The sequence below is a fragment of the Actinomycetospora lutea genome (genome assembly GCF_028737205.1).
In the GTDB taxonomy this organism is placed as follows: Bacteria; Actinomycetota; Actinomycetes; order Mycobacteriales; family Pseudonocardiaceae; genus Actinomycetospora; species Actinomycetospora lutea.
The window spans coordinates 1-113,507 of the sequence record NZ_JAQZAL010000015.1 but is presented as its reverse complement, the minus strand read 5'-3'; the positions used below and the strand labels follow the sequence as shown (position 1 = coordinate 113,507).

Genomic DNA, 113,507 nt, shown 5'->3' with positions numbered 1-113,507 from the left:
GGCCTGCTCGTCGCGTCGGGGACCACCGGGGCGGCGCTCGTGGACGCCGTCGACGGCCAGGGCATCCGGGCCGTCCTCGTCGACGCGTCGGGGCGGCGGATCGCGGGCCCGGCCGACGACCTCGGTCCGCCCGGCCGCCCGGGCCGCCCGCCGCTGGACGGCCCCGGGTCCGGGCGCCCCGGGCGCACCGATCGTGACCTCGCGCGCACCGTCGGCGTCCCCGACGGCACCCGGCTGGTGCTCTCGGTGGAACGCGCCGAGAGCGACGTGGTGCTCGCGCGGCTGCGCGTGGTCATGGTCGGGGTCGGGGCGATCGGGCTGGGGGTGGTCGCCGTCGCGCTGCTCGCCGTGGTCCGGGTGGCGCTGCGGCCGCTCGACGACATGACGACGCTCGCCAACGACATCGCGGCGGGCGACCGGGGCCGGCGCCTGCACCCCGAGCGCACCGACACCGAGCTGGGACGCACGGCCGCCGCCTTCGACGGGATGCTCGACGCGCTGGAGACCGCGCAGGTCCGCGCCGAGGACGCGGCGGCCGAGGCGCGGAGCTCCGAGGTCCGCACCCGGCGCTTCCTCTCCGACGCCGCCCACGAGCTGCGGACCCCGGTGACCGGCGTGCAGACCCTCGCCGAGTCGCTCGTGCGCCACCCCGACGCCGACCTCGCCCGGCGCGAGCGCATCGCCACCACCCTCGTGCGCGAGACCCGCCGGGCCGGCGCGCTCGTGGCCGACATGCTCGAGCTCGCGCGCATCGAGGACGGCGCCCCGCTCGAACGCCGCGAGGTCGATCTCGCCGAGCTCGCCGCCGCCGAGGCCGAGCGGACCGCGCTGCTCGCGCCGACCCTGACGGTGCAGGTCACGGGCCCGCCGACCCGCGTGTCCGCCGACCCGTCGCGGATCGCGCAGATCCTCGCGAACCTGCTCGAGAACGCCCGCCGCCACGGGCCGGCCGACGGCACGGTGCGCCTGGAGATCGGCCCGGACGGCGGGTGGGGCGTGCTCGACGTCGTCGACGAGGGACCCGGCATCCCGCCGCAGGACCGGGAGCGGGTGTTCGACCGGCTCGTCCGCCTCGACGACGCGCGCACCCGCGACGTCGGCGGGGCCGGGCTCGGCCTGCCGATCGCCCGTGCCCTGGCCCGGGCGCACGGGGGAGATCTCCGGGTCGTCGGGGACGATCAGGGGGCGCGCCTGCGCCTCACGCTCCCGCGGACGGACTGAGGACCAGGGCCGTCGCGTTGTCGGTCGCCCCGGCCGCCGCGGCGAGGCCGACGATCCGCTCGGCCTGCTCCGCGGCGCTCCCGCTCCCGGCGAGCACCGCGGCCAGCGTCCACCCGGCGACGCTGCGGTGCACGCCGTCGCTGACCAGCAGCAGCGTGCCCGGGTCGTCGACCACGACGACGCCGACCTCCTGCGGGCGGGCGGTGCGGACGCTGACCGTCAGCACGTGCTCGAGGCGCGGGTGCACGTGCAGGCCGCGGGAGCGCAGCGCCGCGGCGACCGTGTGGTCGGCGGTCAGGGTGCGCAGCGCGCGGCCGTCCCAGGCCAGGGCCCGGCAGTCGCCGACCCAGGCGAGGCGCCACCGCGGGTCGTCGGCACCCGGCGCCAGGGCGACGACGGCGGCCGCGTCACCGGGGACGAGGTCGCGGGTGCTGGTCAGCAGGTCGTGGGCGGCGAGCACGGCGAGGTCCGGGCGGCCCTCGAGGGCGGCGACCCGCACGGCGTGGTCGGCGACGAGCCGGGCGGCGAACCCCGCGGCCTCGGAGTCGCCCACCCCGTCCACGACGGCGACCGCGAGGCGTCCCGCCGCGCTGCGGTAGGAGGCGGCCGCGTCCGCCTGGTGGTGGCGCGGGCCCCGGCGCGAGGCCCACCCGTGCGACGCGTCGGCGAACGTGGAGGAGGGACCGACGGCGGCGGCGTTCACGGGTCCTCCTCGCTGGGCGCGGACGGTGGCGCGTCCTGGTCCTAGGCTCGCCGCCGACCCTGTACGCCGGCTGTGAGAGGCGTGAGGAGCGCGCGTGGACCGGCGAACTCTGAGATAACTCTGATGGAGCAATGAGACCGCTTGCTCGTCGCTCTCCGTGTCCTATGCTCATCCCAGCCGCCACGGAGCCGTCGGAGCTCCGGAGGCCCCGATCCTCGCCCCGATTCTCGCCTCGATCCCAGGAGTTCCCCATGTCGCAGCAAGCTCCGCCGCCCCCCGCCGGTTTCCCGTACCCCCCGATGCCGCAGGGTCCGGCCGGCATGCCCTACGGCGGGCCACTCCCGGCTCCGGGATATGGTGGTTACCCTCCGCCACCACCTGTGCGCAAGAGCAAGGCGCCCAAGATCATCGGGATCGTGGTGGGCAGCCTCGTCGCGATCGTGGTGGCGCTCTTCGCCCTCGTCATGGTGTTCGGCAACCCCGTGGTGACCGCCGACCAGGTCGAGCAGCAGATCGCCCAGCAGTACGGGGTCGCCCCGACCGCGGTCAGCTGCCCGTCGTCGCTCGAGGGCGAGGTCGGCGCGCAGATCACGTGCACCGGCACCGACGCGGGCCAGACCACGTCGCTGCTGGTGCAGGTCACGAGCGTCGAGGGCGACACGGTGAACTTCAGCATCACCCCGCAGTGAGGCCCATCATGACCGCATGACGCCGCCGTCCCCGTCGCGCCCGTGAGCGCGGCGGGGACGGCGGCGCTCGTCGTGGGGCCGGTCCTGCTCGGCGCGATCACCCAGCGCACGACCGGGTTGGGGCTCGCGCTCGTCGGCGGGCCGTTCCTCGTGGCGATCCTGGGCCCGCGCGACGGGGTGTCGTTCGGCAACGCGCTGCAGGTCGTGCTGTGCGTCATCGTCCTCGTGCGCACCCACCGCGGGGTCGACACGCGGGCCGCCGGGCTGCTGCTGGCCGGGGCCGTGGTCGCCGTACCGCTCGGCGCGCTCGTCGTCGACGCCCTGCCCGAGGGCCCGCTGCTGGTCGTGGTCGGCCTGCTCGCGCTCGCCGCCGTGGCGCTCTCGCTGGTGCCCCGCCTGGGCGCCTGGCTGGACGGGACGCCCGGCGCCCTGACCGCCGGCGCCGTCGCCGGGTTCGTCAACGTCACCGCGGGCGTGGGCGGGCCGGCGCTCTCGGCCTTCGCGCTGGCCCGGCGATGGAGCATCGAGGTCTTCGTCCCGACCGCCCAGGTGGTCCTGCTCGTCATCAACCTCGTCGCGCTGGCGAGCAAGGGCGCCCCGTCGCTCGGGGGTGTCGTCTGGCTCACCGGCCTCGCCGGGATCGCGGTGGGCGTGGTGCTCGGCGACGTGGTGCACCGCCGTCTGTCGGCGGAGGCGGCCCGCCGGGCGGTCATCGTGCTCGCCCTGGTCGGGGCCCTGGCCACGGTCGTCCGGGGGCTGTCGGTGCTCTGAACGACCCAGCGCGGTGCGTGCTCGGGCGGTCGCTCGCGGTGGACAGGCTGCGGGAGGACGGGCACAGTGATGGCAGCCACCGCACGCTTCACTCCCTCGAGGCTCGCGGACGACGCCTTGCCAGGGAGGTGGCTCCCGCCATGATGGCGCCTCGAACCGGCGGCCACGACGCCGCCACACGATGGCCCGCACCGGTCGGCGACGACCCGGCCGGGCCCGGTCTGACCGTCGCCCCGACCCAGCCGCGCCGCGGGCTCGTGCTCGTGCGCGTCCTCGGCGAGGTCGACATGCTCACCGCCGGCCGTCTGCGCGACGTCCTCGACGGCGCGCTCCGCGCCGTGGCCGAGGAGCGTGACGCCGCCCCGGACACCACCGCCCACGCCGAGGCGCCGTCGGTGGTCTGCGACCTCGAGGGCGTCACGTTCCTCGGGGCCTCTGGTCTCGACACGTTCGCCGCGGCCCACGAGGCCGCCGTCGAGCGTGGCGTGCGCCTGGTGCTGGTCGCCGCCCACCGCACGGTGGTGCGCCCGCTGCGCCTCACGACCCTCGATCGCTGCCTGACGGTCCTGGCGACCCACCCGGCCCTCGGTGGCCGGGTGCCGGCCGGCCAGGGCACGCGGTGACCGCCGCGACCCGGCCGGGGTCGGAGTCGCCGTCGGGGCAGCCCCCCGAGCTCGGGCCCGCGATCCGTGCGGCGCTCGAGCACCTCGCCGACCTCACCCAGCCACCGCCCGCGGTGATCGACGGCCGGCTCGACCAGATGCTGCGCGCCGCCGTCGTCGCGCACGGCGCCCGCGCGGGCCGGGGCGGCGCGACCGAGGGGCACCGCCTCGCGATGGCGGAGGTGGCCGTCGCGGTGCGGACCGCGTGCGCCCACCTCGCCGCGCGGGAGCTCGAGGACGCCTACCTGGCGCTGCGTGCGGCGGCCGACCGCCTGCCCCGCATCGTGCGCTGACCGGGCGCCACCACGCCCGTCGCCACGCCCGTCACCACTCGAAGCCCTCGCCCGCGCCCTGCCGGACCAGCTCGGGCTCCTCGCCGGAGAGGTCGATGACCGTCGTCGGCTCGGTGCCGCACTCGCCGGAGTCGAGGATCGCGTCGAGCTGGTGGCCCAGGCGCTCGTGGATCTCCCAGCCCGACGTCATCGGCTCCTCGGTGTCGGGCAGGAGCAGGGTCGAGGACAGCAGCGGCTCGTCGAGCTCCTCGAGCAGCGCGTCGACCACGGGGTGCCGCGGGATCCGCACGCCGACCGTGCGCTTGCGCGGGTGCAGCAGCCGGCGCGGGACCTCCTTGGTCGCCGGGAGGATGAACGTGTAGCAGCCCGGCGTCGCCGCCTTGACCGCCCGGAACACCGGCGTGGAGATGCGGACGAACTGCCCGAGCTGCGCGAAGTCGCGGCACACCAGCGTGAAGTGGTGCCGGGCGTCGAGCCGGCGGATCGTGCGGATGCGCTCGAGGCCCTCGCGGTTGCCCAGCATCGCGCCCAGCGCGAAGCACGAGTCGGTGGGATAGGCGATCAGCCCGCCCTCGCGCAGCAGGTCCACCGTCGCGCGGATCGCGCGGCGCTGGGGGTTGCGCGGGTGCACCTCGACCCAGCGCGCCGTCGTCGTCGCCGCCATCGACGCAGCGTAGGAGCACGACGACGGGGCGCGGAACACCCCGGTGGAACGCCGTCCCGACCGTAGCCCGGGTCGGGTGGGTTGAGGTCGCCCGGAGCGGGGCACTCCTCGCTGCGTCGTGACCGAAACGAGACCTAAAGCGAGCGGGACCGCAACCTCTTTCCTCCGTTCGGAGGACAGTGGTCCAGCCGGAGGAGGAACTCGCATGGGTGCCCACCGCATCGACACTGCGATGACCATCGACGACCGCACCGCCCGGCGTCCCGGCGTCGCCCGCCTCGTCGGCCGCGGGATCGTCGCCACCTCGGCGACGCTCGCGCTCGCCGGTTCGGGCGCCGGTCTCGCCCTCGCGACGCCCGGGCACGGCGACGACGGCAGCAGCCGGTCCCCCGGCAACTCGCACGGCAACGGCAACGGCAACGGCAACGGCAACGGGCACGGCAACGGCAACGGCAACGGCAACGGCAACCGTGCCTCCGCCTCCTGCGACACCGCTCAGGACGACCTGGTCGGCGGCCTGCTGGGGGATCTCGGCCTCGGTCGCGACGGCGCCGGCCAGGACACCTGCGACGACACGGGCTCCGGTAGCGCCGCCGACAGCTCGTCCGGCGACTCCGCGGAGACGTCCGGCTCCGACAGCGGCACCGACGGCACCGACACCCAGCAGGCCTCGTCGAGCACCACCCAGCGGACCCCGCAGGCCAACCCGGCCGACGAGCCGCCCGAGCTCGGTGAGACGAGCATCCTGCCCATCCCGACGTCGTAGGAGAGAGACTCCCGGGCGTGGACTCCGGGGAGCTGGTCACGACCTGGCGTCTGGTCGACGCGCACGACGGCGGTGACGCCGCCCGGCGGCGCATCGAGCAGATCGACGACCGTGTGCACGCCTGGGTCGGGCTGCTCCCGCCGGACGCGGGCGGCCCCGGACCCCTCGCCGGCGTCCCGGTCGGCGTCAAGGACATCATCGACGTCGCCGGGGTACCGACCGTCTGCGGTTCGCCGACCCGCGCCGACGCCCCGCCGGCCGCGGCCGACGCGACGATCGTGGCGATGCTGCGCGACGCCGGGGCGGTGATGGTCGGCAAGACCGTCACCACGGAGTTCGCCTGCTTCGACCCGGGCCCGACCCGGAACCCGCACGACCTCGCACGCACCCCCGGCGGCTCGTCCAGCGGGTCGGCGGCGGCGGTCGCCGCCGGCACGGTGCCGCTCGCGCTCGGGTCGCAGACCGCGGGCTCGGTGGTCCGCCCGGCGTCGTTCTGCGGGGTCGCCGGGCTCGCCGTGACGCGCGGGACCCTGTCGGTCGAGGGCATCCACCCGCTCGCACCGAGCCTCGACACGCCCGGGCTGTTCGCTGCGGGCGTCGAGGACCTCGTCCTGGTCCACGGCGTGCTCACCGGCCGGGAGCCCGCCGCGGCCCCGACCCGCGCGCCCCGGCTGCTGGCCTGGGACGGCACCGAGGTCGCGGACGTGTCGCCGGCGATGCGGGCGGCGCACGCCCACGCCGTCGACCGCGCCCGCGCGCAGGGGGCCGCGATCGCCCCCGTCGACGTGGCCCTGGACGCCGCGGTCGCCGACCACCACACGGTCATGGCCGCCGAGGCGGCGGGCGTGGTGCCGTCCGTGCCCGGGCTGGGCGCGCGCCTGACGGCGATGCTGGCGGAGGGCCGGGCGGTGTCGGAGGACGTGCTCGCCGGCGCCCGGGAGCGCGCCGCGGCCACGCGCGCCGCGGTCCTCGCGCGGCTGGAGGACGCCGACGCCGTGCTCGTCCCCGGCGCCCTGGGGGTCGCCCCGCTCGCGACCGAGGGCACCGGCGACCCCGTCCTGTCCCGCCCCTGGCACCTGCTCGGGATGCCGGCGCTCGCCGTCCCCGGTCTGCGCGACGACGCCGGCCTGCCGCTGGGCCTCGCCCTGATCGGCCACCCCGACCGCGAGGACGCGCTGCTCGCCGCCGGCCGCTGGCTGGAACCCCTGCTGCGGGGCTGATCACCGCGCCGCCGCGGGCGACCGGGTGCCGGGAAGATCACGCCCACGGGTCGGCGGGGCGCCCGTACCGGCTTGCGCGGCGCGAGAAGGTGGGACCGTGGCGGACCGTGAGACCCGGGCGACGGCCGCGGGCTCGACGCACCCGGACACCGAGAGCGGCCTCGACACCGCGTTCCAGCGGGAGTTCGAGGAAGAGCTGGAGCACCACCACCTCTGGCACCGCGACGGCGCGCGCCACCAGTTCGGCGGCGACTCCCCGCTGCTCCCGCCGCGCCTGGCCCCGCTGGTCCGCTACGTGCCCCGGGCGCACCCGGCGGGCTTCGTCCTCGGCACCGCCTTCGCGCTCATCTCGCTCACCCCGTCGCTGATCCCCCGCGACTACCTCTTCCAGGGGCTCGCCACCGGCGTCTCGGCCGGGCTGGGCTACGGGCTGGGCGTCGTCCTCGCGTGGCTGCTCGGGCGCACCGCGCGGTGGACCCGCCTCACCGTCCGGCTGCAGCGGGCGACGCCGCAGTGGTTCACGCCGGGTACCTGGGTCGTCCTCGTGGTCACCGCGGCGGTGGCGCTGCTCTGGATGCTGCTGGCCGGGGCGGCGTGGCAGCGGCAGGTCGCCGGGCTCATGGGCATCGCCCAGCCGACCACCGACGGCTGGCTGCGCGCCGGGCCGGTGGCGGTCGTGATCGCGGGCCTGATCGTCGGGTTCGGGCGGGGCGTGCGCTGGCTCGCCGGCCGGGCCGCCGACGTGCTCCGGCGCCGCGCCCACCTCCCCGCTCAGGTCGCGACGGTCGTCGGGACGGTGCTCGTGGTGGTCCTCGTCGCCACGATGATCGACGCGCTGGTGCTGCGCACCGGGCTGCGCGTCGCGGACGCCGCGTTCAGCGCGACCAACGCGCAGCCCTACGCCGGGGTGGTCGCGCCGATCTCACCGCTGCGCTCGGGCTCGCCGGCCTCCGCGGTGCGGTGGAACACCCTGGGCCGCGAGGGACAGGACTTCGTCACGGGCGGGCGCACCCTCGGCGAGCTCGGCGAGGCCTCCGGGCGGCGGCCCGTGCCGCCGATCCGCGCCTACGTCGGGCTGATGTCGGCGCCCGGCCCCGAGGAGCGCGCCGCGCTCGCCGTCGCCGAGCTCGAGCGCACCGGGGCCTTCGGCCGGGGGGTGATCGCCGTGGTGACGACCACGGGCACCGGGTGGATCGACGACTCGGTCGCCGACTCCCTGGAGATGATCTGGGGCGGGAACTCCGCGATCGTCGCCACCCAGTACTCGTACCTGCCGAGCTGGCTGTCGTTCGTGGTCGACCGCTCGCGTGCCGAGGCCGAGGGGCGGGCGCTCTTCGACGCCGTGCACGCGCGGGTCGACCGGCTCCCGCCCGACCGGCGCCCGCGGCTGATCGTGTTCGGCGAGAGCCTCGGGGCGCTGGGCTCGGAGGCCGCGTTCTCGAGCCTCGACGACGCCCGCGCGCAGGCCGACGGGGTGCTCTGGGTGGGGCCGCCGAACTCGAACCGGCTGCACGCGGCGCTCACCGCGCGCCGCGATCCCGGGTCACCGGCCGTCCTGCCCGTGGTCGCCGGTGGGCGGGATGTCCGGTTCGGGTCGACCGCGGAGGACCTGACACGCCCGCCGGGACTGTGGTCTCCACCACACGTGGTGTACCTGCAGCACGCGTCCGACCCGATCGTCTGGTGGACCCCGAGCCTGCTGTGGCACCGCCCCGACTGGCTCGACGAACCCCGAGGTCGGGACGTGTCCGAGGCCGTCGACTGGTACCCCGTGGTGACGTTCTGGCAGGTCACCATCGACCTCACCAATTCGCTCTCGGTGCCCGACGGGCACGGCCACCAGTACCGCGAGGTGATGGTGGGCGGCTGGCTCTCCGTGGGTACGCCACCGGGGTGGACCGATGCGGACACGCAGAGAGTGGCAGGCATGCTGGAGGAGTGACCGCTCCCCAGCACACGGCCACGCCCGCACGCCCGCCCGCCGACGGCACCGGGGGCGAGGAGACCGAGCCCGTCGAGAAGGTCAGCCACTGGCGGCGGCTCGCCCCGCCCGCGGTGATCGCGGTCCTGCTGCTGACGTGGAGCAACCTCGCGCTCCCGGCCCTGCCCGCGGACCCCGTGCTCAAGGCCGTCTTCAACGTCGGCGGCGTCGCGGCGATGGTCACGGTGGCGCGCCTGCTCGGCCTGACCTGGCACGACCTCGGCATCGGCCGCGGCACCTGGGGCGCCGGGCTGCGCTGGGGCGGCGCGGCGATCGGCGTCGCGGTGCTCGGCTACGGCGCCGTGCTCGTCGCCGCCCCCGACCTGCTCGAGAACCCCCAGCTCGCCGGCGCCTCGCCCGGCGCCCTGCTGCTGCGCGGCCTCGTCCTCATCCCGCTGGGCACCGTGCTCGCCGAGGAGCTCGCGTTCCGGGGCGTGCTGCAGGGGCACTCGGTGCGCTCGCTGTCGGCCCGCGTGGCGCTCAGCGTCACCGCCGTCGCCTTCGGCCTCTGGCACCTCACCGTGGCGATGGGACCGTCGGCGGTGCCGCTGCCGCCGACGCTGCAGTGGACCTCGGCGCTGGCCGTCGTCGCGGTGACGGTCGTCGGCGGCTTCGCCCTGGGCTGGCTGCGCCACCGCACGGGCTCGGTGCTCGCCCCGATCGGGCTGCACCTGGGCACCAACGCGGTCGGCCTCGTGGCGGCGGGGGTCGCGCTCGCGCACTAGGTCGTGCGAGGTGTCGCGCCGGGCCGGTCCGACACCCGTGCGGGACAATCGCCCGATGACCGTCGTCGACAACGCGGTGTACGTGGGCGGGGAGCGCGACAGCGAGCCCGACTCCCTGGACCGCACGCTGGCGCTGCTGCGCGACCGGGAGCGCGCCCCGGGCGACACGGACGACGACGGCTTCGCCTGGATCGGCCTGCTGCGCCCCGACTCCGAGGAGCTCGACCGCCTCGCCCGTGAGCTGTCGCTGCCCGCGCTCGCCGTCGAGGACGCGGTCAACGCCCACCAGCGCCCCAAGCTCGAACGCTACGACGACGTCGAGTTCGTCGTCCTGCGCCCCGCCTGGTACGTCGACGAGGACGAGGACGTCCAGGTCGGCGAGATCCACCTCTTCCTCGGCCGCGACTTCGTCGTCACCGTCCGGCACGCCGAGACCCCCGACCTGTCGTCGGTGCGCGCGCGGCTCGAGGCCGATCCCGGGCTGCTCGCGCAGGGTCCCCGCGCGGTGCTCTACGCCGTGCTCGACCGCGTCGTCGACGACTACCGGCCCGTGGTCCGCGGGCTGCGCCACGACATCGACCAGATCGAGACCCAGGTCTTCGGCGGCGACCCGAGCGTCTCGCGGCGCATCTACCAGCTCTCGCGCGAGGTCATCGAGCTCCAGCGCGCCGTCGACCCGCTGCGGGAGGTCCTCGACGGCCTGCTGCGGGAGTCGGCCGACGACCCGGCGCGGATCGAGCTGCACCGCGGGCTGCGCGACGTCGCCGACCACACCGCGCAGACCAGCGAGTCGGCCGACAACTTCCGCCAGCTGCTGGGCAACATCCTGCAGGTGAACGCGGCGCTGGTCGGCCAGCGGCAGAACGAGGAGATGCGCCGGCTCTCCGAGACCAGCCTGGCCCAGGGCGAGGAGGTCAAGAAGATCTCCTCCTGGGCCGCGATCCTGTTCACCCCGTCGCTCATCGGGGCGATCTACGGGATGAACTTCGAGAACATGCCCGAGCTCGCCTGGCGCCTGGGCTACCCCTTCGCCCTGGGCCTCATGGTGCTGGTCTCGCTCACGCTCTACCTCGTCTTCCGCAGGCGCGGCTGGCTGTGACCCGCGCGCCGGCCGCCGACCACGTCGCGGCGATGCTGGGGACCTTCTCGACCGTGCTGACGCTGCGTCCGGCTGCCGTTCGCGACGGCGGCGTGGCGCGCGTTCCGGCTCTGACGCCGACCGCGTCCGTCCCGGATCGGATCGGACATCCGGTCGAGATGCTCACTCGCCCTCGACGCCGGCGCCCAGGCGAGGTTAGCCTGCCCTCACCGAAGGCGGCACGGAGCGGAGCGGAGCTGCCGCGCCGGAGGCGCACGACTGGAGGAGGCGGCGATGACGCTGCGACTGCCCACGGCCGAGGTGACTGTGCTGCTCGGCGAGCCGATCGTGCGTCGGCGACTGATGGCGATGTTCGACGACTCGTCGCCGGGGATCCGTCGGGTGACGGTGGAGCCGACGACCGGCGTGACGCAGCGGCGCCGCCGCCTCGAGGAGGCCGGCGACGCCGCGATCGTGCTGGTGGACCGGGTCACCGAGGGGCTCGACGGCACCGGGCGGCGCGCCGTGCTCGGCGCACTCGCGGGGCTCGCCGCCCGCGGCGCGGCGGTCCTGGTCGACGACGACGACAGCGTGGCCGCCCTCGCCGTCGCCGACGAGACGCTGCGCGCCGACCCCGTACGCGGGCTCGTGGTGGAGGCCGTGGGGTCCGCGGGGTCGGTCGCGCCGCTCGAGGAGCTCTACCGGGCCTCGTAGGTCAGGCAGTCGGCGACGTCCTTGCCGGCGCCGATCTGGACCGACGAGGCGGTGCACTCGAGCTTGTCGTTGAACTTGCACTCCGAGCGGTGGCAGGCGCCGACGACGCCGTTGGCGTCCACGCCGCCCCGGAAGGAGATCTCCACGAAGGTGCCGCAGGCGGCGTTGTCGCCGGCGATCGTGATGGCGGCCGCGTGGCAGGCGGAGTCCTCGTTGTAGGCACAGGAGGACGCCGAACAGCCCTGGACCGTGGGCAGGCTCTGGGTCGAGGTCATGGCCCAGATCGTGGCGGGTCGGCAGGGCCCTCCGCCACGCAGTGAAGGCTGCCCTGACCAGGGCAGACGCCTCCTGCGGCCGGTGACGACCAGCGGGAACGGTGGCGACACCCGCGGCAAACCGGACATGGTGTGACGACCGTCACACCGGACGACACCCGTCCGGGCCTGTCCGAGGAAGGTTCACCTGCCCTCACCCGGGCTCGTGATCGCGGGGACTTCCCAGAACGGATCAAACGGTCCACGGTGACCCACACCACCGCCACCACGCCGTCGACGGGAGCGCCCGGTGACCGAGACCGTCCCGCAGCCCACCACGCAGCCGACGACCCACGTCGGACGGAGCCTGCCCCGGCGGGAGGACGAGGCCCTCCTCACCGGCCGGGGCACCTGGACCGACGACATCACCCCGCTCGGCACCGTCCACCTCGCGCTCGTGCGCTCGCCCGTGGCGCACGCCCGGATCACGGCGATCGACACCGCCGCCGCGCGCGAGCACGACGGGGTCGTCACCGTCCTCACCGGGGCCGACCTCGCCGGCGAGTTCGTCGCCGGCATCCCGTGCGGCTGGCCGGTCACCGAGGACATCCTCGTCCCGGACCACCAGCCGCTGGCCCTCGCCGAGGTCAACCACGTGGGCGACGCGGTCGCGGTCGTCGTCGCCACCGGGGCGGCGGCGGCGCGGGACGCCGCGGAGCTCGTGGTCGTCGACTACGACGAGCTCCCCGCCGTGGTCGACATCGAGGCGGCCCTGGCGCCGGGCGCGCCGCTGGTGCACGAGGAGTTCGGCACCAACCACTGCTACACGTGGCCGCTCGCGGTCGGCGACGTCGACGCGGCCCTTGCGGAGGCCGACGTCGTGGTCGAGGGCCGCTACGTCCAGCAGCGGGTGATGGCCTCGCCGATGGAGCCGCGGGCCGTCGTCGTCACGCCCGACGCCGTGGGCGGCGGGTTCACGATCCACACGTCGACCCAGGTGCCGCACTTCGTGCGCGACATCCTCGCCGCGATCTGTGGCATCTCCGACACCAAGCTGCGCGTCGTCGCCCCGGACGTCGGCGGCGGCTTCGGGGCCAAGCTCAACGTGTACGCCGAGGAGGCGCTCGCGCTGGTGCTGGCCCGGCGCCTGCGGCGCCCGGTCAAGTGGACCGAGACCCGCTCGGAGCACCACCTCGCGACCACCCACGGGCGCGGGCAGGTCCAGTACATGACCGTCGGCGCGACCCGCGACGGCACGATCCTCGGCATGCGCATCCGCCTGGTGGCGGACATGGGCGCCTACCTGCAGCTGCTCACGCCGGGCATCGCGGTGTTCGGGGCGTTCACCTACTGCGGGCTCTACGACTTCGGCGCCTACGACTTCTCCTGCCAGGGCGTGTTCACCAACCTCACGCCCACCGACGCCTACCGCGGCGCGGGGCGCTCGGAGGCGGCCTACGCCCACGAGCGGATCCTCGACGACCTCGCCCGCGCGCTGCAGATGGACCCCGCCGAGCTGCGGCTGCGCAACCTGCACCCGCCCTTCGACGCGCCGCGCACCGTCCCGTCCGGCGTGCAGTACGACTCCGGCGACTACGAGAAGGCGATGCGCCGGGCGCTCGAGCTCGTCGACTACGAGGGCCTGCGCGCCGAGCAGGCCCGCCGGCGCGCGGCCGGCGACCCCGTCGAGCTGGGCGTCGGCATCGGCAACTTCACCGAGTCCGGCGGGCTCTCCCCGTCCAAGGTCGCGGCCGGGGTCCGGCTGCAGAGCGGGGGCTGGGAGGCCGCCACGGTGCGGATGACCACCGCCGGGCGCGCCGAGGTCGTCACGGGCACGAGCCCGCACGGGCAGGGCCACGAGACGGCGTGGGCGCAGATCGTCGCCGACTCGCTCGGCATCGACCCGGCCGACGTGGAGGTCTTCCACTCCGACACGATGATCGCCCCGTTCGGCCGCGACACCTACGGCTCGCGCAGCCTCGCGGTCGGCGGGTCGGCGGTGTACGGGGCCGCGGAGAAGGTCGCGGACAAGGCCCGCAAGATCGCCGCGCACCTGCTCGAGGCCTCCGAGGACGACCTGCGGTTCACCGGCGGGGTGTTCTCGGTGGCGGGCACCTCGGGGCCGTCGGTCACCATCCAGGAGGTCGCCGGCGCGGCGTCGCTGGCGGCGGACCTGCCCGAGGGCATGGAGCCCAACCTCACCGCCGACCACCACTTCGACCCGCCGAACTTCACCTGGCCGTTCGGCACGCACATCGCGGTGGTCGAGGTCGACACCGAGACCGGGCGCACCTCCGTGCGGCGCTTCGTCGCCGTCGACGACTGCGGGCGCATCGTCAACCCGCAGATCGTCGACGGGCAGCTCCACGGCGGCATCGCCCAGGGCATCTCCCAGGCGCTCTACGAGGAGGCCACGTTCGACGAGGCGGGCCAGCCGACGGCGGCCACGCTCGCCGACTACGCGGTGCCCGCCGCGAGCGACCTGCCCGGCTTCGAGCTCGACCAGACCGTCACGCTCTCGCCGACCAACCCGCTCGGGGCGAAGGGCATCGGCGAGTCCGGCGCGATCGGGTCGTCGCCGGCCGTGGTGAACGCGGCCATCGACGCGCTCGCCGCCCGCGGGGTCACCCACCTCGACATGCCGCTGACCCCGCAGCGGGTCTGGCGTGCCGTCGCCGACGCGGCCAAGGTGATCGCATGACCGCCGAGGCGAACACCGACACCGAGACGCGGTACGACTTCGGCGGCGACGAGTTCGTCTACGTCGAGCTCTCCCCGGCGATGAGCCTGCCGGTGCACTTCACGTCGCTGGGGATCACGCGGCGGCTGGCCGAGGAGGCGATCCCGGGCGTCGAGGAGATCGCCCCGTCGAACGCGTCCTACATGGTCCGCGTCGACCCCGACCGCCTCGACCCGCGCGACCTGGTGCGCGAGCTGCAGCGGATCGAGGACGAGGTCGGCGGGCACTCGGACGACCTCACCGTCGCCACCCGCATCATCGACGTGCCGATCATGCTGAACGACCCGTGGACCCACGAGGTCCTCATGAAGTTCCGCGACCGCCACCAGGACCCGACGGGCACCGACCTCGACTACGGCGCCCGGATCAACGGCTACTCGTCCACCGAGGACTTCATCGACGCGCTCGCCGCGTCCCCCTACCTCGTGACGATGATGGGGTTCGTCCCCGGCCTGCCCTGGTGCTTCCAGCTGGTGCCCCGCGAGCGGCAGGTCGAGGTGCCCAAGTACGTCCGCCCGCGCACCGAGACCCCGGAGCGGGCCTTCGGGTTCGGCGGCGCGTTCGCCGTGATCTACCCGGTCAAGGGCGCCGGCGGCTACCAGCTCTTCGGCTCCGCGCCAGCGCCGATCTTCGACGGCGAGCAGCGCCTGCCGGACTTCGCCGAGAACGACTCGGTGGTGTTCTTCAAGCACGGCGACGTGATCAACTATCGGCGCGTCGACCAGACCGAGTACGACGACGTGCGCGCGCAGGTCGACGCCGGCACGTGGCGCTACTCGTACAAGGAGCTCGAGTTCTCGCCGAGCCGGTTCCTCGCCGACCCGGACGGCACCAACGCCGCGATGAAGGAGGTGCTGTACGGGTGAGCATCCTCGTGCGTGATCCCGGGCTCGAGACGACGGTCCAGGACACCGGGCGGCTCGGCTACTACAGCATCGGCTTCCCGCCCTCGGGCGCGCTCGACTCGTTCGCCTACCACGTCGGGAACGCGCTGGTCGGCAACGAGCCGGGCGCCGCGGCGCTGGAGGCGGTCTACCTCGGGCCGACGCTGGAGTTCACGCAAGCCACCGTCATCGCGGTGACGGGCGCCGACATCCCGGCGTTCGTCGACGGCGCGGAGATCCCGCTCTGGGAGTCGGTCGCGGTGTCGGCGGGCTCGGTGCTCTCGTTCGGCCAGCTGCGCGCGGGCGCGCGCCCGTACGTCGCCGTCGCCGGCGGCATCGACGTGCCGCTGTACTACGGCAGCCGCTCCACCTACACGCTCGTGGGCATCGGCGGGTTCCAGGGCCGCGCGCTGCGGGCGGGCGACGAGCTCGCCATCGGCTCGGACGCCCGCGACCCCCGGGCCGGCCGGCGGGTCGACCCCGACGACGTGCCGGTGCACCCGTCGACCGCCGAGGTGCACCTGCTGGTCGGCCTGCACAGCTACCGGCTCACCGAGGACAGCCTCGCCCGGTTCACCGACACCGAGTGGAAGGTGACCCCGGACGCCAACCGCGTCGGCTACCGGTTCCGCGGCGCCGAGCTGGAGTTCGTGCCCCGCGAGCAGCCCTTCGGCGCGGGCAGCGACCCGGCCAACGTCACCGACTGCGGCTACCCCGTCGGGTCGGTGCAGGTGCCCGGGGGCGTCGAGCCGATCGTGCTGCTGCAGGACGCCGTCACCGGAGGGGGCTACGCGACGCTCGGCACCGTCGTGTCCGTCGACCGCGACCGGCTCGCCCAGACCAAGACCGGCGACAAGACCCGGTTCGTGCCCGTCGACCTCGACGGCGCGCTCTCGGTGCGGCGGGACCGCCACGCCGCGCTCGACCGCATCCGATCCGCGCTCGCCTAGGAGGTCATGTCGTGGCCAGCCACACCATCACGTCGCGCACGCCCGGCGTCTTCTACCACCGGCCCTCGCCCGACGCGGATCCGTACGTGACGGAGGGGGCGTCGGTGTCCGAGGGCGACACGGTGGGGCTCGTGGAGGTCATGAAGACGTTCCACGAGGTCAAGGCGGACGCCGCAGGCACCGTCAGCCGCTTCCTCGTCGAGAACGAGGACGAGGTGACGATCGGCCAGGACCTGGTCGAGCTGGAGACGTGAGGGCACGAAGCGGAGCGGAGCCGCCCCGTCCGGGGAGCGGGGGCCTGGGGTCGGTCCTCGTCGCCAACCGCGGCGAGATCGCCCTGCGCGTGGTGCGGGCGTGCCGGGAGCTCGGCATCCGCGCGGTCGCCGTGTACTCCGACGCCGACGCGTCGGCCGCGCACGTGCGGATGGCCGACGAGGCGGTGCACCTCGGCAAGTCGGCCGCGTCGAAGAGCTATCTCAACGGGGACGCGGTGCTGAAGGCCGCACGCTCGGCGGGTGTCGACGCGGTGCACCCCGGCTACGGCTTCCTCTCCGAGCGCCCCGCGTTCGCGGCGGCGGTCGAGGAGGCGGGGCTGACCTTCGTGGGCCCGCCGTCGTCGGTGATCGCGACGATGGGGGACAAGGCCGCCGCCCGGGCGCTCGCGCGGTCGGCGGACGTGCCGGTCGTGCCCGGCAGCGACGAGGTCGCATCCGTCGAGGACGCCGTCGCCGCGGCCGAGGAGGTCGGCTACCCGGTGCTGGTCAAGGCGTCGGCGGGCGGGGGCGGGCGGGGCATCCGTCCGGCCGCGACCGCCGACGAGCTGCGCACCGTGGTGGTCGAGGCCCAGCGCGAGGCCTCGTCGGCGTTCGGGTCGGACGCGGTCTACGTCGAGCGCGCGCTGCAGGGCCCCAAGCACGTCGAGGTGCAGGTCCTCGCCGACACCCACGGCAACGTCGTGCACTGCTGGGAGCGGGAGTGCTCGCTGCAGCGCCGGCGCCAGAAGATCCTCGAGGAGGCGCCGGCCCCGGGCCTGGCCCCGGCGGTGCGCGAGGGTCTGTGCGAGGCGGCGGTGCGGCTGACCCGCGAGGTGGGCTACGTCGGCGCGGGGACGGTGGAGTTCCTCGTGGAGGGGGACGAGTTCTTCTTCATCGAGATGAACACCCGCATCCAGGTCGAGCACCCGATCACGGAGTGGGTCACGGGGCTCGACCTCGTCGCCGAGCAGCTGCGCATCGCCGGCGGCGCGGAGCTGTCCGTGAGCCAGGACGAGATCGTCTGCCGTGGCGCGTCGATCGAGTTCCGGGTGAACGCCGAGGACCCCGACCAGGACTTCCTGCCCTCTCCGGGCGAGGTCACCGGTCTCGAGCTGCCGGGCGGGCCGGGCGTGCGCGTGGACACCGCGCTCATGGCCGGCGACGCGGTGCCGCCGTTCTACGACTCGCTCGTCGCCAAGCTCGCGGTATGGGCGCCGACGCGCGAGCAGGCCCTGGCGCGCGGGCGCCGGGCCCTCGCGGAGTACCGCGTCGACGGCCTGCCGACCACCATCGGCCTGCACCGCCGCCTGCTCGACGAACCGGCCGTGGTCGACGGGACCTACGACATCACGACGCTGGAGAGCTGGTTGGCGGAACGGTCGCGGTGAACAGGTAGTAGCCGATCGCGCCGAAGAGCCGGTCGTCGCGGTGCAGGGCGTCGACGGTGGCCGTCCAGCGCCGGCCGTCGTCCGCGGCGATCGCGCCCGCAGTGGCCGCGGCCTCGCCGATGCCGGCGAAGTACTGGGCGGCGAGGTCCGGGGAGAAGATCACCATGCGGCTCTCGACCTCGACGTCGGTGAACCCGAGGTCGAGCAGCTCGCCGCGCAGGTCGCGCACCAGGCGCGGGTTGACGACGGCGTTGTCGGCCTCGTGGGCGAGCACGGCGCGGACCAGCGCGGCGTCGGGGACGTTGACGGTGTTGGTGTCGAAGTCGGGCTCGATGATCGCGATCCGCCCGCCGGGACGGGTCACGCGGACGAGCTCGGCGAGCGCGCGGTCGGGCGCGTCGAGGTAGATGAGCACGCGCTCGGCGCGGGTGACGTCGAAGGCGTCGTCGGGGAACGGCAGCTGCTGCGCGTCGCCCGGGAGGAAGTCGACGTCGAGGCCGGCCGCGGTGGCGCGGCGGCGGGCCTCCGCGATGAAGTCGGCCGACAGGTCGATCCCGGTCACGGCGCCGCCCGGCGCCACGAGCCGGGCCAGCCGGAGCGTCTCGAGGCCGAAGCCGCAGCCGACGTCCAGGACGCGGCGACCCGGCGCGGTCCCGGTGCGCTCGCGCGCGAGGACCTTGAGCTCCTGCAGCAGCGGCAGCGCGTCGAACGCCACGAGCGCCGCCTCGTAGGTCGACTCGGCGGAGTGGTCGATGTCGGTGAAGTCGTGCAGCGAGATCGCCGGCGCGTCGGGCTGGGGCGTGTCGTGGGCGGCCACGGCTCCTCCGGAGGTTCCTCGGTGACGTGGGTCACGCTAGCGTCGTCGGGATGGGCACGGACCTCGTCGACCCGGTCGTCACGTCGTTCCCGGCGGCGTCGTGAGCGGGCTCGGGGTCGGCCTGACGCCGATGGAGACCCGCCGCGAGGTTGTCGTGCACCTGGCGCAGCGCGCCGAGGAGCTGGGCTACGCCACCTTCTCGGTCGCCGAGGCGTGGGGGTGGGACGTCGGCGTCCTGCTCGCCGAGGTGGCCGGGGCGACGGAGCGCATCGGTCTCGGCGTCGGCGTGATGAACACGTGGGGCCGCAGCGCCGGCACGATCGCGATGCTCGCGGCGAGCCTGGACGCGGTCTCGGGCGGGCGCTTCCGGCTCGGGCTGGGCGCGGGGAGCCCGGCGCTCGCCGAGGGCCTCCACGACGTCCCGTTCGACCGGCCGGTGGAGCACCTCGCGGCCGTCACGGTGCAGGTCCGCCGACTGCTGCGCGGCGAGCGCCTCGAACCGACGACGGGCGCGAAGGGCCTGCGCCTGGGCGTCCCGCCGTGCCCGCGCGTGGCCCTGCACCTCGCCGCCCTCGGACCCCGCTCGATCCGGCGGGCCGGCGCGCTCGCCGACGGGTGGGACCCGTTCTTCGTGCCGGTGTCGGGCCTCGGGCGCCTCCGGGACGGCCTGCGGGAGGGCGCGGCGCACGCCGGCCGCGAGGACGTCCCCGTCGTGTGCCCCGCCGTCCCCGCAGCGGTGGCCGACGACCCGGACCTCGCCCGGGCGACGGCGTCCTGGTGGGTGGCGTTCTACCTGACGTCGATGGGCCCGCTGTACCCGGCGACGGTGCGCGCCCACGGGCTCGGCGAGGCCGTCGACGCGGTCGTGGGCGCCAACCCGACGGGGCGCACGACCGAGGTCCCGGCGGGCGCGGACGTGCTCCTCGACGAGCTCACGGTCCACGGCGACGCCGCGCAGGGACGGGCCGCGCTGGAGCGCTGGCGGGCCGCCGGCGCCGAGGAGCCCGCGATCGTGCTGCCGCCGGGGCGCCCCGTCGACGAGCTCGACCACATGCTGGAGGCGCTGCGCCCTCAGCCCCGCAGCAGCTGAACCGCCGGGACCCGCTCGACGCCCAGGCCGTCGAGACGGCGCACCAGCGTCTCGCCGATCTCGACCGCGTTGGGCCGGTCGCCGTGCAGGCAGATGGTGTCGACCTCGACGTCGAGGCGCTTCCCGGACGTCGACGTCACGTGCCCCTCGAGCAGGTCGACGGCCTGCTGCGCGACGGCGTCCGGGTCCTTCGCCTTGGGCTCGGGCTCGACGATGATGTGGCCCTCATCGGTGTACTCGAGGTCGGCGAATCCCTCGCGGGCGACCGTCGCGCCCAGCGAGCGGGCGAGCTCCGCGGTCGGCCCGGCCAGCCAGAAGATCAGCAGGCCGGGGTCGAGGCGCAGGACGGCCTCGGTGATCGCCGAGGTGATGTCCGGGTCGGTCAGCGCCATGCCGTAGAGCGCGCCGTGCGGCTTGACGTGCACGACCTCCGCGCCCTCCGCGCGGGCCGTCGCCTGCAGCGCGCCGGTCTGGTACAGCACGAGCTGCGCGGCCTCGTCGGGACGCAGCGCCATCCGCCGGCGCCCGAAGCCGACGAGGTCGGGCAGCCCGGGGTGGGAGCCGATCGCGGTGCCGGTCGCCACGGCCGTGCGCACCGAGTCGCGCATGGTCACCGGATCGCTCGCGTGGTAGCCACAGGCGACGTTCACCGAGGTCACGTGGGCCATCAGCTCGCTGTCGTGCCCGAGCTTCCAGCGTCCGAGGCTCTCGCCGGCGTCGGCGTTGAGGTCGACTCGCGTCTTCATGATCTCCTCCTCAGGCGCCCGGGGCGGCCGGCACCGGGGTCTCGACGGGCAGGTCGTCGAGCCCGGCGCGGATCGCCTGCGCGAGCAGGTCGATGTCCTCCTGCCCGACGATCAGCGGCGGCGACACGGCGACACCCTTGCCGAGCCCGCGGACGAGCACGCCCGCCTTCCGCACCGCCCGCAACAGGACGTTGGGCGCGTCGGTGACCCCGTCGAGGACATCCTGCTCGAGCTCCACCGCGGCGAGGAAGCCGAACCCGGCGCGCACCTCGTGCACGTACGGGTGGGACGTCAGCGGCGCGAGCGCCTCGAACAGCGGCATCTCCAGCTCGCGCCCCCGCTCGATGAGGCCCTCGCCCTCGTAGATGTCGAGGGTCGCGAGGCCCGCCGCGCAGGCCGTCGGGTGCCCCGAGTAGGTCGGGCCGTGGCGCAGCGTGCGCTCGCCCGGGGTGGTCCACCACGGCGCGGCGACCTCGCCCGAGACGATCACGCCGCCGAGCGGGAGGTAGCCGCTGGTGACGCCCTTGGCGAAGACGACCATGTCGGGGCGCACGTCGAAGCGCTCAATGCCGAACCACGTGCCGAGCCGCCCGAAGGCGCAGATCACCGCGTCGATCACGAGCAGCACGCCGTGGCGCCGGCACAGCTCCGCGACGCCCTCGATGTAGCCGTCGACGGGCAGGTGCACGCCGCCGGCCCCCGTCACCGGCTCGATGACGAACGCCGCGATCCGCTCCGGCCCGACCTCGGCGAAGGCCTTCTCCACGCCGTCGAGGTCGTGCAGCGGGGCGACCGTGTTCTCGCCCGCGAGCACCCCCCAGCCCTCGCGGTTCGGCGGGATGCCGGTGATCGAGGTCCCGTAGCCGTGGGTGCCGTGGTAGCCGGTCTCGCGCGAGATGACGTGGACGCGCTGGTTCTCGCCGCGCGCCTGCCAGTAGCTGCGGGCGAGCTTGACGGCGGTGTCGATGCCGTCGGCGCCGCCGGAGCCGAAGAAGACCCGCCCGTCGTCGACGGGGGCGAGGGCGGCCAGGCGGTCGGCCAGCTCCAGGGCGGGGCGGTTGGCGATGTCGGCGAAGCACGAGTACGCCTCGAGCTTCGTCATCTGGGCCATCGCGGCCTCGACGATCTCGCGGCGACCGTGGCCGACGTTGCAGTACCAGAGGCTCGCACAACCGTCGAGGTACGCGCGCCCGGCCTCGTCGTAGACGTAGGCGCCCTCCCCCCGGTCGACGACGAACTCGTGGCCGTCCACGGCCGCCATGTCGGAGAACGGATGCCACAGGCGGGTGCTCATGGCCCGGATTCTCCGGGTTCCGCGGGCTCGGCGGGAGGGGGTGGACCACTCGGTGCTGATGATTGCCCTGTCCGCGGAACGAACGACCCGCACGGTGCTGGGCGCCCGGCCGGTGGGAGATCGAGGCCGCGCGCCGGAGCTGGGGTGCTCTCGTCAGAGAAGTGCTCCGATCCGCGCGGCGATCTCACCGACGTCGTCGAGGGCCCCGCCGGCGACGTCCATGACGAGCTGGAACACGGCGTCCTGGTCCGGTCGCGGCGGCCGTCACCGGGATCGTCGGGTAGGCGTCCTCTCTCCGGACCGTCGTGGCCCCTCGGTTCGCATCGACCGCCGTCGGGCGGGGACCCTGGGCACCGTGACCGGAGCCGACACGCTGACCACCGCCACCGAGACCGTCGACGCCGTCGTCGTCGGCGCCGGGCACAACGGCCTCGTGGCGGCGAACCTGCTGGCTGACCGCGGCTGGTCGGTCCGCGTGCTCGAGGCGTCCGACGCGCCGGGCGGGGCGGTGCGCACCGAGGAGATCACCGCACCCGGGTGGCGCAGCGACCTGGGCAGCGCCTTCCACCCGATGGGTTACGTGTCGCCGGTGCTGCAGGGCCTGGGCCTCGACGCCTACGGCCTCGCCTGGCGCCACGCCCCGGCCGCGCTGGCCCACGTGCTGCCCGACGACCGCGGCGTGCTGATCTCCCGCGACCTCGACGTCACCGCCGCGTCGCTGGACCGCTTCGCGACCGGGGACGGCGACGCCTGGCGCCGGCTGGCCGACGAGTGGCAGCGGCTGCGCGACCCCCTCATGGCCGCGTTCCTCGGGCCGTTCCCGCCGGTGCGCGACGCGACGCGGGTGCTGCGCACGCTCGGCGGGCCGGACGCGCTGCGCCTGGCGCGGCGGATGCTGCTGCCGGCGACGCGGTTCGGCGAGGAGGAGTTCCGCGGCGAGGGCGCGCGGGTGCTCGTCGCCGGCAACGCCCTGCACACCGACCTCGCCGTCACCCAGACCGCGAGCACCGCGTTCGGCTGGCTGCTCTCGATGCTCGCCCAGGACGTCGGGTTCCCGGTGCCCGCGGGCGGCGCGCGGTCGATCACCGACGCGCTCGTGGCGCGCCTGGCCGACCGCGGCGGGACCGTCGCCTGCCACCGTCCCGTGACCCGCGTCCTGGTGGAGGACGGCCGGGCCGTCGGGGTGGTCGACGCCGCGGGCGGGCTCGTGCGCGCCCGGCGGGCGGTGCTCGCCGACGTGCCCGCGCCGACGCTGCTCAGCGACCTCGTCGGGCACGAGCACCTGCCCGCCCGGCTCGTCGACGACCTCGCCCGCTTCCAGTTCGACGACGCCATCCTCAAGGTCGACTGGGCGCTGTCGTCGCCGATCCCGTGGACGGCGCCGGAGGCCCGGGAGGCGGGCACGGTCCACCTCGGCGGCGACGTCGCCGGGCTCGTCGACTTCGGCGCCGACCTCGCCACCGGCCGGATGCCCGCGAACCCCTTCATGCTGCTCGGGCAGATGACGCTGTCCGACCCGCTGCGCTCGCCGCCGGGCACCGAGTCGGTCTGGGCGTACACGCACCTGCCGCACTTCCGCGCGCTGACCGACGCGGAGGTCGACGAGCAGGTGCGCCGCATGACCGCGGTCATCGAGCGCCACGCGCCGGGCTTCGGCGAGAGCGTCGTCGCCCGCGTCGTGTCCGGCCCCGGCGACCTCCAGGCCCGCAACCCGTCGCTCGTGCGCGGCGCGCTCATGGCCGGGACCGCGCAGATCCACCAGATGCTGGTGTTCCGCCCGACGCCGGGCCTCGGCCGTCCCGACACCCCCGTCGACGGGCTCTTCCTCGCCGGCGCCACGGCGCACCCGGCCGGCGCGGTGCACGGCGCGCCCGGGGCGAACGCGGCACGGGCGGCGCTGGCGCGCGCCGGGCGTCTCGGGCGGGTCTACGCCGCCGGCATCCGCGCCGGTCAGCGCCTCGTCTACGGCGCCGCGGACTCCCGCGGCAGGGTTCTCGCCGGCAGGTAGTCGCCGATCAGCTCGCGGTGCCACCACGCCCCGGTCTCGCGGCGCTCCGCGCGGGTGGTGAACCGGTAGCGGTACAGCCGCGCGCGGACCCACGCCGGGCGCTCGCCCTGGAACGGGTCGCGACGCAGGAGGCGCAGGGTCGGCGCGTCGGCCGCGAGCAGGCGGTCGAGCAGCGCCGGCAGCCAGGAGCGGGCCATCCGGGGGGCGAGCGGCGCGAACCACATCAGCCAGTCGAGACGCCGGTGGTAGGGCGCGACCTGGGGCGGGCGGCGGTACGGGTCCCCGGGCTTGGCGCGGAAGTCGTACTCGCGCCAGACGACGGTGTCGGGGGAGTCGCCGCCCGCGGGGTCGTCGGTGCCCTCGAGCACCACCTCCTCGCGCTCGCGGGTCACCGAGCCGAACGCGCCGTAGCTGTTGCCCAGGTGCACGGGCGTGATCCCGGCGTTCATCAGCTGGCGTCCGCTGGCCATGTTGAGCACCGGCCACACCGACAGCGCGAGCATCAGCAGCGTCACCGCGAGGACGACGACGGCGAACCACGTCGGGATCGGGCCGGGTGCCGGGAGCGGGAGCCGCCACCAGGAGTCGTCCACGGCCGCGAACGCCAGCGAGATCGTCAGGAGGTTCAGCCAGGCGAAGTTGCCGCTGCTGACCAGCCAGCCCTGGGTGACGACGACGACCGCGGCGGCGATCGACGCCACCGGCTGCGGCGCGAAGAGCAGGAAGGGGACGCCGAGCTGGGTGACGTGGTTGGCGACGACCTCGACGCGGTGCAGCGGGCGGGGCAGGTGGTGGAACCACCAGCTCGTCGGGCTCGGCAGCGGCTGGGTCTCGTGGTGGTAGTCGAGGCAGGTGAGGTCGCGCCAACAGGGGTCGCCGCGCATCTTGATCAGCCCGGCGCCGAACTCGACGCGGAAGAGCAGCCAGACCAGCAGCCACAGGATCGGTGCGGGCGGCGCGACGTCGGCGGGCCCGAGGAACGTCACGAGGAACCCGGCCTCGAGCAGCAGCGACTCCCAGCCGAAGCCGTACCAGACCTGGCCGACGGTGACGATCGACAGGTACAGCACCCACAGCAGGCTCCACAGCGCGATCCCCGCGCCGAGCGGGAGCACGTCGGTGGCCCCGGCGAGGGCGGCCACCGCGAGGACGAGGCCCGTGCCGGCGACGAGGCGGAAGAGCGTGTCCGAGTAGCGCAGGTGGAACAGGCTGGGGTGGCGCCGGAACGACGTCCGCGCGAGGAACCGCGGGATGGGCGTCAGCCCGCGCTCGCCGATCAGCGGGCGGAACTGCGCGAGTGCGACCGTGAACGCGAGGACGTACACCAGCGCGACGAGGTGTTGGACCACCCAGCGGGCGGTGACGTAGTCGAGCGCCCCGAACCGGTCGAGCATCGGGACCTCCCTCCGGCGTGGGCCGACGGATTACCCGCTGCGCCGTCCGGACGATGCCCTCGGGCGTGTCGCGCCGGCGAGCGTGTGGCGATCCTGGCGTCACACGCCAGCGATGCCGCATCGCTCGCACACAAGTGTGCGCACCCGGCCCCCGGCTGGTCAGGCCAGGGCGGCCGCCAGGATCGCGTCGGCGTCGAGGTGGTGGTGGGCCCACGAGTCGGCGAGGTCCGATGACCGCCCGAAGTCGGTGACGCCCAGGTGCGCCGCCCGGACGCCGTGCACCGAGGCCAGGAACGCGAGCGTGTGCGGGTGGCCGTCGAGCACCGTGACGAGCTTCGCCGCGCGGTCGGCGGGGAAGGCGGCGTCGAGGATCCAGCTCGGCGCGGGCTCGGTGGGCCCGGTCGCCGCGGTGCGGGCGCGCAGCGCCCGGAAGAGCCGGTCGGGGCTGGTGACCACGACGACGTCGGCGCCGACGCCCTGCGCACCGAGGCGCTCGGCGGCGGCCAGCGCCTGGCCGACGAGCGGGCCCATCGCCGCGATCGTCACCTGCGGGGTGCCCGCGGCGCGGCGCAGCAGGTAGGCGCCGGCGACGACCTCGCGCCGCCGCTGCGCGCGGGCGGCGGGGTCGGCCGGGACGGCGGCGAGGCTCTGGTCGACCGGCACGGTGGACAGGCGCAGGTAGGTCGACGAGCCGCCGGGACGCCCGAGGCGGGAGAGCCCGTCGAGCAGGCACCAGCCGACCTCGACGCCGAACGCCGGCTCGAACGCCACGCAGCCGGGCTGCTCCAGGCCGATCGAGGGCGTGGTGATCGACTGGTGCGCGCCGCCCTCGGGCGCCAGCGACACCCCGGACGGCGTGCCGACGAGGATCGACTGCCCGCCCGCGTACATCCCGAACGCCCACGGCTCGAGCGCGCGCGAGACGAACGGGTCGTAGAGCACCCCGATCGGCAGCAGCGGCTCGCCCCACCGCGACCAGGTGGCACCGAGCTCGCCGAGCAGCCCGACGAGGTTCGTCTCGGCGATCCCGAGCTCGATGTGCTGGCCGCTGGGCAGCTCGTGCCAGTGCAGGATCGTCTCGGCGTCGTCGGCGAACCAGTCGCGGCGCTCGTGCGGCGACCACGACCCGACCTTGTTCAGCCAGCCGCCGAGGTTCGTCGAGGACGTGACGTCCGGGCTGACCGTGACGACGCGGCGGGCGGCGTCGGGGGCCGAGCGGGTGAGGTCGAGCAGCGCGCGCCCGAGCGCCTGCTGGGTGTGCCCGGTGCCCGTGGGGGTGCGCTTGAGGTCGTCGGGGACCGCGGGCGGCGCGACCGGCGTGACGGGCGAGCGGTGCAGCCGCTCCGCGGTCCGGCGGCACAGCTCCGCGGCCGCACCCTCGGGCAGCGGGGCCCAGGGGTCGTCGAGGTCGGTGCCCAGGCCGGTGGCCAGCGCGCGCATCTGGGTCTCGGTGAGCAGGCTGGAGTGGTTCTGCGGGTGGCCCTGCGTCGCGAGCCCGTAGCCCTTGACGGTGTAGGCGAAGATCACCGTGGGGCGGCTGTCGTCGATCGCGTCGTAGGCGTCGGCCAGCGCGCCGAGGTCGTGGCCGCCGAGGTTGCGGATCGCCGCGTGCACCGCGCCGTCGTCGACGTCGCGCAGCAGCGCCGCCACCGCCTCGGCGTCCGGGCCGTCACCGGGCAGGCGCTCGCGCAGCTGCAGCGGGGTGCAGCGCAGCAGCCGCTGGTACTCGGGATTGGTCATCTCGTCGATCCGCCGGCGCAGCGCCTCGCCGCCGGGCCGCGCGTAGAGCTCGGCGAGCAGGCGCCCGTACTTGACGGTGATGACCTGCCACCCGGCGGCGCTGAACAGGCCGTGCAGGCGGGTGGCGGAGATGTCGGGGACGACGCGGTCGAGACTCTGGCGGTTGAAGTCGACGATCCAGCAGACCTCGCCGAGCTCGCGCACCATCGGGTCGAGCACGGCCTCCCAGACCGCGCCCTCGTCGAGCTCGGCATCGCCGACCAGCGAGAACTGGCGCCCGGACCCGGCGGCACCACCGAGCCCGTCGACGTAGCGGCGCGCGATCGTGCCCCAGATCGGGGCGGTGGCGCCGATGCCGACCGAGCCGGTGGAGTAGTCGACGGGGTCGGGGTCCTTCGAGCGCGAGGGGTAGGACTGCAGGCCGCCCGCGGCGCGCAGCGAGGTCAGGTACGACGCGTCGAGCTCGCCGAGCAGGTGGTTGATCGCGTGCAGCACCGGCGAGGCGTGCGGCTTGACCGACACCCGGTCCTCGGGGCGCAGCGTGTGGAACCACAGCGCGGTCATGATCGAGACGATCGACGACGACGAGGCCTGGTGGCCGCCGACCTTCAGGCCGCTCGGGTTGGGGCGCACGCGGTTGGCGTGGTCGACGATCGCGGTGGCGAGCCAGAGCACCCGGTCCTCCACCGCTTGCAGCGCCTCGCGCTCCGGCTCCCCGCCGGACAGCGGTGCGGGGGCGGGACGGGTGGATGTCATCGATCTGCCTCCGGGTCCACGGCCGTGTCCACTTCGGTGCCAGAAGCGTTCGTCATGGGCCCGAACTGCGCAAGCGGGGTCGACGGGCGTGAGCACTATGGTCAGCGCGTCCGTGCCGTCGGCCCCGGGGAGTGAGCAGGATGGAACCCGTCGACGCCGTCGACGCGCGCCTGCTCCAGGCCCTCGCCGAGGAACCGCGGGCCACGGTCGTCGCGCTCGCCGAGCGTCTCGGCCTCGCGCGCAACACCGTCCAGGCGCGCCTGACCCGGCTCGAGAGCCGGGGCGTCCTCGGCGACTTCGCCCGGCGCATCGACCCGGCCGCGCTCGGCCACCCGCTGCGCGCCTACGTCACCACGCGGGTCGACCAGCGCCGGCTCGCCGAGGTCACCGAGGCGCTCGCCGGCATCCCCGAGGTGGTCGAGGTGGTGGGGCTCGCGGGCGACGACGACCTGCTCGTCCAGGTCGTCGCGAGCGACGCCGACGCGCTCTACACGATCGCCGGCAGCCTGCTCGCCGTCCCGGGTGTCGAGCGGACCTCCACGGCGCTCGTGATGCGCCAGCTCGTCCCGTTCCGCCTCGACCCGCTCATGTCGCGCCGGGCCTCCACGTGAGCGAAATTCCCGGCTATAGCCGGGAATTTCGCTCACATGGGCCGGTCAGCCCAACGTGAACGGGTCGCGGGTGCCGCCGGTGAGCTCGACCCAGACGGCCTTGGTCTCGAGGTAGGCGTCGATGCCGTGCACGCCGTTCTCGCGCCCGATGCCCGAGTCGCCGAAGCCGCCGAACGGCACGCTCGGCGCCACCACGCGGTAGGCGTTGATCCACACCGACCCGGCCCTGATCTTCGCGGCGACCCGGTGCGCGCGGTGCACGTCCTTGGTCCACACCGCACCCGCGAGCCCGTAGGGGGTGTCGTTGGCGAGCTTGATCGCGTCGTCCTCGTCGGTGAAGGTCACCGCGGCGAGCACGGGGCCGAAGACCTCCTCGCGGAACACCGTGTCGGTCGGCTTCACCGAGAGCACGGTCGGCTGGACGAAGTAGCCGCCCAACGACTCCTCCGACGACCCGCCGTACGCGATCGTCGCGCCCTCCTCGCGCGCCGTGGACAGGTAGCCGACGACCTTCTCGTACTGCATCTTGTTGGCCACCGGACCCATCTCGGTGTCCGCGCCGAACGGGTCGCCCAGCTTGATCTGCGAGGCGCGCTCGGCGACCAGGCGCACCAGCTCGTCGTGCACGTCCTCGTGGACCACCAGCCGCGAGCCGGCCATGCACGTCTGTCCGGTGGCCGCGAAGACGCCGGCGACGAGCCCGTTGGCGGCGGCCTGCAGGTCGGCGTCGGGGAACACCACCTGCGGCGACTTCCCGCCGAGCTCGAGGGTCGCGGGGTGCAGCTTCTCGGCGGCCGCCGCGGCCACCTTGCGCCCGGTCGCCGTCGACCCGGTGAACGCGACCTTGTCGACGCCCGGGTGCGCGGCGAGGTGCGCGCCGACCGAGCCCGAGTTCGCGGTGACCACGTTGACCACGCCGTCGGGGATGCCCGCCTGCGCGATCAGCTCGGCGAACCCGAGCGTCGAGGCCGGCGCGTGCTCCGAGGGCTTGACGACGATCGTGCAGCCGGCGGCCAGCGCGGGCGCCACCTTCCAGCTCATGAGCAGCAGCGGCGAGTTCCACGGGGTGATCGCCGCGACCACCCCGACCGGCTCGCGGCGGGTGTAGACGAGGTAGTTCGGGTTCGGCGAGGGGATCTGCGCGCCCTCGATCTTGTCGGCCAGCCCCGCGTAGTAGTGGTACCAGCCGCCCAGGCCCTGGAGCTGCCCGAGCATCTCGCGGTAGAGCTTGCCGGAGTCGTTGACCTCCAGGCGCGCCAGCCGCTCGGCGTTCTCGGTGATCAGCTCGGCCAGCTTGCGCAGCCGCGCGGCGCGGGCGAAACCGGTCATCTGCCCCCACTCGCCGTCGAGGGCCGCGCGGGCGGCGCCCACGGCGGCGTCGATGTCCTCGGTGCCGCCGTCGGGGATCTCCGCCCACGTCCGGCCGGTGTAGGGGTTCTCGGTGGCGAACGTCCGCCCCGAGATCGCGCCGGTCGGCTTGCCGCCGATCAGCATGGACAGCTGCTCGAGCTCGCTCACGAATGCTCCTGGTTCAGCCGGGGAAGCCGCCGGCGCGCGGCAGCAGGGCGGGGACGGTGTAGCCGAGCTGGTCGGAGAGGAAGCCGGCGATGGGCAGCAGGGACTCAAGGTCGAGGCCGGTCGGGTGGCCCATCCGGTCGAGCAGGTAGACGAGGTCCTCGGTGGCGATGTTGCCGGTCGCCGCCGGCGCGAACGGGCAGCCGCCGATGCCGCCGTTGGACGAGTCCAGCCAGTCGACGCCCCACTCCAGGGCGGCGACGGCGTTGGCGAAGCCGGTGTTGCGGGTGTTGTGGAAGTGCGCCCGCACCAGCGCGTCCGGTGCCACCGCCCGCACCCCGTCGAGCAGCGTGCGGACCTGGGTGGGGACGCCGACGCCGATCGTGTCGGCGATCGCGATCTCCTTCGCCCCCGCCGCCGCCCCCCGGCGGGCCACCTCGACCACGCGGTCCGGGTCGACCTCGCCGTCGAAGGGGCAGCCGAACGACGTCGCGATCGTCAGCGAGGCGAACAGGTCCCGCCCGGCGGCCTCGGCGAGGACCTCCTCCGCGACCGCGGTCAGCGCGTCGGTCGTCGAGTTCTGGTTGGCCTTGGCGAACCCGTCGGAGGCCGGGACGACGACATTGACCTCGTCGACGCCGGCCGCCACCGCCCGGTCGTACCCGCGGCGGTTGAGCACCAGCCCGATGTAGGACACCCCGTCGGCGCGGTCTCGATGGTCCGGCTCCGCTTCGCTGCGCGTCCCGCGGAGGCCCTCCATCACCGCCTCGGCGTCGGCCATCGCCGGCACCAGCTTCGGGTGCACGAACGACACCGCCTCGATGCGCCGGGCCCCGGCGGCGACCGCCCGCTCGATCAGCTCGATCTTCGCGCCCGTCTCCAGCAGCGCCCGCTCGTTCTGGAGCCCGTCGCGCGGGCTCACCTCCACGATCCCGACCACGGGCCCGATCCTGCCCCTCAACCGCGGACGGCGGCCACCACCGCGGCGTGCTCGCGCAGCGTCGCGGCGGGATCCTCGCCACGCTGGCGGCCCATCCCGCAGTACTGGGCGACGCCGAAGTCCGCGAGGTGCCGCGACGCCGTGACCTGGCGCCGGCGCAGCCCGTCCTCGCCGTCGATCGGCAGCACGATCCCCAGGAAGATCCGCGAGTCGGGGGCGTCCAGGTCGGCGAGCGGGGCGAAGAAGCCGTCGTCCTCGCTGCGCAGGTAGCGCGGGCCCGCGAGGTGCACCCAGTCCAGCGGGCGCCCCGCGTGGGCGACGGCGTGGTTGGCCATCCGCACGATCAGGCCCATGTCCCGCGCCTCGAACATCGGCCACTCGGGGAACGTGCCGTAGCAGAGGTGCAGGCCCATGAGGACCTCCTCGGGCACCCGCGGCGCGAGCCGCGACCACGGCCCGGCGAAGCGCTCCCACGCGTCGCCCTCGGTCCACGCGACGACGCCCTCGATGTCGATCACCTCGTAGGCGAGGTCCCACTGCAGGGCCAGGTCGCCCGCCGGGATCACCGCCAGCAGCTCGTCGATCGACCGGGCCCAGAGGTCCTCGAGGGCCGGTCCGACCAGCGCCCAGTCGCGGGCGTAGGCGTCCTTGAACGCGCCGGTGAACACGCTGGACGGGAACGGCAGCCCGACCTGGAATCGCAGGTGCGACGGGATCACGCCCTCGGCGCGCAGCGCGGCGAACCGCTCCCAGGACGCGAGGGTCTCCGCGACGCGCGGCCAGGCGTCGAAGCGCAGCTGCTCGACCCCGTCGCGGACGGTGAGCCGCGCGGTGTCGTAGGCGTGCCGCGCCCGACCGGTCGGGGACCCGGTGGGGGCGAGCACGGTGATGTCGGGGTGGGGCTCGAGCAGCGTCGTGCGGTCGTAGCCGACCCAGGCGCCGCGGGGCCCGGACTCCCCGTCGGGCAGGGCGGCGACGCGGTCGGCGAACAGCTCGGCACCCCGGCGGAAGCCCTCGTCGGTCGAGTCGACGGGCAGGCTCCCCACCAGCAACAGGTCGCTGTCCACGCGTCGGGTCATGGCGGGCTCCTCCTCGGGCACGGGGGACGGGACGGGCACGGGACGGGGGCGCGGTCGGCGCGCCGAGGTCATCGGGCAGCATGTCACCGCTGCACCCGCGGAACCGCTCGTCGCCTGCCGATCACCGGTCGGGTGATCTCCGCGGACGCCCGCGCGTGCCGCCGGGGGTGATCGGTCACCCATCGGTGGACGCTCGGGCACGAGGACAATGAAGGGGTGAGCGCGACCGTGACCTCCGCACCGGCGGGACTGGCGGGCGCCTCCCCACGCACCCGCAGGGTCCTGCGGATCCTCACCGCGCTCGTGGTGGCGGCCGCGATCACCACCGGCATCGTCATCGTGTGGCCGACGGTCAAGGACGCCGGCGCGGCGCTGATCGGGGCCGACCCGATGTGGGTCGCGGTCGCCGTCGCGTGCGAGGCCGGCGCGCTGGTCGCGTTCTCCCTGCTGCACCACCGCCTGCTCGTGGCCGCGGCCGTCCGGGTCTCGCTCGGCGCCGTCACGATGGCCACGCTCGCGGCCAACGCCCTGCACCTCACCGTGCCCGGCGGTGCCGCGCTGTCGACGGCCTACACCTACAGGCGGCGCCGCGCCTGGGGCGCGACCGGGCCCGCGACGACGTGGACGATGGTCGCCGGCGGGGTGGCGGCCAGCCTCGCGCTCGCCGCGATCGCGCTCGGGTCGGCGCTCGTGGTCGGCGGCCGCCCGACCTCGCTGCCCTGGATGATCTTCCAGATCGTCGGCGTCGCCGCGCTGGGCGCCGGCGTGATCGTGGTCGCGAAGCGGCCGGGCCTGCTCGTCACGGCCGGGTCGTGGGGGCTGCGACTGGTCAACCGGGTGCGCCGCCGGCCCCGCGAGGACGGCGTCGCCGAGCTCGCCGAGCAGATCGCCGCGCTCCAGTTCATCGAGCTGCGCGGCAGGGGCCGCCTCGTCGTCGGCACCTCGGCGCTCGCGAACTGGATCCTCGACATCACGTGCCTCGCGGCCTGCTGCGTCGCCGTCGGCGCCCGGGGCATGACGCTCGCGCTGGTGCTCGTCGCCTACGCCGCCGCCACCGCCGCCTCGAGCGCCGCGTTCCTGCCCGGCGGTCTCGGGCTCGTCGACGGCGCATTGCTCGCCGCGCTGGTCGCCGGCGGTGTCCCCTCCCGTCCCGCCCTCGCGGCGGTGCTGCTCTACCGCCTGGTCAGCTTCGTCGGGGTCGCCGTCGCGGGCTGGGTCGCGTGGTTCGTCATCCACGCCAAGGAGACCCCCTCGGCGGAGGCCGTGGACGAGCTCGATGCCGCGCCGTCCGAGGGCGGATCCGCCGCCTCCGACGCCGGGGACACCGGCGAGATCGACGTGGCGGGCCGGGGTCACCGACCCCGCTGACGTCCCGGTCCAGCCGGCGCCCGCTGCGCGGAACCGCTGGTCAGAGCTCCGCGGCGGCGCCGACCGAGTAGTGCGGGCCCGCGCTGTGACCCGCTACTCATGTCCTCGACCCGCATCGGTGGGCGTCCGCCCCGGCGGACCGAGTAATCCCCGAGCAACCCCGGTGGGCATCGAGTAGTGCGCTGCTCATGACGGGGTCTCCCGGCGCCAGCAGTCTTGTGCCCAGACCGAGACAGCGGGCCGGCACACCGGTCCTCCCGGAACGGAAGGAGACCGACATGACCATCCCCGCGAACCCCGCGAACGTCCCGATGCAGCCGTCGGGCGACCCGGCGAGCGACATCGCCCCCGCGCCGGCGGCCACCGGTGGCACCGGGACCGCCCCGGCGCCCGCCCCCACCACCCCGGACCCCAACGCCCCGGACCCGAACGCGCCGGACCCCAACGCCCCGGACGGGACCGGGGGCACCGACGGCACGGGCGGCACCGACGGCACGGACGGGACCGACGGCACGGACGGCACCGACGGGACCGACCCCGACGGCGGGTGGAACCAGCAGCCCTACCCGCCCGGCACCGGCGACATCAAGCCCGACTGCCCGCCGTACGACAGCTGCGCCACCTACGTCGAACAGGGCTGTCTGCCCCGGGACTACAACTGCCCGATGCACGCGACGTACTGCCCGCCCGACTGCGGGTACCTGTACGACAACCTCGAGCCGTCGGGCCACTACGGCGACCCGTACGAGTACGACCCGGTGTGGAACCCGCACTGCTACCACGAGGTCCACAACCCCTGGGGCTTCCACCCGGTCGAGAACCCCTACTGCTGGCACCCGCACTACAACCCGGGCTGCTACCACCCGGTGCACTGCCCCGAGGGCTACAACCCGGACTACTGCCCGGACGCCCCGCGGCCGCCGCACTGCCCGGACCCCGAGGAGTGGTACCAGACCCACCCCCACCCGAGCCCCGTGCCGCCCCCGGTCGTCCCGCCGCTCCCGCCGATCGACGAGGAGGGCAACCCCACGCCGACGCCGGGCCTCCCCCCGGAGACCCCGCCGGAGGGCACGGGTGGTGAGACCACTCCGCCGGAGGGCACGGGCGGTGAGACCACTCCGCCGGAGGGCACCGGTGGCGCGACCACTCCGCCGGAGGGCACGGGCGGTGAGACCACCCCGCCCGAGGGCACGGGCGGTGAGACCACTCCGCCGGAGGGCACCGGTGGCGAGACCACCCCGCCCGAGGGCACCGGTGGCGAGACCACCCCGCCCGAGGCCTCGGGTGGCGAGACCACCCCGCCCGAGGGCACGGGCGGTGAGACCACCCCGCCGGAGGGCGCCGGTGGCGAGACCATCCCCGTGGCGGAGGAGACGCTGGAGACCCAGCCGTTCCCCGCCGAGACCCCCGTCGGCGAGTCGGAGCTCGAGCCGCAGTCGACCGACGGCGGCCTGGTCTTCCACGGCAACGGCAACGGCGGCGACAGCGGCTCGTCCACCGAGGAGCCGGTCGAGGAGCCGGCGAGCAGGTCGGGCGGCGTCGAGGAGCAGCAGCAGGAGCAGCCGGTCCTCGAGACCGTCGGCGCCGGCGGCGGCAGCGACTCGGGGGGCGGGTTCGACGACGGCGGGTTCGAGTCCGGTGGAGGCGGCTTCGAGTCGAGCGGCGGCGGCAACGACGGCGGCGGTTCGGACAGCGGCGGCGGGTCGGACAGCGGCGGCGGGTCGGACGCGGCCGACGGCTGATCCACCTCCGGGGGCCCGGCACCGACGGTCCGGCACGGTCATCGCGACCGTGCCGGACCGTCGTGCGCGCGGGTCCCCGCGCGTCGGCACGACCCACCGACAGACATGAGTAGTCGCTACTCATGACGATCACGTCCCAGCGGCGGAGGCTGGCGCCCGGGACAGGGGACGGGAGAGGGCATGGCGGTCCAGCAGCAGCAACAGAAGACGCAGAGCGCCGCTGCGCGCCACGCCGCCGAGACGATCGACATGGCGATCAAGGGCGCACAGGCCTACGAGCGCGAGGACCTCGTCGCCCGGCTCCGGGGCGCCAAGCAGATCCTGAGCGACGGGTCGATCACGGTCCACGTCGTCGGCGAGTTCAAGCAGGGCAAGAGCTCGCTGATCAACGCGCTGCTCACCGCGCCCATCTGCCCGGTCGACGACGACGTGGCCACCGCGGTGCTGACCGAGGTGCGCTACGCCAAGACCCTGTCCGCGAGCGCGGTCTTCGAACCGACCGCCGGCGCGTCGGGCGCCGGGTGGAACGAGACGATCGCCCCGTCGGACGTCCCGCAGTACGCCTCCGAGTTCGGCAATCCCGGCAACAGCCGCAACGTCCGCCGCGTGACCGTCGGGCTCGACCGCCCGATCCTGTCCAGCGGCCTCGTCCTGGTGGACACCCCCGGCGTGGGCGGGATCGGATCCGGCTCGAACGCCTCGACGATCAGCTCCCTGCCCCGCTCGCACGCGGTGCTCTTCGTCAGTGACTGCTCGCAGGAGCTCACGGAGAGCGAGGTGTCGTTCCTGCGGACCGTGAAGGAGCTGTGCCCGACGGTCCTGTTCGTGCTGACCAAGACCGACCTGTACCCGAACTCGGCCCGCATGCTCGAGCGCGATCGGCAGCACCTGCAGCGGGCGGGGATCGAGATCGACTCGCTCGCGGTGTCGTCGGAGGTGCGCTCGCTGGCGGCCAGCACGATGAGCAAGGACCTCAACAACGAGTCCGGCTTCCCCGCCCTGATCGCGAGTCTCAACGAGGTCGTCGCCGGCGGCGAGAAGCTCGCCCTCGACGCGGCGATCACGCACGTGCACTCCGCCGTGGAACAGATGGAGGTCGTGGCGCGCGCCCGCCTCGCGGCCCTGGCCGACCCGCAGCGGTCGGCCGCGCTCGTCAGCGAGCTCACGCGCGCCAAGGAGCAGGCCGACGCGTTGCGCGAGCGCTCGTCCAAGTGGCAGTCGGTGCTGCAGGACGGGTTCGCCGACATCTCGTCCGACGTCGACTTCGACCTCCGGCAACGCACGCGGATCGTGGTCCACGAGGCCGAGAAGTCGATCGACGAGGGCGATCCCGCGAAGAACTGGGAGGAGTTCGAGGCCTGGCTCCGGCAGCGGCTGGCCGGGGAGGCGCTGGAGAACTACGCCATGTTCGTGAACCGGGCGAAGGAGGTCGCCATCGCGGTCGGCCAGCACTTCGACATCGCCGAGTCGCAGGTGGTGCGCGCCCGCGAGGTCGCGGCGCCCGTCGAGCTGCTCGACGGGCTCCGGGCCGACGCCGGCTTCGCCGAGAAGAAGGCCAAGGGCGCCGGGATGGCCGCGTTCCAGAAGTCCTACAGCGGGTTCCTCATGTTCAACATGCTGATGTCGCTGACGGGGCTGCCGGTGCCGTTGGCGCTGGGCGTCGTCCCGGGCCTGCTGCTCGGCCGGATGGGGTGGAAGGAGGAGCAGAAGCGCGCCCTCGAGAAGCGCCGCTCCGAAGCGAAGAACGCGGTGCGCCGGTTCGTGGACGAGTTCAACATGCACTTCGGCAAGGACTCGCGGGACGCGATCCGGCACGTGCAGCGCGAGCTGCGCAACGCCTGGTCGCAGCGGGTGACCGAGCTCCAGCGCTCGTCGACGGAGGCGCTCGCCGCGGCCCAGGAGGCCGCCAAGAGCAGCGAGTCCGACAGCGGCGCCCGGTCGCGCGCCGAGACCGACCTCCAGTCCCTCGCGAGCCTCAAGGCGCGCGTGGAGGACCTGTCCGCGCACCTCGAGCGCACCCGCGCGTCGGGGCTGTCGGCCGGTGCGGCGACGCCGGCCGCAGCCCCTCCCGCGAAGGCCGTGACATGAGCCCCGGTGACCGTCCCCGCCCCGGGCCGTACGGGGCGCCGCCGTCGCGGAGCCCGGGACATCCCCCGGGCCCCGGCGGCCCGGCAGGACCCGGACGCCCCGGCGGCCCCGGCGGCCGGCCGGGGCCCCTCGGACCGCCGGGTCCCGCCGGCCCGGCGCACGGCTTCCCGCCGTCGGGCCCCTTCCCGCCGTCGGGGCCCTTCCCGCCGCCCGGACGACCGGCCGCGCCACCCCCGGCCACGCTGCTGCCCCGCGTGCGGGGCCTCGTCCAGCAGGCGATGGACATCTACGCGGGCGGCCCCGCCCAGCCAGGTCTGCAGGCGGCGGCGGCCCGCCTCGAGGAGCCCCTGCGGGTGGCGATCGCCGGCCGGATCAAGTCGGGGAAGTCGACGCTGCTCAACGCCCTGGTCGGCCAGGAGCTCGCCGCCACCGACGCGGGCGAGTGCACGCGCGTGGTCACCTGGTACCGCGACGGCCACACCTACCGGGTGATGGCCCACCCGCGGCAGGGCCCGCCGCGCCAGCTGCCGCCCGGACCGTCCGGGGGGCTGCTGGACAGCGACCTGGGCGGGATGCGCGCGCAGGACGTGGAACGCCTGGTCGTCGACTGGCCCTCGCCCGCGCTGAAGACGATGACCCTGATCGACACCCCGGGCATGGACTCGCTGACCACCGAGCTCTCCCGGCGCACCGAGTCCGCGCTCACCGAGCAGGGCGGCGGCCCGAGCGCCGCCGACGCGGTCGTCTACCTGATGCGCCACATCCACACGTCCGACGTCCGGTTCCTCGAGACCTTCCGGGACGACCCCACCGAGCGCCGGCCGATCAACACCCTCGGCGTGCTGGCCCGCGCGGACGAGGTCGGCCACGGACGCCCCGAGGCCCTCGAGAGCGCCGCGCGCGTCGCCGAGCGCTACCGCGTCGACCCCCGCGTGCAGGCGCTGTGCCAGACGGTCATCCCGGTGGCGGGCCTCCTCGCGTCGACCGCCGCCACCCTGCGCGAGGACGAGTTCCGGGCCATCGAGCGCCTCGCCGAGGCGCCCGAGGACGACGTCGAGCAGATGCTGCTGACCGCCGACCGCTTCGCGAACCGCGAGATGCCCGACCTCGACCTGTCGCCCGCGCGGCGCGCGGCCCTCCTCGACCGCTTCGGCCTGTTCGGCATCCGGCTCTCGGTGCGCCTGCGCTACACCGGCGTCGCCGGCACCGCGGGCGCGCTGTCGCGCGAGCTGCTCACCCGCAGCGGGCTGCAGCCCCTGCGCGAGGCGCTGCTGAGCCGCTTCGCCGGGCGGGCCGAGGTGCTCAAGGCCCGGTCGGCGCTGCTCGCCGTCGAGGCGACCATCCGGCGCTACCCGGTGCCCGCGGCCCAGCACCTCCTGCACGATCTCGAGATCGTCACCTCGGGGGCCCACGAGTTCGCGGAGGTCCGCCTCCTCGACGGCATCCGCGTCGGCTCCCTCATGCTCACCGACACCGAGCGGGAGTCCGCGGAGCGCCTGCTGGGCGGCGGCGGGGTCGAGGTCTGGCAGCGGCTCGGGGTCGAGCCCGACACCCCCGCGAGCGAGATGCAGCGGGTGGCGCGCGCGGCGCTCGCCCAGTGGCAGCGCCGCGCCGAGCACCCCGCGTCCGCGCGCGACGTCCGCCAGGCCGCGCGGGTCCTGGTGCGCACCTGCGAGGGCCTGCTCGTGGGCGCGCTCGGTTCGTGGTGACCCTTGGCCATGAGCAAGCCGTCGCCGGCCCGCACCGGAAACCGAGTAGTGGTTGCTCATGACCCCCGGTCCGGCCCCACCGAGACTCGTGCCATGACCGTGCGGGCACCCAGCGCCGTGCCGCCCGGGATGCCGGCGCATCTCTGGGAGGCCGCGAAGCGCGACGTGCGCGGGGTGATCCCCGACTGGCTGCGCAGTGCCGAGGAGAACGGCGCGGAGGCGCCGGCGCACATCCGCGAGGTCGCCCGGCGGGCCGCGAAGGCCGGCGCGGGGCTGGGGATGGCGATCGCCGTCGGCACCCAGGTGGACGCCGCCGCGTCGGAGCCCGGGGCGACCAGCGCCACCACCACGGCCGCGGTGGCGCCTGTGGCCCACACGACCGGAGACGTCCCGCCCGGCGGCGAGGCGCCGGCGCTCGCCGAGTCGTTCCGCGTGCTCGACCCGCAGGGCGTCGGCGACGACTGGCTGACCGTCGAGATGTACCAGGACGTCGTGGTCAACGAGGGCGCCGGGGCGACGTACAACGTCGACGCCTTCCAGTACCTGATCATCTCCGACGACGCGGGCCAGCACTACGTCTTCAAGGAGCACCACCACGCCGCGGTGCCCGAGCCCCCGGCCAGCGAGACCGACCTGCTCATCCACGAGCGCGGCCAGGTGCACGTGGTCGAGAACGCGGACGGCAGCTTCTCCGTCGACACCGTGAGCTACGACCGCAGCGTCAACGGGATCAGCGAGCCCGCTCCCGACAGCGGGCTGGGCGACGGAGCCGCGCCACCGGACGACGCCGGCACCCCCGGGTGGACGCCCCCGGTCGGGCTCGCGGCCCCCGGGACGCCGGTGTCCGGCACCCCGCTGCCGGTCGACGACGGGCTCGACGGGCGGCTCCCCGAGCGGTCCGACCACCAGCCCGACCACCAGCCCGACGTCCTCGACGCGCCCGCCGGAGCCCCCGACCACGATCTGCCGGGGGACACCGTCCCCGGGCCGGACCCCGGGCTCGGCGACCATGACGCCGGTAACGACCCGCCCGATGCGAGCGAACTCGCGGTGTAGACCGCGTTCCCCGACCGACACCCCGACCGACACCCCGGCCGACACCCCGACGTAGGACAGCGCGAGCGAGAGGAGATTCCGGTGGGTTACGGACTCGGCGTGGATCTCGGCACCACCTTCACCGCCGCCGCGGTCGATCGGGACGGGCGCGTGGAGATGGCGAGCCTCGGCGACCGCGCGGCCGCCGTGCCCTCGGTGATCCTCGTCCGCGAGGACGGCACCGTGCTCACCGGTGACGCCGCGGAGCGCCGCGCCGCCTCGGAGCCCGACCGCGTCGCCCGCGAGGTCAAGCGGCGCTTCGGCGACCCCATGCCGCTGATCCTCGGCGGGTCGCCGTACGCCGCCGGCGACCTCATGGCCCGCCAGCTGGGCGACGTCGTCAAGGCGGTCAGCGAGCGCGAGGGCCGGATGCCGGACGTGGTGACGCTGACCCACCCCGCGAACTGGGGCCCGTACAAGCGGGAGCTCTTCGACCAGATCCCCCGCCAGGCCGGTCTTCGGAACGTCCGGATGATCACCGAGCCGGAGGCGGCGGCGGCCCACTACGCCACGAACGAGCGCCTCGAGGACGGCGCCACCGTGGCGGTCTACGACCTCGGCGGCGGCACCTTCGACGCGACCGTGCTCCGGACGTCGGGCGACGGCTTCGAGCTGCTCGGGACGCCGGAGGGCATCGAGGGGCTCGGCGGCATCGACTTCGACGAGGCGGTGTTCACCCACGTCGACCGCGTGCTCGGCGGGCCCGTGTCCGAGCTCGACCCGTCGGACCCGCGCGCGACGAGCGCGGTGATCCGCCTGCGCCAGGACTGCGTGCTCGCCAAGGAGGCGCTCTCGGCCGACACCGAGGCGACGATCCCGGTGATGCTGCCCTCGCTGCAGACCGAGGTGCGGCTGACCCGCGGCGAGTTCGAGGACATGGTCCGCCCGTCCATCTCGGCGACGATCGCGTCCCTGCGCCGCGCGCTCGACTCGGCGCAGGTGCGTCCCGAGCAGCTGACCACCGTGCTGCTGGTCGGCGGCTCGTCGCGCATCCCGCTGGTGAGCCAGATGGTCTCCGCGGAGCTGGGGCGCCCGACCGCGGTCGACGCCCACCCGAAGCACGCCATCGTCCTCGGGGCCGCCGGCATGGCCCACACCGAGTACGTCCACGGCGGCGGCCCCGCCGGCGGCTCGACCGGCCCGCAGGTCCGCCGGACCGCCGCGGCCGCCACCACCATGGTCGGGACGATGAACGGCCCGTCGTCGGGCACCTTCCGGCGTCCCGGCACGCTGCCGCCGCCGCGGCGGACCGGCCCGCACTCCGGGGCGGTGCCGGCGGCCACCACGGCGATGCTGCACAACGGCGCGCGGCCGGCCGCGGCGCGCGGGCCGATGCCGGTCGGGACCCCGGCGGCCGGGATGCCCGCGCCCGCCCTGCAGGCCGCCGAGCCCGAGAAGAAGCCCCGCCGCCGCGTGCCGATGGCGATCGGGGCCGCGCTGCTGCTGGCCGTGCTCGCCGGCGGCGGGACCTACGTGTACCGGGTCGCGTCGGCCGGCTCCCCGGCGCCGGCGGACGCCTCGGTGGTCGCGCCGCCGCCCGCCTCGGTGGCGCCGCCGCCGGTGTCGGTCGCGCCCGCCGAGCCGGCCGCCGAGGAGCCCGCGGCCGGCACCTCGGGCGGGACCCGGCAGGGGGAGAGCCAGGCCCGCCGCGCGCCCAGCGGGGGCGGTGGCGGCGGCGGGGGCGGCGGCAACGGCGGCTGGAACAACGGGCCCACGTCGGAGCCCACCTCCAACGGGCACCACCCGAACCCGCCGGAACCCGGCACCACCGACGGCACGACCGGCGGCACGACCGGCGGCACGACCGACGGCGGCTCGAGCAGCGGCTCCTGACCTCTCCGGGCTCAGCGGGCGACGTGCAGCCCGGCGACCTGCGAGAGCTCCCCGCGCCCGGACACGCCGAGCTTCGCGTAGACCGCGCGGAGCACGTTGTCGACGGTGCGCACCGACACGACCAGCTGCTCGGCGATCGCCCTGCTGGTCAGGCCGGTGGCCGCCAGCGAGGCGATCTCCAGCTCGCGGCGCGTCAGCTCCGTCGACGCCTCGAGGAGCCCGAGCGCCGGGGTCCGCGCGTCCTCGCACTCCTGGGCCCAGGCGCGCGCCCGCGCCGCCGACGCCCGCGCGGCCGTGGTGCTGCCGTCCGAGCGGTGCACGGCGGAGGCCTGGGCCGCGACCTCGGCGGCGAGCAGGAGCGACCCGAGCTGCTCGCAGCGCGCGGCGACCCGGTCGAGGGCGGTGCCGTCGCGCGCACTGAGCCCCCGGGCGTGGTCGACGACCAGGGCGGGCCACGCGCCGTCGAGGTCGGCGGCCAGCACCTCGAGCTCGTCGGCCACCACGCCGATGGCCCGCACGCGGACGACGGTGTGCAGGGTCTGCACCAGGTGCCCCGGGTCCTCGGAGGCGGCCACCGCGGCGATCGCCGCCTCCGTCGCGGCCGACACCCGGCCCTCGACGCCGAGGAGCCACACGTTGGCGGCGGTCTGCCACCCGGCGAACAGGCCCCCGCCGGGCACGTCGTCAGCGGTGGCGAGCACCGTGCGCGCCTCGGTGGTCTCGCCGGACGCGGCCAGGACCATCGACAGCTCACCGGCCAGCGGCACGGCGAAGCAGAAGCGTGACGCGGACACGGCCGCCGCCGCCTCGCGCAGCCACCGGGCGGCGGTCCGGACCCGGCCCCGGCGCGCCGCCACGATCCCCTGCCACGTGGCGTAGATGGCCATGGGCGTGCGCAGACCCTGGGCCAGCGCCTCGGCGTAGCAGTCGCGGGCGAGCTTCTCGGCGCGGTCCAGCTCGCCCGCCTGCAGGTCGGCGTACCAGGACGCCGTGAGGAACTGGAAGCGCAGCCAGCCGCCGCTCGGGTCGCCGTCGCGCTCGATCATCGGCAGGCCGCGCGCGACGAGGTCGCGGGCGCGCTCCAGGGCGCCGGCCCGGGCGCTCGCGAACGCGGCGACCGAGAGGGCGGCGACGTGGATCTCCTGGCGCCCGGGGTCCTCGGGGGTGTCGGCGATCAGCGGGTCGAGGCGTTCGAGCGCCGCACGGGGCTGGCCGTCGAGCAGCGCCAGCACCGCGCGCAGCCACGCCCGGCCCTCCGGGGCGGAGCCGGCGGGGATCGTGCGGTCGAGTGCGTGCAGGACGTCGCGGGTCCCGACGACGTCGTGCAGGCCCCAGTAGGCGTTCGGCACGCGGATCAGCGCCGAGGCCACGAGCTGGTCGGGCGGGGCCGAGGCCATCTCCGGACGCGTGGCGACCTCGGCCAGCACCGCCTCGGCCTCGTCGAAGCGGTCGGCGGCGACGAGGGCGCGGGCCAGCTGGTGGCGCACGTCGACGGTGCCGCCCGAGTCCGCGGCGGCGCGCAGCAGCTGGTCGGCGAGCCCCGCGTCGGCGGCGGCCGCGTCCCGGGCGGCCGCGAGCAGCTCGCGGGCGTCGGCCTCCTCGCCCTGGCCGACACGGAACCCGAGCAGGCGGCTGCGGTCCTCGCCCCGCCGGGTGCCGTGGGCCTCCATGGCCCGGGTGAGGCGGTGGTAGGCCTGCCGCTCCTGCAGCGGGGTGGCCTGCTGGCGCAGGATCTCGGCGTAGAGCGGGTGCTTGAGGCGGACGTTGACCCGCCGTCCCTCACGGACCGACTCGACCAGCTCCCGGCGCTCCAGCGTCGCGAGCACCGACGGCGAGACGAGCTCGGCCGCGACCTCGCTGCCCAGCGGCTGGCCGAAGGCGAGGAGACGCAGCAGGTCCCGCTCGGGCGCCGCCAGCGAGCCCATCCGCGCCTCGACCATCTCCACCAGCCGCGACGACGGCGCGAACTCGCCCTCCCAGCGCCACACCGCGCCGGTCTGGCGCAGCGTGCCGTTCTCGCGCGCGCCGTCGACGAGCTCGCGCAGGAAGAGCGCGTTGCCCAGGGAGTACCGCCACAGTCGCTGGAGGGCCGCCCCGTCCACGTGCCCGCCGAGCGCCCGGGCGACCAGCTGGTCGCTCTGGGCGCGGTCGAACTCCCGGATGTCGAGACGGTCGATCAGCCCCTCCTTCCAGAGGGCGAAGATCGGGTCCGGGAGGGTGAGGCCCGCCGGCGCGGTGACGACGAGGAAGGCGTCCCCGGAGACGGCGAGCTGCTGGAGCAGCACCGCCGACGTCGTGTCGAGGACGTGGGCGTCGTCCACGGCGAGGATGAGCTGACCCGCGCCGGGCTCCGGGCGCAGGGCGAGCCGGGCCTCGTGCAGCAGGTGGCCGGTCAGCGCCGCCTCGCCGTCGGGCGCCGTGTCCATCCGGGGCAGGAGATGGCTCATCGCCCCCAGGGGGATGTCCTGGGTGGAGCGGCTCGCCATCACCCAGACGGGCGACCACCGGGCACTGTCCGTGGTGACGACCGCGGCCAGCGTCGTGAGGGCCAGGCGGGTCCGTCCGACGCCGGGTGGACCAACGAGCATGACCCCTGCGCCCTGCCGGGTCTGGGCGAGATGGACGATCGAGGACAGCGTGGCGGAGCGACCGACCAGCGGCCAGACCTCCGGCATGGTGCCGTACCCCTCGTCGCTCCGGGTATCTCCCCGGACCCGTGTGTTCTCCGTATGGTTCACGGACCGTACGCAGACTTCAAGGATCACCGTCGGTCGGGGCGGTCGGTCGTGGGCGACGACGCGAGCCCGTGACCAGCCCAATCGTCACGGACGGGGTCGGTCCGGGTGCGGTGCGTGCCCGGCTCGCGGGGGCCGCCGCCGCCTCCGGACGGCGGCACGCGGGACCGGGTTCCCCGCTCGGCGCGCGTCGGCGCGGAACGGGTCCGTCGTCGGCGAGGACGGCGTTAACCTACGGCGCGGATCGCCCGGGTGGCGTCGGCCGGAACAGGGGTGTGATCAGGTGACCGCCGAGGGCGAGGTGTTCGGCCCGTACGAGCTGCGGCGTCTGGTCGGCCGCGGCGCGATGGGGGAGGTCTGGGAGGCCTTCGACACACGCCGTGAGCGCCCGGTCGCGCTCAAGCTGCTCGGCAGCGCGGTGGCGGCCGACCCGGAGTCCCGGGCACGGTTCCAGCAGGAGGCCCGGCTGACCGCGCGACTGTCCTCGCTGCACGTCATCACGATCCACGACTTCGGCGAGATCGACGGGCGTCTGTTCGTGGACATGCGGCTGGTCGACGGCGGCGACCTCGCGGCGGCCGTGCGCGCCCACCCGCAGGGGCTGCCGCCGGGGCGGACCGTGGACATCGTCGGGCAGATCGCGGAGGCCCTCGACTCGGCCCACGCCGCCGGGCTCGTGCACCGCGACGTCAAGCCGTCGAACGTGCTGCTGACCGGGCAGCGCGGCGGCGACTTCTGCTTCCTGGTCGACTTCGGCATCGCCCGCCTCGCGAGCCCGGGCGCGGCGCACCTGACGAGCACCGGCACCGTGCTGGGCACCACGGCGTACATGGCGCCGGAGCTGTTCAGCGGCGAGCCGGCGACGTTCCGCAGCGACGTCTACGCGCTGGGCTGCCTGCTCTACGAGCTCCTCACCGGACACCGGCCCTTCCCCGGCCCCGACCCGGTGGCGCACATGGGCCAGCACGTGCACCAGCCGGTGCCCGCCCCCTCCTGGTCCCGCCCGGATCTCGCGGTCTTCGACCAGGTCGTGGCCACCGGCATGGCCAAGGACCCGTCCCAGCGCTTCGGGACCCCCGGCGCGCTGGCCGACGCGACGGTCGCGGCGCTCGGACGGGCCGGGACGGGGCCCGCCCCCGTGGGCGTGGCCACCTCGGTGCTCGGCGCGGGCCCGAGGGGGCCGGCCACGACGCCGTCCCGGACCGGTCCTCCGAGCTCGGCGTGGCCGGCCGCCGACGGGACGGGACCGGTGACGCCGGGGTCGGGTCCGCCGGGGTCGGGTCCGCCGGGATCGGGCCCGCCGGGATCGGGCCCGCCGGGGTCGGGTCCGCCGGGGTCGACGCGCGTCGGGACGCCGACCCCCGGGCGCCCGCCCGCACCCGCGCTGGAGGCGCCGGCGGGGCGACCCCGACGGTGGCGGTGGGTCGCCGTCGGGCTCGCCGCGCTCGTCGTCGTCGCCGGCGGCGCGATCGGGGCCGACGCGGTCTTCGACCTGTGGTCGCCGGGCGCGGTCCCGACGGCCCGCGCCGTCGCCCCGCCGGTGCAGAGCCCGCGCTGGGTCGAGGTGAGCCCCGACGGACGCCGGGCGTTCGTCAGCGGGCTGAGCGGCAGCCCGCCCTCGCCCTCGGTCGCCGTGGTCGACACCGCGACGGACCAGGTGACCGGCTCCACCCCGGTCGGCACCTTCCCCGGCGACCTGGCCGTCAGCGGCGACGGGACGCGGGTGTACGTCAGCGAGCGGGGCAGCGACGCGGCGCCCGGCACCGTGCTCTCGGTCGTCGACACCACGGTGAACCGGGTGACGACGCGGATCGAGGTGGGGCCCGCGCCCTCGGGGCTCGCGCTGAGCCCGGACGGGCGGGTCGCGTACGTGGCGAACGAGGGGACCAACGCCGCGCCCGGCAGCACCGTCTCGGTGGTCGACCTCTCCGGGGCCCGCGTGACGGCGACCGTGCCGGTCGGCCAGGGGCCCAGCGGCCTCGCGCTGACCCCCGACGGGCGCAAGCTCTACGTCGCCAACGAGGGCGTGCTCACCGGCGTCGGCAACACGGTCTCGGTCGTCGACACCGCCACCAACGCCGTCACCGGCACCATCCGGGTCGGCGACACCCCGCGCGGGGTCGCGGTCCGGCCCGACGGGCGCTACGCCTACGTCGCGAGCCAGGGGACGGCGCAGGCCCCGCAGGGGTCGGTCAGCGTGATCGACACGAGCAACGACACCGTCACCGCCACGATCACCGAGGGGCTCAGCGGGCCGATCGGCGTCGCGGTCACCGGCGACGGCCGCCACACGCTCGTCACCAACTACGGCAGCGAGGCCGCGCCGGGGTCGACGGTCTCGGTGATCAACAGCCGGGACGACGTCATCGCGAGCGTCCCGGTCGGCCAGCTGCCGTTCGGCGTCGCCGCCACGCGCGACGGCACCCGCGCCTGGGTGACCAGCCGCTCGGAGTTCTGGTTGCTGGAGTTCCCCGCCCGCTGAGCGAGCGGGGCCGGTGGGGCGCGGGGGACACTCGGGGGCCACCACCACCACGATCGCGAGGAGTCCCTTGAGGATCGCCCTCGTCGCCACGTGCCTGGGCGACGCGATGTTCCCGCAGGCCCCGCGGGCCACGGTCGAGCTGCTCGAGCGCCTCGGGCACGAGGTCGTCTTCCCCGCGGACCAGACCTGCTGCGGTCAGATGTACGTCAACACCGGCTACCTCGACCTCGCGCTGCCGCTCGTGCGCCACCACGTCGACGTGTTCTCGGGCGCCGCCGACGTCGTCGTCGCCCCCTCCGGCTCGTGCGTGGGCTGCGTGCGCCACCAGCACGCGATGGTGGCCCGGCGCGGCGGTGACGAGGAGCTGGCGCGGGCGGCGGAGGACCTCGCGGCCCGCACGTACGAGCTCTCCGAGCTGCTCGTCGACGTCCTGGGCGTCACCGACGTCGGCGCCTACTACCCGCACCGCGTCATCTACCACCCGACGTGCCACTCGCTGCGGATGCTGCGCGTCGGCGACAAGCCGCTGCGCCTGCTGCGCGAGGTCCGGGGGCTGACGCTGACCGAGCTGCCCGACGCCGAGGTCTGCTGCGGGTTCGGCGGGACCTTCGCGGTGAAGAACGCCGAGACCTCGACGGCGATGCTCGCGGACAAGATGGCCAACGTGCTCTCGACGCACGCCGAGGTGTGCACCGCGGGGGACACCTCGTGCCTCATGCACATCGGTGGCGGGCTCTCGCGCCTGCGCTCGGGCGTACGCACGGTGCACCTGGCGGAGATCCTGGCGAGCACCGAGCAGGGGGTGACGGCGTGACCACCACGGATCGCGGACGCGGAGCGCAGCGGAGCCGGACCGTCGAGCTCGGCATGCCCACCGTCGCGTCGGACCCCCACGGGCACCTGCGCGGCCGCGAACCGTTCCCGGTCGCCGCGCACCGGGCGCTGGCCGACACCCAGCTGCGCCAGAACCTCGGGCACGCCACCCGCACGATCCGGGCCAAGCGCGCCGCGGTCGTCGGCGAGGTCGACGACTGGGAGGAGCTGCGCCGCGCGGGCGAGTGCCTCAAGGCCGGCGTCATGGCGCGGCTGCCGGAGCTGCTCGAGCAGCTCGAGGCGTCGGTGACCGCGCGGGGCGGGGTCGTGCACTGGGCGCGGGACGCGCAGGAGGCCAACCGGATCGTCGTCGACCTCGTGCGGGCGACGGGCGCCGACGAGGTCGTCAAGGTCAAGTCGATGGCGACCCAGGAGACCGGGCTCAACGAGGCGCTCGGCGAGGCGGGGATCGCGGCGCTCGAGACCGACCTCGCCGAGCTCATCGTCCAGCTCTCCGACGACACGCCGTCGCACTTCCTCGTGCCCGCGATCCACCGGAACCGCTCGGAGATCCGCGACATCTTCCTGCGCGAGATGCCCGGCGTGGACCCCGACCTCACCGACGAGCCGCGGAGGCTCGCGATGGCGGCGCGGGCGCACCTGCGGCGCAAGTTCCTGTCGGCGCGGGTCGGGATCTCCGGGGTGAACTTCGCCGTCGCCGACAGCGGGACGATCTCGGTGGTCGAGTCCGAGGGCAACGGGCGGATGTGCCTGACGCTGCCCGACACGCTGATCACGGTGATGGGCGTCGAGAAGATCGTCCCGACGTGGTCGGACCTCGAGGTGTTCCTGCAGCTGCTGCCGCGCAGCTCCACCGGCGAGCGGATGAACCCGTACACGTCGACGTGGAGCGGGGTCACGCCCGGCGACGGGCCGCAGGCGTTCCACCTGGTGCTGCTCGACAACGGCCGCTCGAACGTGCTGGCCTCGCCGGACGGGCGGCAGGCGCTGCACTGCATCCGGTGCTCGGCGTGCCTCAACGTCTGCCCGGTGTACGAGCGCACGGGCGGGCACGCCTACGGGTCGATCTACCCGGGCCCGATCGGCGCCGTGCTGTCCCCGCAGCTCACCGGCATCGACGGCCCCGACGACGTCAACGCCTCGCTGCCCTACGCGTCGTCGCTGTGCGGGGCGTGCTTCGACGCCTGCCCGGTGCGCATCGACATCCCGCACCTGCTCGTGCAGCAGCGCGCGGCGGCGGTCGCGGCGCACGGGCGGCCGACGGCGCAGGACCTGGCGATGCGCGCGGCGGCGGCCGCGATGGCGACCCCGGGGCGGTTCTCGCTGCTCGAGCGGGCGATGAAGCTGGGCCGGCTGTTCGGGCGCTCCGGGCGGATCCGGTCGGTGCCGGGCCCGGGGGCGGCGGCCTGGTTCGGCGCCCGCGACATGCCCCCGCCGCCCGCCGAGACGTTCCGGGAGTGGTGGGCGCGGCGTCAGGAGCGGTCGTGACCTCCGCCCGCGACGAGGTGCTGGCCCGGCTGCGGGCCGCCCGCGACGCCGGCGGGTCGACGCCGCCCGAGGTGCCGCGGACCTACCGCCGCACCGGGTCGCACGCGCCGGGGAGCGCGGGCGCCGTCGACCGGCTCGAGGAGACGCTGACCGACTACCGGGCGACCGTGCACCGCGTGGCCGGCGAGGACGGCGTACCGGCGGCGATCGCGCGGGTGCTCGCGGACGCGGGCGCGACGACCGTCGTCGCCCCGCCCGGGGTGCCGGAGCGCTGGCTCGCGGAGGCGACGGCGTCGGTCCGGTCCGACGACCCGCCGCTGTCGGTCGCCGACCTCGACCGCGTCGACGCCGTCGTCACCGGCGCGGCCGTGGCGATCGCCGACACCGGCACGTTCGTGCTCGACGCGCTCGCCCCCGACCAGGGCCGGCGGGCCATCAGCCTCGTGCCCGACCACCACGTGTGCGTCGTCCGCGCCGCCGAGGTCGTGTCGTCGGTCCCCGAGGCGCTCGCGCGCCTGGACCCGGACGGCCCGCTGACCTTCGTCTCCGGGCCCTCGGCGACCAGCGACATCGAGCTCGACCGCGTCGAGGGTGTCCACGGCCCCCGCCGCCTCGACGTGGTGCTGGTCGCCGGTCACGAGGTGTGATCCGCGGACACCCCGAGTGGTCGCCGTCCGAACGAGTGACCTGGGTCTCGTCGTCGCTCCCCACCGGCCGGTCGTCGCGTGGTGCCCGGAAAGAGGTGTCGCCCGCCGTGGGCCGGGAACCGGCCGGGCCACCCGCCCCGACGCGGACACCAGGAGATCCCGGTGACCACTCACCCGAACGGCAGCGCACCCCTCGCCACCGTGCCCACCGTGCCGCCCGTCCCCCCGGTCGCGCCCGTCCCCGCGGGCGGCACCGCCGGGGTGGCCGGTCCGCTGTCGCAGGCCGTCGCGGAGGCCACGGCGCGGGCCACGCGCACCCGCCTCGACGAGGAGCCGCGCCGCACGTGGGAGCACGCGGCGGGCGGTCGCCCGACGCCGGTGCCGAAGCGCCTGCTCGTCGCGGTGTCGCACGCGATCGAGAAGGCGGTGGTGTCCAGCCCGATCGGCGCGTCGCCGACGCCGACGGTGGTGGTCGCCCTATTCCAGCGCCTCGAGTTCTTCGAGCGCGAGCGCGTCGTCTACGAGCGCCTCGCCGAGGCGGGCGCCGACGTGGTGGTCGGGTTCGTCCGCGGCGAGGAGCACGCCGCGCCGCGCGGCGTGCACACGGTGCTGATCGAGCCGGACGAGAAGCTCGCCGACGAGTGGACGGTCGTGGCGGTCGGGCCGCAGGCGGGGGCGTTCCTCGTCGCGACCGACCAGCACGCCTACGACGCGCACGAGCACGGCACCGAGGCCGGCCGGCAGTTCCACGGCCGCTGGGGCTACGCCCACGCGCAGGCCGGGGCCGAGCTCGCCCGGCTGCGCCTCGCGCTCGGCACCCGGCTCGCAGAGCCGCTCCTGCGCCGCGTCGACGCGCTGCTCGGCGAGGTCATGGCCACCGGCGGCGAGGTCGCGGGCAGCGGCGGCACGCCCGCCGAGGCGTGGGCGACGGCGTCGCTGGCGCACATGATCACGCGGATGCAGACCGCGCAGGCCGGCAGCCGGGCGCTGCGCGAGCAGCTCGCCGACGCGCACCGCGCCGCGGACGCGCACCGCTCCGCCGAGATCGACCCCTCCAGCGGCCTGCCGACCCCGGACTTCCTCGAGCGCTGGGCGTCCCCGGGCGGGTCCACCGAGCTCCCGGTCGGCCTGGCCCTCGTCGACGTCGCCGGCCTCGACGACGTCGGCGACGCGCGCGCCGAGTACCACGCGGCGCGCAAGGTGGCGGCGGCGCTGGGCCAGCCGCTCGGGCCCGTCGACGCCGCGGTCCGGATGGGCCGCCGGGAGTTCCTCGTCGTCGTCCCCGGGGCCTCGCCGCGCCACCTCGCGGGCCTCGGCGACGAGATCGCCGTCGGGCTCGAGCTCGCCTCCGACGGCTACCCGCACGTGCCGCTGACCGCGACCGTGGCCACGATCGTCACCCACCTGCGGCCGCTGCCCGTCGAGGACCTGCGCGTCGCCGTCGCGCGCCGGCCCGACGCGGCCGAGGGCGTGGTGGACGCGGGCCGCACGCCCACCGGGGAGCGGATCGCGGTGGTCTCCACCCGGGCGGGTCGCGTCCTGCCCGAGCCGGGCCGCCACGGGACCGAACCGGCCCCCGCCACGACGGAGCCCGCCCCCGTCCAGCACCCGTGGTTCGGCCCGGACGGGCGCGACCACGCCGACCCGGACGCCCTGCTGCCCGGCTCGCACGGGGTCGTCGCGGCCGAGGTGCCGCGGCCGCGCCAGTGACGGGCTAGCGACCCCGCACCGGCGCGCCCCAGTCGGTGCTGTCGCGCAGGGTGCGCTTGAGCAGCTTGCCGCCCGGGTTGCGGGGCAGCGGGTCGGCGGAGACCACCACGTACTGCGGCACCTTGAAGTCGGCGATCTGGGTGTCGAGGTAGCCCAGCACCGCGCCGACGTCGATGTCCGACCCGACGAGCACCGCGCCGACCTTCTCGCCCATCACGTCGTCGGGGACGCCGACCACCGCGGCGTCGACCACCCCCGGCGCGCCCGCGAGGGCGTTCTCGACCTCCACCGAGTAGACGTTCTCCCCGCCCCGGTTGATGACGTCCTTGGCCCGGTCGACGATCCGCACGATGCCGTCGTCGACGCGCGCGAGGTCGCCGCTGTGCAGCCAGCCGTCGACGAACGTGCGCGCCGTCGCCTCGGGCGCGGCCCAGTAGCCGTCGACGACGTTGGGGCCGCGGATCAGCAGCTCGCCCACCCCGGCGTCGTCGACGCCGTCGAGCGCGAGGTCGACGACCGGCGCCGCGAACCCCACCGAGTCCGCGTTCTCCGCCGCCCACTCGTGCGGCAGGAAGGTGGCGATCGACGAGGTCTCGGTGAGCCCGAACCCGTTGCCCAGCCGCGCCTGGGGCATCCGCTCCATGAGCCGGCGGACCAGCGCGGGCGCGATCGGCGCGCCGCCGTAGGAGACGCGCGCGACGTGCGAGAGGTCGACGCCGAGGTCGTCGCGGGCCAGCGTCAGGCCGTAGATCGCCGGCACGCTGACGAGCGTGTCGATGCGCTCGTCGACGATCGTCCTCACGAACGCGGCGCCGTCGAACACCGGCAGCACCACCGTGGTGCCGCCCAGCCCGAGCTGGACGAGCAGCTGCGAGTTGCACCCGGTGACGTGGAACAGCGGCACCGAGACGAGGTTGCGCAGCGACGGCCCGATCGCCCGGTCGATCCCGATCACGCGGATCGCGGTCTCGACGTTGGACAGGAAGTTGCCGTGGGTCGTCCGCGCGCCCTTGGGCCGGCCGGTGGTGCCGCTCGTGTAGAAGATCGCGGCCAGGTCGCCGGGGACGAGGTCGTCGAGGGCCTCGGGGTGCCCGTCCGGCAGCGCCTCGCCGGGCCGCAGCACGGCCGCCGCGGCGCTGTCCTCCAGGACGTAGGACACCTCGGGCGCGGCGAAGCGGGTGTTCACGGGCACCGCGACGGCCCCGGCGAGCAGGGTGCCGAGGAACCCGACCACCCAGTCCAGCCCGGCGGGCAGCAGCGAGGCCACCCGGTCGCCGCGCCCGACGCCGCCGAGCACCAGGCCGCCGGCGACCCGCGCGGCCCGGTCCCAGAGCTGCGCGTACGTGACGCGCTCGCCGCCGACCTCGACGACCGCCTCGACGTCCGGGTGGCGCTCCACCGACGCGCGCACCATCGCCACGACCGACGGCGCGAGGTGGTCGTAGCGCGCGACGCCGTCGGCGCCGCGGGTGATGCCGGTGGTGTCGAACGGCGCGGCCCCGCGCCCGAGCGGGGTGGGGCTCATGAGAAGTACCGCCGCGGGTTGTCCACCAGCATCGTCGTGATCTGGTCGTCGGTGACCCCCTGCTCGCGCAGCATGGGCAGCACGTCGCGGTGGATGTGCTCGTAGTGCCAGTTGGGCAGCATCTGCTCCTTCGTCGCCTGGCTCGCGCCGGAGAAGAAGTCGATGTAGCAGGACGCGTCGTGGGCGAGCACGATCTTCTCGGCGTAGCCCTCCGCGCAGAGCGCAGCGATGGTGGCCACCCGCTGGTCGGTGGGGTTGAAGACGTCGATGCCGAAGCGGTCGGCGCCGATGGTGGCGCCGCGGTCGGCGATCTCGCGCAGGTAGTCGAGGTCGTTGCTGTCGCCGGCGTGCCCGACGACGACCTTGGTGAGGTCGACGCCCGCCTGCTCGTAGAGGTCGAGCGCGAGCCGCCCGGTCTGGTGTGCGGCGTTGGTGTGGACGGTGATCGGGACGCCGGTCTCGACGTGGGTGGTCGCGATGGCGTGCTGGATGCGGGTCTGGTCGGGGGTGAGGCCGCGCTCCTCGACGACGCCCTTGAGGAACGCCGCCTTGATCCCCGTGCCGCCGATGCCCTCGCGGATGTCGCGCAGGAACATCTCGGTCATCGGCTCGTCGCCGCCGAGCACGGTGTCCGGGCCGCGGTAGTGCAGGAAGTGCGGGATCTCGTCGAACGTGTAGAGCCCGGTGGCGACGACGATGTTGAGGTCGACCTCGGCGTTGATCCGGGCCACGCGCGGGATGTAGCGCCCGAGCCCGACGACGGTGGGGTCGACGATGGTCGTCACGCCGAGGTCGCGCAGCCGGCGCAGCTTGTCGATGGCGTCGGCGACCCGGACCTCCTCGTCCCAGTACTCGTCGCCGTAGTTCTGCATGATGTCCGGGCTGAGCACGAACACGTGCTCGTGCATCAGGGTCGTGCCCAGGTCGCCGACGTCGACCGGGCCCTTCACCGTCTCCACCGTGGGCATCGCCCGCACCTCCCGCTCGTTGTGACCCGGACCACCGTAGTCCCCGGTCCGTTGTTCGCTCGACAGCGATATAGCTGTGTGGCAAAGTACGGCGGGTGGACGTGTTCCGGGCGGTCGCCGACCCGGTGCGGCGCTCGATGGTCGAGCGGCTGGCCGACCGCGGCGAGGCGACGGCCGGGGAGCTCTCGGAGCTCGCCGCGCAGCGCTTCGGCATCCGCCAGCCGACGGCGTCCAAGCACCTGAGGGTGCTGCGCGAGGCCGGGGTGGTCACGAGCTCGGTCGACGCCCAGCGCCGGGTCTACCGCCTCGCGCGCGGCCCGCTCGACGACCTCGCCGGGTGGGCCGCCCGCCAGACGCGCTTCTGGGCGGGGCGCCTCGACGCCCTCGAACGCCACCTCGGCCGTGGCGAGGACCGTGGCGAGGACCGTGGCGAGGACCGTGGCGAGGACCGTGGCGAGTGCCGCCCGGCCGCGCGGGGCGCCGGGTCATGAGGGTCCCGCCCCGGCTCGCGGCGGCGGTCGAGCTCGTCGACCCCGCCCCCGACGCGCGGGTGCTCGAGGTGGGGTGCGGGCGCGGGGTGGCGGCCGCGCTGCTCGTCGACCGCCTGCCGCGGGGGCGGTACACGGGGCTCGACCGCTCCGCGACGGCGACCGCGGCGGCCCGCCGCGCCGGGGCCCCCGAGGTCCTGACGACCTCGCTCGCCGAGTTCCGGCCCGAGCCGGGGGCGTTCGACCTCGCGCTGGCGATCAACGTCAACGTCTTCTGGACCGGGCCGGCGCGCGCGGAGCTCGCGGTGCTCGCGACGGCGCTGGGCCCGGGCGGCGTGCTGCACCTCGTGTACGGCTCCGACGGGGGCGCGGCGCCGCGCCTGGACGTCGTCGACCGGCTCCGCGACCACCTCGTGGCGGGCGGGTTCGTCCCGGAGATCGGCGTGCCGACGCGACGCGGGGTGCGGCTGCTGCACGTCCGCGCCGCGGGTGCTCAGGAGCGGTAGGCCAGCAGGCGCACGCCGAGGGCCGCCTCGGTGCGCTGGATCTCGGCGAGCTGGTCGTCGCTCAGCTCGGCGTAGGGGCTGGTCGACTCGTAGGCCACCACGGGGGTGCCGAGGCGCTGCTCGAGACGGTGGACCTCCTCGAGCGCGGTGTCGTCGAGCGCCGCCGGGCGCAGGTCGGGGCCGGTGGACGGAGCGGACACGGGAGCCTCCCGGGGTGGGTGCGGCTGTCGGGCGGGTGTGACCGGCGCCACCGCCGGACGTCGGCGAGTATCCCGCCCACGATCGGCGCAATCACCCCCTCCGGCCGGAAGTCGCCGAACGTGCGACGCGTTGACGTGGGTGCGATGACGACACCCCTCCCGGCACCGTCGCCGGCCCGGCCCCGGACCCGTCTCTGGACTCCTCAGCACGTCCTCGTCACCCGCTCCGCCCAGGAGCACCCGCACACCGCGGAGATCCTGCGCCGCTGCGAGGCGGCCGGCGTCGACGACGTCGAGCTGCTGCGCGGCGACCGCATCACCGGCCTGCGCGGGGACACCGAGCGCGAGACCTACGCCCGGGCGAAGGCGACACTGGCCGTCGTCACGAGCCCGGCGTCGGCGCGCAAGCTCGACCCGATCCCGCCGAGCGCCGACTGGCGCGTCGACCTCGCCCGCGGCTGCCCGGCGCACTGCCAGTACTGCTACCTCGCGGGGTCGCTGACCGGCCCGCCCGTCACCCGCGTGTTCGGGGACCTCGAAGAGATCCTCGGCGGGCTCGACGCGTACGTCGGGCACGGCACGATCACCTCGACGTCGGCCGCCCGCGCCGGGGAGGGCACGACCTTCGAGGCGTCCTGCTACACCGACCCGCTGGGCATCGAGCACGTCACGGGCAGCCTCTCCGCGGCGATCCGCCACGTCGGCACCCACGATGTCGGCGGGCCGGTCCAGCTGCGCGCGACGACCAAGTTCGCCGACGTCGCCGGGCTGCTCGACCTGCCGCACGGCGGGCGCACGCGGCTGCGCTTCTCGCTGGGCCCGGAGTCGGTCGTCGGGCGCTTCGAGGGCGGCACCGACCCCGTCCCGGCGCGGATCGAGGCGCTGGCGACGATGGCCCGCGCCGGCTGGCCCGTCGGGATGACGATCGCACCGATCATGCCGGTGGGGGACTGGCGGGCGGCCTACAGCGATCTCCTGGCCCGGGTCGCCGCGGCGCTGGAGGGTGTCGAGCCCCTCGACCTCACCGCCGAGTGCATCACCCACCGCTTCACGCCGGGCAGCAAGGAGACCCTCGAGACCTGGTACCCGCGCACCCGGCTGGAGATGGATCCGGGGCAGCGCCGGACCAAGCGCGGCAAGTTCGGCGCGGTGAAGCACGTCTACCCCGACGACGTGATGGCCGACCTGCGCGCGCACGTCACCTCCGAGCTCGAGGAACGCCTCCCGGCGGCCCGGGTCCTCTACTGGACGTAGTACCCCGCGATCTCGGGTCCGAGGCCGCCGTGCACGTCCCCGACCTGGTGGAGCGAGGGCGTCCCCCGCTGCGTCCCACGCAGCGAACGAGCCCCTCGCTCCCACGGGTCCCGCCGACTCCCGGTGCCCCGCCCGCCGCATCAGAGCAGCAGCGCGAGCTGCCGTCCCTGGGCGACGAGCACGCCGTGCGAGTCCCACACCTCGACGTCCTCGTCGTGCAGGCCGTGGGCGAGGTGGTTGCTCACCGTGCGGCAGAGCAGGGGGCCGGGTGCGGGGTGCTCGCGCAGGTGCACGGTGAGCTGCGCGGTGCTCGACCCGCGGCCCAGCTCCAGCACCACCGGCGCCGCGCCGTCGACCACGAACGCGAGGTCGAGCAGCGTGGCGTCCGACCCGTCGGCGAACCCGAACCAGAACTCGGCGTGCGGGTCGCCCGACGGCTCGCCGCGTACCCAGCCGGGCAGCGCCGGCACGCCGTAGCGCATCCGCTGCCCGACCGTCGCGGTGTCCGGCGCGTCCGCCCCGCCGAACGTCCGGCACTCCTCGAACGGCGGCAGCGCCGGCGCCGCGGTGCGGTCGACGGGCTCGGCGGGCGAGGCGGCGAGGTCGGCGAACGTCGCCTCCAGGCGCAGCACCTCGCGCTCGTCACCGTCGGGCCCCGGCTGCAGGAGCCGCGAGGTCCCCGTCGCCAGGCGGCGACCGGCCCGGACGACCGAGGTCAGCACCCGCGCCGGCCCGGGCCACGCCGGCCGCAGGTACGACGCGGACGCGACGACCGGGTCGGGCAGCGGGACCTCGGCCGCGAGGGCGCGCAGCGCGACGCTGAGCTGGTAGCCGCCGTTGAGCCGGCCGTCGAGCAGCCCCCAGCGGTCCGACAGGACGATCTCGTGGACCCCGTCGCCGACCCGCTCGGCGGTGCTGTCGAGCGCGAGCTCACCGATCACGGTCCTGAGTAGACCACCACGCGCGCAGGGCCGCCGACTCCTCGTCGTCGAGCTCGACGTCGAGCGAGGCCAGCACGTCGACGACGTCCTCGCCCGTCACCGGGAGCTCCTCGACCCGCCCGTCGGCGTGCTCGGTGATCAGCGTCCGCCGCACGAGACGTCGGCTCACTCCCGGCGCCAGGCGCATGACGACCAGCTGGCCGGTGAACGGCGACGACGGGTGGGTCGACGTGTAGTGGTGCGCGACCTCGTCGTCGACGGGCAGCGAGGGCTGCGGGTCCATCCGGTAGGCGCGCTCCTCGCCGGTGAGGGTGCGGCGCACCAGCGTCCAGTGCCCGTCGTCCTCGCGCTCCAGCCGGTGGTCCCAGCCGGCCTGGTCGACGACGACGCCGTCGCGCAGCGGCATCGGCACGTGCATGCTCGCCCCGAAACCCACGTCGACGAGGTGGTCGTCGACGACCAGCGCGCGGTGGGTGCGCGGGCCGCCCCGATCCGCCTGGACCCGTGCGATGACGGTGCGCACCCGGTACCCGAGGTGCGTCAGGACGGCGGCGAACAGGCGCGCGTGCTCGTAGCAGTAGCCGCCCCGGCGCCGGCGGACGAGCTTGTCGACCACGACGTCGAGCGCGATCCCGCGGTGGCGGCCGAGCACCACGTCGACGTTCTCGAACGGGATCGCCGCCACGTGGGCCCGGGTGAGCTCGGGCAGGGTCGGCGGTGCGGACGGGCCGGACAGACCGATCCGCTCCAGGTACGCGGTGACGTCGGCGTCCGACAGGGCGGCGCTCACGGCGGTCTGCACGTCGAGGGTCATGGCCCCACCGTGGGACCTCGAGGGTGGTCCGGGTCAAGTGCCACGACGGCCGCGCGGCAGGGCGCGCACGAGCGGCAGGACGCGGTGGGTCACCCGCTCGGTCAGCGCGATCTCCGTGCGCGTGCGCTCCACCCCCGGGGTCCCGATGATCCCCTGGACCACCTGCTCCAGGTGGGCGTTGGTCCGCGCGACCACCCGGGCCCAGAGGTCGCCGTCCCCGGTGATGCTGTGCGCCTCCACCACCTCCGGGATCGTCGCCAGGTGCTCGGCCACGGCGTCGAGCCGGCCCTGGGTGATGTGCAGCGTGACGAAGGCGTGCACGTCGTAGCCCAGCGCCTCCGGGTCGACCTGCGGCTCGAACCCGACGATCACCCCGCGCTCCTGGAGCCGCAGGAACCGGGCCTGCGCGGTGCCGCGCGCGATCCCCAGCGCCCGCGCGTGCTCGCGCAGCCCGACGCGGGGCCGCTCGAGCAGGGCGAGCAGGAGGGCGCGGTCGAGGTCGTCGAGGTCCATGGCTCGTCCAATGGCCGAAGCGGATCAGTCAGAAGGCTCGATCACTGGACCATTGGCCCAGCCGTCGAACACGAGAATAGACCACTGGCGAGTAGGTCCTTACCTTCTGTGTCACCGCCACGACGTGTGGCCCGGCCCACGAGGACCCACCCCGCGCCCCGTGCGCCGGACCACCCAGGAGGTCCGCCATGACCGTCGACGTCCGCCCACCCGCCTTCGACGTCCCGCCGTCCGGTGACGGCGAGCCGCGCCGCCCGGTGTCCCTGCGCGACCGCTACGCGATGACGCGCGGGCGCATCCACCTCACCGGCGTCCAGGCGCTCGTGCGCCTGCCCCTCGACCAGCACCGCGCCGACCTGGCCGACGGCCTGCGCACCGGCGGCTACATCTCCGGCTACGAGGGCTCCCCGCTCGCCGGCTACGACCTCGAGCTCGCCCGCCACCGCGACCTGCTCGCCGAGAACGACGTCGTGTTCGCGCCGGGGCTCAACGAGGAGATCGCGCTGACCGCGGTCGAGGGCACCCAGCTCGCCGCCGCGACCGGCGGCCTGACCCGCGACGGCGTCGTCGGCTACTGGTACGGCAAGGCCCCGGGCCTCGACCGCGCCACCGACGCGCTGCGCCACGCCAACCTCACCGGCACCCACCCCCGCGGCGGGGCGGTGGCGTTCGTCGGCGACGACCCGGCGGCGAAGTCGTCCAGCGTGCCCTGCGCCTCCGAGGCCGCCCTCGCGGACATGGCGGTCCCGGTGCTCTTCCCGGTCGACTCCCAGGACGTCCTCGACCTCGGACGCCACGCCGTCGCGCTCTCGCGGGTGAGCGGGCTGTGGACCGCGCTGAAGATGGTCACCGCGGTCGCCGACGGCTCGGGCACCGTCGACGTCGACCCGGACCGGCTCGCGATCGTCACCCCCGACCTCACGATCGACGGCCGCGAGTACGTGCACACCCCCTCGGCCACCCTGCTGCAGCCCGCGCTCGGCCCGATCGAGCGCGACCTCTACCGCGCCCGCCTCGTGCTCGCCCGGCGCTACGCCGCGGCGAACCGGCTCAACCGGATCGTCGGCGACGGGCCCGCGCGCCTGGGCGTCGTCGCGACCGGCAAGAGCTGGCTCGACCTGCGCCAGGCGCTGGCCACCCTCGGCCTGGACGACGCGGCCCTCGAGCGCCACGGCGTCCGCCTGCTGCGCGTGGGCATGCCCTGGCCGCTGGAGCCCGGGATCGTCGACGAGTTCGCCGAGGGGCTCGACGAGATCGTCGTCGTCGAGGAGAAGCGCGCCTTCCTCGAGACCCAGATCAAGGAGCTGCTCTACGGGCGCGCCGACGCCCCGCGGGTGTTCGGCAAGCGCGGGCCAACGAGGGCGCCGATGTTCCCCGAGGCCGGCGACCTCGACCCCGACGTCGTCGCCCGCCGCCTCGGCGAGCGTCTCCTGGCGCACGGGGACGTGCCGAGCGTGCGCGCCTGGCGCGACGAGAAGGCGCGCCGCAGCCGCATCGACCTGTCGCTGACGCCGGTCGACGGCGCCAAGCGCACGCCGTTCTACTGCTCGGGCTGCCCCCACAACACCTCGACCACCGCGATCCCCGACGGCTCGCTGGTCGGCGCCGGCATCGGCTGCCACACCATGGTGCTGCTCATGCCCGAGGAGCAGGTCGGCGAGGTCACCGGCCTGACCCAGATGGGCGGCGAGGGCGCGCACTGGTTCGGCATGGCGCCGTTCGTCGAGGCGGACCACTTCGTCCAGAACATGGGCGACGGCACCTTCCACCACTCCGGCTCTCTCGCCGTGCGCGCGGCCGTCGCGGCCGGCTCGCACATGACGTTCCGCCTGCTGCACAACGGCGCCGCGGCGATGACCGGCGGACAGGACGCGGTCGGGGCCCTGCCGATGCCGGCGCTCACGCGCTCGCTGGCCGCCGAGGGCGTCACCCGGATCCTCGTCACCACCGAGGACCGCTCGCGGTACCAGGGCGTGCGCCTCGCGAAGGGCGTCGAGGTCTGGGACCGCTCGCGCTACGAGGAGGCCCAGCGCGTCCTCGCCGACACCCCTGGCGTCACCGTGCTCATCCACGACCAGGAGTGCGCGGCGCAGAAGCGGCGCAAGCGCAAGCGCGGCCTGCTGCCCGACCCGAGCACCCGCGTGATGATCAACGAGCGGGTCTGCGAGGGCTGCGGCGACTGCGGCCAGACCTCGAACTGCCTGTCGGTGACCCCGGTCGACACCGAGTTCGGCCGCAAGACCCGCATCCACCAGGCGTCCTGCAACAAGGACTACTCCTGCCTCGACGGCGACTGCCCGGCGTTCCTCACCGTGAAGCCCGGTACCGCCGCGGCCCCGCGCGGGCTCGAGCCGCTCGACGGCGGCGCCTTGCCGCTGCCGCCGCTGGTGGTCGACGACGAGGAGTTCACGGTCCGGCTCGCCGGCATCGGCGGGACCGGCGTGACCACCGTGTCGCAGGTGCTCGCCACCGCGGCGCTCGTCGCCGGGCGCCACGTGCGCGGCCTCGACCAGACCGGGCTGGCCCAGAAGGGCGGCGCGGTCATCTCCGACATCAAGATCAGCCGCGACGCGACCGAGGTCGCCGGCCGGGCCGCCGAGGGCGAGTGCGACCTCTACCTCGGCGCCGACCTGCTCGTCGCCGCCGAGCCCGCGAACCTCGCGACCTGCGCGTCGTGGCGCACGGTCGCGGCGATCTCGTCGGCCAAGGTGCCGACGGGCGCCATGGTCGTGGACCCGACCGTCTCGTTCCCCGACCCCGACGCGGTGCTCGCGCGCATCACCGAGCGGGTCCGCCGCGACGTCGGGGTGGTCGTCGACGCGCGGGCGCTGGCCGACGCGCTGTTCGGCGACGACCAGTTCGCGCTGACGATCCTGCTCGGCGCCGCGTTCCAGGCCGGCGCCCTGCCGCTGCCCGCGTCGGCGGTCGAGGAGGCGTTCACCCTCAACGGCGCCGCGGTCGAGAAGAACCTGCAGGCGTTCCGCCGCGGCCGCCAGTCGGTCGCGGACCCCGAGGCGTTCGCGCTCGTCGTCGGGCTGGTGACCGGCACCGGGCCGGACACCGGCGTCCCCGGGCTCACCGCGCGCGGCGCGGCCGAGGCCGCGGAGATCGTGGCGTCGATCGGGGCGAGGGCCGGGAGCGAGCTGGAGCGCCTCGTCGGCGTCCGGGTCCCGGAGCTCGTGGCCTACCAGGACGCCTCCTACGCCCGGGAGTACGCGGCGGTCGTCCGCGGCTGCGTCGACGCCGACCCGCGGCTCGCCGAGGCGATCGCGACCGGGCTCTACAAGCTGATGGCCTACAAGGACGAGTACGAGGTCGCGCGCCTGTCGCTCGACCCGGCGCTCGAGGCCTCGGTGCGCGCGCAGTTCGGCGACGGCGCCCGCTACGCGTGGAAGCTGCACCCGCCGGTCCTGCGGGCGATGGGCATGCAGCGCAAGATCACGCTGGGCCGCTGGTTCCGGCCGGGCTACCGCACGCTGCGCGCCATGCGCCGCCTGCGCGGCACGCGCCTCGACCCGTTCGGCGTCGCCGAGGTGCGCCGCGTCGAGCGGGAGCTGGTGGCCGAGTACCGGGCGCTGGTCCCGGAGCTGCTGGCGATGGACGACGCCGAGCGCGCCGCCGAGATCGCCGGCCTGCCCGACATGGTGCGCGGCTACGAGGACATCAAGCTCGGCAACGTCACCCGCTACCGCGCCCGGCTGGCCGAGCTGCTGGGCTGACCGGCCCCTGTTCGCTCACGTGGAGAAGGTGATGGTCGGCTCGACGGCGACCGGGGTGGCGAGGCTGTTCGCGATGTAGCACTCCTGGTGCGCCAGCGCGACCAGCCGCTCCACGCGCGGGATGCTCGGGCCCGACGCCACGGTGATCTGCGGGCGGAGCACGATCGCCGCGATCCGCGCCGGGCCGTCGTCGTGCGACATCGTCGCCTCGGCGTCGTCGCGGTAGCCGGTGACGTCGATCCGGGCGCGGGCGGCGATCGCGAGGAACGACAGCAGCTGGCACGACGACGCCGCGGCGAGCACGAGCTGCTCGGGGTCGAGGCGGCTCGCGTCCCCGCCCAGCGACGGGTCGTTGGAGAGCTCCAGCGCGGCCTCGGCGGGCGCCGCGGTGATGCGGTGCCCGCGCGAGAAACCGTCGTAGCCGGCACCCGTCGAGCCCGACCACGTCGCGGTCGCGCGGTAGCGGTGGGTGCCGTCGGGGTCGGTGGTGAAGGCCATCAGGGCAGCACGTAGTCCAGGGTCAGCAGCTCGTGGGCGATGATCCCGGTGCCCGAGAGCCCCGCCAGCCCGCCCGTCCCGGAGCCGGCGACGACGAACGCCCACTGGCGCATCTCCTGGCCGTCGCCGCCGGAGGCACCGTGCTGGAGGACGAAGCTGCCCGCGCGGCCCTCGAGCTCGCCGACCACCCGCTCCTGCGCGAGGTACGCCGCCCCGCCCTCGCCCTGGGTGGTCAGCAGCTCGGCGACCGCCGTGCCGGCCAGCGGCCCGGTATAGGTCTTGCGGATCAGCGCGCGCCCGGTGGCCGGGCCCCGGCCCTCGGGCTCGGCGAGCGCGTCGCCCTCGGCGGGCTCCCAGACGTCGACGGAGAACGGGCTCTCGAGGTGGGTCACGCGATCATCCTCCTCGCCGGAGGCTGACACCTGCTGTCAGGGTCGCGTCAGCTCGTCGGCGATCGCCCGGAGGCGCCGGCGCGCGAGCGGGTCGAGCGCCTGCGGCTCGGGCTCGGTCTCCTGCAGCCCGTCGAAGTAGCGCCCGGTGACGCCGGCGAGCTCCGGGTCGACCGCGAGCCGCGCCGTCGCCTCCACGCCCTCGGCGATCGTGCTCACCGGCGACGGGACGATCTTGGTGGGCATGAAGGTGGCCGGGTGCAGGGCGGTCGCGGTGACCACCGCCGGGTCCAGCTCGTCGGCGAGGTCGAACGCGTCGAGGATCTGCGCGAGCTTGCTCTGGCAGTAGGCCCGCCAGCCCGAGTAGTCGCGGCGCAGCATGAGGTCGTCGAAGTCGAGGGCCGCCTGGCCCGCCGAGGCGACCATGACGATCCGCGCCGGCCCGTGGGCGCTCGAGGCGCCGGCCGCCCGCAGCGGCCCGAGCAGGCGGTGGGCGAGCAGGTGGCCGGCGAGGAAGTTCACCGCGAACCGCAGCTCGTGGCCGTCGGCGCTCTCCTGGCGCACGCCGCCGCCGGGCACGTCCGCGCCGATGCCGGCGTTGTTGACGAGCACGTCGAGGCGGGGGTGGTCGGCGGCCACGCGGTCGGCGAGGTCGCGGACCTGCGCGAGGTCGGCGAGGTCGGCCCGGTACCACCACAGGGCCTCGTTGCCGGTCGCCTGCCGGATCTCGTCGAGGGCGGCCTTACCGCGCTCGTCGTCACGACCGTGCAGCAGGACCGTCAGGCCGCGGCGCGCGAGGTCCTCCGCGAGGCCGCGACCGAGGCCGTCGGTGGCGCCGGTGACGAGGACGGTGGAGGGGATGGAGGCGGTCACGGGGTCGGTCCGTCGAGCCGCACCGGCAGCGGGTCGTTGTGTCCCATGGACGGTCTGTGCCCGCTGCCGGCGCGTGACTCACCTCCGGCTACTGACGATCGGTGCGCTGGCTCGGGTAGCGGGTCGCGGACTGCGGCCCGTAGTACTGCGGCTCGGGGAACGGGACGGTGCGGCCCGGCACGCTGGTCTGCTTGCGGACCTGGCGGACCGCCGAGTCGACCTGCTTCTGGTACCTGCCGCCGGTGCGGCTGTTCACGAAGGCCGCCGCCTGGTCGGCGTAGCGGTTGACCTTCTCGGGGTTCTGCCGGGCGTACCGCCGCGCGGCGGCGACGGCGGCGCCGAGCGCCGCGACCCTGCGCATCAGGGGCATCGGTTCCTCCTCGGGGGAACGGTCCTTCATGGTCGAGTGTGCCCGTTTCCCGCGAGGACCGTCGTCGGCCCTCGCCCCGGGCGGTGGGGCGGCCACGGCAGCGCGTCGGTGGACGGGTCCCCGGCGCGCACGAACCGCAGCCACGCGGCCCGCACTACCGCGCCCAGCGGTTCGACGTCGGCGTCCCAGTCGGCGCCGCGCAGCATCGGGGCGTCCTCCCACGCCGCGCGGGCCCCGAAGACGAAGGGCAGCTCGATGCAGTGGCACGCGCCGAGCCCGGACGCGGGCGCCCGCCAGTCGAAGCGGTAGCTGAACACCCGGGTCCTCGCCCGTGCCGCGGTGTCCGCGAGCCGGAGGGCCGGTGCCCCGAACACCCGCCGCGTCGCGACCGCCGAGCCCACGCCGGCCACCCGGCCGAGCAGCGGGAGGCCGCGGAGCCGCCGCAGCGCCGGGCTGATGGCCATGAACGTCTCGGCCTCGTCCGCGGTCGAGCCGACGAGCAGGTCGTGGCCCGCCGTCGCGGCCCGCGCCCACGTCGTGCCCGGCGCCAGGGGCGCGACGCCGTCGACGGGCGCGAACGCCGGCGAGGAGTCCAGACCGCCCGGGCCGGCGGCCCGCACCATGGCGTGGCGCTGGGCCGCGAGCAGCACGTCGACGCCGGCCGTGGCCGGGTCGGCGCCGTCCAGCCCCTCGGTGACGTAGCCGGCGATCCGGGCCGCCCGCTGCGGCGAGGAGAGCCCGAGACCGAGCTGGCCGCTCTGCAGGATCGCCCGCCGGAACAGCGGGCGCGCCTCGGGCACGGTCAGCAGGCAGGCGATCGCGTGCGCCCCGGCCGACTGGCCCATCACCGTGACCTGCGCGGGGTCGCCGCCGAACGCCGCGACGTGGTGCTTCACCCAGCGCAGGGCGGCGAGCACGTCGAGCAGGCCGAGGTTGCCGTCGGAGACCCCGGGCGCGGCGAGCCAGCCCAGCACCCCGAGCCGGTAGCCGACGCTGACCGTGACGACGTCGCCCTCGGCGACCAGGCGCGAGGTGTCGTACCAGGACGTCGACGCCGACCCGATGACGTACGCGCCGCCGTGCAGCCAGATCAGCACCGGGCGTGGGACGCCGTCGGTGAGCGCGGAGGCGGGCGCCCGGACGTCGACGCGCAGGCAGTCCTCGTCCTGCACGGCGTCATCATCCGACGACGGGCCGGTGACCACCCTGACGCGCGCCGGGAGCTGCGGGCTGATCGGGCCGGGCGCGACCGCGTCGCGCACGCCCTCCCACGAGGGCGGCGCACCGGGCGGCGCGAACCGCGCGGCGGTGGCGTAGCGGATGCCGCGGAAGGCGACGACGTCGCCGTCCCGGCGACCCCGCAGCGACCCCTGGGGGAGGTCGACGGTCGGCTGCGCGGTCCTCACCCGAGATGGTGCTCGACGAGGTGCTCGCCCAGCAGGTCGAGGCCGAAGTCGTGCCCCGGGTCGCGCCACACCGAGTGCGCGTGGTTGACGTTGCGCTGGGTGTTGTCCCACTCCGCGAGCAGGCGGGGACCCTGGAGGCGGTAGTAGTGCGGGTCGCCCCGCTGCACGCCGCCGGCCCACGCGAAGTGCACCGCGTCGAGGGCGTCGCCCTCGAACCGCGCCCGCTCCCGCTCGACCAGCCCCGGCGGCATCCGGCCGACGTAGGTGTCGAGCAGCGCGCGCAGGATCGACTTCTGCCCCGCACCCAGGTCGGCCCCGGCGATCCCGCGCGGCGCGGCGGTCAGCTCGGTCGCCGCGTGGTCGGCCTCGGTGACGCCGAGCTGGGCCTCGAGCCCGTCGTGCATCGCCCACATGCGGTCCTCGAGCTCCTGCGCGAAGTGCCCACGCCACAGGTCGGGCAGGGGGATCAACCGATCGCCGGGACGGGGCTGGACCCGGTTGCCGCCGATGATGTCCGGCGCCGCGGTGTCGGTGAGCACGGCGCGCGAGCGCTGCTCGGCGTCGAGGGCGTGCAGCAGCTCGCGGGCGGTGTCCTCGACGCCGCCGAGCGGGCGCAGCTCCCGGCCGCCGAGCAGGGGCGAGGCCATCGGGTCGGCGCCGAGGAAGCACGGGCTGCCCGCCGCGGCCTCGCCGTCCATGACCAGGTGGTTGACCGAGACGTGGTGCCCGCCGAAGCGCCACGACCAGGGGGCGCCGCTGCTCGGGTCGCCGAAGACGCGCAGGTAGTACATGGCGGGATCGCGGCCGCGGTCGCGTTCGAAGCCGGCGACGAAGCCCTCGGTGCGGTCGAGGACGTTCTCCAGGCCCATGATCGTCGCCGCGGAGACGTAGCCGGCCTCGGAGAGCCCGGTGGACAGCAGGCGCATCGCCGCGCGCTGCTGGTGGGGCCGCTGCTGGTGGAGGGTCAGCCCGCCGTGGTCGGTCGGCGTGTAGAACCAGAGCACGCGCTCGGCGTCGGCGGCCTTCGAGCCCGGCCAGGTCCACACGCCGGTCGCGCGCTGCTCGTCGTCGAGCGTCTCGATCCACGCGACGGCCGCCTCGGCCATGGCCGAGGCGACCGTGCGGGGCGTGGCCGGGGAGGTCACTACTTGATCCGCTGCAGCTGGGTGATCACCAGCCCGTCCGCGCCGCCGACGAGGTACTCGTCGAGCTTGCCGGCGAACTCCACGAGGTGGCTGTTGGCCAGGTGCGCCTCGAGGTGGCCGGGGCTCTGCCAGTTCTCGTAGAACACGAACGTGGCCGGGTCGTCGACGGCGACGTGCAGGTCGTAGTTCACGACGCCGTCCTCGGCGAGGGTCGGCTCGACGAGCTGCTCGAGCTCGGCGCGCAGCTCCTGCTCCTTGCCGGGCAGGGCGGTCATCTTGGCGACGACCGTGAGCAGCGTGCGGTCGTTCTCGGTGGGCGTGGGGGTCGGCACGCGGGGCCTCCAGGGCTGGGTTGCTGTCCGGGTGAGCGACGTCGACAGCCTCCTACCCGCGACCCCGGCGGGTCACGCGTCGCGGCGCGGCGGGTCCTCCTCGTCGGTGCGCGACCCGGTGCCGTCCTCCTCGTCGGAGATCGACCGCGACGAGGCCTGACGCCCGGCGGCGCTGTCCGCGTCCTCCGGCTCGCCCTCGATGACGACGGACTCGCCGGAGTTCTCGGAGCCCTCCGAGCCCTCGTCGGAGGTCCCGGAACCCTCGCCGGACCCGTCGTCGGGCGACCCGACCGGCGCCTCGGCGTCCCCGCCGCCCGGCGAGCCCGGCGAGCTCGACGAGCCCGACGAGCCCGACGAGCCCGACGAGCCCGGCGACCCCCGCGAGCCCCGCAGACCCGCGGCCGTCGGCGGGCCGGCCGGCGGGCCCGGCGGGCTCGCCGAGGGCGGCGCCGCCGGCGGGGGCGGGGTGTTGGTCAGCGTCCGCGAGGCGCGGATCGCCGAGCGCGCCCGCACGTGCTGGACGCCGACCAGCCCGGCGCCCAGCGCCAGCGCCAGCACACCGAAGATCGCGATGGCGGCCACCGTCGCGAACGCACCGACGAGGATCGCCAGCACGCCCACGACCACCCAGACCATGCCGATCGTGCGCATGGTCGCGATGGTCGGCGGCGGGTCCGGCGGTCCGGTCACGGTGTGGGGTCCGGGGTCACGTCCGATAGCCCGCCTTCTCGGCGCGGTCCAGGGACGCCTGGACCTCCTTCTCGGCCTCGGCGCGCCCGACCCAGGAGTGGCCCTCGACCTTCTTGTCGGGCTCCAGCGCCTTGTAGACCTCGAAGAAGTGCTGGATCTCCATGCGGTGGTACTCGTCCAGGTGGTGGATGTCGCGCAGGTGCTCGAGGCGCGGGTCGTCGCTCGGCACGCACAGCACCTTGTCGTCGCCACCGGCCTCGTCGGTCATCCGGAACATCCCGATCGCCCGGCTGCGCACGAGGCACCCGGGGAACGTGGGCTGCTGGACGAGGACGAGCGCGTCGAGCGGATCGTCGTCCTGGCCGAGTGTGTTCTCGATGTACCCGTAGTCCGCCGGGTACCGCGTGGCCGTGAACAGGGTGCGGTCCAGCCGCAGCCGCCCTGTCTCGTGGTCCATCTCGTACTTGTTCCGGCTGCCCTGCGGCACTTCGACCAGCACGTCGAACTCCACGCTGCTCCTCCCGGTGAATGCGGCGTGTGGGGCCGTCAGTGTCGCGCCCCCCGAAAGGGCCGGCCACCCCACCCCGGTCCGCGGTGGCGGACACCCGGACGGGGTACCCCTTTTCCCCGGGGACCAGGAGGTGGCGGATGGGCATCTCTCGGCGGTTCGACGCCTTCCAGCGCCGCCACCGGTGGGCCGCCCTGCCGATCGCCGTCGTCTACAAATTCGTCGACGACCAGGGCGCCTACCTCGCCGCGCTGCTGACCTACTACGGCTTCCTGTCGCTGTTCCCGCTGCTGCTGCTCGGCGTCACCGTGCTCGGCTACGTGCTCCACGACGATCCGGCCGCCCAGCAGGCGGTGCTCTCCTCCGCCCTGCGCAACGTGCCGGTGATCGGCGACCAGATCCGCGACAACGTGCACCAGTTCAGCGGCAACACCGCCGGGATCGTCGTGGGCGTCGTCGTCGCGGTGTACGGCGCCCTCGGGGTCACCCAGGCCGCCCAGCACGCGCTCGACGAGGTCTGGGCGGTGCCGCGGGCCGAGCGGCCGAGCATCTGGGCCGCCTACGGCCGGGGCGCGCTCGTCGTGCTGTTCGTGGGCGCGGGGATGCTGCTCACGGCGGGACTCTCGGCGCTGGCGACCGCGGCCGGCGAGACCACCGGGCTCGGCGGGCTCGGGCGCGGGACGGCCACCGTCGCGGGCGTCGTGGTCAACATCGGCCTGTTCCTCATGGCCTACCACCTGCTGCCGGCGCGGCGCAGCCGTGTGCGGGACCGCTGGATCGGCGCCGTGGTGGCGGGCGTGACCTGGCAGGTGCTGCTGACGATCGGCGCCTGGCTCGTGGGCACGCGCCTGCAGGGCGCCAGCGCGGCGTACGGCCTGTTCGGGATCGTGCTGGGCCTGCTGGCGTGGATCTACCTGGCGGCGTCGGTGTTCGTGCTCTGCGCCGAGCTCGACGCCGTCCTCGACCGCCGGCTGCACCCGCGCAGCCTGTTCAGCATGTACCCCGACGACCGCGACACCACGGCCGCCGACCGCCGCGCCTACGCCTCGTACGCCGAGTCCGAGCGGCAGAAGGACCACCAGTCGGTCGACGTCACGTTCGACGACGCGCCGCTGGTGCCGGAGCCGCGGCCGCCGGGGGAGCAGGCGCCACAGCAGGCGACACCGCGGGCGCCGGACCGGGCGCCGACCGACTGAGCTGACGCCGCAGCGCCCGCTGCCGGGCGACACCGACCACGACGAGGACGACCACCTCGAGCAGCGGCGCCGGGAAGCCGAGGGCGACGGTCAGCGCCACGTCCCCGGGCGGCGCGAGGACCCCGGCGGCGACCAGCGGCGCCCCGGCCTGCGGGAGCCGCGCCCGGCCCCGGGCCCGCTCGCGGCGCGCCACCGGCGTCCGCGACCAGGGCTTGGCCACCGAGACCCAGGCCTGGAAGGCCACCGCCGACGCCATCGCCGCCGCGCCCGCCACCTGCGCCGCGGGCGCCGGCGTGCCGCCCGCGGCGAGCTCGTCGAGCACCGGGGAGAGGATCGCGATCCCGACCCAGAGCGCCGCGAGCGTGATCGCCGCCTTCACCGCGACCCACCAGTGGTGCACCAGGCCCCACGCGGTCGTCCAGGCGAGCACGAGCCCGGTGGTCGTCGAGGCGTTGGCCGCGACGGCCAGCAGGTACACGTCGAGGTGCCGTGCCGCGCCGACCGCCGCGCCGGCCACCGCCGGGTCGCTGCGCGAGAGGCCCAGGAGGATCGCGAGGGCCGCCGCGCCGCTCATCCAGGCCGTGGAGCTGGTCACGTGCAGCCACACCAGGAGGTGGCGCCAGTGCTTGGTGGTCACGGCGACCAGCGTCGTGACCGCCCCGCGCCGCGACATCGGGGCCGACCCCGGGACGCGCCCCCGGTGCGCCGTACGTCGCCGCGCGTACGCGATCGCGTGGGGCACGTGTGGAGGGGCGGGACAGGTGGTACTCAGCGCCGTCGCGACCCGGGAGCGCTCCGGGCCCGCCCGCGCTGCACCACGGCGGCGCCTCCCCCGCACCTCCTCGCGAAGGAGCCCGCGTGGCCACTGTCCGGTACCGCCTCCACGAGCGCCTCGGCGGGGCCGCGAGCCGCGTCCACCGCGCGCACGACGTCCTGCTGCAGCGCGACGTCGTGGTCAAGTCGTTCCCCGGGGACGACGGGCGCGAGCGCTGGGAGCGCGACGCGCTGCTGCGCGAGCGGCTCGGGCCCGGCCGGGCGATGGAGGTGCTCGACGGCGCCCCCGACGGCGACGACGGGCCCTTCGTCGTCATGCCGCTCGCCCGCGACGGCAGCCTCGCCGCCGCGACGACCCCGTCCGACCCGGCCGCCGCCGCCCTGCTCGTCGCCCGCCTCGCCGCGGGCCTGGGCTGCCTGCACCGGCGCGGGGTCGTCCACGGTCGCGTCGGTGCGGACGCCGTGCTGCTCGACCCCACCCTCGGCCCGCGCTGGACCGGCGACGGCGCCCCGGCGCCGGTCGGCGCCTCGCCGGAGGACGACGTCCTCGCGCTGGCGCGCATCGCCGTGCTGGCCGCGACGGGCCCGCTCGCGCTGCCGCCCGCTCCGTCCGGGGACGTCGTCGACGCCGTGCGCGCCCTGGTGCACGACGCCGCGGACGTCGACGCCCGCGAACGCCTCCGGGCCGGCCTCGCGGGGCTCGCGCCGGCGCTCGGGCCCCGCTCCGCCGGCCACCTCGGGGAGCGTGCCACGTCCGGTCGCTCCCGGCGCGCGGTGCTCGTCGCCTGCGTCGGTGCCGTGATCGTCGGCGGGGCGCTGGGGGTCGGCGCGGGCGCCACCGGTGGCGATGCCTCGGCCGCCGTGGCCGGCACGATCGGCGACCCGGCGGTCGTCCGCCCCGCCCCGGCCCTCCCGGCGCACACCCTGATCTTTCCCGAGCCGGTCGACGAGGGCGGCGCGTCCTCGCCGCCGGCGCGCACGGGGAGCCGGGCGGGCGCGGGCGGCGCGTCGTCCGCGGGGATGCGGGCGACCTCCTCGGGCCTGCGTGACCGGTCGGGGGACCGCGCCGAGGAGCGGGCCCGGGACCGCGCCGGGGACGGACCCGGCGGCCGCGCCGAGCAGCACACCGACGACCGGGCCGAGGACCGCGCCGAGGATCGCTCCGGGGGTGACGACCGCGACGCCGACCGGGGCGGAGCGACCCAGGGCTCCGACGACACCGACGACATCGACGACACCGACGACACCGCGGACGACCCCGACCGCTCCGAGGGCTCCGGCCGCTCCGACGGCGATGCCGGCGGTCCGGTCGGCGACCTGCTCGACGCGGCGTTCTGACCGCACCCGCACGCACGACGGCCCGCGTCCCCGGTGGGGGCGCGGGCCGTTGTCGTGGCGCGGGGCTGCGTCGGGCTGGGCGGCCTCAGGCCTGCTTGACGGCCGAGACGTCGAACTCGAGGCCCACCTTCTCGGACACGAGCACACCGCCGGTCTCGAGCGCGGCGTTGAAGGTGATGCCCCAGTCCTTGCGGTTGATCGTGGTGGCGCCCTCGAAGCCGGCGCGGACGTTGCCGAAGGGGTCCTTGGCGAGGCCGGTGAACTCGAACGGGACGGTCACGGACCTGGTGACGTCGCGGATCGTGAGGTCGCCGGTGATGTTGTAGGTGTCGCCGTCCTGCTCCACCGAGGTCGACCGGAAGGTGATCTCGGGGTAGACGTTCACGGCGAGGAAGTCGTCGCCCTGGACGTGGCCGTCGCGCTGCTCCTGGCCGGTGTTCAGGCTGTTGGCGGCGATGACGATCTCGACGCCCGAGCGGGCGGGGTCCTCGCCGATGGTGGCGGTGCCGCGGAACTCGCCGAACGAGCCGCGGACCTTGGTGACCATCGCGTGCCGGGCGGTAAAGCCGATGCGCGTGTGGGCGGGGTCGATCTGGTAGGAGCCCGCGAGCTCGAGGGTCGGCGCGGCGGTCTCGGTCATGACGTCCTCCGTGAGACTTGAAGCATCAACTTTCACGGCAGAGCCTAGCACTGTCGGTTGAGACGTCAACTATTGCGGGGTGCTGTGAGCGGGGTCTCGCCGCGGGCGGGGTTCAGGCGTGGGTGCCGAGGTCCCCGTCGCCCACGACGACCGGCCCGTCCCAGCGGGCGGTCAGGGCGCCGGCGAACGCCTCGGCGCCGGCGCCGCGCACCTGCACGATCAGCCGGTCGCCGGCGAGCCCCGCGGCGCTGCGGGCGAAGCGGGCGATCGCGTCGGGCTCCCACGCCGCGGGCACGACGTCGACGGCGACGCGCACCGACGTGGTCGCGAGCAGCACGGCGAGCGCCTGGGCGGTCGAGGGCCAGTGGTGCCGGGCGGAGGCGTCCTCCGCACCGGACGGGACGACGACCACCGCGACCCCGTCGGCCTCGGCGGCGCGGGCCCGGTCGAGCATCGCGTCGAGGTCGCGGGAACCGCCCGCGGGGGTGACGAGACCGTGGTCGATCCGGTCGAGGTGGACCACGCGGGGCGGGGCGAGGGTCACGGTGGAGGGCTCCAGAGCAGGGTCGCGGTCGGGGCACGCAGAGGCACCCGCCATGAGGGAGGTGCTCAGGTGGCCCGGCGACAGCGCTCGTCGAACGCGTCGTACCGGCGGCTCGGCCAGAACGGCTCGAGCGTCTCCCCGGTCATGCGCGGGAGTCTGCCCCCGGCCCCGGGGAGGGACAAGCGTTACCTTCACCTCATGGAGCAGGCCGATCTCAAGCCCCGCAGCCGCGACGTCACCGACGGGATGGAGCGGGCCGCGGCCCGCGGGATGCTGCGGGCCGTCGGGATGCGGGACGACGACTTCGCCAAGCCGCAGATCGGCGTCGCGTCGTCGTGGAACGAGATCACCCCCTGCAACCTGTCGCTGGACCGCCTGGCCACCGCGGCCAAGGAGGGCGTGCACCGCGCCGGCGGGTTCCCGATGGAGTTCGGCACGATCTCGGTGTCCGACGGGATCTCCATGGGCCACGAGGGGATGCACTACTCGCTGGTCAGCCGCGAGGTCATCGCCGACTCGGTGGAGACGGTGGTGTCGGCCGAGCGGCTCGACGGCACGGTCACGCTCGCGGGCTGCGACAAGTCCCTGCCCGGCATGCTCATGGCCGCCGCGCGCCTCGACCTCGCCTCGGTGTTCCTCTACGCCGGCTCGATCATGCCCGGCACCGTGGACGGCAAAGAGGTGTCGATCATCGACGCCTTCGAGGCCGTCGGCGCGTGCGCGCGGGGGCTGATCAGCCGCGAGAAGGTCGACGAGATCGAGCGGGCGATCTGCCCCGGTGAGGGCGCCTGCGGCGGCATGTACACCGCCAACACCATGGCCTGCGCCGCCGAGGCGATGGGGATGGCGCTGCCCGGCTCGTCCTCCCCGCCCTCGGCCGACCGCCGCCGCGACGGCTTCGCCCGCGCCTCCGGCGAGGCCGTGGTCGGCATGCTGTCCCGCGGGCACACCGCCCGCGACGTCATGACCCGCGAGGCGTTCGAGAACGCGATCGCGATCATCATGGCCTTCGGCGGCTCCACGAACGCCGTGCTGCACCTGCTCGCGATCGCCCGTGAGGCCGGCGTCGAGCTCGTCCTCGACGACTTCAACCGCATCGGCGACAAGGTGCCCCACCTCGCCGACGTCAAGCCGTTCGGGCGCTGGATGATGAACACCGTCGACCGGGTCGGCGGCGTCCCGGTGGTCATGAAGGCGCTGCTCGACGCGGGCCTGATCCACGGCGACTGCCTCACCGTCACGGGCAGGACGGTCGCCGAGAACCTCGAGGAGCTGCGGCCCGAGGGCCTCGACGGCGAGATCCTGCGCCCGCTGTCGAACCCGATCCACCCCACCGGCGGGCTGACGATCCTGCGCGGGTCGCTGGCCCCCGACGGCGCGGTGGTGAAGTCCGCGGGCTTCGACACCGCCTCGTTCGAGGGCACCGCGCGGGTCTTCGACGGCGAGCAGGGCGCCATGGACGCGGTCGCCGGCAACGTCGAGGGCGTCGCGCCGCTGGAGCCGGGCGACGTCGTCGTCATCCGCAACGAGGGACCGCGCGGCGGCCCCGGCATGCGCGAGATGCTCGCGGTCACCGGCGCGATCAAGGGCGCCGGGCTCGGCAAGGACGTCCTGCTGCTCACCGACGGTCGCTTCTCCGGCGGCACCACCGGGCTCTGCGTGGGCCACGTCGCCCCGGAGGCCGACCACGGCGGGCCGATCGCGTTCGTCCGCGACGGCGACCGCATCCGCCTCGACCTCTCCGCCCGCACCCTGGACCTGCTGATCTCCGACGAGGAGCTCGCGGCCCGGCGCGAGGGCTGGACGACGCCGCCGCCCAAGCACCGCACGGGCGTGCTCGGCAAGTACGCGCGCCTCGTCGGGTCGGCGGCCGAGGGGGCCGTGGTCGGGTTCGCGTGATCCCGTCCCTGAACCGCTGCCCGTTCGCCGAGCTCACCCCCGCCGAGCTCTACGACCTGCTCGCCCTGCGGGTGCGCGTGTTCGTCGTCGAGCAGGACTGCGCCTACCAGGAGCTCGACGGCCTCGACGCGGCCGCCGAGCACGTGTGGACGCGCGGACCGTCCGGCGAGGTCGCCGCCTACCTGCGGGTTCTGACCGACGGCGCCGACACGCGGCTCGGCCGCATCGTCACCGCGCCCGAGCACCGCGGCACCGGCGCGGGGGCGGCGCTGGTGCGCGCGGTGCTCGAGGGCGTCGACGGCCCCGTAGTGCTCGGGGCCCAGGTGCAGGCGCAGGGCTTCTACGAGCGCCTCGGCTTCGTCGTCGACGGGCCGGGCTACGACGAGGACGGCATCCCGCACGTCCCCATGCGACGTCCATGACGGCCGCGGGATTCTGAGCGCCCGCGGTCCTGAGCGAAGGGCACCTTCGCTCGCGGAGAGGTGGGCGACGGGCGCCCGCCGCCGGAACGGGACGCGCGCGTCACGGCGCCCCCGAAGATCAGGAGCGCGCTGTCGACCCCCGGCGTCGGTCCGACGTGCACCAGGTCGCCCGTGATCTTCGGCGGAGGGTGCCGACGCCACCTCGCACTCCGGCGGGCGAGGGGCGCCACCCGCCAGAACGCCCAGCTCCTCCACAGCCGCTTCTCAGGAGCCAGGCGGACAGTGGGTGATGTGGAACTCCTGCTCATCCTGCTCGTCGTCGGCGGTCTCATCGCCCTCGTGGCCACGCGCGGGCGCGGCCGGGGCACCACGGCCCAGAACCAGCTCGGCGACGCCGAGGCCGAGGCCCGCCGCTGGTACGAGCGCCTCGGCGGCCAGGTGCTCAACCTGACCGGCTCCGACGAGCCCTCGAAGCAGGCGCTCGCGGACGCCGCCGAGCGCTACACCGCCGCGGGCTCACAGCTCGAGCAGGCGAGCTCGGCGCCGCAGTACCGCCTGGTCACCGACACCGCGCTCGAGGGCCTCTACTACGTGCGCGCCGCCCGCACGGCCATGGGCATGGACCCCGGCCCGGAGCTCCCCGGCTCCGCCGAGCGGTCCCGCGCCGGCGCGCTGGACGCCGAGCAGTCCGTCGATGTCGAGGGGCGCAGCGTCACCGGCTCGCCGCAGCCCTCCGCGCAGAACAACCACTACTACCCGGGCGGCATGGTCGGCGGCCGTCCCGTGCCCGCGGGCTGGTACTCCGAGCCGTGGTGGCGGCCGATGCTGCTCGGCGGCGTCGGCGTCGTCGGCGGGATGATGGTCGCGAGCGCCCTGTTCTCCGGCTTCGGTGCCGCCGCGGTCGGGGGCGACGCGATGGCCGGTGGGGTGGACCCGGGCATGGATCCCGGCATGGACCCGGGCATGGACCCGGGATTCGACGGCGGGGGATTCGACGGCGGGGGCCTGTTCGGCGGCTGGTGAGCCGGCGTCAGCGCAGGGTGGGCGCGTCCCACCAGGCGACGCCGTCGGCGAGGGCCGCGGGGTCGGGGTCGTCGAGCTCGGCGGCCAGGAGCGCCTGCAGGTAGGCGCCGATGCCGGGCGCGAGCACCCGGCGCTCGTCCTCGTCGGGCCCCGCCACCAGCACCTGCCCGACGGTGCCGCCGGGGGGCGGGTCGAGGTCGACCATGAGGTGGTTGCCGCCGCCGTCCTCGGCCAGCGGCCACCACGGCGCCCGCGTGTAGACCCGGTGCACGGGGTCGTGGCCGCGGACAGTGATCATCTCGTCGACGTCGTCGACGTCGTCGACGTCGTCGGCGGTGTAGGTCGCGCGGATGTCCGCCCAGCCCTGCCACGCGCGGCGCGCGCCGGCGAGCGGGAGGAACTCGTGGCCGGGGAAGAGGTTGGTCCGCAGCCCATCGACATGGCGCGACCCGACCTGCCCGTCGGCGAGCCGGTACAGCGCGGCGAGCTCGTCGGGGAACCCGCCGACCACCTCGCCGGCCGCGGCGATCACGTCCTGCCCGGCGGGCGGGCGCACCATCGCCCGCGCGCCCCAGCCCTGCGCCTCGAGCCGGTCGACCCAGCGCCACCACAGGTCCTCGATCATCGACGCACAGTCTGCCCGAGACGATCGACACCCCCCGGGGTCGTACCGGGGCGCACGATCTCTGGGAGACTGGTGATGCACAGGGCGCCGCACCGGCGCCCGTGGGTCGTCAGCACACCGCGCACGCCGCGGTTCCCCCTCCACGACGGACGGGCCGACGCTCGCGGCCCCTCGTTCCCCCTCTGGAGAGGTCTCCGACATCCCGACGACGTCTGCTCCCCGTTCCGCCGCGCCCTTCTCCGACCTCGGCTTCCCCCCGGCCGTCGTCGAGATCCTGGCCGCCCGCGGGATCACCGACCCCACCCCGATCCAGCAGGCCGCGATCCCGGACGCGCTGTCCGGGCGTGACGTGCTGGGCCGGGGCCGGACCGGCAGCGGCAAGACCCTGGCCTTCGGGCTGCCGATGCTCGCGCGCCTCGCCGGGGGCCGCACCGTGTCGAAGCGCCCGCGCGGGCTCGTGCTGCTGCCCACCCGCGAGCTCGCGAGCCAGGTCCGCGACGCGCTCGCCCCGCTCGCCGAGGCGCTCGGCCTGCGCCAGACCGTCGTCTACGGCGGCGTCGGCCAGGGCCGCCAGGCCGAGGCGCTGCGCAGCGGCGTCGACCTGCTCATCGCGTGCCCCGGACGCCTCGAGGACCTGCTCGGCCAGGGCCTCGTCGACCTCGACCGCGTCGAGGTCACGGTGCTCGACGAGGCCGACCACATGAGCGACCTCGGCTTCCTGCCGGCCGTGCGCCGGCTGCTGCGCCGCACGCCCGCCGACGGGCAGCGGCTGCTGTTCTCCGCGACGCTCGACGGCGAGGTCGACCGCGTGGTGCGGGAGTTCCTGCACCGCCCGGTCACCCACAGCGTCGACACCGCGCAGGAGCCGGTGCCGGACATGACCCACCACGTGTTCACGGTCGAGGCCGCCGACCGGACGGCCGTGGTGCAGTCGCTCGCCGAGGGCCGGGGCCGCAGCATGCTGTTCACCCGCACCAAGCACGCCGCGCGCAAGCTCTCCCGCCAGCTCACCGCGGCCGGCATCCCCGCCACCGAGCTGCACGGGAACCTCTCCCAGCCCGCCCGCGACCGGAACCTCGGCGGCTTCGTCTCCGGCGACGTGCGCGTGCTCGTGGCCACCGACATCGCGGCGCGCGGCATCCACGTCGACGACGTCGGGCTCGTTGTGCACGTCGACCCGCCGGCCGAGCACAAGGCCTACACCCACCGGTCGGGGCGCACGGCGCGCGCCGGGTCGGCCGGGGACGTCGTCACCCTCGTGGCGCCGGCCGAGCGCTCCGAGGTCGCCTCGATGACGCGCAAGGCCGGGATCAAGCCCCGGACCGCGACGGTCCGGCCCGGCGCGCCCGAGATCACCGAGCTCGTCGGCGAGCCCGCTCCCCGCGTCGACCCCGAGGACGGGCCGCAGTCCGCGTCGCGCAAGCCGGCGCCGCAACCCGCGGGCGGATCGTCGGGCGGGTCCCGCCGCGGCGGACGCTCGGGGGCCGGGTCGGGCGGGCCCGGCGGCGGTGCTCGTGGTTCCGGGGGGCGCGGCTCGGGTCGTGGCTCCGGCGGCGAGCAGGGTGCTCGCGGCGGCGATCGTGCCGGCGGCGGCGGGGGACGGCCGCGCCGCCGTGGCGGCGGCGCCCGCGGCGCAGGCGAGCAGGCGGGCTCGTCCTTGCCAGCCGCCACGTCCTCCTCGGCGGGGGGCGCGCGGCGCCGTCCCACCGGCGGCGGCGCCCAGGCCGCACCCCAGCACTCCGCGGCCGCGCACTCGGCGCGCGCCGGGGCGGGACGCGGCCGCGGACGTCGCTGACCGCACCTTCTCACCGTGCGTAGCGAATTGCTGGGCTGATCGAGCGACGGCGCTTGCTGTCCGCGGTCGCGACGCCGAAAGATCGCGGGTGCGCACGACCGTGCGCGATCACGTGCGTCGCGTCCGGAGGTCGTCGTGGGAGACACGTGGGGCATCCCCGGCCCGGCGTTCCTCGGCATCTACGTCCTGCTCCTCCTCGCCGCCGGCCTGACCGCCCCGCTCGGGCTGCGGGCTCTCGACCGTCGCGCGGGCCGCGACGGGGGCGAGGCGCCGGCGCCGGACGCCACCGTCGAGGACCTCGCCCTGCTGGCGGGCGGACCGGTCCGGCTCGTGCACGCCGCGATCGCCCGGCTCGTCCAGGGCGGGGTGCTGCGCGTCGGCCGTGACCGCCATCTGACGCCCACGGGACGGCCGCCGATCGGCGAGCTGGACGAGGCCGTGGTGGACGCGGTGGACGCGGTGGCCGCGTCGCCGACCGGTGCCACGCCGATGGGGACGGTCCTGCGCCTGCGCGGGGCGGCGGTCGTCCGCGACCTCGAGGCCGCGGCCCGGCGCCGCGGACTGCTCCACGACCCCGCCGCCGTCCGGCGGCGCAAGAACACCCCGCTCGTCGCGGTCGGCGTCGTCGGCGTGCTCGGGCTGGCGCGGCTCGCCGCCGGGATCGCGCGCAGCGCGCCCGTGGTCCTGCTCGTCCTCCTGCTCGTGCTCACCGCCTGCGCGGCGGTCTCGATCACGCTGTTCTCCACCCGCCGCCCCACCCCGAAGGGCCGGGCCACCCTGTCCGCGGCGCAGGCGTCGGTGCGCCGACCGGGGTTCGCGACCGACCGGGCGTGGGGCCCGGTCGCCGCGGGGACGCTCGGCGTGGCGGGGCTGGTGGCCGTCGGCGGGTTCGCGATGTACCCCGACCACGAGCTCGCGGGCCTGCTCGCCGCGCCGGCGGCCGGCGGGAGCGGTGGCGGGGACGGCGGCTCCGACGGGGGCTCGTCCTGCGGCGGGGGCGGCGGCTGCGGTGGCGGGGGCGGGTGCGGGGGGTGACTCCCGTCCCGGGCGGCCCCGAGGGCGTCGGCATCGGCTGGCGCCGGGAGATCGACCTGACCGTGGAGCGGCTGGCGGGCGTCGACTTCGTCGAGGTGGTCGCCGAGGACCTGCACGCCGACGCGCTGCCGACGTCGCTCGAGGTCCTGCGGGCCCGCGGGGTGCCGGCGCTGCCGCACGCGGTGTCGCTCTCGCTCGGCGGCGCCGAACCGCTGCGCCACGACCGGGTCGAGCACCTCGCCGCCGTCGCCGACGTCCTCGACGCGCCGCTGGCGAGCGACCACGTGGCGTTCGTGCGGGCCGGCGGGCTCGAGTCCGGGCACCTGTTGCCGGTGCCGCGCACGCGGGAGGCCCTCGGGGTGCTCGTCGACAACGTCCGCGCGGCGCAGGCGATGCTCGGGGTGCCGCTCGCGCTGGAGAACATCGCGCCGCTGCTCGCCTGGCCGGACGCCGAGATGTCCGAGGGCGCGTTCCTCGCCGAGCTGTGCGAGCGCACCGGGGCCTGGCTGCTGCTCGATGTCGCCAACCTGCACGCGAGCTCGGTGAACCTCGGGCAGGACGCCGGGGTGCTCGACGAGCTGCCCCTCGAGCGGGTCGTGTACGTGCACGCGGCGGGCGGCGTCGAGCGCGACGGCGTCTACCACGACACCCACGCCCACCCGCTGACCGAGCCCGTGCTCGACCTGTTCGCCCGGTTGTGCGCGCGGCACCGCCCGCCGGCCGTGCTGCTCGAGCGCGACGACCGCTACCCGCCCGACGACGAGCTGGCCGCGGAGCTCGCGACGCTGCGGGCGGTGCACGCGCGATGAGCCGCGAGGACCTCGCTCGCCGGCAGGCGGAGCTGCTCGCGGCGCTGGTCGCCGGCGGCCCCGCACCGGACGGCATCGACCCGGCGCGCGTGGCGCTCGAGGCCGACGCCCTGCGCGCCAAACGCCGCCGGGTGCTGGCGCGCCTGCTGCCGGGCGACGTGCACACGGTGCTCGGAGACGACCTCGGACCCCGCCTGGACGCGTGGATCACCGCGCACCCGCGCCGCGTCGGCGTGTCGATGCGCGCCGACGCCGACGCCTTCCTCGCCACCCTCCGCGCCGACGGCACCTTGTCCCGAGGCTTTCGAGCGATGCGGCGTCGCTGGCGTCTGACGCCAGGATCGCCACATCCTCGCTGACGCGACACGCCGGGCGGGGCGTGGTCCGGGGTGTTCCAGCGTGGCCGACAAGATTCTCGTGGTCTTCGGAATTGAGCGGGTTCGGCTCATGTTGCATGAGTCGAAGGCCCGCAAGGACGGGCCGCCTTCGTCATCGAGGAGGAACCACCATGAGCACTCTCGTTCCCTGGGGCCCGCGCTTCGCCGATCCGTTCGCCGTCGCCGACGCCCTGTTCCGCCGCCCGGCGCCGAGCCGTCGGCAGGCCTTCTACGCGCCGACCACCGACGTCGTGCGCGACGGCGACGACGCCATCGTGCGCCTCGAGCTCCCGGGCGTGGACGTCGCGAAGGACGTGACCGTCGACCTCGACGGCCACCGCCTGACCGTCCGCGGCGAGCGCCGTGAGGAGCAGTCCGGTGAGGGCTGGCGGGAGAGCCGGCGCGGCTCGTTCCGCCGGAGCTTCACGCTGCCCCAGCATGTCGACGCCGACGCGGTCTCCGCGTCGTACGACGCCGGGGTGCTGACCCTGCGCATCGTCGGCGCCCACGCCGAGCCCGTCGAGCCCGGTGCCCGGCGCATCGCCATCGACGGCGTGCCCGCCCCGGAGGCCGAGTCCTCGGACGCGACCCCCGAGGCTGGCGAGGCCTCCGAGGCCTCCGAGAACCGCGCCGCCTGACGCGACCCCCGGACGACGCCCGCGGGACCACGCGGTCCCGCGGGCGTCGTCGTGTCCGGACCCCCGGCGTGTCGCGAGAACGAGGATGTGGCGTTTCTGGCGTCATACGCCAGCGATGCCGCATCGCTCGTACCGAGCTGGGGCTTCCTGCGTTGAACGTCAGCGTGGCCGCCAGGCCGACACCGCGAGCACGGCGCCCACTTAGCGTGCGCGGCCGTCCCGGACGTCGGCGTAGCGGGCGCGGACCTCGCCGGACACGGAGCTGTCGGTGACATCGCGGGTCGTCTCGCGCGCCACGGTCCAGGTCGGTTCCTCGCCGTGCAGCGCCCAGGCGGCCTGGCGCGCCGCGCCCAGGGCGACGTACTCCTGCGGCGAGAGCACCTCGACGGGCAGGCCCAGGATGTCCGGGGCGAGGTCGGCCACCGCGCCCGAGCGCGAGCCGCCGCCGATCAGCAATGCCCGGCGCACCGGCACCCCCTGGTCGACGAGCGCGTCGACAGCGTCGGCGAGCCCGCACAGCATGCCCTCGACGGTCGCGCGCGCCAGGTTCTCGCGGGTCGCGTTCGTCGTGGTCAGCCCGACGTAGCGGCCCTGGGCATCGGGGCGGTCGGGGGTCCGCTCGCCGTCGAGGTAGGGCAGGAGCACCAGGCCGTCGGCCCCCGGGGACGCCGCGCGCGCCAGCTCGTCGAACCCGTCCGGCTCCACCCCCAGCAGCGACGTGCCCGCCCCGAGCACCCGCGCCGCGTTGAGCGTGCAGACCAGCGGCAGGTAGCCCCCGCGCGCGTCGGCGAACCCGGCGACCAGCCCCGACGCGTCGGTGGAGGGCTGATCGTGGCCCGTGAACACCGCGCCGGAGGTCCCGATCGAGATCACGACCTCGCCCGGCCCCGGCCCGATCGCCAGCGCGGCGCCGGCGTTGTCGCCCGTGCCCGCGGAGACGGCGAGCCCGTCCGGCGTCCGCCCCACGACCTCACCGGGAGAAGCCACCCGCGGCACCGAGAGGGTGCGCCCGAACGCCATCTCGAGCAGGTCGGGGCGGTACTCGCCGGTGACCGTCGACCAGTAGCCGGTGCCCGAGGCGTCGCCGCGGTCGGTGGTGGGCTCGGCGGGCGCGCCGGCCAGGCGCCAGGTCAGCCAGTCGTGCGGCAGCATCACCGAGCGCGCGCGGGCGGCGTTCTCGGGCTCGGCCCGCGAGGTCCAGCGCAGCTTGGTCGCCGTGATGCTGGCGACCGGGACCGTCCCGACGGCCTCGGCCCATGCGTCGGGCCCGCCGAGCTCGTCGATCAGCGCCCGCGCGTCGGGCGCCGAGCGCGTGTCGTTCCAGAGCAGGGCGTCGCGCACCGGCTGCCCGTCCTCGTCGAGCAGCACCATCCCGTGCTGCTGACCGGCCACCCCGATCGCCGCGACGTCGTCGGTGCCGACCTCGCCGAGCGCGCCGGCCAGCGCGTCCCACCAGGCCCGCGGGGCGACCTCCGTCCCGTCGGGATGGGCGCGCCGCGCCTCGCGGACCACGCTCCCGTCCGTCGGGTCGACCACCAGGACCTTGGTCGCCTGGGTCGACGAGTCGACCCCGGCCACGTACGTCGCAGAACGCGCCATGCCCGCAGTATTCCCAGGAACGGGGTCCTCCACGTGATCGACGGGGTTCCGGGAACGGTTCGTCGTCGGCGGCGAGGACATGCTGTCGCCGCACGCCCGGTGCGCCGCCCGCACCTCCACCCGATTGTCCTGTATCGGTATCACACGATATCGTTCGAGGAGTATCCACGAGCGACGGGAGAGCGGCGATGAGCACGGGGACGGCCACCGAGGTCATGATCGTGACGCGACGGATCGAGGCGCCGGTCGGCGCGGTCTTCGCGGTCCTGACCGACCCGGCGAACCACGCCGCGATCGACGGCACCGGCTGGGTGCGCGAGCCGCTGGACCGCGCCGCGATCTCCGGCGTCGGCCAGATCTTCGGGATGGGCATGTTCCACGGCAACCACCCCGACGGCGACTACCGGATGCACAACCGCGTCGAGGTCTTCGAGCCGCCGCACACGCTCGCCTGGCAGCCGGGCCAGTACGGCCCCGACGGCGAGATCGGCTACGGCGGCTGGACCTGGCGCTACGACCTCGCCGACGACGGCCCCGCGGCCTGCCGGGTGACGCTGACCTACGACTGGTCGGCGGTGCCGGCGTTCCTGCGCGAGCACATCGCCTTCCCGCCCTTCGGCGAGGAGCACCTGACCCGCTCGCTGGACAACCTCGCCCACCTCGCCGAGCAGCGCTAGGGCGGACAGCCGCACGACTCCCGGATCCGCACCTCCGGCGCGAGCCGGCGCGTGGTCGGCGGCGTGTCGGGGTCGGCGATCCGGCGCAGGAGCAGTTCCACCGCCGTCGTCGCGATCTCGCGGAACGGCTGGGCGACCACGGTCAGGCGCGGGGAGAACAGCTCCGCCCAGGCGAAGTCGTCGAACGCGGCGACGGCGACGTCGCGCGGCACGGCGAGGCCGGCCTCGCGCAGCGCCTGCATCATCCCGATGGTCATGCTGTTGTTCGCGGCGACGATCGCGGTCGGCGGGTCGTCGAGGGCCAGCAGCTGGTGCACCGCCACCCGCGCGGTCTCGGTGGCCGAGAAGCCGCCGACCTCGAGCGCGGGGTCGACGGGCAGGCCGCGCGCGACGAGGGCGTCGCGGTGCCCGTCGCGGCGCTCGGTGGTGGTCGCGAGCCCGGCCAGACCGGTGACCAGCCCGATCCGGGTGTGCCCGTGGTCGGCGAGGTGGCTGGTCAGCGCCGCGGTGGCCTCGCGGTTCTCGGTGCCGACCTGGTCGTGGGACGGGTCGATCAGCCGGTCGAGCAGCACCGTCGGCACCTCGTGGCGCGCGAGGTAGGCCAGCGCCGCCTCCGGGTGCGCCGAGGGCGCGAGCACCATGCCGTCGACGCGGTGGTGGTGCAGGCGCGTGACCACGGTCAGCTCGTAGTCCGGGTCCTCGTGGGGGTCGACGAGCAGCAGCGTGTAGCCCGCGGCCGCGGCCGCGGTCTCGGCGGCGCTCAGCAGCTCGCCGAAGTACGGGTTGGAGATCGCGGAGAGGACCAGGCCCATGGTCGTGGTCCGCGCGGTCGCGAGCGAGCGCGCGACGGTGTTCGGCGTGTAGTGCGTGGCCGCCACGGCCGACAGGACGAGCTCGCGGGTCCGGGCGCGGACGGGTCGGGTGCCGTTGAGGACGTGGGAGACGGTGGCCGTGGAGACGCCGGCCATCCGCGCGACGTCCGCCATCGTGGCCATCCCGACTCCCGTCGTCCGACGTCGTCTGCTCGACGGCGCGCGTTCTCGAGGTGTTTGTACCCCGACCCGCGTCGTCGGCGCGCGCACCGAATCTGACGCGGTTAAGCGCTTGCACCTTACTGAGTGCAGCTTTACGGTCACTCCACCGCACGTGGCCCACATCACGGTCGCGCGCGGCCATTCGGCCACGACCGGCGGGCAGGAGGCGCGATGCGCGGGGCGGCGCGACGAGGACGGACCCGACTGCCGGCACTGCTCGGGGCGGTGGTGGCCACCCTCGGGCTCCTCGCCGGGTGCTCCGGCGCCGGCGCGCTCGGCAGCGCGGAGGGCGTCGAGACCGTCACGGTCGCCATCGTGTCCAACCCGCAGATGGAGGACGCGATCTCGCTCGCGCCGCAGTTCGAGGCGGAGAACCCGGGTATCCGGCTGCGCTTCGTCTCGCTGTCGGAGAACGAGGCCCGCGCCAAGATCACCGCGTCGGTGGCGACCGGCGGCGGCGAGTTCGACATCGTGATGGTGTCCAACTACGAGACGCCGCAGTGGGCGCAGAACGGCTGGCTGACCGACCTCGAGCCCTTCATGGCCGCGACCCCGGGCTACGACCGCGCCGACTTCATCCCGACCGTGCGCGACTCGCTGTCCTACGAGGGCCGGATGTACTCGGTGCCGTTCTACGGCGAGTCGTCGTTCCTCATGTACCGCAAGGACATCTTCGAGCAGGCCGGCATCCAGATGCCCGCGCAGCCGACGTGGCAGCAGGTCGCCGAGTACGCGGCGCGGCTCGACAAGGGACCGGGCCAGCAGCGCGGCATCTGCCTGCGCGGGAAGCCCGGCTGGGGCGAGGTCATGGCCCCGCTCGACACCGTCATCAACACCTTCGGCGGGCGCTGGTTCGACCCGCAGTGGCGGGCGCAGCTCACCTCGCCCGAGGTCCGGCAGGCCGTGCAGTTCTACGTCGACCTGGTCCGTCAGCACGGCCAGCCCGGCGCCTCGCAGTCCGGCTTCTCGGAGTGCGCCACGCAGTTCGGCCAGGGCCAGGTCGCCATGTGGTACGACGCGACCTCCGCGGCCGGCACCGTCGAGGACCCCGCCGAGTCGACCGTCGCCGGCCGCATCGGCTACGCGCCGGCGCCCGTCGTCGCGACCCCGGCGTCGGGCTGGCTGTACACCTGGTCGCTGGGCATCCCGCAGACCTCGCCGCGCAAGGACGCGGCCTGGCAGTTCATGGCGTGGATGACCAACCGGGACTACATCCAGCGGGCCGGCAACGACCCCGAGATCGGCTGGACGTCGGTGCCGCCCGGGTCGCGCCAGTCGACCTACCAGATCCCGCAGTACCAGCAGGTGGCGAACGCCTACGCGCCCCTGATCCTCGACGGCCTGCAGCGGGCCAACCCGCAGCAGCCGACCGTGCAGCCGGTGCCGTACCAGGGCGTGCAGTTCGTCCGCATCCCGGAGTTCCAGGACCTCGGCACGCGGGTCAGTCAGCAGGTCAGCGCCGCGATCGCCGGACAGATCACCGTCGACGAGGCCCTGGAGCAGTCCCAGAACTACGCGGAGACGGTGGGGGAGAGCTACCAGCGATGACAGCGACACTGGAAGAACGCCCCGCCGCGTCCCCGGAGACCGGCGGCAAGCCGATGATCGACCGCGCCGAGGGGTGGCGGCGCCGGGCGCCGCTGCTGCCCGCGCTGATCTTCACGATCATCGTCACGCAGATCCCCTTCATCCTGACGCTCTGGTACTCGCTGCAGTCGTGGAACCTCGTGCGGCCGGGGTCCCAGGAGTTCGTCGGGTTCGCCAACTACCTCGACGTCTTCGCCGACAGCCAGTTCCGCCAGGTCGCGCTCAACACCGTGATCATGACCCTGGGCTCGGTGCTCATCGCGGTCGTGCTCGGCCTGCTGCTGGCGCTGCTGCTCAACCGCCCGTTCTTCGGGCGCGGCATCGTGCGCACGCTGCTCATCACCCCGTTCCTCATAACCCCGGTGGCGGCCGCGCTGCTGTGGAAGACGGTGCTGCTCGACCCGACGCTCGGCCTCATCAACTTCGTGCTGACGCCGTTCGGGGGCTCGGGCACCGAGTGGATCAGCAACTACCCGCTGGCGTCGGTGATGGCCGCGTTGATCTGGCAGTGGACGCCGTTCATGATGCTGCTGCTGCTCGCGGGGCTGCAGAGCATGCCGACCGACCAGCTGGAAGCGGCGCGGGTCGATGGCGCGAGCGCGTGGTCGACATTCCGGGAGCTGACGCTGCCGCACCTGCGCCGGTTCATCGAGCTCGGTGTCGTGCTCGGCACGATCTACCTGGTCAACATCTTCGACCAGGTCTACATGATGACCCAGGGCGGACCGGGCGTGGCCAGCGCGAACCTGCCCTTCTACATCTACCAGCGCGCGTTCCTGGGCTTCGACATCGGCCAGTCGGCGGCGATGGGCGTGGTCGTGGTGATCCTGACCCTCATCGCGGCGAACTTCGCGCTGCGCCTGATCTTCAAGTCGTTCAGCGGAGAGCAGGAGGCAGCCTGATGGCCGTCACGACCGGCACTCCGTCCGACACGCAGGAGACCGCGGCCCCGCCCGAGCCCCGCCGTCAGAAGCGCAGCGCCGCCAACGTCTGGCTCGGCGTCGTCGCCTGGGTCGTCGGCATCGCGTTCTTCTTCCCGGTGCTGTGGATGGTCCTGACCTCGTTCAAGCAGGAGACCGACGCCTACACGCCGACGCCGAAGATCATCTTCGAGCCGACGCTGGAGCAGTACGAGGGCGTCTTCGCGGCCGGCGTCGGCCCGTACCTGGTGAACTCGGTGATCGCCACGGTCTTCTCCACCCTGTTCGTGCTGCTCCTGGGGATCCCGGCGGCGTTCGCGGTGTCGCTGCGCCCGGTGAAGAAGACCCAGGACGTCCTGTTCTTCTTCATCTCGACCAAGATGCTGCCGGTCGTCGCGGTGATCGTGCCCATCTACGTCGTGGTCAACCAGATCGGGATGCTCGACAACATCTGGACCCTGGTCGTGCTCTACACGGGCATGAACCTTCCCATCGCGGTGTGGATGCTGCGCTCGTTCTTCCTCGAGGTCCCCGGCGAGCTGCTGGAACAGGCGAGCATCGACGGCGCGCCGCTGTGGCGCACGCTGCGCGAGATCGTGCTGCCGATCATCTCGCCCGGCATCTTCGCCACCGCGCTGATCTGCGTGATCTTCGCCTGGAACGAGTTCTTCTTCGCGGTCAACCTGACCGCGGCCAACGCCGGCACCATGCCGGTCTTCCTGGTCGGGTTCATCACCTCGGAGGGCCTGTACTGGGCCCAGCTCTCCGCGGCGGCGACCATGGCCGCGCTGCCCGTGGTGATCGCCGGCTGGGTGGCGCAGAACAAGCTGGTGCAGGGCCTGTCGTTCGGTGCGGTGAAGTGACCGGGCACGGTCAGACCGGCACACCGACAGGGCAGCGGAGCCGGACCATCGAAGGGGAGTGCTCGATCCATGGCTGAAGTGGTGTTCGACAAGGCCTCGCGCATCTACACCCCGGGAGCGAAGCCGGCCGTCGACGGTCTCGACCTGACCGTCGCCGACGGCGACCTCGTCGTCCTCGTCGGCCCCTCGGGCTCGGGCAAGTCGACGGCGCTGCGGATGCTGGCGGGCCTCGAGCCGATCGACGCCGGCTCGGTGCGCATCGACGGGCGCGACGTGGTCGACGTGCCGTCGAAGGACCGCGACATCGCGATGGTGTTCCAGAACTACGCGCTCTACCCGTCGAAGACGGTCGCGGAGAACATGGCGTTCCCGCTGAAGATGCGCGGCATGGACAAGGAGGAGCGCGCGCAGCGGGTCCGCCAGGCGGCCGACATGCTCGGGCTCACCGAGTACCTCGACCGCAAGCCCAAGGCGCTCTCCGGCGGCCAGCGCCAGCGCGTCGCGATGGGCCGCGCGATCGTGCGGGAGCCGCAGGTCTTCCTCATGGACGAGCCGCTGTCGAACCTCGACGCGAAGATGCGCGTGCAGACCCGCGCCCAGATCGCCGAGATGCAGAACCGCCTCGCGGTCTCGACCGTCTACGTCACCCACGACCAGGTCGAGGCCATGACCATGGGCGACAAGGTCGCCGTCCTGGCCGACGGCAAGCTGCAGCAGTACGCGACGCCCCCGGAGCTCTACGACAGGCCCATCAACGCCTTCGTCGCCGGGTTCATCGGCTCGCCGGCCATGAACCTGCTCGACCTGCCGCGCTCGTCGAGCGGGGTCACGCTCGGCGGGGTCGAGATCCCGCTGCCGCGCGACATCTCCGACGCCGCGGGCTCGCGCGACAAGCTGACGGTCGGCATCCGTCCCGAGGACTGGGTGCTCGAGAGCAACGACGCGGACGCGAGCTCGGTGATCAAGGCCGTGGTCGACGTCGTCGAGGAGCTCGGCAGCGAGTCCTACCTCTACGCCCACCTCGCCGAGGACACCGGCACCACGATCGTCGTGCGGGGCCCGGGCCGGGTGGGCGTCCGCTTCGGCGACCCCATCGCGGTGCGCCCGAACCCGGAGGCGCTGCACGTGTTCGACGCCGAGACCGGGCAGCGCCTGCCGTAGTGGCTCGGCCGGTCGATCTCGACGCCGGCCCGGTCACGCTGCTCGACGGGTTCGGGAGGATCCGCCGCGAGCTCGTCGCCCCGATCGCCGAGTCCGTCGACCGCATCCAGTTCGCGCTGCCCGACTGACGCCCGTCGGACCGAAACCGCTCGCGCCGCCGGATAGCGTCCAGGACGCCATGGCCCATATCCTCATGGTCGGCGTCGCTGCGCACGGCCACACCAACCCCCACCTGCCCGTGATCGCCGAGCTCGTCGCGCGCGGCCACCGGGTCACCTACGCGATCCCGGCCGCGTTCGCCGCGGCCGTCGCCGCGACGGGTGCGACGCCGCTCGTGCACACCTCCGTCCTGCCCGACCAGGACCGCGGCGAGCAGTGGCCGACCGATCCCGTCGCCGGCACCGCGCTGTTCCTCGACGAGGCGGTGCAGGCCCTGCCGCAGATCGCCGACGCGCTGGGCTCCGAGGGCCCGGACGTCGCCGACATCGCGCTGTACGACATCGGCGGCTACCCCGCGATCGTGCTCGCGCGGCGCTACGGCATCCCCGCCGTGCAGCTCTCGCCGGCGCTGGTCGCCTGGGACGGCTACGAGACCGACCTCGCCGACGACCTCGCGTTCCGGGACACGCCGGGCTACCGGGCCTACCTCGCGCGGTTCGCGGCCTGGCTCGCCGAGCACGGGATCGACGACGACCCGGAGCGGTTCGTCGGCCGCCCACGGCGCTCGATCGTCGAGATCCCGCGAGCGCTGCAGCCGTTCGCGGACAAGGTCGACGAGGCGATCTACACCTTCGTCGGCCCGGATCTCGATCGCCGCGCGGCGCAGGAGCAGTGGCCGGCCTCGGAGCGCCCGCTCGTGCTCGTGTCGTTCGGGTCGGCCTACCACGACCGGCCCGACACGTTCCGCGCGTGCGTCGCGGCGTTCGCCCCGCTGGGGTGGGACGTCGTGCTGGCGATCGGACCGCACGTGGACCTCGCCGCGCTGGGCGAGCTGCCGGAGAACGTCACGGCGCACCGGTGGGTGCCGCAGCTGGGTGTGCTCGGGCGCGCGAGCGCGTTCGTCACCCACGCCGGCATGGGCGGGTGCTCCGAGGGGCTCTACCAGGGCGTGCCGATGATCGCGATCCCGCAGGGCGTCGACCAGTTCGGCAACGCCGCCCTGCTCGAGGCGCTGGGCGTCGCGCGCACGATCGCGACCGGGGATGCGACACCGGAGGCGCTGCGGGAGGCCCTGCTCGCGCTGACCTCGTCGGACGACGTCGCCGCTCGCCTCGCCGAGCAGCGTGACGCGATCCGCCGCGCGGGCGGGGCGCCGCGGGCCGCCGACGTGGTGGAGGCGGAGCTGCGCTGAGCTACACCTGGACGACGGCGATGTGGTTGCCGTCGGGGTCGCGCAGCATGAACAGCGTGGGCGCGCCGGGCGCCTCCACGATGTCGTCGAGGTCGACACCGGCCTCCCGGAGGCGGGTGTGCTCGGCGCGCACGTCCGGGGTCTCGACGCCGATGCCGCCACCGCCGGGCTCGCCCCCCATGGGCGGGTTCAGCGCGAGCCGCGCCGTGGAGCCCGGCGGTGCGACCTCGACCCAGCGGTCGCTGCCGTCCTCGCCGAAACGGGTGTCACCGCGCAGCTCCCAGCCGAGCGTGCCGGTGTAGAACGCGATGGCCGCGTCCTGGTCCGCGACCGTGAACATGGCGACGCCGATGTTCGTGACGGTGGTGGCGGTGGACGTGGTCATCGGGCCTCCTTCGACGGGACCCGTCGTACGGTAGAGCGACCGCGCGATCCTGGACAAGGACCACGTTGGGTACTCGATCCGCTCCGCTACGCGACGCCCTCGGGGGCGGCCCCGGTGACCTGGACGCCGCCGGCGGTGATCCGCTCGATCTCGGCGAGGTCGTCGGCGCCCAGCCGGACGTCGACCGCGGCCAGCGAGCGCTCGATGTTGCGCTCCGAACGGGCGCCGACGATCGCGACGTCGATGCCGTCCTGCGCGAGCACCCACGCGATGGCGAGCTGGGAGACCTCGCAGCCCTTGTCGGCCGCGAAGGACTTCAGCCGCTCGACGACCTCGAGGTTCTGCCGGAACTTCTCCCCCTGGAAGGCCGAGGCCTGCGAGCGCCAGTCGGAGTCCTCGAAGGTCGTGCTCTCGTCCATCGTCCCGGTCAGCAGGCCCGACCCGAGCGGGCTGTAGACGAGCGTGCCGATGTCGTGCTCGCGCACGTAGGGCAGGACGCCGTCCTCGATGTGGCGGCGGAACAGGTGGTACGGCGGCTGCAGGGTCTCGACGGGCCGGCGGCGGTCGAAGGCGGCCATCTGGTCCTGGTCGAAGTTGGAGACGCCGACGTGGCGGATCTTGCCCTCGTCGACGAGCTCCTGCAGGTAGCCCGCGGTGTCCTCGAACGGCGTGTCCGTGTCGGGCCAGTGCACCTGGTAGAGGTCGATGTGGTCGATCTTCATGGCCGTCAGCGACGACTCCACGCCGCGGCGCAGCCACTCGCGGCGCGAGTCGCGCGGCCGGTCGGTGCCCGGGTTGATGCCGCCCTTGGTGGCGATGACGACCGCGTCGCGGTCGCGGTCCAGCTCGCCGCGCAGCGCGTTCGCGAGGACCTCCTCGGACTGCCCGAACCCGTAGGCCTGGGCGGTGTCGAAGAAGTTCACCCCGAGGTCGAGCGCGTGGCGGATCGCGCGCTGCGCCTGGTCGGCGTCGTAGGACCCCCACTCGCCCGAGACCTGCCAGGTCCCGAACGCGATGCGCGACACCTGCAGATCCGTCTTGCCCAGCCTCGTGCTCTCCATGGGGATCGCGTACCCGGTGGGGCGGGACCGAACCGGCGGTGCCGGCCACACCGTCTAGCCGGAGATGTAGGCCTCGAGCTGGTTGCGGTGCTCCTCGAGCTGGTCGATCCGGCTCTTGACCACGTCGCCGATGCTGATGATGCCGGCGAGGTGCTCCCGGTCGTCGACGACCGGGATGTGGCGGATGCGCCGCTCGGTCATCGTCCGGCTCAGGGTCTGGATGTCGTCGGCGGGACGGCAGGTCGCCACGTCCGTCGTCATGATCTCCGCGACCGGTGCGGTGAGGAGCCCGGCGCCGCGGTGGTGGAGGTGGCGCACCACGTCGCGCTCGGAGACGATGCCGACGAGCCGGTCGTCCTCGCAGACGACGGCGGCGCCGACGTTGCGTTCGGCGAGCACCGAGAGCAGCTGGGAGATCGGGGCGTCCGGGGGCACGGTGAGCACCGCCCTCCCCTTCCGTGCGAGCAGGTCCGCGATGCGCATACCGGGCCCCTTCCGTCGCTTTCGGGTCCGACGAATATGGCAGGCACCGTCCGGGTTCGGCCAGAGCCGGACGGTCACGGTCGTCCCACGAGCACCGCGACGACCAGGAACGGGACGGTCAGGGCCGCGAGGAGCACGGGGAGCGCGAACCAGACCGATCCCGCGCCGACGGCGGCGAGCACGCCGAGCCCGACCGCCTCCGACCCGAGCCCGGCCATCGACGTCACCGTGGCGCGGGCCTCGCCCTCCACGGCGTCCTGCACGCGGGTCTCGACGACGACCAGGAGCATCTGCAGCACGCCCCACCCCGCGCCCAGGAGGGCGAACCCGGGCCCGAGCGGCAGCAGCGCCCCGGTCCCGACCGCGACCGCCGCGACGGCGAGCAGCCCGCCGAGCACCGGTCCGCGGGCGCGCGCGACCCGCCCGGCGAGCGCGGCGCACGCCGACTCGGCCACACCGACCCCGGCGAGCGCGAGCGCGGCCAGTGCCGGCGTCGCCCCGTGCGCGGCGGCGAGCAGGGGCAGGTACTCGTCGATCGCCATGAGCCCGGTGAGCAGGGCGGTGACGACGACCGCCCGGCGCAGCAACGCGGTCCGCGAGACCTCGCCGACGCCCTCGCGCAGGGTGGCCCACCAGTCGGCGAGGGCGTGGCGCGTCGTCCCCCCGGCCCGCGGCGGGCGCTCCTCCTCGGGCAGCGTGAGCGCCAGGACCGCGCCGGCCAGGGACGCGCCGACCCCGACGAGACCGGGCAGCACGTAGCCCCCGGTCGTGACGAGCGGCGCGGCGAGGGCGGTCGCGCCGAGCGTGGCGGCGAGGTAACCGGCGCGGGCGCGGCCCATGAGCGTCGCGTACCGGTCGGTGGCGTCCCAGCGGGCGAGCGCGTCGTAGGTCAGCGCCTCGAGGGTGCCGGAGCCGAGCGCGATCCCGACGCCCCAGAGCACGAAGCCCACCGCGAACACCGGGGTGCTCGGGGCCAGGACCCACAGCGCGAAGGCCGCGCCCGACAGCACGCCCGAGGCGGCGAGCATCCGGCGCCGGGAGGTCACGTCGGCCCAGGCGCCGGAGGGCACCTCGAGGACGAGCGTGGTCACCGACCACAGCCCGAACAGCGCCGAGATCGCCGCGTCGGACAGGCCGTGGTCGGCGAAGAGCAGCGCGTAGAGCGGGTACAGCGGCACGAACTGGCCGAGCGCCTCGACGGCGACGACCCGGGCGCCGAACCCGCGGGGGACCCGCGAGGATCGCGGAGCCCGGTGTCAGCGGCGGCGGAAGAGGTTCTGCACGTGCCCGACTCTATGTGAGCGAGATTCCCGGGTATAGGCGGGAATTTCGCTCACGTAGAAGACTGCCGGCCATGACCGAGCCCACGACCCCGTCCGGCGACAACCCGTACGTCGAGCGGGCCTACCGCCTCGGCGGCCCCGACGACGCCCGCGCGCTCTACGACGAGTGGGCCGGGCACTACGACGCCGACCTCGCCGGCGAGGACCAGGGCTACGTGGCGCCGGTGCTCGCGGCCGAGACCGTGGTGCGCGTCGCCGGCCCCGACGTCACCGTGCTCGACGCCGGCTGCGGCACGGGCCTGGTCGGCGCGGCGCTCGCCGAGCGCGGGGTCCGGGTGATCGACGGGATGGACGTCAGCGAGGGCATGCTCGAGCAGGCCCGCGCCACCGGGGCCTACCGCTCCCTGCAGCCCGTCGACCTCACCCGGGCGCTGCCCACCGAGGCCGACGCCTACGACGTCGTCGTCTGCGTCGGCACGCTCACCCACGGTCACGTCGGCCCCGCGGTGCTCGCCGAGTTCGCGCGCGTCACCCGGCCCGGGGGCTGGATCGTCGCCACGGTGCTCGCCGACGTGTGGGAGTCGGGCGGCTACCGCGCGGAGGTCGACCGCCTCGTCGCCGCGCGCACGGTGGAACTCGTGTCGGCGGAGCTGCAGCCCTACCGGGCCGGGGTGGGCGTGGAGGCGCGGATGCTGGTGCTCACCGCCCGCTGAGGGATAGAACGGGGGCCATGAGCCCCGAGTCGAGCGCAGCCGAGCCCGAGATCCTCTGGCGACCCGACGAAACGACGGTCCGGGATGCGCGGATCACGGCGTTCGCGCAGCAGGTCGCCCGGGAGCACGGGGTGACGGTCGACACGTACGAGCAGCTGTGGGCCTGGTCGACGTCCGACCTGCGGGCCTTCTGGGGCAGCGCCGTCGACTTCCTCGGCGTGCGCTTCCACGAGCAGCCGCGCGAGGTCCTCGGGACCGAGGAGATGCCCGGCGCGGAGTGGTTCCCGGGCTCGACGCTGAACTACGCCGAGCACGCTCTGTGGCCGGCCGAGGGTGGCGCCGACGCCGACCCCGCGATCGTCGCGGTGCGCGAGGACGGGCGCCGGGTCGCGCGGACCTACGGCGAGCTGCGCGCCGACGTCGCCCGCGCGCGGGCCGGCCTCGTCGCGCTGGGTGTCGGGCGCGGCGACCGCGTCGTCGCCCTGTCCCCGAACACCGTCGAGACCCTCGTCGCCTTCCTCGCCGCCGCCTCGCTCGGCGCGACGTGGTCGTCGTGCTCGCCGGACTTCGGGGCGCGCGCCGTCGTCGACCGCTTCGCCCAGATCGAGCCGGTCGTGCTCGTCGCCGTCGACGGCTACCTCTACAACGGCAAGTCCTACGACATCCGCAGCACCGTCGCCTCGCTGCGCGAGCAGCTGCCCACCCTGCGCGCGGTCGTCGGCATCGACGACGTCGCCGCGTGGTCCGACGAGGACGACGTCCTGCCCTGGGCCACCTTCACCCAGGACGGCGACGCCCCGCTCGCGGTCGACCCGGTGCCGTTCGAGCACCCGCTGTGGATCCTCTACTCCTCGGGCACAACGGGGCTGCCGAAGGGGATCGTGCACTCGCACGGCGGGATCGTCGTCGAGCACCTCAAGTCCCTGGCGCTCCAGCACGACCTCGGTCCCGGCGACCGGTTCACGTGGTTCACCACCACCGGCTGGATGATGTGGAACCTGCTGATCTCCGGGCTCCTCGTGGGGTCGACGGTGGTCGCCTACGACGGGAGCCCGGGCCACCCCGACCTCGACGTGCTGTGGCGCATGGCCGCCGACGAGGGCGTGACGGTGTTCGGGACGTCGGCGTCGTTCGTGCAGTCGTGCCTCAAGGCGGGCCTGCGGCCGAAGGACGCCTTCGACCTCTCGGCGATCCGGTCGGTCGGCTCCACGGGCTCGCCGCTGTCCTCCGAGGGCTTCGACTGGATCCGCGACGCGGTGGGCGCGGGGGTGCAGATCGCCTCGGTGTCCGGCGGCACCGACGTCTGCGCCGCGTTCGTCGGCGTCGCCCCGACCGTGCCGGTGTGGCGCGGCGAGATCTCCTGCCGGGCGCTCGGCGCGTCGGTCGAGGCGTACGACCCGCAGGGCAACCCGGTGATCGGCGAGGTCGGCGAGCTCGTCATCACCCGGCCCATGCCGTCGATGCCGGTGACGCTGTGGAACGACCCCGACGGCTCGCGGATGCACGAGTCGTACTTCGAGGACTACCCCGGCATCTGGCGCCACGGCGACTGGATCAGCATCACCCCGCGCGGCTCGTGCGTCATCCGCGGGCGCAGCGACTCGACGCTCAACCGCGGCGGGGTGCGGATGGGCACCGCCGAGTTCTACGAGGTCGTCGAGTCGTTCGACGAGGTCCTCGACTCGCTGGTCATCGACACCTCGGGGCTCGAGGGCGCCCGCGACGGCGGTGAGCTGCTCTGCTTCGTGGTGCTGGGCGAGGGCGTGGCGTTCGACGACGTCGAGGCGCAGCTGAAGAAGGCCCTGCGCTCCCAGCTCTCGCCGCGCCACGTGCCCGACCGGTTCCTCGTCGTCGAGGACATCCCGCGCACGCTCAACGGCAAGAAGTCCGAGGTGCCGGTCAAGCGCATCCTCGCCGGCACCCCCACCGAGAAGGCCGTCAGCAAGGACGCGCTGCGCAACCCCGAGGCGCTCGAGACCGTGGTGGCGCGGGCGCGGGGGTAGACGCGGTCAGACCCGTGCGGAGACGACCTGGGACAGGGTGACGGTCGCGCCGAGCACCCGTCCGCGGTCGTCGCGGCGCGAGGAGATCAGCACGTCGAAGAACCGCGTCTGCGTCGGCGCGTGGCACGGGACCTCGACGCGCGTCGGGGCGGGCAGGTCGCCGTCGAGCGCCGCCCGGATCGCCGCGGCGACCGCGGCGCTGTGGCCGTCGGTCGGCGCCGCGGCGTCGCACAGCGCGAGGTAGGACCGCCCGACGCCCGACCGCGCCGTATCCCCGCCGTTGACCGTGCAGAAGGCGTCCCAGGCCGCGTCGACCCACACGATGGTCCCGGTGGCGTCGAGCAGCGCGGTCTCGACGGCCGGCTCGCCGCGCGTGGTGGGCGGCGCGGGGCCCGGCGACGAGAAGATGATGTCGCGGGCGGCGCGGACGGCGGCGTCGAGCTCGTCGGCCTCGGCCCGGAGCGCCGCGCGCGTGTCGGCGTCGGAGACGCTGGCCCGCGCCAGCAACCGCAGCACCACCCGGCGGATGCGGTCGAGCGAGCCGGTGCTCAGTCGCCGGGCCACCTCCTCGCACTCCTCGACGCGCGCGGCGTCGAGGACGGCGCGGGCCGCGCCGTCCGGGACCACGGCCAGATCGTTGTTGGTGATCATCGGCGTGCCGCCGGAGCGGGGTCGGAGGTGGTGGACGCTCCGGCGGAGGGCGTCACTATGCGTCGGCCCCCGATCTGGAACAAGACGAGACCGCGATCCGTGCGTTGTCGGGCCGTCGCGCTCGGTGGCTGTCCAGTCCTCAGGCGGCGATCTCGGCGAGGTCGTCCGCGTCGGCCAGCGGCGCGCCGGTCTGCTCGCGGACCTCCTCGGCGGTGACGCCCGGCGCGAGCTCGCGCAGCACGAAGCCGCTGGGGGTCACGTCGACCACGGTGAGGTCGGTGATGACCCGCGAGACGACGCCGCGCCCGGTCAGCGGCAGCGAGCAGGACTCGACGAGCTTGGCGGCGCCCTTCTTGGTCACGTGCTCCATGACCACGAGCACGCGGCGGGCGCCGTGGACGAGGTCCATCGCCCCGCCCATCCCCTTGACCATCGCGCCGGGCACGGCCCAGTTGGCGATGTCGCCGGTGACCGCCACCTGCATGGCGCCCAGCACGGCGGTGTCGACCTTGCCGCCGCGGATCATCCCGAACGACAGCGCGGAGTCGAAGAACGAGGCTCCCTCGCGGACGGTCACCGTCTCCTTGCCCGCGTTGATGAGGTCGGGGTCGACCTCGTCCTCGGTGGGGTAGGGGCCGACGCCGAGCAGCCCGTTCTCCGAGTGCAGCAGCACGTCCACGCCCTCGGGCAGGTGGTTGGGGATCAGCGTGGGCAGCCCGATGCCGAGGTTGACGTAGGAGCCGTGGGTCAGCTCGCGTGCGGCGCGGGCGGCCATCTGCTCGCGGGTGAGGGCCATCTCACGCCTCCTTCCCGGTCGAAGAACTCAGCGTGCGCTTCTCGATGTGCTTGGTGGTGATCTGCTCGCCGGTCAGCTCGACCACGCGGTGGACGAAGATCCCGGGCACGTGGACGTCGTCGGGGTCGATCTCGCCGGGCTCGACGAGCTCCTCGACCTCGGCGATCGTGGTGCGCCCGGCCATCGCCGCGAGCGGGTTGAAGTTCCGCGCCGAGCGGTGGAAGACCAGGTTGCCGTGCCGGTCGCCCTTGGCCGCGCGCACGAGGCCGAAGTCGCAGACCAGGGAGAGCTCGAGGACGAACGGGGTGCGGACACCGTCCACGTCGAACTCCCGGACCTCCTTGGGCGGCGAGGTGACCGCGACCGACCCGTCGGGGTGGTAGCGCCAGGGCATCTCGCCGTCGGCGACCCAGGTGCCGACCCCGGCGGGGGTGTAGAACGCCGGGATCCCCGAGCCGGCCGCGCGCATCCGCTCGGCCAGCGTGCCCTGCGGGGTCAGCTCGACCTCGAGCTCGCCGGCGAGGTACTGGCGGCCGAACTCCTTGTTCTCGCCGATGTAGGAGGCGACGACGCGGGCGATGCGGTGCTGCTCGAGCAGGATGCCCAGGCCCCAGCCGTCGGTGCCGCAATTGTTCGACGCGACGTGCAGGTCGGTCGCCGTGCCCCGCGACAGCGCGTCGATGAGCACGATCGGCACGCCGGACAGCCCGAAGCCGCCGACCGCGAGCGAGGCCCCGTCGCCGATGTCCGCGACGGCCTCGTCGGCCGACGCGACGGTCTTGTCGATGGTCATGACGCCCCTTTCGCGTGCTCGCGCAGCAGCGGCGTCACGACGTCGGGACGCTGGAAGGAGGCCAGGTGCGCGGCGTTGGTGACGGTCTCCAGGCGCGCGCCCGGGATGCCGTCGGCGAGGATCTGCTGGTGCTCGGGCGGGGTCGCGGGGTCCTCGATGCCGCTGACCACGAGCGTCGGCACGCCGATGCCCCCGAGCTCGTCGAGGACGTCCCACGCGGCGACGGCCTCGGCGCACCCGGCGTAGCCCTCGGCCGGGGTGGAGGCGATCTGGTCGCGCATCCGGCGCACCGTGTCGGGCTCGGCGTCGGCGAAGTCCTCGGTGAACCAGCGCGCGACGACGGCGTCGGCGATCGCGCCCACGCCCTCGGCCCGCACGGTCTCCGCACGCTGGCGGAACGTGTCGGCGTTGGGGAAGCGCGCCGCGGTGCACAGCATCGCGAGCGAGCCCGCGCGTTCGGGGGCGTGCAGGCCGATCCACTGCGCGACCGCCCCGCCGAGCGAGATGCCGGCGAAGGAGGCCCGCGCGACCCCGAGGTCGTCGAGGGTCTCGAGGACGTCGCCCGCGAGGTCCTCGACGCGGTAGGGGCCGTCGGGCACCGGCGAGCCGCCGTGGCCGCGGGTGTCCAGCGAGATCACCCGGAACTCGTCGGCCAGCTCGGCGCGCTGCGGCGCCCACATGTCGATCGTGCTGCCCAGCGAGCACAGCAGGACCAGCGGCGGCCCGTCGGCGGGACCCTCGGCGGCATGGTGGAGCTTCACGCCCTCACCGTGCCCGCAGAACGTGATCGGTGAACCGGTTGCTTCCGCTCATCAGGACTCGAGCTTCGAGGGGTGCACGGTCAGCGCGGTCACCTCGACCTGCATGTAGGGGAACAGCGGCAGGCTGGTGAGCAGCTGGTGGAGCTCGTCGCCGGACTCCACGTCGAAGCGGCTGACGTTGGCGTACTGCCCGACCACGCGCCAGAGCTCGGGCCACTTGCCGGAGCGCTGGATCTCGTGGGCGCGGGCCTTCTCCCGCGCGCGGAGGTCGTCGGCGACGTCCTGCGGCATGTCGTGGGGGAGGCGGACGTCCATGCGGACGAGGAACTGCACGGCGGGTTCTCCTGGGGTCGGCTCAGCGGTCGGCGCGGTAGTGCGCGAGCTTGTCGGGGTCGATCGTGACACCGAGCCCCGGTCCCTGGCGGGCGGCGGCGCGGCCGTCGACGATCGTCGGGGGCTCGGCGAGGACGTCGTCGGTCATCAGCAGGAAGTTGGTGACCTCGACGGGGTGGCGGGCCAGCGACCGCTGGCCGCAGGCGAGCGCGGTGGAGGCGACGGTGCCGAGCATGCCGTCGATCTGGTTGCCGACGACGGTGGTGACGCCCAGGCCCTCGCAGAGCCCGACGATCTTGGCGGAGTCGGTGAACCCCGTGCGGGCGACCTTGACGCTGATCGCCTGCGCGTCGCCGTCGAGCAGCGACCGGGCGACGCCGCCGAGGGTGATCGTGGACTCGTCGCCGACCACGGGGATCGGGCTCGCCGCGACGATGCGCCGGCGTCCGAGCACGTCGTCGGCGGGGTTGGGCTCCTCGAGCATGGTGACGTGGAAGTCGGCGAGCCGGCGGCTGGCGACGATCGCGGTGTCGGCGTCCCAGCCGCGGTTCGCGTCGGCGTAGAGCTCGACCGAGTCGCCGAGCTCGCGGCGCAGCTCGCGCACCGCGGCGAGGTCGTGGGCGAGGTCGCGGCCCACCTTCACCTTGAACGCCTCGACGCCGTAGCGGTCGTAGACCTCGACGGCGTCGGCGACCATCTCCGACGGCGTGCCGAGCCCGATCATGTGCGCGGCCGCGACGTCGTCGGCGGCGTGCCCGAGCAGCACGTGCACCGGCTGCCCGCAGGCCTGGCCGACGAGGTCCCAGAGGGCGACGTCGATCGCGCCGCGGGCGGCGTTGTTGGCGACCGTGCGGGCGAGGTCGGCGCGCAGGCGCTCGCGGGCGAACGGGTCGGCGCCGACGAGCACCGGGGCGAACACGTCGCGCACGACGGCGACGATCGACGCGGCGGTCTCGCCGTAGGTGTAGGGCCGGGGCGGCGCCTCGCCGTACCCGACCAGCCCGTCGTCGGTGGTGATCCGCACGAGGACGTGGTCGGCGGACGTGGCCACGCCGCTGGCGAACGCGAACGGCCGCGCGTAGGGGATCGCGAGCGGGATCGCCTCGACAGCGTTGATCTTCATCGGGGTCGGATCTCCATGCTGGGTCGTGTCTCCGGGTGATCGGGGCGGCACAGCACGGCGAGCGCGCGCGCCAGGGCCGGTTGCGGGTCGTCGCGTCGCCAGGCCAGGGCGACGTCGGTGGTGACGGGGTCGGTGCCGAGCGATCCGGCGTCCTCGAGCTCCACGTACCGCACGCCCTCGACGGTGACCGCGAGCACCGAGGACGGCAGCAGCGCCACGCCGACGCCGGCGGCGACGAGCGCGAGGACGATCGAGGTCTGGTCGGCGTGGTGGGTGCTGCGCGGCGTGAACCCCGCGGCCCGGCACGCCCGCGCCGCCGCCTCGCCGACCACCGACCCCGCCGCCGCGTAGACGACGAAGTCCTCGTCGGCGAGGTCGGCGAGATCGGCGCGGGGCACGGGCGGCACGGGCGGCGCGGCGTGGGGGGAGCGAGGGAGTCCCTCGCTGCCCGTGGAGGCGAGCCGGTGGTCCGCCGGGACCGCGAGGACGAGCCGTTCGCGGGCGAGGACGTGGTGGGCGAGCCCGGGGTCGCTCACCGGCGGGCGCAGGACCGCGAGGTCGATGCGGTGGTCGGCGAGCGCGGTCTCCAGCGCCGGGGTGAGCATCTCGGTGGTGAAGGTCAGCTCCAGGCCCGGGAGGTCGGCGGCCAGACGCCGGACGAGCTCCGGCACGTGGCGGTAGGTCGCCAGCCCCGTCGCGCCGACGCGCAGCCGCCCGAGCGCGCCCGCCGCGACGCGGCCCACCTGGTCGCGGGCCGCGTCGAGCGAGGCGAGGATGCGCACCGCCTCGCGCAGCAGCTCCTCGCCGGCGGCGGTCAGGTCGACGCGCCGGGTGGTGCGCTCGAACAGGGGGGCACCCAGCTGCGCCTCGAGCTGCCGGATCGCCTGGGACAGCGGCGACTGGGCGATGTGCAGCCGCTCGGCGGCCCGCCCGAAGTGCCGCGTCTCGGCGACCGCGACGAAGTAGCGCAGCTGGCGCGTCTCCACCACGTCCCCTAGTCCGACCCGGGCTCCAGCACGAAGTCGCGGTCGGAGCGCACCTCGTCACCGTTTCCGGTCGGCTGCGGGTCGAGGGTCAGCTCGGGCTTGTCGGCCGACGCGACGTCGTTGCCCAGGTAGGGGTCGCCGGCGAAGAACAGCTGGCTGGTCAGCGTGCGGTGCCCGGGGGCGGCGACGAGCAGGTGGATGTGGGCGGGGCGCCACGGGCTCCACCCGGCGGCCTGCGTCATCTGCCCGGTCGGGCCGTCGAGCGGGATCGTGTACGGCGCGGGCTTGCGGGTGTGGATCTCGAACCGGCCCTCGTCGTCGCAGCGCACGACGCCGCGCAGGTTGCCGGCCGGCGGCTTCGACGCGAAGCCGGAGTACCAGCCCTCGTCGTCGGTGTGCCAGATGTCGACGGTGGCCCCGCGCAGCGGCGTGCCGTCGGTGGACGTGACCTGGCCCGCGAGGATCATCGGCGTGCCCGGCTCGTCGTCGCGCATCGGCAGCGTGGCCGGGGTGTCGAGCTGGGCCTGCCCGTCGAGCCAGAACGGGCCGAGGATCGTGCCGACCGAGCCCTGCTGGGTCGCCGCGGCGACCTTCTCGACCTCGAACTCCAGGTAGACGTCGAGGAACAGCGGCCACTCACCGGTGTCGGAGACCGCGATCAGCCACTGCTTGAACGCGTCGAACTCCTCGTAGGTGACCTCGTTCTCGCGGATCGCGGCGCGGATGCCCTCGAGCGCGGCGCCGACGACGGTGGCCACGCGCTGCCGGTCGACCGCTCCGGCGCCCTGGCCGCGCAGGTTGGACAGGCCGGCGCGGGCGGACTCGGTGGCGTGCGAGCCGGCGGTGACGGCCGCCGACGGGGAGGTGGCGGACACGGACTGGTCGTCGGTGGTGGTCATGCCGGAAGGGCTCCTCTGGAGTGGGTGACGGAGCGGAGCGGAGCTCGACCCGTCGAGGTGGTGGTGGCGGCGTCGAAGTCGTGGACCCAGGCGTGGTCGGGCAGGTAGCCCGCGAAGCGCTCGTCGCGCTCGGCGATCCGGGGGTGGTCGTCGTCGAGGTGGAGCAGGGTGCCGGTGTCCCAGGCGCTGGCGGCGATGGCGCGGGTGCGGGCCCGGCGCTCGCGCGGATAGGCCGCGAGCGCGGTGGCGGCGTCGTGCTCGGTGAGCAGGCGGGCGAGCGCGACGGCGTCCTCGATCGCCTGGTTCGCGCCCTGGCCGTGGTGGGGCAGCATCGCGTGGCAGGCGTCGCCGAGCAGGGCGAGCCGCCCGCGCGTCCAGCGCATCAGGGGCTCCTGGGACAGCAGCGGCCAGCGCGCGCTCTGGGGGACCGCGGCGAGCATCTCGCGCACCGCGGGGTGCCAGCCGGCGAAGCCCTCGAGCAGCTCCCCGGCGGGTGCCTCGCGCTGCGCGCCCTGCCAGGTCGCCGGCCCGCAGAGCACGGCGAGGAAGTTGACGGTGTCGTCGTCGCGGCCCAGCGCGTAGTGCAGCAGGTGCGCGCCCGGGCCCGCCCAGAACTGGATGGCGCGCGGATCGGGCAGGCTCGGCAGCGCGTCGACGGGCACGAGGCCCCGGAACCCGCTGGTGCCGGTGTAGGTCGGCCCCGTGCCGGGCCCGGTGACGGCGTCGCGCAGCAGGGAGTGCACCCCGTCGGCGCCGACGACCACGTCGCCGACCGCCTCGGTGCCGTCGGCGAGCAGCAGCGCGCCGCGCTCGGCGTCGACGCCGGCGACCGCCCTGCCCAGGTGCAGGTGCTCGGCGCCCGCGGCGCCGACGAACGCCGCGGCGAGCGTCTGCTGCAGGTCCACGCGGTGCACGCCCCAGTACGGCGCGCCGTGGCGCGCGCGGTAGCTCGCGCCGCCGGGGTGGGCGGCAATCCGCGCGCCGGTCCGCCCGTCGCGGTAGATCAGCTCGGTGGGCTGCGTGGACACGGCGTCGAGGGCCTCGCCCACCCCGAGGCGGTAGAGCTGGCGCGACCCGTTGGCCGAGAGCGCCACGGCGGCGCCGACCTCGCGCAGCTCGTCCGCGCGCTCGTACAGGTCGACGGTGACACCCGCGCGGGCCAGGGCGATGCCGAGCGTCAGGCCCCCGATGCCGGCGCCGGCGACGACGACGCGGGTCGTCTCCATGTCGCTGCCTCCCGTTCCGCGGTGCACGTCCGGCATCGAGCGTGACACAGGCCATCCCTGACGAGATAGCGCCGAATCGAGAACGACTGAGACGCGCCGGGTCTTGATGCGCCGACGGTTGACCGGGGGCGGGACGCGGGTCCACGCTCCACCTGAACTCATCGGTACAGGAAATGCGAGGAGACGCCGTGAGCCGCATCCGGACCACGCACGTCGGGAGCCTGCCCCGCCCGAAGCCCCTGCTCGACCTGCTCGCCGCCCGGCAGCGGGGCGAGGGGATCGCCGACGACGTGCTCGCCGCCGCCACGCGGACCGCCGTCGCCGACGTCGTCGCCGCGCAGCGCGAGCACGGCGTCGACGTCGTGACCGATGGCGAGATGGGCAAGCTCGGCTTCTTCAGCTACGTCACCGAGCGCCTCGCCGGGCTGGAGCGCCGTCCCGGCGCCGAGACGGTGTACAGCTTCGCCGCCGAGCAGGAGGCGTTCCCGGACTACTACGAGCGCTACTTCGCCCAGGCGATGATGGGCGGGACGATCGGCACGATCGAGCCGGTCGTCTGCACCGGCCCGCTCGCCTACCAGGGGCACCAGGCGCTGCAGCGGGACCTGGAGAACCTGGCGGCCGCGGTGGGGGTGGGTGGGGACCGGCACGAGGCGTTCGTGCCCTCGATCGCCCCGAGCGGGGTCGGCGTCAACGAGTACTACGGCTCCGAGGAGGAGTACTTCTTCGCGGTCGCCGACGCCATGAACGTCGAGTACCGGGCGATCGTCGACGCCGGCTTCACGCTGCAGGTCGACGACCCGTTCCTCACCGAGATCTACAGCTTCCACGGCTACGACGAGGCCACCCGCGCCCGGCGGGGGCGCATGTACGTGGAGGCGATCAACCACGCGCTGCGCGGCATCCCGGCCGAGAAGGTCCGGTTCCACACCTGCTACTCGATCAACGAGGGCCCGCGCGTCTTCGACGTCCCGCTCGCCGACGTCATCGACCTCGTGCTGGCCGTCGACGCGCGCTGGTACTCGTTCGAGGCCGCCAACGCCCGCCACGAGCACGAGTACCACCTGTGGGAGAGCGTGGCCCTGCCCGACGACAAGGTGCTGATCCCCGGCGTCATCACGCACGCGAGCAACATCGTCGAGCACCCCGAGCTGATCGCCGAGCGCCTGGAGCGGTTCGCGCGGCTCGTCGGTCCGGAGCGGGTGATGGCCGGTGCCGACTGCGGGTTCTCGTCGCAGGCCACCGTCGTCACCGAGGTCGACCCGACGGTGATGTGGGCGAAGTTCGACGCGATGGCCCAGGGGGCGCAGCTGGCCTCGTCGCGCCTGGTCAGCGGAGGCCGCTGAGCGCGAGGTCGACGACGGCGCCGGGCCAGCCGGGCGCCGTCGTGTCCCGGCCCGCGAGGTGGTCGGCGTAGAGGGTGCCGACGACCAGGCTGGTGGCGGCCTCGACGTCGAGGCCGGCGCGCAGTTCGCCGCGCTCGATGCCGGCGGCCAGCACGGCGGCGAACAGCGCCCGGCGCGGCAGCAGCGTCGCCTCGCGCACGATCCCGAGCAGCTCGCCCGAGCCGGGCTCGTCGGCCAGGCACGTGCCGAGGATGCTCATGGCGCCGACCTCGACGTACTGCTCGCGCATCGCCTCGAGCAGGGCGACGAGGTCGTCGCGCACCGCCCCGACGGGCTCGGGCACGCGGCCCAGGCGCAGGTGGGCGAGCGCGGCGCCGATCAGCTCGTTCTTGCCGGCCCAGCGCGTGTAGACGGTGACCTTGGAGACCCCGGCCGCGGTCGCGACCTTGTCCATCGAGGTCCGCGCGACCCCCTCGGTGGCCAGCAGCCGCACGGTCGCGTCGAGCACGGCGGCGTCCTTGGACCGATCGCGGGGACGTCCACGCCCCCGGCGCTGCGTCCCCGTCCCCGTCACGCGGCGAGAGTACGGCGGGCGTGGCCGGGCTCATGTCTGCGCGGTCCGGTCGGGAGCAATACGGTTCGGGTACCGCCGTCACCCGGGAGGCAGCGAATGAGCGAGGGCACCGACGCCTCGACGATGCGCCAGGTGCTGGGGCACTTCCCCAGTGGCGTCACCATCGTCACCGGCACGACCCCCGAGGGGCCCGCCGGCTTCACGTGTCAGTCGTTCTCCTCGCTCTCCCTCGACCCCCCGCTGGTGCTCGTCCTGCCGGGTCGCTCGTCGTCGAGCTGGCCGAGGATCGAGGCGACCGGCCGCTTCGTCGTCAACGTGCTCTCGGCCGAGCAGGAGGAGCTCTCGACGACGTTCGCGGTGTCGGGCGGCGACAAGTTCGCCGGCGTCGAGTGGAGCGCCTCGGGCCTGGGCTCGCCGATCCTCGGCGGGGCCACCGCGTGGATCGACTGCACGCTGCACGCCGTCCACGACGGCGGCGACCACCTCATCGTCGTCGGTGCCGTGCACGACCTCGGCGCGCCGGGCCTCCCGCCGCTGGTCTTCCACCGGGGCGGGTACGCGCGGACCAGCCCGGCGGCCGCCGAGTGACCGAGCCACGCAGCGGGGCCGAGCCGGCCGGACACGGTCCGCTCGCCGACGTCCGGGTGCTCGAGCTGGGCACGATCGTCGCCGGCCCGTTCGCCGGGCGGCTGCTCGCCGACTACGGCGCCGACGTCGTCAAGATCGAGCCGCCGGGCGGCCAGGACCCCATGCGCGACTGGGGCCAGGAGTCCTACCGGGGCCACCGGCTCTGGTGGACCGTGCACGCCCGCAACAAGCGCTGCATCACCCTCGACCTGCGCTCCGAGCGGGGCCAGGAGGTGTTCCTGCGGCTCGTCGAGGGTGCCGACGTCATCGTCGAGAACTTCCGGCCCGGCACGCTCGAGCGCTGGAACCTGGGGTGGGACCGGCTCTCGGCGGTCAACCCGCGGCTCGTGCTCGCGCGGGTGTCGGGCTACGGGCAGACGGGCCCGTACGCGGACAAGGCGGGCTACGCCTCGGTCGCCGAGGCGCTGTCGGGCCTGCGCTACATCAACGGCTACCCCGGCGAGGCGCCGCCGCGGCAGGCCATCTCGCTGGGCGACTCGCTGGCCGGGATGGTCGCGGTCCAGGGCGTGCTCGCCGCGCTGCACCACCGCGAGCGCACCGGGCAGGGCCAGGTCGTCGACGTCGCGCTGACCGAGGCGTGCCTCTCGGTGCTCGAGTCGATCATCCCGGAGTACGACAAGCTCGGCCGCGTGCGCCAGCCCGGCGGCACGAAGCTCGAGGGCATCGCGCCGTCGAACGTCTACCGGACCGCCGACGAGCTGTGGCTGGTCGTGGCGGCGAACCAGGACACGGTGTTCCGCCGGCTGTGCGCCGCGATGGGGCGCCCCGAGCTCGCCGACGACCCGCGCTACGCCGACCACCGCGCCCGCGGCGAGCACCAGGACGAGCTCGACGGGATCGTCGGCGACTGGGTCGGCTCGCTGCCCGCGGCGCAGGTGCGGCAGGTGCTCGACGAGGCCGGCGTCATCTGCGGGCCGATCAACACGGCGGCCGAGGTCGTCGCCGACCCGCAGTTCCGCGCCCGCGGGATGCTCGCGCCGCACTTCGACGAGCGCTTCGGCGAGGACGTCCTGGGTCCCGGTGTCGTCCCGGTCTTCTCGGACACCCCGGGCGAGGTGCGCTGGGCCGGCCCGCCGGTGCCCGGGTACCACAACGGCGAGGTCTACGCCGAGCTGGGGCTCTCCGACGCCGACGTGGCGGCGCTCGCGGAGGAGAAGGTCATCTGACCACGAGCCCGGGGCGGGTCGGTGGGCCCGGTGGTGCGGGACCGACGGTCGCCGGGCCCGGGGCTCTCGACACCTGGGGAGCCCCTGGTCGCTGCCGCACCGTGCCGGTCACAGGATCGGGAACGCACCGCGGGAGGGGCCGTGTACGAGGTCTACGACAAGCTGTTCATCGACGGGACGTGGGTCGCACCTGCCTCGGACCGGGAGATCGAGGTCGTCTCCGCGACGACCGAGGAGCCCATCGGGCGGGTCCCGGAGGCCGTCGAGGCCGACGCCGACGCCGCGGTCGACGCCGCACGCCGGGCGTTCGACGACCCCGGGCGCTGGTCGGGCCTCACGCCGGGGGAGCGGGCGGCCGCGCTGCGGCGCCTGGCCGCCGAGGTGTCCGCCCGCAGTGACGAGACGGTGCAGCGGGTCAGCAGCCAGAACGGGATGCCCGTGCAGATCGGCGCGTTGTCCGAGGCCATCATGCCCGCGACCCTGCTCGGGTACTACGCGGACCTGATCGAGTCGTCGCCGACCGAAGAGACGCGGCCGGGCGTGCTCGGCGGCAGCACGGTCGTGCGTCGCGAGCCGGTCGGGGCGGTCGCCGCCGTCATCCCGTTCAACTACCCGCAGACCCTCACGTTCTTCAAGCTCGCCCCCGCGCTCGCGGCCGGGTGCACCGTGGTGCTCAAGCCGTCGACGTCGACGGTGCTCGACGCGTACCTGCTGGCCGAGGCCGTGGAGGCGGCCGGTCTGCCGCCCGGGGTCGTCAACATCGTCTCGGGTCGCGGCGAGATCGGCGCCTACCTCGCCGCGCACCCGCGGGTCGACAAGGTCGCCTTCACCGGCTCCACCGCGGTCGGGCGGGGGATCGCCGAGACGTGCGGGCGGCTGCTGCGCCCCGTCACCCTCGAGCTCGGCGGCAAGTCCGCCGCGATCGTCCTCGACGACGCCGACCTCCTGCCCCGGCTGGACGCCGTCTTCGCGGCGACGATGCTCAACAACGGGCAGACGTGCTACCTCTGCACCCGCGTGCTGGCCCCGCGGAGTCGTTACGACGAGGTCGTCGGGGCCCTGACGGCGCTCACCGGGTCCCTGACGGTCGGCGACCCGCTCGACCCCGCGACGCAGATCGGTCCGGTCGTGAGCGCGCGGCAGCGCGATCGGGTCGAGGGCTACATCGCCAAGGGCCTCTCGGACGGCGCGACGCTGGTTGCCGGGGGCGGGCGGCCGGCGCACCTCGACCGCGGCTGGTTCGTGGAGCCGACGATCTTCACGGACGTCGACAACCGGTCGGCGATCGCCCAGGAGGAGATCTTCGGCCCGGTCCTCGCGGTGATCCCCTATCGGGACACGGACGAGGCGGTGGCGATCGCCAACGATTCGGACTACGGCCTGGGCGGCAGCGTGTGGTCGTCGGACCCGGACCGGGCGATGGCCGTCGCGGCGCGCGTGCGGACGGGGTCGGTGGGGATCAACTCGTACATGCTCGACCTCGGGGCGCCGTTCGGCGGCGTCAAGGCGAGCGGGCTCGGCCGCGAGCTGGGGCCCGAGGGGCTCGCCGCCTACCAGTCGCTCAAGTCGATCTACCGGCAGGGCGGACCCGCCTGAACGCGACGAACGGGGGAGAGCGGGTCAGCCCTCGGCGTCCTTCTTGATCGACTGAAGGTTCTTCTCCGCGCTCGAGCCCATGGCGCGGTCGAGGCCCCAGCGCGGGACGCCCTTCACGGTGACGTCCATCGTCGAGGACATCACCAGCCGCGTGCGGCCGTCCTCGTCGTGGGCGTGGTAGCCGATCGTGCTCTCGCGGATGAGGCGGGCGTCGACGCAGGTCAGCGTCACCGCGCCGTCGGCGTAGGTCACGTCGTAGGTGGCGTCGGTGGTGAACTTCAGCGCCCCGAGGGTGACGACGATGCGGATCGGGCGACCCTGGTCGTCGTGCGCCTGCACGGTCGCCGACTTCGCCTCGTTGGCCCACCGGTCGGTGTTCTCGAGGTCGGCCACCACCTCGAGCACCCGCGCGACGGGCGCGTCGATGGTCACCTCGCGGACAACCGGATCGCTCACGTTCCCCCGGTACCCCGTGAGCGCGGAGGGGTATCCGATCTGTCGTGCCCGACACGGACCGAGCGCTGCGCGACGCGATCGTCGATCTGCTCGACCACCGCGCCGCCGGGAAGACGATCTGCCCCTCGGAGGCGGCGCGCCGCGTCGACCCGGACGCCTGGCGCGACCTCATGCCCGAGGCCCGCCGTGTCGCGCGCCGGCTGGTGGACGACGGGACGATCGAGATGACCCAGGGCGGCGAGGTCGTCGACCCCGCCGCCGCCCGCGGCCCCGTGCGTCTGCGCTACCCAACCGGTCGAGGTGGCTCCGGCGTGGCGGCCCCGCCCGCGTCGAACGTCGGGGGATCCCCCACGTGAGGCACGGTGCGGGACGGGAGATCGCGCCCGGCCTAGGCTCGCTCGGTGCTGTTCGGAGTCCTCCGGCGCATCCTGCGCGCCCTCATCGCCCTGCCGCGCCCCCTGCGCCGGATGCTGGCCGGCCCGCCCGTCCGCCAGGACGGGCAGACCCTCGATCTCGACGTCCAGGTCGTGCTGCGCACCCTCGGGCTGATCGCCGGCGGCGAGGAGCCCTCGCTGGTCGAGCAGCGCCGCGCCACCGACCGCGCGGCGGGGCTCGCGTGGTCGGCGACGCCGGGGGTGACCACGCTGCCGGTGCGCCTGCCGGTGCCGGCGGGTCCCGGGCGTGACGAGCCCGGCGAGCTCGTCGCGCGGCTCTACACGCCGGCCGAGATCGGCGACCGGGACGCGCCGCTGCTCGTGCACTTCCACGGCGGCGGGTTCGCGCTGGGCAGCATCGCGTCGAGCGAGCCGCTGTGCCGGGTGCTCGCGAATCAGGCGAGCGTGCGGGTCCTGTCCGTCGAGTACCGCCTCGCGCCCGAGAACCCGTTCCCGGCGGGGCTGGCGGACGCCGCGGCGGCGCTGCACCACGTCCTCACCCACCGCGACGAGTTCCGCGCCACGACCGTCGCGGCCGGCGGCGACTCGGCCGGCGCCAACCTCGCGCTGACCGCGGCGCACCAGCTCGCCCGCCACCGCGACGAGACCGCCGCGTTCGTGCTGGCCCTCTACCCGGTCACCGACGCGGGGCGCGTCGGCGGCTCGCGGGAGCTCTTCGGCGAGGGCTTCGGGCTGCGGACCGCCGACATCGAGGTGTTCGAGCGCTATTACCTGCCCGACGGCATCGAGCCGATCCGGCCGACCGGGCTGCTGGAGGTCGGCGACCTCGCGATCATGCCGCCCTGCTACGTCTCGACCGCCGGCTTCGACCCGCTGCGCGACGAGGGCGAGGAGCTCGTCGCGGCGCTCCGCGACGTCGACGTCCCCGTGGTGGCGCGGCGCTTCCCCGGGCTGATCCACGGCTACGCGGGGATGGCCGGCGTCGTCCCGGCCGCCCGCGACGCGGTCCTCGACGCCGCCTCGGCCCTGCGCGCCGGCCTCGCCCTGACGACGAAGGAGGCCGCCGCCATGTGAGCGAACTTCGGGGCTATTGCCCCGAAGTCCGCTCACATGGGGTCACCGGTGCAGCATCCGCATCGCCGCCTCGGGATAGCGCTCGCCGCTGGCGACGCCGACCGGCGCCACCTTCTCGATCGCCTCGAGCTCCTCGGCGCTCAGGGTGACGTCGGCGGCGCCCGCGTTCTCCTCGAGGTAGCGGCGCCGCTTCGTGCCGGGGATCGGCACGACGTCGCTGTTCTCGGAGCCCTGCGCCAGCACCCACGCCAGCGCGAGCTGGGTCGGCGTGACGCCCTTGCGCTCGGCCAGCGAGTTCACCTCGTCGAGCACCCGCAGGTTCGCCTCCAGCGCCTCGCCCCGGAACCGCGGCGAGTTGCGGCGCCAGTCGCCCTCGGGCAGGTCCTCGGTGCGCCGGATCGTGCCGGACAGGAAGCCGCGCCCGATCGGGCTGTAGGGCACGAAGCCGATGCCGAGCTCGCGGCACGTCGCCAGCACACCGTTGTCCTCGACGTCGCGGGTGAACAGCGAGTACTCGGTCTGCACCGCGCTCATCGGCGCCGTGGCGTGGGCGCGCCGGATGGTGTCGGGCGCGGCCTCGGAGATGCCGAGGTAGCGGACCTTGCCGGCCGCCACGAGCTCACCCAGCGCGCCCCACGTCTCCTCGATCGGCACGTCGGGGTCGACACGGTGCTGGTAGTAGAGGTCGACGTGGTCGGTGCCGAGCCGCGTCAGCGACCCGTCGATCTGGCCGCGCAGGTAGTCGGGACGCCCGTTGACGCGCCCGGTGCCCGTCCCGTCGGGGCCGATCTCGTTGCCGAACTTGGTCGCGACGACGACCTCGTCGCGCCGGCCGGCGAGCACCGAGCCCAGCAGCTCCTCGTTCGTGTGCGGTCCGTACATGTCGGCGGTGTCGAGGAACGTGATCCCGAGCTCGAGCGCGCGCTCGATCGTCGCGCGCGACTCGGTGTCGTCCTGTCCGCCGTAGGCGAAGGTCATGCCCATGCAGCCCAGGCCGAGCGCGGACACGCGCAGGCCCTGGCCACCGAGAGTGCGTTGCTCCATGCGCGCTGGCTGCCCCGGGGCAAGGCGCCCTGAACGTGTGCTCTCGGGCTGACCCGCTCCGTGACCCGGGGGTGGCACGGTGGGCCCATGCGCCTGCTGCTGACGACGCTGGTGGCTGCCCTGCTCTGCCTGGGTGCGGGCACGGCGTCGGCCGACCCGGGCCTGGTGATCGGCGACGGTGCCCCCGCCGCCCCGGGCACGTCGCTGCGCGCGCAGATGGGCTGCGAGGAGCCCGCGACCACGCCGGTCACGGGCCCCGGCGTCACCGGCGGGCCGTGGGAGCGCGACGCCGACGGGCACCAGCCGTGGGCGGTCTTCTCCGCGGTGACCATCGCCCCCGACGCCGCCCCGGGCCCGGTGACGGTCACCGCCACCTGCGGCGGGCGCACGCTCGAGGCCACGATCACCGTCGCCGCCCCCGACACCGGCGACAAGACCTGGCGCATCGTCGGCGGGGCCGCCGTCCTGCTCGTGATCGTCGCCACGATGGTCCTGCTGCAGCGCCGGCATCGCCAGACCGCCGGGCGCTGACACCGGGCGCTGACACCGGGCGCTGACACCGGGCGCTGACACCGGGCGCTGACACCG

Annotated in this window: 109 protein-coding genes (1 of these 109 running past the window's edge); 60 read left to right on the top strand and 49 right to left on the bottom strand. The window is 74.9% G+C overall.

What is annotated here, in order from left to right:
- On the top strand, positions 1-1,221 hold the 3' portion of the coding sequence (locus tag PHK61_RS17670) for an ATP-binding protein (protein ID WP_274282321.1). Its footprint begins 183 nt before the window's first position; the window shows 1,221 of its 1,404 coding nt (coding positions 184-1,404); the start codon falls outside the window, past its left edge; its stop codon occupies positions 1,219-1,221.
- Here PHK61_RS17670 and PHK61_RS17665 read toward each other — a convergent pair.
- The gene (locus PHK61_RS17665; protein ID WP_274282320.1) at positions 1,199-1,924 is read right to left on the bottom strand and encodes a PP2C family protein-serine/threonine phosphatase; all 726 of its coding nucleotides are present in this window, start codon (positions 1,922-1,924) and stop codon (positions 1,199-1,201) included. The two genes, PHK61_RS17670 and PHK61_RS17665, sit on opposite strands and share 23 nt — an antisense overlap.
- Before the next feature lie 380 nt (positions 1,925-2,304).
- Here PHK61_RS17665 and PHK61_RS17660 point away from each other — a divergent pair, with 380 nt between their 5' ends.
- The 4 genes from PHK61_RS17660 to PHK61_RS17645 all read left to right on the top strand — a co-directional run bounded on the left by PHK61_RS17660 (position 2,305) and on the right by PHK61_RS17645 (position 4,339).
- Entirely contained in the window at positions 2,305-2,613 is a 309-nt protein-coding gene (locus tag PHK61_RS17660; RefSeq protein WP_274282319.1) for a DUF4333 domain-containing protein, read from the top strand.
- Positions 2,614-2,655: 42 nt separating this feature from the next.
- Positions 2,656-3,384 carry a sulfite exporter TauE/SafE family protein gene (locus tag PHK61_RS17655; RefSeq protein ID WP_274282318.1) on the top strand — a complete coding sequence of 243 codons (729 nt, stop codon included), beginning with the start codon at positions 2,656-2,658 and terminating at the stop codon, positions 3,382-3,384.
- Positions 3,385-3,524: 140 nt separating this feature from the next.
- Entirely contained in the window at positions 3,525-4,007 is a 483-nt protein-coding gene (locus tag PHK61_RS17650) for an STAS domain-containing protein (RefSeq protein ID WP_274282317.1), read from the top strand.
- On the top strand, positions 4,004-4,339 hold the full coding sequence (locus PHK61_RS17645) for a hypothetical protein (protein WP_274282316.1): 336 nt from the start codon (positions 4,004-4,006) through the stop codon (positions 4,337-4,339). The genes PHK61_RS17650 and PHK61_RS17645 overlap by 4 nt, the downstream gene beginning before the upstream one ends.
- A gap of 31 nt (positions 4,340-4,370) precedes the next feature.
- On the opposite strand, the gene PHK61_RS17640 is transcribed toward PHK61_RS17645, so the two are convergent.
- Entirely contained in the window at positions 4,371-5,003 is a 633-nt protein-coding gene (locus tag PHK61_RS17640) for an L-threonylcarbamoyladenylate synthase (RefSeq protein WP_274282315.1), read from the bottom strand.
- 205 nt (positions 5,004-5,208) lie between these two features.
- On the opposite strand from PHK61_RS17640, the gene PHK61_RS17635 reads away from it, so the two are divergent.
- The 6 genes from PHK61_RS17635 (at position 5,209) to PHK61_RS17610 (ending at position 11,487) form a co-directional block, all read left to right on the top strand.
- Complete coding sequence (locus PHK61_RS17635; RefSeq protein ID WP_274282314.1) at positions 5,209-5,769, top strand: hypothetical protein; 561 nt, start codon at positions 5,209-5,211, stop codon at positions 5,767-5,769.
- A 17-nt stretch (positions 5,770-5,786) separates the two neighbouring features.
- Positions 5,787-6,989 carry an amidase gene (locus PHK61_RS17630; protein WP_274282313.1) on the top strand — a complete coding sequence of 401 codons (1,203 nt, stop codon included), beginning with the start codon at positions 5,787-5,789 and terminating at the stop codon, positions 6,987-6,989.
- Between the two features lie 97 nt (positions 6,990-7,086).
- On the top strand, positions 7,087-8,931 hold the full coding sequence (locus PHK61_RS17625) for an alpha/beta hydrolase (protein ID WP_274282312.1): 1,845 nt from the start codon (positions 7,087-7,089) through the stop codon (positions 8,929-8,931).
- Complete coding sequence (locus PHK61_RS17620) at positions 8,928-9,695, top strand: CPBP family intramembrane glutamic endopeptidase (RefSeq protein ID WP_274282311.1); 768 nt, start codon at positions 8,928-8,930, stop codon at positions 9,693-9,695. Before PHK61_RS17625 ends, PHK61_RS17620 begins: the two co-directional genes overlap by 4 nt.
- Before the next feature lie 55 nt (positions 9,696-9,750).
- A complete protein-coding gene (gene corA / locus PHK61_RS17615; RefSeq protein ID WP_274282310.1) occupies positions 9,751-10,794 on the top strand; it encodes a magnesium/cobalt transporter CorA in 1,044 nt (347 codons plus the stop codon).
- A gap of 273 nt (positions 10,795-11,067) precedes the next feature.
- Positions 11,068-11,487: a hypothetical protein gene (locus PHK61_RS17610; protein ID WP_274282309.1), complete on the top strand. Its 420-nt coding sequence runs from the start codon at positions 11,068-11,070 to the stop codon at positions 11,485-11,487.
- Here the strand turns inward: PHK61_RS17610 and PHK61_RS17605 are convergent.
- Complete coding sequence (locus tag PHK61_RS17605) at positions 11,472-11,762, bottom strand: DUF1540 domain-containing protein (RefSeq protein ID WP_274282308.1); 291 nt, start codon at positions 11,760-11,762, stop codon at positions 11,472-11,474. The genes PHK61_RS17610 and PHK61_RS17605 overlap by 16 nt on opposite strands.
- Positions 11,763-12,051: 289 nt before the next feature.
- Between PHK61_RS17605 and PHK61_RS17600 the strand changes: the two genes are divergently transcribed.
- From PHK61_RS17600 to PHK61_RS17580, 5 genes are read left to right on the top strand one after another with little or no spacing between them, the layout of a single operon-like run.
- Complete coding sequence (locus PHK61_RS17600) at positions 12,052-14,442, top strand: xanthine dehydrogenase family protein molybdopterin-binding subunit (RefSeq protein ID WP_274282307.1); 2,391 nt, start codon at positions 12,052-12,054, stop codon at positions 14,440-14,442.
- A complete protein-coding gene (locus tag PHK61_RS17595) occupies positions 14,439-15,347 on the top strand; it encodes a 5-oxoprolinase subunit B family protein (RefSeq protein ID WP_274282306.1) in 909 nt (302 codons plus the stop codon). The genes PHK61_RS17600 and PHK61_RS17595 overlap by 4 nt, the downstream gene beginning before the upstream one ends.
- On the top strand, positions 15,344-16,315 hold the full coding sequence (locus tag PHK61_RS17590) for a 5-oxoprolinase subunit C family protein (protein ID WP_274282305.1): 972 nt from the start codon (positions 15,344-15,346) through the stop codon (positions 16,313-16,315). Before PHK61_RS17595 ends, PHK61_RS17590 begins: the two co-directional genes overlap by 4 nt.
- 11 nt (positions 16,316-16,326) lie before the next feature.
- Positions 16,327-16,569 carry an acetyl-CoA carboxylase gene (locus tag PHK61_RS17585; RefSeq protein WP_274282304.1) on the top strand — a complete coding sequence of 81 codons (243 nt, stop codon included), beginning with the start codon at positions 16,327-16,329 and terminating at the stop codon, positions 16,567-16,569.
- Complete coding sequence (locus PHK61_RS17580; RefSeq protein ID WP_274282303.1) at positions 16,566-17,957, top strand: acetyl-CoA carboxylase biotin carboxylase subunit; 1,392 nt, start codon at positions 16,566-16,568, stop codon at positions 17,955-17,957. Before PHK61_RS17585 ends, PHK61_RS17580 begins: the two co-directional genes overlap by 4 nt.
- Here the strand turns inward: PHK61_RS17580 and PHK61_RS17575 are convergent.
- Positions 17,917-18,774: a methyltransferase domain-containing protein gene (locus PHK61_RS17575; RefSeq protein ID WP_274282302.1), complete on the bottom strand. Its 858-nt coding sequence runs from the start codon at positions 18,772-18,774 to the stop codon at positions 17,917-17,919. The two genes, PHK61_RS17580 and PHK61_RS17575, sit on opposite strands and share 41 nt — an antisense overlap.
- Before the next feature lie 100 nt (positions 18,775-18,874).
- On the opposite strand from PHK61_RS17575, the gene PHK61_RS17570 reads away from it, so the two are divergent.
- Positions 18,875-19,864, top strand: a complete 990-nt coding sequence (locus PHK61_RS17570; protein ID WP_274282301.1) for an LLM class flavin-dependent oxidoreductase — start codon at positions 18,875-18,877, stop codon at positions 19,862-19,864.
- Here PHK61_RS17570 and PHK61_RS17565 read toward each other — a convergent pair.
- The gene (locus tag PHK61_RS17565; protein ID WP_274282300.1) at positions 19,846-20,610 is read right to left on the bottom strand and encodes a LamB/YcsF family protein; all 765 of its coding nucleotides are present in this window, start codon (positions 20,608-20,610) and stop codon (positions 19,846-19,848) included. The two genes, PHK61_RS17570 and PHK61_RS17565, sit on opposite strands and share 19 nt — an antisense overlap.
- A 10-nt stretch (positions 20,611-20,620) precedes the next feature.
- Complete coding sequence (locus PHK61_RS17560) at positions 20,621-21,904, bottom strand: aminotransferase family protein (RefSeq protein ID WP_274282299.1); 1,284 nt, start codon at positions 21,902-21,904, stop codon at positions 20,621-20,623.
- A 355-nt stretch (positions 21,905-22,259) separates the two neighbouring features.
- Here PHK61_RS17560 and PHK61_RS17555 point away from each other — a divergent pair, with 355 nt between their 5' ends.
- Positions 22,260-23,912 carry a phytoene desaturase family protein gene (locus PHK61_RS17555; RefSeq protein ID WP_274282298.1) on the top strand — a complete coding sequence of 551 codons (1,653 nt, stop codon included), beginning with the start codon at positions 22,260-22,262 and terminating at the stop codon, positions 23,910-23,912.
- On the opposite strand, the gene PHK61_RS17550 is transcribed toward PHK61_RS17555, so the two are convergent.
- Together PHK61_RS17550 and PHK61_RS17545 are read right to left on the bottom strand one after the other, a co-directional pair.
- Positions 23,867-25,306, bottom strand: a complete 1,440-nt coding sequence (locus tag PHK61_RS17550) for a lipase maturation factor family protein (RefSeq protein WP_274282297.1) — start codon at positions 25,304-25,306, stop codon at positions 23,867-23,869. The two genes, PHK61_RS17555 and PHK61_RS17550, sit on opposite strands and share 46 nt — an antisense overlap.
- Before the next feature lie 159 nt (positions 25,307-25,465).
- Entirely contained in the window at positions 25,466-27,802 is a 2,337-nt protein-coding gene (locus PHK61_RS17545) for a transketolase-like TK C-terminal-containing protein (protein ID WP_274282296.1), read from the bottom strand.
- A 140-nt stretch (positions 27,803-27,942) separates the two neighbouring features.
- Here PHK61_RS17545 and PHK61_RS17540 point away from each other — a divergent pair, with 140 nt between their 5' ends.
- Entirely contained in the window at positions 27,943-28,413 is a 471-nt protein-coding gene (locus PHK61_RS17540; protein WP_274282295.1) for an Lrp/AsnC family transcriptional regulator, read from the top strand.
- A 45-nt stretch (positions 28,414-28,458) separates the two neighbouring features.
- On the opposite strand, the gene PHK61_RS17535 is transcribed toward PHK61_RS17540, so the two are convergent.
- From PHK61_RS17535 to PHK61_RS17525, 3 genes are read right to left on the bottom strand one after another with little or no spacing between them, the layout of a single operon-like run.
- Positions 28,459-29,931, bottom strand: coding sequence for an aldehyde dehydrogenase (locus PHK61_RS17535; RefSeq protein WP_274282294.1), 1,473 nt, complete (start codon positions 29,929-29,931; stop codon positions 28,459-28,461).
- Between the two features lie 13 nt (positions 29,932-29,944).
- The gene (locus PHK61_RS17530) at positions 29,945-30,868 is read right to left on the bottom strand and encodes a hydroxymethylglutaryl-CoA lyase (RefSeq protein ID WP_274282293.1); all 924 of its coding nucleotides are present in this window, start codon (positions 30,866-30,868) and stop codon (positions 29,945-29,947) included.
- 17 nt (positions 30,869-30,885) lie between these two features.
- Complete coding sequence (locus PHK61_RS17525; protein WP_274282292.1) at positions 30,886-31,947, bottom strand: hypothetical protein; 1,062 nt, start codon at positions 31,945-31,947, stop codon at positions 30,886-30,888.
- Positions 31,948-32,163: 216 nt separating this feature from the next.
- On the opposite strand from PHK61_RS17525, the gene PHK61_RS17520 reads away from it, so the two are divergent.
- The 6 genes from PHK61_RS17520 to PHK61_RS17495 all read left to right on the top strand — a co-directional run bounded on the left by PHK61_RS17520 (position 32,164) and on the right by PHK61_RS17495 (position 41,782).
- Positions 32,164-33,315, top strand: coding sequence for a lysylphosphatidylglycerol synthase transmembrane domain-containing protein (locus tag PHK61_RS17520; protein ID WP_274282291.1), 1,152 nt, complete (start codon positions 32,164-32,166; stop codon positions 33,313-33,315).
- Between the two features lie 278 nt (positions 33,316-33,593).
- A complete protein-coding gene (locus PHK61_RS17515) occupies positions 33,594-35,057 on the top strand; it encodes a hypothetical protein (RefSeq protein WP_274282290.1) in 1,464 nt (487 codons plus the stop codon).
- A gap of 180 nt (positions 35,058-35,237) precedes the next feature.
- Complete coding sequence (locus tag PHK61_RS17510) at positions 35,238-37,145, top strand: dynamin family protein (RefSeq protein ID WP_274282289.1); 1,908 nt, start codon at positions 35,238-35,240, stop codon at positions 37,143-37,145.
- Between the two features lie 254 nt (positions 37,146-37,399).
- Positions 37,400-38,854, top strand: coding sequence for a dynamin family protein (locus tag PHK61_RS17505; protein ID WP_274282288.1), 1,455 nt, complete (start codon positions 37,400-37,402; stop codon positions 38,852-38,854).
- Between the two features lie 93 nt (positions 38,855-38,947).
- The gene (locus tag PHK61_RS17500; RefSeq protein WP_274282287.1) at positions 38,948-39,910 is read left to right on the top strand and encodes a hypothetical protein; all 963 of its coding nucleotides are present in this window, start codon (positions 38,948-38,950) and stop codon (positions 39,908-39,910) included.
- An 81-nt stretch (positions 39,911-39,991) separates the two neighbouring features.
- Positions 39,992-41,782 carry an Hsp70 family protein gene (locus tag PHK61_RS17495; protein WP_274282286.1) on the top strand — a complete coding sequence of 597 codons (1,791 nt, stop codon included), beginning with the start codon at positions 39,992-39,994 and terminating at the stop codon, positions 41,780-41,782.
- A gap of 11 nt (positions 41,783-41,793) precedes the next feature.
- On the opposite strand, the gene PHK61_RS17490 is transcribed toward PHK61_RS17495, so the two are convergent.
- A complete protein-coding gene (locus PHK61_RS17490; RefSeq protein WP_274282285.1) occupies positions 41,794-44,457 on the bottom strand; it encodes a helix-turn-helix transcriptional regulator in 2,664 nt (887 codons plus the stop codon).
- 343 nt (positions 44,458-44,800) lie between these two features.
- Here PHK61_RS17490 and PHK61_RS17485 point away from each other — a divergent pair, with 343 nt between their 5' ends.
- The 5 genes from PHK61_RS17485 (at position 44,801) to PHK61_RS17465 (ending at position 51,678) form a co-directional block, all read left to right on the top strand.
- The gene (locus PHK61_RS17485; RefSeq protein WP_274282284.1) at positions 44,801-46,999 is read left to right on the top strand and encodes a serine/threonine-protein kinase; all 2,199 of its coding nucleotides are present in this window, start codon (positions 44,801-44,803) and stop codon (positions 46,997-46,999) included.
- 67 nt (positions 47,000-47,066) lie between these two features.
- The gene (locus PHK61_RS17480; protein ID WP_274282283.1) at positions 47,067-47,813 is read left to right on the top strand and encodes a (Fe-S)-binding protein; all 747 of its coding nucleotides are present in this window, start codon (positions 47,067-47,069) and stop codon (positions 47,811-47,813) included.
- A 53-nt stretch (positions 47,814-47,866) separates the two neighbouring features.
- Entirely contained in the window at positions 47,867-49,321 is a 1,455-nt protein-coding gene (locus PHK61_RS17475; protein ID WP_274282392.1) for a LutB/LldF family L-lactate oxidation iron-sulfur protein, read from the top strand.
- On the top strand, positions 49,318-49,968 hold the full coding sequence (locus tag PHK61_RS17470) for a LutC/YkgG family protein (protein WP_274282282.1): 651 nt from the start codon (positions 49,318-49,320) through the stop codon (positions 49,966-49,968). Before PHK61_RS17475 ends, PHK61_RS17470 begins: the two co-directional genes overlap by 4 nt.
- Positions 49,969-50,130: 162 nt before the next feature.
- Positions 50,131-51,678: a DICT sensory domain-containing protein gene (locus PHK61_RS17465; RefSeq protein ID WP_274282281.1), complete on the top strand. Its 1,548-nt coding sequence runs from the start codon at positions 50,131-50,133 to the stop codon at positions 51,676-51,678.
- A gap of 4 nt (positions 51,679-51,682) precedes the next feature.
- Here PHK61_RS17465 and PHK61_RS17460 read toward each other — a convergent pair whose 3' ends face one another.
- Together PHK61_RS17460 and PHK61_RS17455 are read right to left on the bottom strand one after the other, a co-directional pair.
- Complete coding sequence (locus PHK61_RS17460) at positions 51,683-53,203, bottom strand: class I adenylate-forming enzyme family protein (RefSeq protein ID WP_274282280.1); 1,521 nt, start codon at positions 53,201-53,203, stop codon at positions 51,683-51,685.
- Positions 53,200-54,171, bottom strand: a complete 972-nt coding sequence (locus tag PHK61_RS17455) for a phosphotriesterase family protein (protein ID WP_274282279.1) — start codon at positions 54,169-54,171, stop codon at positions 53,200-53,202. Before PHK61_RS17455 ends, PHK61_RS17460 begins: the two co-directional genes overlap by 4 nt.
- Before the next feature lie 95 nt (positions 54,172-54,266).
- Here PHK61_RS17455 and PHK61_RS17450 point away from each other — a divergent pair, with 95 nt between their 5' ends.
- Positions 54,267-54,662 carry an ArsR/SmtB family transcription factor gene (locus PHK61_RS17450; RefSeq protein ID WP_274282278.1) on the top strand — a complete coding sequence of 132 codons (396 nt, stop codon included), beginning with the start codon at positions 54,267-54,269 and terminating at the stop codon, positions 54,660-54,662.
- On the top strand, positions 54,659-55,165 hold the full coding sequence (locus PHK61_RS17445) for a class I SAM-dependent methyltransferase (protein ID WP_274282277.1): 507 nt from the start codon (positions 54,659-54,661) through the stop codon (positions 55,163-55,165). Before PHK61_RS17450 ends, PHK61_RS17445 begins: the two co-directional genes overlap by 4 nt.
- Here PHK61_RS17445 and PHK61_RS17440 read toward each other — a convergent pair.
- Entirely contained in the window at positions 55,153-55,365 is a 213-nt protein-coding gene (locus PHK61_RS17440) for a hypothetical protein (protein ID WP_274282276.1), read from the bottom strand. The two genes, PHK61_RS17445 and PHK61_RS17440, sit on opposite strands and share 13 nt — an antisense overlap.
- A gap of 144 nt (positions 55,366-55,509) precedes the next feature.
- Between PHK61_RS17440 and PHK61_RS17435 the strand changes: the two genes are divergently transcribed.
- Positions 55,510-56,619, top strand: coding sequence for an SPL family radical SAM protein (locus tag PHK61_RS17435; RefSeq protein ID WP_274282275.1), 1,110 nt, complete (start codon positions 55,510-55,512; stop codon positions 56,617-56,619).
- A gap of 140 nt (positions 56,620-56,759) precedes the next feature.
- Here PHK61_RS17435 and PHK61_RS17430 read toward each other — a convergent pair whose 3' ends face one another.
- The 3 genes from PHK61_RS17430 to PHK61_RS17420 are packed head-to-tail and all read right to left on the bottom strand — an operon-like array spanning position 56,760 to position 58,887.
- Entirely contained in the window at positions 56,760-57,560 is an 801-nt protein-coding gene (locus PHK61_RS17430; protein ID WP_274282274.1) for a thioesterase family protein, read from the bottom strand.
- Entirely contained in the window at positions 57,550-58,374 is an 825-nt protein-coding gene (locus PHK61_RS17425) for an arylamine N-acetyltransferase family protein (protein ID WP_274282273.1), read from the bottom strand. The genes PHK61_RS17430 and PHK61_RS17425 overlap by 11 nt, the downstream gene beginning before the upstream one ends.
- Before the next feature lie 33 nt (positions 58,375-58,407).
- Complete coding sequence (locus PHK61_RS17420) at positions 58,408-58,887, bottom strand: Lrp/AsnC family transcriptional regulator (protein WP_274282272.1); 480 nt, start codon at positions 58,885-58,887, stop codon at positions 58,408-58,410.
- A gap of 188 nt (positions 58,888-59,075) precedes the next feature.
- Here PHK61_RS17420 and PHK61_RS17415 point away from each other — a divergent pair, with 188 nt between their 5' ends.
- Positions 59,076-62,606 (top strand): indolepyruvate ferredoxin oxidoreductase family protein, encoded by a 3,531-nt coding sequence (locus tag PHK61_RS17415; protein ID WP_274282271.1) that lies wholly within the window; start codon positions 59,076-59,078, stop codon positions 62,604-62,606.
- Positions 62,607-62,621: 15 nt separating this feature from the next.
- On the opposite strand, the gene PHK61_RS17410 is transcribed toward PHK61_RS17415, so the two are convergent.
- The 9 genes from PHK61_RS17410 to PHK61_RS17370 all read right to left on the bottom strand — a co-directional run bounded on the left by PHK61_RS17410 (position 62,622) and on the right by PHK61_RS17370 (position 68,820).
- Complete coding sequence (locus PHK61_RS17410) at positions 62,622-63,104, bottom strand: OsmC family protein (protein WP_274282270.1); 483 nt, start codon at positions 63,102-63,104, stop codon at positions 62,622-62,624.
- Entirely contained in the window at positions 63,104-63,496 is a 393-nt protein-coding gene (locus PHK61_RS17405) for a DUF3224 domain-containing protein (RefSeq protein WP_274282269.1), read from the bottom strand. Before PHK61_RS17405 ends, PHK61_RS17410 begins: the two co-directional genes overlap by 1 nt.
- A 36-nt stretch (positions 63,497-63,532) precedes the next feature.
- Entirely contained in the window at positions 63,533-64,366 is an 834-nt protein-coding gene (locus PHK61_RS17400; protein ID WP_274282268.1) for an SDR family NAD(P)-dependent oxidoreductase, read from the bottom strand.
- Positions 64,367-64,454: 88 nt separating this feature from the next.
- Complete coding sequence (locus PHK61_RS17395) at positions 64,455-64,736, bottom strand: antitoxin (RefSeq protein ID WP_274282267.1); 282 nt, start codon at positions 64,734-64,736, stop codon at positions 64,455-64,457.
- Positions 64,737-64,762: 26 nt separating this feature from the next.
- Positions 64,763-66,142: a carboxylesterase/lipase family protein gene (locus PHK61_RS17390; protein WP_274282266.1), complete on the bottom strand. Its 1,380-nt coding sequence runs from the start codon at positions 66,140-66,142 to the stop codon at positions 64,763-64,765.
- Positions 66,139-67,287: a DUF3500 domain-containing protein gene (locus PHK61_RS17385; protein ID WP_274282265.1), complete on the bottom strand. Its 1,149-nt coding sequence runs from the start codon at positions 67,285-67,287 to the stop codon at positions 66,139-66,141. Before PHK61_RS17385 ends, PHK61_RS17390 begins: the two co-directional genes overlap by 4 nt.
- Entirely contained in the window at positions 67,287-67,619 is a 333-nt protein-coding gene (locus PHK61_RS17380; RefSeq protein ID WP_274282264.1) for a putative quinol monooxygenase, read from the bottom strand. Before PHK61_RS17380 ends, PHK61_RS17385 begins: the two co-directional genes overlap by 1 nt.
- A gap of 72 nt (positions 67,620-67,691) precedes the next feature.
- A complete protein-coding gene (locus tag PHK61_RS17375) occupies positions 67,692-68,270 on the bottom strand; it encodes a hypothetical protein (RefSeq protein WP_274282263.1) in 579 nt (192 codons plus the stop codon).
- A gap of 55 nt (positions 68,271-68,325) precedes the next feature.
- Positions 68,326-68,820 (bottom strand): inorganic diphosphatase, encoded by a 495-nt coding sequence (locus PHK61_RS17370; protein ID WP_274282262.1) that lies wholly within the window; start codon positions 68,818-68,820, stop codon positions 68,326-68,328.
- Between the two features lie 137 nt (positions 68,821-68,957).
- Here PHK61_RS17370 and PHK61_RS17365 point away from each other — a divergent pair, with 137 nt between their 5' ends.
- Positions 68,958-70,013 (top strand): YihY/virulence factor BrkB family protein, encoded by a 1,056-nt coding sequence (locus PHK61_RS17365; RefSeq protein ID WP_274282261.1) that lies wholly within the window; start codon positions 68,958-68,960, stop codon positions 70,011-70,013.
- Here PHK61_RS17365 and PHK61_RS17360 read toward each other — a convergent pair.
- Positions 69,910-70,650: a hypothetical protein gene (locus PHK61_RS17360; RefSeq protein WP_274282260.1), complete on the bottom strand. Its 741-nt coding sequence runs from the start codon at positions 70,648-70,650 to the stop codon at positions 69,910-69,912. The genes PHK61_RS17365 and PHK61_RS17360 overlap by 104 nt on opposite strands.
- A gap of 221 nt (positions 70,651-70,871) precedes the next feature.
- Here PHK61_RS17360 and PHK61_RS17355 point away from each other — a divergent pair, with 221 nt between their 5' ends.
- Positions 70,872-72,125: a protein kinase family protein gene (locus tag PHK61_RS17355; protein WP_274282259.1), complete on the top strand. Its 1,254-nt coding sequence runs from the start codon at positions 70,872-70,874 to the stop codon at positions 72,123-72,125.
- An 85-nt stretch (positions 72,126-72,210) separates the two neighbouring features.
- Here PHK61_RS17355 and PHK61_RS17350 read toward each other — a convergent pair whose 3' ends face one another.
- Positions 72,211-72,765, bottom strand: coding sequence for a YceI family protein (locus PHK61_RS17350; RefSeq protein ID WP_274282258.1), 555 nt, complete (start codon positions 72,763-72,765; stop codon positions 72,211-72,213).
- Between the two features lie 112 nt (positions 72,766-72,877).
- Positions 72,878-73,363, bottom strand: a complete 486-nt coding sequence (locus tag PHK61_RS17345; RefSeq protein ID WP_274282257.1) for a hypothetical protein — start codon at positions 73,361-73,363, stop codon at positions 72,878-72,880.
- 144 nt (positions 73,364-73,507) lie between these two features.
- Between PHK61_RS17345 and ilvD the strand changes: the two genes are divergently transcribed.
- From ilvD to PHK61_RS17330, 3 genes are all read left to right on the top strand, one after another.
- A complete protein-coding gene (gene ilvD, locus PHK61_RS17340; protein WP_274282256.1) occupies positions 73,508-75,208 on the top strand; it encodes a dihydroxy-acid dehydratase in 1,701 nt (566 codons plus the stop codon).
- Positions 75,205-75,630 carry a GNAT family N-acetyltransferase gene (locus tag PHK61_RS17335; protein ID WP_337993973.1) on the top strand — a complete coding sequence of 142 codons (426 nt, stop codon included), beginning with the start codon at positions 75,205-75,207 and terminating at the stop codon, positions 75,628-75,630. Before ilvD ends, PHK61_RS17335 begins: the two co-directional genes overlap by 4 nt.
- A 291-nt stretch (positions 75,631-75,921) precedes the next feature.
- Complete coding sequence (locus PHK61_RS17330) at positions 75,922-76,653, top strand: hypothetical protein (protein ID WP_420791407.1); 732 nt, start codon at positions 75,922-75,924, stop codon at positions 76,651-76,653.
- A gap of 7 nt (positions 76,654-76,660) precedes the next feature.
- On the opposite strand, the gene PHK61_RS17325 is transcribed toward PHK61_RS17330, so the two are convergent.
- Positions 76,661-77,278, bottom strand: coding sequence for an SMI1/KNR4 family protein (locus tag PHK61_RS17325; RefSeq protein ID WP_274282254.1), 618 nt, complete (start codon positions 77,276-77,278; stop codon positions 76,661-76,663).
- Positions 77,279-77,477: 199 nt separating this feature from the next.
- On the opposite strand from PHK61_RS17325, the gene PHK61_RS17320 reads away from it, so the two are divergent.
- The 5 genes from PHK61_RS17320 to PHK61_RS17300 all read left to right on the top strand — a co-directional run bounded on the left by PHK61_RS17320 (position 77,478) and on the right by PHK61_RS17300 (position 81,932).
- Positions 77,478-79,073, top strand: a complete 1,596-nt coding sequence (locus tag PHK61_RS17320) for a DEAD/DEAH box helicase (RefSeq protein WP_274282390.1) — start codon at positions 77,478-77,480, stop codon at positions 79,071-79,073.
- Positions 79,074-79,208: 135 nt separating this feature from the next.
- Positions 79,209-80,108: a TIGR04222 domain-containing membrane protein gene (locus PHK61_RS17315; RefSeq protein ID WP_274282253.1), complete on the top strand. Its 900-nt coding sequence runs from the start codon at positions 79,209-79,211 to the stop codon at positions 80,106-80,108.
- Positions 80,105-80,917, top strand: coding sequence for an MbnB/TglH/ChrH family RiPP precursor modification enzyme (locus tag PHK61_RS17310; protein ID WP_274282252.1), 813 nt, complete (start codon positions 80,105-80,107; stop codon positions 80,915-80,917). Before PHK61_RS17315 ends, PHK61_RS17310 begins: the two co-directional genes overlap by 4 nt.
- Positions 80,914-81,276 carry an SCO6045 C-terminal-like domain-containing protein gene (locus tag PHK61_RS17305; RefSeq protein ID WP_274282251.1) on the top strand — a complete coding sequence of 121 codons (363 nt, stop codon included), beginning with the start codon at positions 80,914-80,916 and terminating at the stop codon, positions 81,274-81,276. The genes PHK61_RS17310 and PHK61_RS17305 overlap by 4 nt, the downstream gene beginning before the upstream one ends.
- A gap of 149 nt (positions 81,277-81,425) precedes the next feature.
- On the top strand, positions 81,426-81,932 hold the full coding sequence (locus PHK61_RS17300; RefSeq protein WP_274282250.1) for an Hsp20/alpha crystallin family protein: 507 nt from the start codon (positions 81,426-81,428) through the stop codon (positions 81,930-81,932).
- A gap of 201 nt (positions 81,933-82,133) precedes the next feature.
- Here PHK61_RS17300 and xylB read toward each other — a convergent pair whose 3' ends face one another.
- The gene (xylB, locus tag PHK61_RS17295; protein WP_274282249.1) at positions 82,134-83,531 is read right to left on the bottom strand and encodes a xylulokinase; all 1,398 of its coding nucleotides are present in this window, start codon (positions 83,529-83,531) and stop codon (positions 82,134-82,136) included.
- Positions 83,532-83,719: 188 nt separating this feature from the next.
- Here xylB and PHK61_RS17290 point away from each other — a divergent pair, with 188 nt between their 5' ends.
- Entirely contained in the window at positions 83,720-84,208 is a 489-nt protein-coding gene (locus tag PHK61_RS17290; RefSeq protein ID WP_274282248.1) for an SRPBCC family protein, read from the top strand.
- Here the strand turns inward: PHK61_RS17290 and PHK61_RS17285 are convergent.
- The gene (locus PHK61_RS17285; protein ID WP_274282247.1) at positions 84,205-85,203 is read right to left on the bottom strand and encodes a LacI family DNA-binding transcriptional regulator; all 999 of its coding nucleotides are present in this window, start codon (positions 85,201-85,203) and stop codon (positions 84,205-84,207) included. The genes PHK61_RS17290 and PHK61_RS17285 overlap by 4 nt on opposite strands.
- Positions 85,204-85,413: 210 nt before the next feature.
- Between PHK61_RS17285 and PHK61_RS17280 the strand changes: the two genes are divergently transcribed.
- The 6 genes from PHK61_RS17280 to PHK61_RS17255 all read left to right on the top strand — a co-directional run bounded on the left by PHK61_RS17280 (position 85,414) and on the right by PHK61_RS17255 (position 91,124).
- Positions 85,414-86,790: an ABC transporter substrate-binding protein gene (locus tag PHK61_RS17280; RefSeq protein ID WP_274282246.1), complete on the top strand. Its 1,377-nt coding sequence runs from the start codon at positions 85,414-85,416 to the stop codon at positions 86,788-86,790.
- Positions 86,787-87,731 carry a carbohydrate ABC transporter permease gene (locus PHK61_RS17275; RefSeq protein WP_420791406.1) on the top strand — a complete coding sequence of 315 codons (945 nt, stop codon included), beginning with the start codon at positions 86,787-86,789 and terminating at the stop codon, positions 87,729-87,731. Before PHK61_RS17280 ends, PHK61_RS17275 begins: the two co-directional genes overlap by 4 nt.
- Entirely contained in the window at positions 87,731-88,612 is an 882-nt protein-coding gene (locus PHK61_RS17270; protein WP_274282245.1) for a carbohydrate ABC transporter permease, read from the top strand. The genes PHK61_RS17275 and PHK61_RS17270 overlap by 1 nt, the downstream gene beginning before the upstream one ends.
- Positions 88,613-88,681: 69 nt before the next feature.
- A complete protein-coding gene (locus PHK61_RS17265; RefSeq protein WP_274282244.1) occupies positions 88,682-89,773 on the top strand; it encodes an ABC transporter ATP-binding protein in 1,092 nt (363 codons plus the stop codon).
- A complete protein-coding gene (locus PHK61_RS17260) occupies positions 89,773-89,901 on the top strand; it encodes a hypothetical protein (protein ID WP_274282243.1) in 129 nt (42 codons plus the stop codon). Before PHK61_RS17265 ends, PHK61_RS17260 begins: the two co-directional genes overlap by 1 nt.
- A gap of 50 nt (positions 89,902-89,951) precedes the next feature.
- Positions 89,952-91,124, top strand: coding sequence for a macrolide family glycosyltransferase (locus PHK61_RS17255; protein WP_274282242.1), 1,173 nt, complete (start codon positions 89,952-89,954; stop codon positions 91,122-91,124).
- A 1-nt stretch (position 91,125) separates the two neighbouring features.
- On the opposite strand, the gene PHK61_RS17250 is transcribed toward PHK61_RS17255, so the two are convergent.
- From PHK61_RS17250 to PHK61_RS17235, 4 genes are all read right to left on the bottom strand, one after another.
- Entirely contained in the window at positions 91,126-91,509 is a 384-nt protein-coding gene (locus PHK61_RS17250) for a VOC family protein (RefSeq protein WP_274282241.1), read from the bottom strand.
- An 86-nt stretch (positions 91,510-91,595) separates the two neighbouring features.
- A complete protein-coding gene (locus tag PHK61_RS17245) occupies positions 91,596-92,570 on the bottom strand; it encodes an aldo/keto reductase (RefSeq protein WP_274282240.1) in 975 nt (324 codons plus the stop codon).
- Between the two features lie 54 nt (positions 92,571-92,624).
- The gene (locus tag PHK61_RS17240; RefSeq protein WP_274282239.1) at positions 92,625-93,053 is read right to left on the bottom strand and encodes a CBS domain-containing protein; all 429 of its coding nucleotides are present in this window, start codon (positions 93,051-93,053) and stop codon (positions 92,625-92,627) included.
- Positions 93,054-93,127: 74 nt separating this feature from the next.
- On the bottom strand, positions 93,128-94,231 hold the full coding sequence (locus PHK61_RS17235; protein WP_274282238.1) for an MFS transporter: 1,104 nt from the start codon (positions 94,229-94,231) through the stop codon (positions 93,128-93,130).
- 176 nt (positions 94,232-94,407) lie between these two features.
- On the opposite strand from PHK61_RS17235, the gene PHK61_RS17230 reads away from it, so the two are divergent.
- Together PHK61_RS17230 and PHK61_RS17225 are read left to right on the top strand one after the other, a co-directional pair.
- Positions 94,408-95,049, top strand: a complete 642-nt coding sequence (locus PHK61_RS17230; protein WP_274282237.1) for a class I SAM-dependent DNA methyltransferase — start codon at positions 94,408-94,410, stop codon at positions 95,047-95,049.
- Positions 95,050-95,066: 17 nt separating this feature from the next.
- Positions 95,067-97,052 carry an acetoacetate--CoA ligase gene (locus PHK61_RS17225; protein WP_274282236.1) on the top strand — a complete coding sequence of 662 codons (1,986 nt, stop codon included), beginning with the start codon at positions 95,067-95,069 and terminating at the stop codon, positions 97,050-97,052.
- A 6-nt stretch (positions 97,053-97,058) separates the two neighbouring features.
- On the opposite strand, the gene PHK61_RS17220 is transcribed toward PHK61_RS17225, so the two are convergent.
- From PHK61_RS17220 to PHK61_RS17180, 9 genes are all read right to left on the bottom strand, one after another.
- Positions 97,059-97,703 (bottom strand): PAS domain-containing protein, encoded by a 645-nt coding sequence (locus PHK61_RS17220; protein ID WP_274282235.1) that lies wholly within the window; start codon positions 97,701-97,703, stop codon positions 97,059-97,061.
- 139 nt (positions 97,704-97,842) lie between these two features.
- Positions 97,843-98,499 (bottom strand): CoA transferase subunit B, encoded by a 657-nt coding sequence (locus tag PHK61_RS17215; protein ID WP_274282234.1) that lies wholly within the window; start codon positions 98,497-98,499, stop codon positions 97,843-97,845.
- Between the two features lies 1 nt (position 98,500).
- Positions 98,501-99,292, bottom strand: a complete 792-nt coding sequence (locus PHK61_RS17210) for a CoA transferase subunit A (protein WP_274282233.1) — start codon at positions 99,290-99,292, stop codon at positions 98,501-98,503.
- Positions 99,289-100,053 carry a 3-oxoadipate enol-lactonase gene (gene pcaD, locus PHK61_RS17205; protein WP_274282232.1) on the bottom strand — a complete coding sequence of 255 codons (765 nt, stop codon included), beginning with the start codon at positions 100,051-100,053 and terminating at the stop codon, positions 99,289-99,291. Before pcaD ends, PHK61_RS17210 begins: the two co-directional genes overlap by 4 nt.
- A gap of 51 nt (positions 100,054-100,104) precedes the next feature.
- Positions 100,105-100,386, bottom strand: coding sequence for a muconolactone Delta-isomerase (gene catC / locus PHK61_RS17200; RefSeq protein WP_274282231.1), 282 nt, complete (start codon positions 100,384-100,386; stop codon positions 100,105-100,107).
- Positions 100,387-100,408: 22 nt separating this feature from the next.
- Positions 100,409-101,509, bottom strand: coding sequence for a mandelate racemase/muconate lactonizing enzyme family protein (locus PHK61_RS17195; protein WP_274282230.1), 1,101 nt, complete (start codon positions 101,507-101,509; stop codon positions 100,409-100,411).
- The gene (locus PHK61_RS17190; protein WP_274282229.1) at positions 101,506-102,498 is read right to left on the bottom strand and encodes a LysR family transcriptional regulator; all 993 of its coding nucleotides are present in this window, start codon (positions 102,496-102,498) and stop codon (positions 101,506-101,508) included. The genes PHK61_RS17195 and PHK61_RS17190 overlap by 4 nt, the downstream gene beginning before the upstream one ends.
- A 5-nt stretch (positions 102,499-102,503) precedes the next feature.
- Positions 102,504-103,394, bottom strand: coding sequence for a dioxygenase family protein (locus PHK61_RS17185; RefSeq protein ID WP_274282228.1), 891 nt, complete (start codon positions 103,392-103,394; stop codon positions 102,504-102,506).
- Entirely contained in the window at positions 103,391-104,620 is a 1,230-nt protein-coding gene (locus PHK61_RS17180; protein ID WP_274282227.1) for an FAD-dependent monooxygenase, read from the bottom strand. Before PHK61_RS17180 ends, PHK61_RS17185 begins: the two co-directional genes overlap by 4 nt.
- A gap of 188 nt (positions 104,621-104,808) precedes the next feature.
- Between PHK61_RS17180 and PHK61_RS17175 the strand changes: the two genes are divergently transcribed.
- Positions 104,809-105,966, top strand: coding sequence for a cobalamin-independent methionine synthase II family protein (locus tag PHK61_RS17175; RefSeq protein WP_274282226.1), 1,158 nt, complete (start codon positions 104,809-104,811; stop codon positions 105,964-105,966).
- Here PHK61_RS17175 and PHK61_RS17170 read toward each other — a convergent pair.
- Positions 105,950-106,474, bottom strand: coding sequence for a TetR/AcrR family transcriptional regulator (locus PHK61_RS17170; protein WP_274282225.1), 525 nt, complete (start codon positions 106,472-106,474; stop codon positions 105,950-105,952). The genes PHK61_RS17175 and PHK61_RS17170 overlap by 17 nt on opposite strands.
- A gap of 162 nt (positions 106,475-106,636) precedes the next feature.
- On the opposite strand from PHK61_RS17170, the gene PHK61_RS17165 reads away from it, so the two are divergent.
- The 3 genes from PHK61_RS17165 to PHK61_RS17155 all read left to right on the top strand — a co-directional run bounded on the left by PHK61_RS17165 (position 106,637) and on the right by PHK61_RS17155 (position 109,950).
- A complete protein-coding gene (locus PHK61_RS17165; protein ID WP_274282224.1) occupies positions 106,637-107,128 on the top strand; it encodes a flavin reductase family protein in 492 nt (163 codons plus the stop codon).
- Positions 107,125-108,354 carry a CaiB/BaiF CoA transferase family protein gene (locus tag PHK61_RS17160; RefSeq protein WP_274282223.1) on the top strand — a complete coding sequence of 410 codons (1,230 nt, stop codon included), beginning with the start codon at positions 107,125-107,127 and terminating at the stop codon, positions 108,352-108,354. The genes PHK61_RS17165 and PHK61_RS17160 overlap by 4 nt, the downstream gene beginning before the upstream one ends.
- Before the next feature lie 141 nt (positions 108,355-108,495).
- Entirely contained in the window at positions 108,496-109,950 is a 1,455-nt protein-coding gene (locus tag PHK61_RS17155) for an aldehyde dehydrogenase (protein ID WP_274282222.1), read from the top strand.
- A gap of 24 nt (positions 109,951-109,974) precedes the next feature.
- On the opposite strand, the gene PHK61_RS17150 is transcribed toward PHK61_RS17155, so the two are convergent.
- The gene (locus PHK61_RS17150) at positions 109,975-110,406 is read right to left on the bottom strand and encodes an SRPBCC family protein (protein ID WP_274282221.1); all 432 of its coding nucleotides are present in this window, start codon (positions 110,404-110,406) and stop codon (positions 109,975-109,977) included.
- A gap of 44 nt (positions 110,407-110,450) precedes the next feature.
- Between PHK61_RS17150 and PHK61_RS17145 the strand changes: the two genes are divergently transcribed.
- Positions 110,451-110,762, top strand: a complete 312-nt coding sequence (locus PHK61_RS17145) for a DUF3253 domain-containing protein (protein ID WP_274282220.1) — start codon at positions 110,451-110,453, stop codon at positions 110,760-110,762.
- A 45-nt stretch (positions 110,763-110,807) separates the two neighbouring features.
- Entirely contained in the window at positions 110,808-111,875 is a 1,068-nt protein-coding gene (locus PHK61_RS17140; protein ID WP_274282219.1) for an alpha/beta hydrolase, read from the top strand.
- Positions 111,876-111,917: 42 nt separating this feature from the next.
- Here the strand turns inward: PHK61_RS17140 and PHK61_RS17135 are convergent, their stop codons facing one another.
- Positions 111,918-112,919, bottom strand: coding sequence for an aldo/keto reductase (locus tag PHK61_RS17135; RefSeq protein ID WP_274282218.1), 1,002 nt, complete (start codon positions 112,917-112,919; stop codon positions 111,918-111,920).
- A gap of 87 nt (positions 112,920-113,006) precedes the next feature.
- Between PHK61_RS17135 and PHK61_RS17130 the strand changes: the two genes are divergently transcribed.
- The gene (locus PHK61_RS17130; RefSeq protein WP_274282217.1) at positions 113,007-113,450 is read left to right on the top strand and encodes a hypothetical protein; all 444 of its coding nucleotides are present in this window, start codon (positions 113,007-113,009) and stop codon (positions 113,448-113,450) included.
- Positions 113,451-113,507: the final 57 nt, after the last annotated feature.

Coding starts and splice junctions, on each gene's coding strand:
- PHK61_RS17650 (WP_274282317.1), top strand. CDS start 3,525: ATGATGGCGCCTCGAACCGGCGGCCACGACGCCGCCACACGATGGCCC.
- PHK61_RS17640 (WP_274282315.1), bottom strand. CDS start 5,003: ATGGCGGCGACGACGACGGCGCGCTGGGTCGAGGTGCACCCGCGCAAC.
- PHK61_RS17635 (WP_274282314.1), top strand. CDS start 5,209: ATGGGTGCCCACCGCATCGACACTGCGATGACCATCGACGACCGCACC.
- corA (WP_274282310.1), top strand. CDS start 9,751: ATGACCGTCGTCGACAACGCGGTGTACGTGGGCGGGGAGCGCGACAGC.
- PHK61_RS17610 (WP_274282309.1), top strand. CDS start 11,068: ATGACGCTGCGACTGCCCACGGCCGAGGTGACTGTGCTGCTCGGCGAG.
- PHK61_RS17605 (WP_274282308.1), bottom strand. CDS start 11,762: ATGACCTCGACCCAGAGCCTGCCCACGGTCCAGGGCTGTTCGGCGTCC.
- PHK61_RS17595 (WP_274282306.1), top strand. CDS start 14,439: ATGACCGCCGAGGCGAACACCGACACCGAGACGCGGTACGACTTCGGC.
- PHK61_RS17565 (WP_274282300.1), bottom strand. CDS start 20,610: ATGAAGACGCGAGTCGACCTCAACGCCGACGCCGGCGAGAGCCTCGGA.
- PHK61_RS17560 (WP_274282299.1), bottom strand. CDS start 21,904: ATGAGCACCCGCCTGTGGCATCCGTTCTCCGACATGGCGGCCGTGGAC.
- PHK61_RS17550 (WP_274282297.1), bottom strand. CDS start 25,306: ATGCTCGACCGGTTCGGGGCGCTCGACTACGTCACCGCCCGCTGGGTG.
- PHK61_RS17545 (WP_274282296.1), bottom strand. CDS start 27,802: ATGACATCCACCCGTCCCGCCCCCGCACCGCTGTCCGGCGGGGAGCCG.
- PHK61_RS17540 (WP_274282295.1), top strand. CDS start 27,943: ATGGAACCCGTCGACGCCGTCGACGCGCGCCTGCTCCAGGCCCTCGCC.
- PHK61_RS17525 (WP_274282292.1), bottom strand. CDS start 31,947: ATGACCCGACGCGTGGACAGCGACCTGTTGCTGGTGGGGAGCCTGCCC.
- PHK61_RS17515 (WP_274282290.1), top strand. CDS start 33,594: ATGACCATCCCCGCGAACCCCGCGAACGTCCCGATGCAGCCGTCGGGC.
- PHK61_RS17510 (WP_274282289.1), top strand. CDS start 35,238: ATGGCGGTCCAGCAGCAGCAACAGAAGACGCAGAGCGCCGCTGCGCGC.
- PHK61_RS17500 (WP_274282287.1), top strand. CDS start 38,948: ATGACCGTGCGGGCACCCAGCGCCGTGCCGCCCGGGATGCCGGCGCAT.
- PHK61_RS17490 (WP_274282285.1), bottom strand. CDS start 44,457: ATGCCGGAGGTCTGGCCGCTGGTCGGTCGCTCCGCCACGCTGTCCTCG.
- PHK61_RS17475 (WP_274282392.1), top strand. CDS start 47,867: ATGCCCACCGTCGCGTCGGACCCCCACGGGCACCTGCGCGGCCGCGAA.
- PHK61_RS17460 (WP_274282280.1), bottom strand. CDS start 53,203: ATGAGCCCCACCCCGCTCGGGCGCGGGGCCGCGCCGTTCGACACCACC.
- PHK61_RS17455 (WP_274282279.1), bottom strand. CDS start 54,171: ATGCCCACGGTGGAGACGGTGAAGGGCCCGGTCGACGTCGGCGACCTG.
- PHK61_RS17445 (WP_274282277.1), top strand. CDS start 54,659: ATGAGGGTCCCGCCCCGGCTCGCGGCGGCGGTCGAGCTCGTCGACCCC.
- PHK61_RS17435 (WP_274282275.1), top strand. CDS start 55,510: ATGACGACACCCCTCCCGGCACCGTCGCCGGCCCGGCCCCGGACCCGT.
- PHK61_RS17425 (WP_274282273.1), bottom strand. CDS start 58,374: ATGACCCTCGACGTGCAGACCGCCGTGAGCGCCGCCCTGTCGGACGCC.
- PHK61_RS17420 (WP_274282272.1), bottom strand. CDS start 58,887: ATGGACCTCGACGACCTCGACCGCGCCCTCCTGCTCGCCCTGCTCGAG.
- PHK61_RS17415 (WP_274282271.1), top strand. CDS start 59,076: ATGACCGTCGACGTCCGCCCACCCGCCTTCGACGTCCCGCCGTCCGGT.
- PHK61_RS17410 (WP_274282270.1), bottom strand. CDS start 63,104: ATGGCCTTCACCACCGACCCCGACGGCACCCACCGCTACCGCGCGACC.
- PHK61_RS17395 (WP_274282267.1), bottom strand. CDS start 64,736: ATGCCCCTGATGCGCAGGGTCGCGGCGCTCGGCGCCGCCGTCGCCGCC.
- PHK61_RS17375 (WP_274282263.1), bottom strand. CDS start 68,270: ATGCGCACGATCGGCATGGTCTGGGTGGTCGTGGGCGTGCTGGCGATC.
- PHK61_RS17365 (WP_274282261.1), top strand. CDS start 68,958: ATGGGCATCTCTCGGCGGTTCGACGCCTTCCAGCGCCGCCACCGGTGG.
- PHK61_RS17350 (WP_274282258.1), bottom strand. CDS start 72,765: ATGACCGAGACCGCCGCGCCGACCCTCGAGCTCGCGGGCTCCTACCAG.
- PHK61_RS17345 (WP_274282257.1), bottom strand. CDS start 73,363: ATGGCGGGTGCCTCTGCGTGCCCCGACCGCGACCCTGCTCTGGAGCCC.
- ilvD (WP_274282256.1), top strand. CDS start 73,508: ATGGAGCAGGCCGATCTCAAGCCCCGCAGCCGCGACGTCACCGACGGG.
- PHK61_RS17325 (WP_274282254.1), bottom strand. CDS start 77,278: ATGATCGAGGACCTGTGGTGGCGCTGGGTCGACCGGCTCGAGGCGCAG.
- PHK61_RS17305 (WP_274282251.1), top strand. CDS start 80,914: ATGAGCCGCGAGGACCTCGCTCGCCGGCAGGCGGAGCTGCTCGCGGCG.
- PHK61_RS17300 (WP_274282250.1), top strand. CDS start 81,426: ATGAGCACTCTCGTTCCCTGGGGCCCGCGCTTCGCCGATCCGTTCGCC.
- xylB (WP_274282249.1), bottom strand. CDS start 83,531: ATGGCGCGTTCTGCGACGTACGTGGCCGGGGTCGACTCGTCGACCCAG.
- PHK61_RS17290 (WP_274282248.1), top strand. CDS start 83,720: ATGAGCACGGGGACGGCCACCGAGGTCATGATCGTGACGCGACGGATC.
- PHK61_RS17285 (WP_274282247.1), bottom strand. CDS start 85,203: ATGGCCACGATGGCGGACGTCGCGCGGATGGCCGGCGTCTCCACGGCC.
- PHK61_RS17280 (WP_274282246.1), top strand. CDS start 85,414: ATGCGCGGGGCGGCGCGACGAGGACGGACCCGACTGCCGGCACTGCTC.
- PHK61_RS17275 (WP_420791406.1), top strand. CDS start 86,787: ATGACAGCGACACTGGAAGAACGCCCCGCCGCGTCCCCGGAGACCGGC.
- PHK61_RS17270 (WP_274282245.1), top strand. CDS start 87,731: ATGGCCGTCACGACCGGCACTCCGTCCGACACGCAGGAGACCGCGGCC.
- PHK61_RS17265 (WP_274282244.1), top strand. CDS start 88,682: ATGGCTGAAGTGGTGTTCGACAAGGCCTCGCGCATCTACACCCCGGGA.
- PHK61_RS17255 (WP_274282242.1), top strand. CDS start 89,952: ATGGCCCATATCCTCATGGTCGGCGTCGCTGCGCACGGCCACACCAAC.
- PHK61_RS17250 (WP_274282241.1), bottom strand. CDS start 91,509: ATGACCACGTCCACCGCCACCACCGTCACGAACATCGGCGTCGCCATG.
- PHK61_RS17245 (WP_274282240.1), bottom strand. CDS start 92,570: ATGGAGAGCACGAGGCTGGGCAAGACGGATCTGCAGGTGTCGCGCATC.
- PHK61_RS17240 (WP_274282239.1), bottom strand. CDS start 93,053: ATGCGCATCGCGGACCTGCTCGCACGGAAGGGGAGGGCGGTGCTCACC.
- PHK61_RS17230 (WP_274282237.1), top strand. CDS start 94,408: ATGACCGAGCCCACGACCCCGTCCGGCGACAACCCGTACGTCGAGCGG.
- PHK61_RS17225 (WP_274282236.1), top strand. CDS start 95,067: ATGAGCCCCGAGTCGAGCGCAGCCGAGCCCGAGATCCTCTGGCGACCC.
- PHK61_RS17220 (WP_274282235.1), bottom strand. CDS start 97,703: ATGATCACCAACAACGATCTGGCCGTGGTCCCGGACGGCGCGGCCCGC.
- PHK61_RS17215 (WP_274282234.1), bottom strand. CDS start 98,499: ATGGCCCTCACCCGCGAGCAGATGGCCGCCCGCGCCGCACGCGAGCTG.
- PHK61_RS17210 (WP_274282233.1), bottom strand. CDS start 99,292: ATGACCATCGACAAGACCGTCGCGTCGGCCGACGAGGCCGTCGCGGAC.
- PHK61_RS17195 (WP_274282230.1), bottom strand. CDS start 101,509: ATGAAGATCAACGCTGTCGAGGCGATCCCGCTCGCGATCCCCTACGCG.
- PHK61_RS17185 (WP_274282228.1), bottom strand. CDS start 103,394: ATGACCACCACCGACGACCAGTCCGTGTCCGCCACCTCCCCGTCGGCG.
- PHK61_RS17180 (WP_274282227.1), bottom strand. CDS start 104,620: ATGGAGACGACCCGCGTCGTCGTCGCCGGCGCCGGCATCGGGGGCCTG.
- PHK61_RS17165 (WP_274282224.1), top strand. CDS start 106,637: ATGAGCGAGGGCACCGACGCCTCGACGATGCGCCAGGTGCTGGGGCAC.
- PHK61_RS17135 (WP_274282218.1), bottom strand. CDS start 112,919: ATGGAGCAACGCACTCTCGGTGGCCAGGGCCTGCGCGTGTCCGCGCTC.
- PHK61_RS17130 (WP_274282217.1), top strand. CDS start 113,007: ATGCGCCTGCTGCTGACGACGCTGGTGGCTGCCCTGCTCTGCCTGGGT.